General features: G+C 62.1%; 76 protein-coding genes, 2 tRNA genes, 1 rRNA gene, 1 other RNA gene and 1 pseudogene (1 of these 81 running past the window's edge). 52 read left to right on the top strand and 29 right to left on the bottom strand.

The window, feature by feature from the left end; translation table 11 throughout:
* From H0921_RS14625 to H0921_RS14600, 6 genes are all read left to right on the top strand, one after another.
* Positions 1–996, top strand: partial view of a PrkA family serine protein kinase gene (locus H0921_RS14625; RefSeq protein WP_194539250.1) — the 3' portion only. 1,053 nt of this gene lie to the left of the window's left edge; only the last 996 of its 2,049 coding nucleotides appear in the window; the start codon falls outside the window, past its left edge; its stop codon occupies positions 994–996.
* Between the two features lie 162 nt (positions 997–1,158).
* Positions 1,159–1,256: signal recognition particle sRNA small type (gene ffs, locus H0921_RS14620), an RNA gene on the top strand.
* Positions 1,257–1,497: 241 nt separating this feature from the next.
* Positions 1,498–2,313 (top strand): class I SAM-dependent methyltransferase, encoded by an 816-nt coding sequence (locus H0921_RS14615; RefSeq protein WP_194539249.1) that lies wholly within the window; start codon positions 1,498–1,500, stop codon positions 2,311–2,313.
* Between the two features lie 197 nt (positions 2,314–2,510).
* Positions 2,511–3,611: a DUF444 family protein gene (locus H0921_RS14610; protein WP_194539248.1), complete on the top strand. Its 1,101-nt coding sequence runs from the start codon at positions 2,511–2,513 to the stop codon at positions 3,609–3,611.
* A gap of 126 nt (positions 3,612–3,737) precedes the next feature.
* Positions 3,738–5,303 (top strand): SpoVR family protein, encoded by a 1,566-nt coding sequence (locus tag H0921_RS14605; RefSeq protein ID WP_194539247.1) that lies wholly within the window; start codon positions 3,738–3,740, stop codon positions 5,301–5,303.
* Positions 5,266–5,877, top strand: coding sequence for a hypothetical protein (locus H0921_RS14600; RefSeq protein ID WP_194539246.1), 612 nt, complete (start codon positions 5,266–5,268; stop codon positions 5,875–5,877). Before H0921_RS14605 ends, H0921_RS14600 begins: the two co-directional genes overlap by 38 nt.
* 39 nt (positions 5,878–5,916) lie before the next feature.
* Here H0921_RS14600 and H0921_RS14595 read toward each other — a convergent pair whose 3' ends face one another.
* Complete coding sequence (locus H0921_RS14595) at positions 5,917–6,723, bottom strand: group I truncated hemoglobin (protein ID WP_194539245.1); 807 nt, start codon at positions 6,721–6,723, stop codon at positions 5,917–5,919.
* A gap of 620 nt (positions 6,724–7,343) precedes the next feature.
* On the opposite strand from H0921_RS14595, the gene H0921_RS14590 reads away from it, so the two are divergent.
* Positions 7,344–8,435 carry a DHH family phosphoesterase gene (locus tag H0921_RS14590; protein ID WP_194539244.1) on the top strand — a complete coding sequence of 364 codons (1,092 nt, stop codon included), beginning with the start codon at positions 7,344–7,346 and terminating at the stop codon, positions 8,433–8,435.
* A 283-nt stretch (positions 8,436–8,718) separates the two neighbouring features.
* On the opposite strand, the gene H0921_RS14585 is transcribed toward H0921_RS14590, so the two are convergent.
* A complete protein-coding gene (locus H0921_RS14585) occupies positions 8,719–9,033 on the bottom strand; it encodes a hypothetical protein (protein ID WP_194539243.1) in 315 nt (104 codons plus the stop codon).
* Between the two features lie 273 nt (positions 9,034–9,306).
* On the opposite strand from H0921_RS14585, the gene purB reads away from it, so the two are divergent.
* The 5 genes from purB (at position 9,307) to H0921_RS14560 (ending at position 18,926) form a co-directional block, all read left to right on the top strand.
* Entirely contained in the window at positions 9,307–10,791 is a 1,485-nt protein-coding gene (gene purB, locus H0921_RS14580; protein WP_194539268.1) for an adenylosuccinate lyase, read from the top strand.
* Between the two features lie 132 nt (positions 10,792–10,923).
* The gene (locus tag H0921_RS14575) at positions 10,924–12,168 is read left to right on the top strand and encodes an inositol-3-phosphate synthase (protein ID WP_194539242.1); all 1,245 of its coding nucleotides are present in this window, start codon (positions 10,924–10,926) and stop codon (positions 12,166–12,168) included.
* 345 nt (positions 12,169–12,513) lie between these two features.
* Positions 12,514–14,145 carry a lipopolysaccharide biosynthesis protein gene (locus H0921_RS14570; RefSeq protein ID WP_194539241.1) on the top strand — a complete coding sequence of 544 codons (1,632 nt, stop codon included), beginning with the start codon at positions 12,514–12,516 and terminating at the stop codon, positions 14,143–14,145.
* An 84-nt stretch (positions 14,146–14,229) separates the two neighbouring features.
* Positions 14,230–15,018, top strand: a complete 789-nt coding sequence (locus H0921_RS14565) for a hypothetical protein (RefSeq protein ID WP_194539240.1) — start codon at positions 14,230–14,232, stop codon at positions 15,016–15,018.
* A gap of 320 nt (positions 15,019–15,338) precedes the next feature.
* A complete protein-coding gene (locus H0921_RS14560; protein WP_194539239.1) occupies positions 15,339–18,926 on the top strand; it encodes a PVC-type heme-binding CxxCH protein in 3,588 nt (1,195 codons plus the stop codon).
* 40 nt (positions 18,927–18,966) lie between these two features.
* Here H0921_RS14560 and H0921_RS14555 read toward each other — a convergent pair whose 3' ends face one another.
* From H0921_RS14555 to H0921_RS14530, 6 genes are all read right to left on the bottom strand, one after another.
* Positions 18,967–19,509: a DUF4240 domain-containing protein gene (locus tag H0921_RS14555; protein WP_194539238.1), complete on the bottom strand. Its 543-nt coding sequence runs from the start codon at positions 19,507–19,509 to the stop codon at positions 18,967–18,969.
* A gap of 190 nt (positions 19,510–19,699) precedes the next feature.
* Positions 19,700–20,599, bottom strand: a complete 900-nt coding sequence (locus H0921_RS14550; RefSeq protein WP_194539237.1) for a TatD family hydrolase — start codon at positions 20,597–20,599, stop codon at positions 19,700–19,702.
* 253 nt (positions 20,600–20,852) lie between these two features.
* Entirely contained in the window at positions 20,853–22,121 is a 1,269-nt protein-coding gene (locus tag H0921_RS14545; RefSeq protein WP_194539236.1) for a hypothetical protein, read from the bottom strand.
* A gap of 306 nt (positions 22,122–22,427) precedes the next feature.
* A complete protein-coding gene (locus H0921_RS14540) occupies positions 22,428–24,053 on the bottom strand; it encodes a TolC family protein (protein WP_228499787.1) in 1,626 nt (541 codons plus the stop codon).
* A gap of 228 nt (positions 24,054–24,281) precedes the next feature.
* A complete protein-coding gene (locus H0921_RS14535; protein ID WP_194539234.1) occupies positions 24,282–27,803 on the bottom strand; it encodes an efflux RND transporter permease subunit in 3,522 nt (1,173 codons plus the stop codon).
* 55 nt (positions 27,804–27,858) lie between these two features.
* On the bottom strand, positions 27,859–28,971 hold the full coding sequence (locus tag H0921_RS14530; protein WP_194539233.1) for an efflux RND transporter periplasmic adaptor subunit: 1,113 nt from the start codon (positions 28,969–28,971) through the stop codon (positions 27,859–27,861).
* Positions 28,972–29,564: 593 nt separating this feature from the next.
* Between H0921_RS14530 and H0921_RS14525 the strand changes: the two genes are divergently transcribed.
* The 8 genes from H0921_RS14525 to H0921_RS14490 all read left to right on the top strand — a co-directional run bounded on the left by H0921_RS14525 (position 29,565) and on the right by H0921_RS14490 (position 36,715).
* A tRNA-Arg gene (locus H0921_RS14525) sits at positions 29,565–29,638 on the top strand.
* Positions 29,639–29,956: 318 nt separating this feature from the next.
* Positions 29,957–31,390: a site-specific DNA-methyltransferase gene (locus H0921_RS14520; RefSeq protein ID WP_228499785.1), complete on the top strand. Its 1,434-nt coding sequence runs from the start codon at positions 29,957–29,959 to the stop codon at positions 31,388–31,390.
* On the top strand, positions 31,363–32,349 hold the full coding sequence (locus H0921_RS14515; protein ID WP_228499782.1) for a type II restriction endonuclease: 987 nt from the start codon (positions 31,363–31,365) through the stop codon (positions 32,347–32,349). The genes H0921_RS14520 and H0921_RS14515 overlap by 28 nt, the downstream gene beginning before the upstream one ends.
* Positions 32,350–32,447: 98 nt before the next feature.
* Entirely contained in the window at positions 32,448–32,753 is a 306-nt protein-coding gene (locus H0921_RS14510) for a hypothetical protein (protein ID WP_194539232.1), read from the top strand.
* Positions 32,754–33,161: 408 nt separating this feature from the next.
* Complete coding sequence (locus H0921_RS14505) at positions 33,162–33,329, top strand: hypothetical protein (RefSeq protein WP_194539231.1); 168 nt, start codon at positions 33,162–33,164, stop codon at positions 33,327–33,329.
* Positions 33,330–33,473: 144 nt separating this feature from the next.
* Entirely contained in the window at positions 33,474–34,133 is a 660-nt protein-coding gene (locus H0921_RS14500; RefSeq protein WP_194539230.1) for a site-2 protease family protein, read from the top strand.
* A 165-nt stretch (positions 34,134–34,298) separates the two neighbouring features.
* Positions 34,299–34,853: a 3'-5' exonuclease gene (locus H0921_RS14495; protein WP_194539229.1), complete on the top strand. Its 555-nt coding sequence runs from the start codon at positions 34,299–34,301 to the stop codon at positions 34,851–34,853.
* A 248-nt stretch (positions 34,854–35,101) separates the two neighbouring features.
* On the top strand, positions 35,102–36,715 hold the full coding sequence (locus H0921_RS14490; RefSeq protein WP_194539228.1) for a DUF4339 domain-containing protein: 1,614 nt from the start codon (positions 35,102–35,104) through the stop codon (positions 36,713–36,715).
* Between the two features lie 217 nt (positions 36,716–36,932).
* Here the strand turns inward: H0921_RS14490 and nuoH are convergent, their stop codons facing one another.
* Complete coding sequence (gene nuoH, locus H0921_RS14485; protein WP_315851911.1) at positions 36,933–38,153, bottom strand: NADH-quinone oxidoreductase subunit NuoH; 1,221 nt, start codon at positions 38,151–38,153, stop codon at positions 36,933–36,935.
* Positions 38,154–38,290: 137 nt separating this feature from the next.
* Between nuoH and scpB the strand changes: the two genes are divergently transcribed.
* The 4 genes from scpB to H0921_RS14465 all read left to right on the top strand — a co-directional run bounded on the left by scpB (position 38,291) and on the right by H0921_RS14465 (position 41,402).
* A complete protein-coding gene (scpB, locus tag H0921_RS14480) occupies positions 38,291–38,965 on the top strand; it encodes an SMC-Scp complex subunit ScpB (RefSeq protein ID WP_194539227.1) in 675 nt (224 codons plus the stop codon).
* Between the two features lie 248 nt (positions 38,966–39,213).
* Positions 39,214–40,242, top strand: a complete 1,029-nt coding sequence (locus H0921_RS14475) for a sulfate ABC transporter substrate-binding protein (RefSeq protein ID WP_194539226.1) — start codon at positions 39,214–39,216, stop codon at positions 40,240–40,242.
* A 224-nt stretch (positions 40,243–40,466) separates the two neighbouring features.
* Positions 40,467–40,775 (top strand): hypothetical protein, encoded by a 309-nt coding sequence (locus H0921_RS14470; protein WP_194539225.1) that lies wholly within the window; start codon positions 40,467–40,469, stop codon positions 40,773–40,775.
* A 542-nt stretch (positions 40,776–41,317) separates the two neighbouring features.
* A tRNA-Leu gene (locus H0921_RS14465) sits at positions 41,318–41,402 on the top strand.
* Between the two features lie 481 nt (positions 41,403–41,883).
* On the opposite strand, the gene H0921_RS14460 is transcribed toward H0921_RS14465, so the two are convergent.
* Positions 41,884–42,909, bottom strand: coding sequence for a DUF1559 domain-containing protein (locus tag H0921_RS14460; RefSeq protein WP_194539224.1), 1,026 nt, complete (start codon positions 42,907–42,909; stop codon positions 41,884–41,886).
* A 334-nt stretch (positions 42,910–43,243) separates the two neighbouring features.
* Between H0921_RS14460 and nikR the strand changes: the two genes are divergently transcribed.
* A complete protein-coding gene (gene nikR / locus H0921_RS14455) occupies positions 43,244–43,816 on the top strand; it encodes a nickel-responsive transcriptional regulator NikR (RefSeq protein WP_194539223.1) in 573 nt (190 codons plus the stop codon).
* Positions 43,817–43,848: 32 nt separating this feature from the next.
* On the opposite strand, the pseudogene H0921_RS18565 reads toward nikR, so the two are convergent.
* Positions 43,849–44,043 (bottom strand): annotated as a pseudogene (locus H0921_RS18565) (hypothetical protein); the annotation flags it as partial.
* Positions 44,044–44,055: 12 nt separating this feature from the next.
* Entirely contained in the window at positions 44,056–44,370 is a 315-nt protein-coding gene (locus H0921_RS14445) for a hypothetical protein (RefSeq protein WP_194539222.1), read from the bottom strand.
* Between the two features lie 560 nt (positions 44,371–44,930).
* Here H0921_RS14445 and H0921_RS14440 point away from each other — a divergent pair.
* The 4 genes from H0921_RS14440 to H0921_RS14425 all read left to right on the top strand — a co-directional run bounded on the left by H0921_RS14440 (position 44,931) and on the right by H0921_RS14425 (position 53,604).
* On the top strand, positions 44,931–48,575 hold the full coding sequence (locus H0921_RS14440) for a tetratricopeptide repeat protein (protein ID WP_194539221.1): 3,645 nt from the start codon (positions 44,931–44,933) through the stop codon (positions 48,573–48,575).
* 147 nt (positions 48,576–48,722) lie between these two features.
* Entirely contained in the window at positions 48,723–51,194 is a 2,472-nt protein-coding gene (locus H0921_RS14435; protein WP_194539220.1) for an FG-GAP repeat domain-containing protein, read from the top strand.
* Between the two features lie 86 nt (positions 51,195–51,280).
* On the top strand, positions 51,281–52,786 hold the full coding sequence (locus H0921_RS14430) for an outer membrane protein assembly factor BamB family protein (protein ID WP_194539219.1): 1,506 nt from the start codon (positions 51,281–51,283) through the stop codon (positions 52,784–52,786).
* Between the two features lie 143 nt (positions 52,787–52,929).
* Entirely contained in the window at positions 52,930–53,604 is a 675-nt protein-coding gene (locus H0921_RS14425) for a YdjY domain-containing protein (RefSeq protein ID WP_194539218.1), read from the top strand.
* A gap of 35 nt (positions 53,605–53,639) precedes the next feature.
* Here the strand turns inward: H0921_RS14425 and H0921_RS14420 are convergent, their stop codons facing one another.
* A complete protein-coding gene (locus H0921_RS14420; protein ID WP_194539217.1) occupies positions 53,640–53,804 on the bottom strand; it encodes a hypothetical protein in 165 nt (54 codons plus the stop codon).
* Positions 53,805–53,842: 38 nt separating this feature from the next.
* Here H0921_RS14420 and H0921_RS14415 point away from each other — a divergent pair, with 38 nt between their 5' ends.
* The 3 genes from H0921_RS14415 (at position 53,843) to H0921_RS14405 (ending at position 57,016) form a co-directional block, all read left to right on the top strand.
* Positions 53,843–54,655 carry a hypothetical protein gene (locus H0921_RS14415; protein WP_194539216.1) on the top strand — a complete coding sequence of 271 codons (813 nt, stop codon included), beginning with the start codon at positions 53,843–53,845 and terminating at the stop codon, positions 54,653–54,655.
* Between the two features lie 247 nt (positions 54,656–54,902).
* Entirely contained in the window at positions 54,903–56,120 is a 1,218-nt protein-coding gene (locus H0921_RS14410) for an NADP-dependent isocitrate dehydrogenase (protein ID WP_194539215.1), read from the top strand.
* A 569-nt stretch (positions 56,121–56,689) separates the two neighbouring features.
* Entirely contained in the window at positions 56,690–57,016 is a 327-nt protein-coding gene (locus H0921_RS14405; RefSeq protein ID WP_194539214.1) for a hypothetical protein, read from the top strand.
* A gap of 133 nt (positions 57,017–57,149) precedes the next feature.
* Here H0921_RS14405 and H0921_RS14400 read toward each other — a convergent pair whose 3' ends face one another.
* Positions 57,150–58,898 (bottom strand): hypothetical protein, encoded by a 1,749-nt coding sequence (locus H0921_RS14400; RefSeq protein WP_194539213.1) that lies wholly within the window; start codon positions 58,896–58,898, stop codon positions 57,150–57,152.
* A gap of 417 nt (positions 58,899–59,315) precedes the next feature.
* Between H0921_RS14400 and tatC the strand changes: the two genes are divergently transcribed.
* Positions 59,316–60,497, top strand: a complete 1,182-nt coding sequence (tatC, locus tag H0921_RS14395) for a twin-arginine translocase subunit TatC (RefSeq protein ID WP_194539212.1) — start codon at positions 59,316–59,318, stop codon at positions 60,495–60,497.
* 185 nt (positions 60,498–60,682) lie between these two features.
* The gene (gene cobA / locus H0921_RS14390) at positions 60,683–62,287 is read left to right on the top strand and encodes a uroporphyrinogen-III C-methyltransferase (RefSeq protein WP_194539211.1); all 1,605 of its coding nucleotides are present in this window, start codon (positions 60,683–60,685) and stop codon (positions 62,285–62,287) included.
* 120 nt (positions 62,288–62,407) lie between these two features.
* Here the strand turns inward: cobA and H0921_RS14385 are convergent, their stop codons facing one another.
* Positions 62,408–62,593: a hypothetical protein gene (locus H0921_RS14385; protein ID WP_194539210.1), complete on the bottom strand. Its 186-nt coding sequence runs from the start codon at positions 62,591–62,593 to the stop codon at positions 62,408–62,410.
* Positions 62,594–62,947: 354 nt separating this feature from the next.
* On the opposite strand from H0921_RS14385, the gene H0921_RS14380 reads away from it, so the two are divergent.
* Positions 62,948–64,549 (top strand): hypothetical protein, encoded by a 1,602-nt coding sequence (locus H0921_RS14380; RefSeq protein WP_194539209.1) that lies wholly within the window; start codon positions 62,948–62,950, stop codon positions 64,547–64,549.
* A 61-nt stretch (positions 64,550–64,610) separates the two neighbouring features.
* A complete protein-coding gene (locus H0921_RS14375) occupies positions 64,611–66,410 on the top strand; it encodes a sensor histidine kinase (protein ID WP_194539208.1) in 1,800 nt (599 codons plus the stop codon).
* Between the two features lie 48 nt (positions 66,411–66,458).
* On the opposite strand, the gene H0921_RS14370 is transcribed toward H0921_RS14375, so the two are convergent.
* From H0921_RS14370 to H0921_RS14355, 4 genes are all read right to left on the bottom strand, one after another.
* Positions 66,459–67,709, bottom strand: coding sequence for a cellulase family glycosylhydrolase (locus H0921_RS14370; protein WP_228499779.1), 1,251 nt, complete (start codon positions 67,707–67,709; stop codon positions 66,459–66,461).
* A 493-nt stretch (positions 67,710–68,202) separates the two neighbouring features.
* Positions 68,203–70,674 carry a DUF1549 domain-containing protein gene (locus H0921_RS14365; RefSeq protein WP_194539207.1) on the bottom strand — a complete coding sequence of 824 codons (2,472 nt, stop codon included), beginning with the start codon at positions 70,672–70,674 and terminating at the stop codon, positions 68,203–68,205.
* A gap of 150 nt (positions 70,675–70,824) precedes the next feature.
* Positions 70,825–72,114: a DUF1501 domain-containing protein gene (locus H0921_RS14360; protein WP_194539206.1), complete on the bottom strand. Its 1,290-nt coding sequence runs from the start codon at positions 72,112–72,114 to the stop codon at positions 70,825–70,827.
* Positions 72,115–72,506: 392 nt separating this feature from the next.
* Positions 72,507–73,640 carry a THUMP domain-containing class I SAM-dependent RNA methyltransferase gene (locus tag H0921_RS14355; RefSeq protein ID WP_194539205.1) on the bottom strand — a complete coding sequence of 378 codons (1,134 nt, stop codon included), beginning with the start codon at positions 73,638–73,640 and terminating at the stop codon, positions 72,507–72,509.
* A gap of 1,035 nt (positions 73,641–74,675) precedes the next feature.
* On the opposite strand from H0921_RS14355, the gene H0921_RS14350 reads away from it, so the two are divergent.
* Complete coding sequence (locus H0921_RS14350; RefSeq protein WP_194539204.1) at positions 74,676–77,039, top strand: COG1361 family protein; 2,364 nt, start codon at positions 74,676–74,678, stop codon at positions 77,037–77,039.
* A 38-nt stretch (positions 77,040–77,077) separates the two neighbouring features.
* Here H0921_RS14350 and H0921_RS14345 read toward each other — a convergent pair whose 3' ends face one another.
* On the bottom strand, positions 77,078–77,263 hold the full coding sequence (locus H0921_RS14345) for a hypothetical protein (protein WP_194539203.1): 186 nt from the start codon (positions 77,261–77,263) through the stop codon (positions 77,078–77,080).
* A gap of 273 nt (positions 77,264–77,536) precedes the next feature.
* Between H0921_RS14345 and H0921_RS14340 the strand changes: the two genes are divergently transcribed.
* On the top strand, positions 77,537–78,937 hold the full coding sequence (locus tag H0921_RS14340; RefSeq protein ID WP_194539202.1) for an undecaprenyl-phosphate glucose phosphotransferase: 1,401 nt from the start codon (positions 77,537–77,539) through the stop codon (positions 78,935–78,937).
* A 78-nt stretch (positions 78,938–79,015) separates the two neighbouring features.
* Here the strand turns inward: H0921_RS14340 and tmk are convergent, their stop codons facing one another.
* From tmk to H0921_RS14320, 4 genes are all read right to left on the bottom strand, one after another.
* Complete coding sequence (gene tmk, locus H0921_RS14335) at positions 79,016–79,666, bottom strand: dTMP kinase (RefSeq protein ID WP_194539201.1); 651 nt, start codon at positions 79,664–79,666, stop codon at positions 79,016–79,018.
* Positions 79,667–79,795: 129 nt separating this feature from the next.
* Complete coding sequence (locus tag H0921_RS14330) at positions 79,796–80,587, bottom strand: enoyl-CoA hydratase-related protein (RefSeq protein ID WP_194539200.1); 792 nt, start codon at positions 80,585–80,587, stop codon at positions 79,796–79,798.
* Between the two features lie 165 nt (positions 80,588–80,752).
* Positions 80,753–81,160: an AtuA-related protein gene (locus tag H0921_RS14325; protein ID WP_194539199.1), complete on the bottom strand. Its 408-nt coding sequence runs from the start codon at positions 81,158–81,160 to the stop codon at positions 80,753–80,755.
* Positions 81,157–82,518 (bottom strand): acyclic terpene utilization AtuA family protein, encoded by a 1,362-nt coding sequence (locus H0921_RS14320; protein WP_194539198.1) that lies wholly within the window; start codon positions 82,516–82,518, stop codon positions 81,157–81,159. The genes H0921_RS14325 and H0921_RS14320 overlap by 4 nt, the downstream gene beginning before the upstream one ends.
* A gap of 272 nt (positions 82,519–82,790) precedes the next feature.
* Between H0921_RS14320 and H0921_RS14315 the strand changes: the two genes are divergently transcribed.
* Positions 82,791–83,192, top strand: coding sequence for a hypothetical protein (locus H0921_RS14315; protein ID WP_194539197.1), 402 nt, complete (start codon positions 82,791–82,793; stop codon positions 83,190–83,192).
* A gap of 121 nt (positions 83,193–83,313) precedes the next feature.
* Here H0921_RS14315 and upp read toward each other — a convergent pair whose 3' ends face one another.
* The 3 genes from upp to H0921_RS14300 all read right to left on the bottom strand — a co-directional run bounded on the left by upp (position 83,314) and on the right by H0921_RS14300 (position 85,925).
* Complete coding sequence (upp, locus tag H0921_RS14310) at positions 83,314–83,940, bottom strand: uracil phosphoribosyltransferase (RefSeq protein ID WP_194539196.1); 627 nt, start codon at positions 83,938–83,940, stop codon at positions 83,314–83,316.
* 29 nt (positions 83,941–83,969) lie between these two features.
* Positions 83,970–84,425: a cytidine deaminase gene (gene cdd, locus H0921_RS14305; protein WP_261345476.1), complete on the bottom strand. Its 456-nt coding sequence runs from the start codon at positions 84,423–84,425 to the stop codon at positions 83,970–83,972.
* A gap of 159 nt (positions 84,426–84,584) precedes the next feature.
* Positions 84,585–85,925 (bottom strand): thymidine phosphorylase, encoded by a 1,341-nt coding sequence (locus H0921_RS14300; RefSeq protein ID WP_228499776.1) that lies wholly within the window; start codon positions 85,923–85,925, stop codon positions 84,585–84,587.
* A gap of 237 nt (positions 85,926–86,162) precedes the next feature.
* Between H0921_RS14300 and H0921_RS14295 the strand changes: the two genes are divergently transcribed.
* From H0921_RS14295 to H0921_RS14260, 8 genes are all read left to right on the top strand, one after another.
* Positions 86,163–87,632 carry a hypothetical protein gene (locus H0921_RS14295; RefSeq protein WP_194539195.1) on the top strand — a complete coding sequence of 490 codons (1,470 nt, stop codon included), beginning with the start codon at positions 86,163–86,165 and terminating at the stop codon, positions 87,630–87,632.
* A 240-nt stretch (positions 87,633–87,872) separates the two neighbouring features.
* A complete protein-coding gene (locus tag H0921_RS14290; protein ID WP_194539194.1) occupies positions 87,873–92,858 on the top strand; it encodes a VWA domain-containing protein in 4,986 nt (1,661 codons plus the stop codon).
* 272 nt (positions 92,859–93,130) lie between these two features.
* The gene (locus H0921_RS14285; RefSeq protein ID WP_194539193.1) at positions 93,131–98,335 is read left to right on the top strand and encodes a coiled-coil domain-containing protein; all 5,205 of its coding nucleotides are present in this window, start codon (positions 93,131–93,133) and stop codon (positions 98,333–98,335) included.
* A 118-nt stretch (positions 98,336–98,453) separates the two neighbouring features.
* A complete protein-coding gene (locus H0921_RS18350; RefSeq protein ID WP_194539192.1) occupies positions 98,454–99,605 on the top strand; it encodes a prenyltransferase/squalene oxidase repeat-containing protein in 1,152 nt (383 codons plus the stop codon).
* Positions 99,606–99,770: 165 nt separating this feature from the next.
* Positions 99,771–100,922: a glutamate 5-kinase gene (proB, locus tag H0921_RS14275; RefSeq protein WP_228499774.1), complete on the top strand. Its 1,152-nt coding sequence runs from the start codon at positions 99,771–99,773 to the stop codon at positions 100,920–100,922.
* Between the two features lie 75 nt (positions 100,923–100,997).
* Positions 100,998–101,600: an RNA polymerase sigma factor gene (locus H0921_RS14270; RefSeq protein WP_194539191.1), complete on the top strand. Its 603-nt coding sequence runs from the start codon at positions 100,998–101,000 to the stop codon at positions 101,598–101,600.
* A gap of 147 nt (positions 101,601–101,747) precedes the next feature.
* On the top strand, positions 101,748–102,215 hold the full coding sequence (locus tag H0921_RS14265; protein ID WP_194539190.1) for a hypothetical protein: 468 nt from the start codon (positions 101,748–101,750) through the stop codon (positions 102,213–102,215).
* A gap of 681 nt (positions 102,216–102,896) precedes the next feature.
* Positions 102,897–104,234, top strand: a complete 1,338-nt coding sequence (locus tag H0921_RS14260; RefSeq protein WP_315851910.1) for a DEAD/DEAH box helicase — start codon at positions 102,897–102,899, stop codon at positions 104,232–104,234.
* Between the two features lie 64 nt (positions 104,235–104,298).
* Here the strand turns inward: H0921_RS14260 and purQ are convergent, their stop codons facing one another.
* Positions 104,299–105,075 (bottom strand): phosphoribosylformylglycinamidine synthase I, encoded by a 777-nt coding sequence (purQ, locus tag H0921_RS14255; RefSeq protein ID WP_194539188.1) that lies wholly within the window; start codon positions 105,073–105,075, stop codon positions 104,299–104,301.
* 699 nt (positions 105,076–105,774) lie between these two features.
* Between purQ and H0921_RS14250 the strand changes: the two genes are divergently transcribed.
* From H0921_RS14250 to arsM, 4 genes are all read left to right on the top strand, one after another.
* Positions 105,775–107,282 (top strand): 16S ribosomal RNA (locus H0921_RS14250).
* Between the two features lie 206 nt (positions 107,283–107,488).
* On the top strand, positions 107,489–107,728 hold the full coding sequence (locus tag H0921_RS14245; protein ID WP_194539187.1) for a Trm112 family protein: 240 nt from the start codon (positions 107,489–107,491) through the stop codon (positions 107,726–107,728).
* A 245-nt stretch (positions 107,729–107,973) separates the two neighbouring features.
* Positions 107,974–111,105: a M1 family metallopeptidase gene (locus H0921_RS14240; protein ID WP_194539186.1), complete on the top strand. Its 3,132-nt coding sequence runs from the start codon at positions 107,974–107,976 to the stop codon at positions 111,103–111,105.
* 242 nt (positions 111,106–111,347) lie between these two features.
* Positions 111,348–112,334, top strand: a complete 987-nt coding sequence (arsM, locus tag H0921_RS14235; RefSeq protein ID WP_194539185.1) for an arsenite methyltransferase — start codon at positions 111,348–111,350, stop codon at positions 112,332–112,334.
* A gap of 105 nt (positions 112,335–112,439) precedes the next feature.
* Here the strand turns inward: arsM and H0921_RS14230 are convergent, their stop codons facing one another.
* A complete protein-coding gene (locus tag H0921_RS14230; RefSeq protein ID WP_228499771.1) occupies positions 112,440–113,948 on the bottom strand; it encodes a sulfatase in 1,509 nt (502 codons plus the stop codon).
* Positions 113,949–114,054: 106 nt separating this feature from the next.
* On the opposite strand from H0921_RS14230, the gene H0921_RS14225 reads away from it, so the two are divergent.
* A complete protein-coding gene (locus H0921_RS14225) occupies positions 114,055–115,161 on the top strand; it encodes a family 16 glycoside hydrolase (RefSeq protein WP_194539184.1) in 1,107 nt (368 codons plus the stop codon).
* Positions 115,162–115,343: the final 182 nt, after the last annotated feature.

The raw sequence follows: 115,343 nt of genomic DNA, 5'->3' as shown, positions 1-115,343 counted from the left end.
ATGGAAGCCCTGCGCGACCGCACCGTCAAAATCGACATCCCCTACGTCACCCGCCTCAGTGACGAAATCAAAATCTACGAAAAGGACTTCAACCCGGAGAAAGTCAAGGGCAAGCACATCGCCCCGCACACCATCGAAGTCGCCGCCATGTGGGCCGTCCTTACCCGCTTGACGCCCCCCAAGCATGCCAACCTCACCCTCCTCCAGAAAATGAAACTCTACAACGGTAAAACCCTCCCCGGCTTCACCGAAGACAACGTCATCGAGCTGAAGAAGGAATCCCCCAACGAGGGAATGTCCGGCATCAGCCCGCGCTACATCCAGGACAAAATCAGCAACGCCCTCGTCTCCCACCCGGATGAGGACAACATCAATCCCTTCATGGTGCTCAACGAACTGGAGGCCGGTCTGCGCCACCACTCGCTGATCAAAAGCGAAGAGCAATACCGCCATTACAAGGAGCTGTTGGCCGTCGTGCGGGAAGAATACGAAGACATCCTCAAAAACGAGGTCCAACGGGCCATCGCCGCCGACGAGGAAGCCCTGGCTCGCCTCTGCGCCAACTACATCGACAACGTCAAGGCTTACACCCTCCGCGAAAAGGTCCGCAACAAATACACCGGCGCCCTGGAAGAACCCGATGAACGCCTCATGCGCTCCATCGAGGAAAAAATCGACATCCCCGAAGGCCGCAAGGACGACTTCCGCCGCGAAATCATGAACTACATCGGCGCCTTGGCCATCGACGGCAAAAAGTTCGACTACCGCACCAACGAACGCCTGCAAAAGGCCCTGGAACTCAAACTCTTCGAGGACCAAAAGGACACGATCAAGCTCAGCACGCTCGTCTCCAGCGTGGTGGACAAGGCGACCCAGGAGAAGATCGACGTGGTCAAGAGTCGCCTCATCCGCAATTACGGCTATAATGAGTCGAGTGCTACGGATGTGCTCAACTACGTGGCTTCGATCTTCGCCCGCGGCCAGTCGAAGAAGTAACCGGCGGGCAGCACGCCGATGGGGCCGCCGACTCGAACCCCAGGCTAAAGCCCGCCCCTGAAGCCTGGGCGCGGAAATGCCGAAGCTGCGGGGCAAAAAACCGAACCCGCGGGGCGAAACGATCCACGACACCAGGCACAGCCTCGACGCGGGGCGCTGAGGGATGGGGGCCTGACCGACCTGAAGGTGTGAACCTGGTCAGGTCCGGAAGGAAGCAGCCATAAGCGCTGGAGGGTGCGGCTCAGGGCACCCCCATCCCTCAGCGTCCTGCACCGTACCTCACCCTCGCAGCCATGTCCCGCGCAATTCCGCCGGTTGCCCTTCTCCTGCTGAGTAACCACGGCACCGCGAGAATAATGGAACAAGCTTTTCCTACATGCCATTTTCCCCTGCACAGGCCGCACAGATTTAGCTTGACACATACCAAAGCATCGATTAGCACCTCATTTTACATAAGTATTTTCCGTAGCCTGTGGTAATTTACTTTCCAGGAGTGATTTCATGCTTTTGCGTTTTCTGACATCGAAAATCCTTTGCCGCCATGCTAATAAAAGTCAAAGAAAAGGAAGTACCCAAGACGATCTGACCCCTCTCAAACACTTTGGCAACGAAAATTACCAACGGATTAATCACAGACGGTTAGAGCATCTGGCTTCCCTCCATTTACCGCTAGAGAATCTGCGGGTTCTGGAAGTTGGAGCGGGTATCGGCGACCTCACGTCATTTTTCTTGGATCGAAACTGTGAGGTGGTGATTTCAGAGGGCCGTCAGGCCAACTTGACGTATCTGCGGCAGCGCTATCCCGAACTGCCCGTGATTTTTCTCGATTTGGACAATCCCCCTGAAGATTTGGGACAGCACTTCGATGTAGTTTTTTGTTATGGGGTGTTGTATCATCTTTGCCACCCTGCAAAGGCCTTAGCTTTTTTGGCTCGGCATTGTCAAAAGATGCTATTACTTGAAACTTGTGTTTCCTACGGTTCAGAATCACAGTTAAATCCATGCTCAGAAGACGCGGCGATACCGACACAATCCTTGAGTGGTTCAGGTTGTCGTCCCACACGTTCCTGGGTCTACCAAAATCTAGCTCAACACTTTGAGTATGTTTACATTCCTCGCACTCAACCCTATCACCGGGAGTTTCCCTGTGATTGGACTATACCGCCTCCATCCCCCGGCCTGACACGGGCGATCTTTATTGCCAGCCGCCAACCGTTGGAAAATCCCATTCTGACCCCGGAGCTTTTGGTTCGTCAAGTGCGCATTTTTGCCGGTTGCTCTTCTCCTGCTGCCCCTTCCCCGGATACGATGCTATAGCGAACTTACCGGAGTGAAAGACCAAGGCGGCACGATCCGCGGCGTCCAGCCTCCAACCAGGGAGACTGACCTCCCAGCGAGGCATCGACCTCCGCCGAGACATCGACCTCCCCATGAGGGGCAAGCTTCGCAGACGTGACGCGTCGGGCCGCCGACAGACTCGGTTCCGCTCTTCCTGATCCGCAGGGGTGTTGGCCGTGGGGCAAAAAATCGAACAGGATTTGCAACGCTTCCACAAGATCGTGCGCGGCAAGGTCAAAAGCAATCTGTCGAAATACCTCACCCGCGGGGAGCTGATCGGCAAAAAGGGGAAAGACCTCGTGTCGATTCCCCTGCCGCAGATCCAACTGCCGCAGTTCCGCTACGGGAAGAAGAACTCCGGGGGCGTGGGGGTCGGGCCGGGCCAGCCAGGCCAGCCGCTGACTCCGCCGCAAGGCGAAGGGGAAGCCCAGGCGGGCGAAGACCCCGGCGCCCACATTCTGGAAGTCGAGCTGACCCTGGAAGAGCTAGCGGACATTCTCGGCGAGGAATTGCAACTTCCCCGCATCCAGCCCAAGGGCGAACGGAACATCGTCAGCGAGAAAGATAAGTATTCCAGCATTCGCAGTGTCGGCCCTGAATCCCTGCGGCACTTCAAGCGGACCTTCCGCCGGGCGCTCAAGCGGCAATTGGCCAGCGGCACCTATGACCCGGCCAACCCCGTCGTCATCCCCATCCGGGAAGACAAGCAGTACCGCAGTTGGAAGGAGGTGCCCAAGCCGGAAGCCGTCGCTTGCGTCTTCTACATGATGGATGTCTCCGGCAGCATGACCGACGACCAGAAAGAGATCGTCCGCATCGAGGCCTTTTGGATCGACACCTGGATCAAGCGGCATTACAAAGGGGTTGAGACGGTGTACATCATCCACGATGCCCTCGCTGCTGAAGTCGATGAGCACCGCTTCTACCACACCCGCGAAAGCGGCGGGACCAAAATCTCCTCCGCCTACGAATTGTGCAATCAGATCATCGACAGCCGCTATCCTCCCAGCCAGTGGAACCTTTACGCCTTCCACTTTTCCGACGGAGACAACTGGGGGGACGACGTCCCGAAATGTATGGAGATTCTCACGGGACAGTTGCTGCCCAAGCTCAATCTCTTCGGCTACGGCCAGGTGGAATCCCCTTACGGGACCGGGGAGTTCTACGCCCATGTGGCGGAACTCGCCGAGGACCACGAGAACCTGGTCGTCAGCCGGATTGCCGACCGGGAGGAAATCGTCCGCAGTATCCGGGAGTTTCTCGGCACGGGGCGCTGAGAGGGTTCTAAATCCGGCAGCCCGGCCTGCGTGCGCCTGAGGCAGACTTTACGCCGCTGCAAGCCCACCTCGCCGGCAACCCACGGGGAAGGAATAGGGGAGCCACAGGAGTACGGGAGCGAAACGATGGTTTGGGGCTATTACAACACGAATCTGCCGCCGCACCTGCGCGTGCTCAAGGATGAAATCGAGGGGTACGCCCGCGAGTACGGCTTGGACTTCTTCGAGACGATCTTCGAGGTCGTCGATGCCGATGACCTCAACGAAATCGCCGCCTACGGGGGATTCCCCACCCGCTATCCCCACTGGTCCTTCGGCATGCAGTACGAGGAGCTGAAGAAGAGCTACGAATACGGCCTGTCCAAAATCTACGAGATGGTGATCAACAACGATCCCTGTTACGCCTACCTGATGCGCTGCAATCACGTGGTGGACCAGAAGCTGGTGATGGCTCATGTCTACGGGCATTGCGATTTCTTCAAGAACAACGCCTACTTCGCCCATACTAACCGCAAGATGATGGATGAGATCGCCAATCACGCCGCCCGCATCCGCCGCTATGCGGAACGCTTCGGCGAGGATGAGGTGGAGGCCTTTTTGGACAAATGCCTGTCCATCGACGATCTGATTGACATCCACTCGGTGGCGATCAAGCGGCGGGACGAGACCACCCGTTACGATTTCGCCGCGGCGGGGCCGGAAGCAGAAGCGGAGACGGCCCAGCCGCTCAAGTTCCGCGCCAAGCCCTACATGGATGAGTTCATCAACCCCCCGCAGGCCCGCCAGGCCGAGGAGGAAGAACGCCGACGGCTCAAGGAAGTCCGCGTCCCCCACTTCCCCGAACGCCCGGAAAAAGACGTCCTCCTCTTCCTCATTGAGCATGCCCCGCTCAAACACTGGCAGCGGGACATCCTCAGCATCGTCCGCGACGAGGCCTACTACTTCTACCCCCAGGCGCAAACCAAGATCATGAACGAAGGCTGGGCCTCCTACTGGCACTCCACCATCATGACGCAGAAAGCCCTGCATCCTTCCGAGCTGATCGATTACGCGGACCATCACTCCGGGACGATGGCGACGAGCGCCCGCCGACTCAATCCCTACAAGCTGGGATTGGAGCTATTCCGGGACATCGAGCGGCGGTGGAACACGGGGCAGTTCGGCCCGGAATGGGAAGCCTGTGACGACATGGAGAAGCGCCGGAACTGGGATAAACAGCTCGGCCTGGGCCGCCAGAAAATCTTCGAGGTCCGCCGCATCCACAACGACATCACCTTCATCGACACCTTCCTGACGCCGGAGTTCTGCCGCGAACACCGGATGTTCTCCTACGTGTACAACGAACAGGACAACAACTACGTCATCGAAAGCCGGGAATTCGAGAAGATCAAACAGCGCCTCCTCTTCAGCCTCACCAACTTCGGCAAGCCGTGGATCTATGTCATCGATGGCAACCACCGCAACCGCGGCGAACTGCTGTTGCGTCACCACTACGAGGGGGTAGAATTGAAATTAGATGAGGCCCGCGATACGTTGGCGAACATTCAGTACATTTGGGCCCGTCCGGTACACTTGGAAACGGTCATCAATGACCGTCCGACTTTGTTGAGTTTTGATGGTTCCGAACACACGCAGCAAGCGATAGGAGGCTCGCATGAATCCTCCCGTTCCTCATCGGCCCGGCGCACCTGATCCGTCCTACTCGTTGCTTTCCCCCAGGCCCGTGGAGGTGCTGGCCTTTGCGCAACGGGCGCTCACGCCCCTAACGCAGGAGGAGTGGGAACTGGTCTGTTGCGATCCCGGCCCGGTGAAGCCGCCGGATGGATATCACCAGGCTTATTGGCGGCACCGTACGGAACCGGCCCAGATCACGCTCCAATGGCAGGCGGCAGACCATCTGGCCCTGCTGCTGCGGCAAATCCAGTGGGAGCGGCCCGCCCGCGCGCTCCGGCCCGCCGCTGACTCCCTGCGCCTCTGGGCGGAACAGATGCGTGCCCTGCCGTGGGAACTCATCCCCGCTTGGACGGTTTGCGAGCTTGACGCCCAGCGCCGCGAGGGCTTCCTCCGCAGCCAATGCCTCATCCAAAGCGACGGCCGATGGTACTACGAGCTGCACTATCAGCTCGACTCCAGCGCCCGCTTGGAGCTGCGTTACTACCGGGTGCCGGCGGATCGGCGGCGCGTCCAGGACAGCTTCCCCCTCCCCCGCCTGACTCTCGTGCGCCTGCTCGACATGGTCCATAACGCCCTGCGCCGCTGCGCCTGAGCCGCATTCCCCCCGTTCCCCTAAGCTACGCCGTTCGTATCAATCCTTGGAGCGGCGGACCTCCACGATCACGGGCCGGGTGGCCTCGAAGAGTTTGAGCAGCTCCTCGGCTTCGCGTTTGTCCACCTTGTGTTTTTCCAGCGTTTGGCGAAGCAGGGCGGCCATCGCGTCGAACTCCGCGTCGGTGATCTGCATCCCGGCGTGGGCTTCCTTGAGGTTGCGCTTGCCGCTGTATTCCAGCGGTCCGCCGGTCAGGAGGCTGAAGAGTTCCAGCATGAGGCGCTTCTGGCGGGCGATCTCCGGCACATCGAGCTTATATTTGCCGCCGCGACTGAGGTTGACCTTCGGGTCTTTGACACAAGCGTCCACAAAGTCATCCACGATGGCCTTGACGGCGGCTTCCCCCCCTAGCCGGAACCAGAGCGCCGGCAGCTTGAGGTCCGGTCCCTTGGGCGACGGGGCGATGGTGTTCTGGATCTCATCGAGGGCTTCGCGCAGGACATGGGCCGCCTCTTCCGGTTTGAGCCGGCTGGCCAGGGTCAGTTTTTCCCGCACCATCTGCTGCAATTTGGGCCGGTGATCCAGCAGGCTTTCCAAGGCCAGCAGGCAGCCCTGGTAGAGCCGGTAACACCCCTCGTGGTTCCCCTTGTTGTAAATGTCAGTGCCGAGCAGGGCCGTTTCGTACACGGTGGTGACAATACGGCGATCCAACTCCAGGCGTTCCAGGGGCTGCCCCGTGCCCTGAGCGGTTGGTCCTGGCCCTGGCTGGGCTAATCCCCCATACCGTCCTGCCAGGAGCAGAATCATCCCCGCCACCAATGCGCTGTGTCCGCCAAGCCGAGACATAGCCAGTCCTCCTCGTTTCGCTCTGTGCCCGCTTCGGACGCGGGTTGTGCCAGCCGTTGGCCCTTCTGCACGAGCAGCCGAGGTCCTCGCGCCTTCCGTCCTTCCTCCAGTGTAGCGTCTGCGGGCCGCTGCACTAGTCCCGCTCGCCTCGATCGCCCACGGGCGCTTCCCTCGGTTCGCTCAGATCAGGTGTGGCAGCTACCGCCGTCACGGGCTGAAAGGTTGACCCAGACGGCCGATTCGACTGGACACTTTTACAATTGAGTGTGCACCGATTGATCACGGGGAAGCGGAATCGGGATTGTCGGTTTTTCGGACAAGCCGCCTCAAGGTCATCTCCTGCGGAAAGTTATGGGTCAGAGGGGAGGGGCCGCCGAAGGGGGCCGGGCGGGAAAACTCCTTGGCAAGCGACTCTGGTTCGGTTACATAATGGGGAGAGAGCCGGGAAGCTCTCAATCCGCCCTCCGCGAAGCGAGAGGTGGGAGGAACACGGGTTCCTCGCTCGCTGCGCTCCCTTTTCTCCGGAGTGCCTGACCGGGGAGAAAGATCAGGTGGGCGGGCAAGGCTTCCATAGCCTCGTCCACGGCGGGACAGAGGGGAGGCCGGAGGTGAAAACATCTATGGCGCGACGGAGCGCCGATCCGGACTGTAATGGCCGTTGTGGTAGCGGCCTGCGACGTTCGGATCGCTTCCTGCAAGGTCTGCACGCCGCCAAGCGTGTGATCTTCGTTTCCCACATCCATCCTGATCCCGACAGTCTCGGCAGCATGCTCGGACTGGCCCATCTCGTGCAGCACCGCTTGGGCAAGCCGACGGTGATGACGCGGGACGGCCCTATCGCCCGGCCAGAAAACCGGGCCATGGTCGAGGTGCTCAAGCTGGACCTCAAGCCGATCGAGTCCATCGACTGGCGCGAGGAGGACGCCGTGGTCATGGTGGATAGCCAGCCAAACACCGGGCGGCATTCCCAGCCGTACACCCAGCGTCTCTATGCGGTGATCGACCATCACGACACGCCCGGCGATCTGACCGGCGTGCCCTTCGTAGATATTCGCTCTAGCCACGGGGCCACCTGCACGGTAGTGACACGCTACCTCATCGAGCAGCAGGCACCGATCCCGGAGCGCGTGGCCACCGCCCTGCTCTACGGCATCGAGACGGAAATGACCGGCTATCCCCGCGAGGCCGGCCCCGCCGACGATGAAGCGCTGCTGTTCCTCTACCCCTTGGCCGACAAGGACCGCATCGCCCAGATTCGCAATGCCCGCCTGCCGCAAAGCCACTTCGGCTGCCTCCTCCAGGCCCTACAAAGCTCCTTCATCTACGACCGGCTGATCATCAGTTGGGTCGATGAAATGCCGCATCCGGAGCATGCCGCCGAGATCGTGGACTTTATGATCCGGTTCGATCAGGTGGATTGGGCGGTCTGCGGCGGGGTCTGCGGGCAGAAGTTTGTGCTGTCGCTGCGGGCGGCCATTGAGAACGCCCACGCCGGGGAGCTGCTTCAGCAGGTGGTCGGGGACATGGGCCGAGCAGGGGGGCACGACCGCCGCGCCGGCGGATGCATTCCGCTGACGAGCACAGCACCCTCCACCATCGACGAGTTGCAGGCCCGCCTGCGCCGCCGCTTCCTCAAAGCTTTGGGGATCGAAGAGTGCCGCGGCCAGCGCCTCGTCCCCCTCCGCAACATCCTGCAAAACCTCCAGTCCTGAAGAAGTTATGCCTCCACCGAGGGGCCGGGTGCATCGGCGGCAGTCGGAAAAAACGGTGGCAGTCGGAAATCGGAAAATCGGTGGCAGTCGGAAAACAGAAGAGCCAGCGCTGAGGCCCTGGCTGCAATCCGCGTCAAAACCTATCCCAAGACCACGTCCAGGAGGCCCAGCCGCCATCCCGGAACGCTCAGGCCGGTATTCCCCCTCGGGGCCAGGTTCTCCTCTCGGCCAGCTTGTTCTCCTCTCGGCCAGCTTGGGGGAAGCTCGACGGCCTCGTGTGCAATCAGAACTGGTCGAGCCAGAAGTGGTTGCCGCGGTAGTATTTTAGGGGGGTCCACAGTTCATAGCGCCAGCCGGGTTCGCGGAAGGGCGGATAAGCCATGTACGCCGGGGGACGGACATAGGGATGCCCCGGCGGCTCCGGATACGGCGGGCTTTGCTGCGGCCAGTAACTGTGCGGGAAGTAGTAATAGGGGTAGTAGTAGAAGCGGGGCAGCGGCGGTTGATCGCCTGCTTGAGCCGAGGAATCGCCGAGACCACTCAGCAGGGTCACGATCCCTGCCAGCAGTAGAGTGCGGAACCATCCCTGTGCACGCATGATCGGTTCTCCTCCAATCGGGGAGGTCCGACCCCCATGGCCGGACATCCTGTCCTCCCAATCCTAACCGCGCTTTGGGTTCCGTGCGGGTTCCTTCCAGCCAGAAAGCGGCCGCTGTTGTAAGATAGCCGCCGGGTTGCAGGAGATGTGCCGGGGGGAAGCCTGGCGCATGTTCTGCGGGTCCAAGGTGAGCGGCAAGCGGAAGGGCCGCCGCTTTGGCTCAAGTTGCACCGAGCAAGTTCCCGCCGGCGGGAGAGTCAGGTCAGCGTCGCTATGGGTACGGAATCGGGTCATCATGAGGCGGGCGTGCTTTACGACAATCCTCTGGTGGAGCGATATGCTTCGCGGGAGATGGCGGAACGCTGGGGGCCATTGCGGAAGTACCGCACGTGGCGGCGGCTGTGGCTGTGGCTGGCGGAAGCCCAGGCGGAACTGGGCCTACGTGCTGACGACGGGGTGACACCCCGCATCCGCCCGGAACAACTGGCCGCGTTACGGGAGCATCTGGACGACGTGGACCTGGAACGGGCCGCCGCTTACGAGCAGCGCTTCCGCCATGATGTCATGGCCCATATCCACACCTTCCAGGATGCGGCCCCCCAAGCGGGCGACATCCTCCATCTGGGAGCCACGTCCTGCTATGTGACCGACAACGCCGACCTGATTTTGATGCGCGAGAGCCTGGAGCAGGTGTGCCGGCAGTTGGCGGCTGTGATCGCTGCTTTGGCGGACTTTGCCCAGCGGTGGAAGGAGACGCCGACGCTCGGCTTCACCCACTTCCAGCCGGCCCAACTCACCACCGTGGGCAAGCGGGCCTGCCTGTGGCTGTACGACCTCCTGCTCGACCTCCAGGAGTTAGAACGGCGGCAGGAAGAGCTGCCCTTCCGCGGGGCCAAAGGCACCACGGGAACGCAAGCCAGCTTCCTCACCCTGTTCCAGGGCGACCACGAGAAGGTCCGGCAACTGGACCGCCTGGTGGCGGCGAAAGCAGGCTTCTCCCGCGTGGTACCCGTCTGCGGCCAAACGTACAGCCGCAAAATCGATACGCAAGTGCTGGAGGCTTTGGGCGGGCTAGGCCAGTCGTTGCACAAGTGGGGGACCGACCTGCGTTTGCTGGCGCACCGCCAGGAGATCGAGGAACCCTTCGAGGCGGAACAAGTCGGTTCCAGCGCTATGGCCTACAAGCGCAATCCGATGCGGGCGGAGCGGCTCTGTTCCCTGGCGCGCTTTCTGATGAACCTGCCGGCGATGGCTAGCCAAACCGCGGCGGTGCAATGGCTGGAACGCACTCTCGATGACAGTGCCATCCGGCGGTTGTATTTGCCCCAGGCGTTTCTGGCCGCGGATGCCTGCCTGCGCCTGGCGTTGCATTTGGCTCGGCGCCTCATCGTCCAACCCCAGGTGATCGCCCGGAACGTCCAGAAACAGTTGCCGTACATGATCACGGAAAGCCTCATGATGGCGGCGGTGCAGGGCGGGGCCAACCGGCAGCAGGTTCATGAGGTGGTCCGGCAGCACAGCCTGGCGGTGGCCGAGCGGATCAAGGCAGGACAAGGGAACAGCCGGGAATTGCTGGAGCGCCTGCGGCAGGAACCGGTCTTCCAGCGCCTGGACTGGGAGCGGTGGGGCAACCTGGGAGCGGAAGCGTTCATCGGTCGAGCACCGCAGCAGGTGGACGAGTTCCTGGCGGAACATGTCCACCCCCGCTTGCAGCGTTACCGCGATCGCCCCCCGCCGGAGGCCGAGCTGCGCGTGTGACTTGACTCGTCCCCGCTTGCCCACCCACAATGGAAGTAAGCCCCGATGTAAGGCCGCCGCTCCTCCTTTGTATGGAACATCATCCCCCCTGCCCCTGGACTTGAACCTTCTTCGCAATAGGCATCTGTGGCAATGGCACAACGACGCATCGGCTTGTGGTTGATCGGAGCCTGCGGCAGCGTGGCGGGGGCCACCTGCCTGGGACTGTCCGCCTGGGCGCGGGGGTTGATCCCAACGACCGGCCTGGTGACGGCGCTAGAAGCGTTCGCCCCTCTGGACCTGGATGGGCCGTCGTCCTTCGTGGTCGGGGGACACGAAGTGCGTCAGGCCGACTTGCTCACGCCGGTCTGGGAGCTGCATCAGCGTTCGCGGGTCTTCGACCGTGCGGTGATCGAAGCCTGCCGCAGTGATCTGGAGCAATGGTCGCGGCATCTGCGGCGGGGGATTCTCTACCGTCCCAACGCCGCTCTGCAAGCGTTGCGGGATCGCCCGGATGTGCTGCTGGCACGCCATCCGCAGGAGGCCATCACCGCGGTGCAAGACGACCTGCGCCGTTTCCAGGACCAGGAGCAATTGGATCAACTCCTCGTGGTCAACGCTGCCTCGACAGAACCGCCAGCGGCGTGGGAAGTCCGGCAGCTTTCGCTGACAGCTTTGCAAGAGGCATTGGAACGGAAAGCGGAACTGCCCCTGCCGGCGAGCACGCTTTATGCCTATGCGGCCCTGGAGGGGGGCTGGCCGTATGTCAACCTCACGCCCAGTCTGGGGGCGAGTTTGCCGGCCCTGGAAGAGCTAGCCCGCCAGCGCCGCGTACCCCATGCTGGTCAAGACCTCAAAACCGGCGAGACGCTCCTCAAATCCGTCCTGGCTCCGCTCTTCGCCCGCCGCCACTTGCGCGTCCTCTCTTGGGTCGGGCACAATATCCTGGGCAACCGCGACGGCTGGGTCCTCAACGACCCGGAAAACAAGGCCTCCAAGGTCAAAAGTAAAGACGCCCTGCTCAGCAGCCTGCTCGGTTACAAACCCCAGAGTTTGGTCAGCATCGAATACGTCGAATCGCTGGACGATTGGAAGACGGCTTGGGACCACATCCACTTCGAGGGATTCTTCGGCACCAAGATGACGCTACAATTCACCTGGCAAGGGTGCGATTCGCTGCTCGCCGCACCGTTGGTGTTGGACCTGGTCCGCTTGGTGGCGTTGGCCCAGAGACGGGGGGAATACGGAGCGCTGCCCTACCTGGCTTCGTTTTTCAAAAGCCCGCTGGCCACCTCGCTGCATGATTTCGCCCAGCAATTCGCCCTGTTGGAGCAGTGGGCCGCGCAGCAGCACCCGAATCCGCCGGCCGCCGCCGCTTCTTCCGCCGCCCAATCGTGAGGCCCGCCCTTTCCCGCACCCCTCCCTGCCTGGCCCGCTCTCTCTCATTTTGTCCGCATTTTGTCAGCATTTGCAGACACGGGGACTGATGAGCAAAAGCGAAGCGTTGGTCTGGAAACGTCAGGCATTCCCTGGTGAAGATATTGCAAGGGCCAAGCTCTCGCGCTGAAGCTCCGTAGGGATGCCCTGGTCGATGCTACGGACTCGGCGGTGGCAAGCGCGGCGGGACTGCCCTAGGACAACTCCCAGACAGCGGACAAACAGCGGCGGGCGCACCTGGGGAAGAAGCGGCGGAGAGACGAGGGGAGGCATGAGCCAAGGGAGTGTGCCAAAGCCGAGGCCCGCATGAGCCAGACAGGATCGGACGAGCCGGTTGAGCCGCGGCGATCGCGTTGGCGGGCTGCCGTGCACTTCATCGTGGCCCAGCAAGTGCAGACGGTGCTGACCGTGTTGGCCGGGCTGGTGGCGACGCCGCTGCTTTTGGGCTGGCTGGGGGCGGAGCGGTTCGGTCTGGTGCGGCTGCTGGAAGCCACCTTGGCTTTGCTCGGCGTCGGTTGGGCTTGCTTGGGGATGGCCTTGGGGGCGGGTCTGGTGCCGCGCTGGGCGCGCGGGGACCAGCAGGGGGTGCGGCAGTGGGTGGCCGCCGCTCAACTGCTTGCCGCCGGGATCAGTGTGTTGGTGCTGGCACTTGCGGCCCTGCTGGTGTGGCGGGGTCCGTTGGGGCCACCGGCTTCGCCGGCGTTGCAGGGGGAGTGGCAAGCGGCTTTCTGGCTGCTATTGGGGGGTGCGGCACTGTTGGCTCCCTGGCAACTGGCCCGGACGGTCTTCGAGGCAGATCAGCGCGGGGCGCGGGTCAGCGGCGTGCTGACCGTCTCCAGCTTGCTGACCACGGCTGTTGCTCTGCTTTTAGCGGCGCACGGCGGGGGGCTGCCCGGCCAAGCCTTCGCCATGCTCTGCGGTTCTGCCCTCAGCGCACTGTGGCTCCACGGCTGGGTCCGGCGCACCTATTCGCCCTGGAGCTGGGTTGTTCCGCCGCGGCAGGACCTCCTCACGTTGCTCCATCATGCCAGCCGGCTGTTCCTAGCGAGCTTGTGCGGGGCGCTGGCGGTGCGCTGCGAGGTGCTCGCCGTGCAGGCCCTCTATTCACCGGAAGAAGTCACCCGCTACCACCTGACGCAGCGGCTCTATGCCCTCTGGCAAGGGCAATTGCTCATGTTCGGTACGGCGGTGTGGGCGCCTTTGGCGGACCTGTACGTGCGGCAAGAGCGGGCCGTCCTCAAGCAGCGGCTGGGCCAGGCGGTGGCAGTGCTCTGCGCCCTGGGCTGCGCCGGGGGTGTGGCGGCCATTGGCTACACCGGCCATTTTTTGGACTTATGGGGAGTGGGACGGGAGCATTTCCTCGGCACTGTCGCGGCGGCGGCCTTCGCCCTCGCTATGCCGGTGGCAGCACTGCACTCGCTCTTCGGCTGGGTGCTGACAGCCACAGGTCACTCCCGGCAGTATATGGTATCCGCGGGGGGGTTCGCTTTGACCGCCGTCGCTGGATGTTTCGGACTGGGCTATCTCTGGGGACCGGCTGGTGTAGCGCTTGGCATGACCGCCGCTTACGCCGTCTCCCTGCTTGGCAACCTCGCCTTTCTGCACTATTGGGGCATCTTCTCTCTGTCCCGCGGCCTGGAGCCGGCCTTGCGCGCCCTGCTTTTGGCCTTGCCTCTCGCCTGGCTTTCCTGGAGAAGCGGCCAGGTCCACACACCGTGGGGCTGGATGGGACTGCTTGCAGAAATGACCGCCTGGTTCGCGGCTTACTTGCTTCTGTGGCTGCTGGCAGCGCCGCCGCAGGAACGCCAGATCGGCTGGGAGTTCCTCCACCGCTTTTGGCCCGCACGAAAGCGCCCCGCCGCACCGCCCTCCGTATCGAATGACTCGGCCGCCGGCTGCGACGCCCAGACTCGATCTCCTCGGCATCAGCCGCCATGAGAGGGAAAAAGGCAAGCCCGCTGCCCCGGCCTCGCCGCTTCTGCCGTCTCGTTCTGCAAAGATTGTCCCGCTCAATGGCGGAGATTGTCCCGTCAGCGGCGCTGGAAAGCTCCGCTCGCGCTCGATGCGCTGCCAGAGGCGGTCAATGGCCTGACGCAGGTCCGGATCAGCTTGCTGCCGCTGCTCCCGGAGGTAGCCTTCCGCGCTGCGACCGAGGTAGAGCAACTCCTGTTCAGCCATGCGGCGAACGATCGGGTCCGGATCGAGCAGCTTGCGAGCCTGGCAGATGGGGCGCGGACCGGGACGCAGTTGCACCTGCTCGCTGGCCTGGCTCAGTTTCCCGGAGGCATCGAAACTCAAGCTCACCTGCAATTGGCCGTTGCCGCCCCGCATGACCACCGAACGGCCCGATCCTTTCAGCCCCTCTTGCCGCTGGACGGCGATCTCCTTCTCCAGCACTTCAAACTGGTAAAAGCCGTCCTGATGGAGTTCCTGGAGCAACACCAGCCAGGCGGCGACGGCCTGCCGAGCGAGTTTCTCCTCCGTCACCGCTTGGGCCTGCTGCTGGAAGAACTTTTGCAACTGTTCGCTTTTGCCGATCCGCAGCGGCTCTTGGCCCGGCGGCACCACGAAGATGTTGCTGACATCCAAGCCCGGCGGCGGCACCCGCCCCACCGGAAACTGGGGGAAGCGCACCACGAAAAAGACATGCTTGGGGAAAATCGCCTCCAGCGACGGGTGGGACAAGACCACCGGCTGAATCCCCGGCGCCTGCTCGCGATAGCGGGCCAGGGACTTGAGCAGCACCTGGCGGGCTTGTTCCACAGCGGGGGAATCCTTCGGCGGCGCGGGCTGGGCATTGGGAACTGCTGAGACCATGCCTGTCAGGTTGACCCCCATCATCCACGCACCCACAAAGCAGAGGGAAAAGGCGGTCATCGTTCGGTCCTCCTGAAACGCGTTCCATACTGCTCCCCTTCCGGCATCCCATGCTCTGCCGGTAATAATCCGACGAAACAGACCGCAGGAGGGACGAAAAAAGTTTGCCGCCGTTCGCTTTCGATGGAAAATGAGCTAGGGATAATCGGTCCTGCGGAAGGGGCCGATCCGCCCGCCTCAGAAGCACGGATTCCGCACCAGCCGAGACTTACACGCCGTGCCGTCTATGAGCATCAGAGGGAGACGAAGCAGCTATGCGCCTGCCGATCGGTAGCCTTTATGTCGTTGGGATGGTCCTCGTGGGGAGTTTCAGCGGGGGGTCGACAGCCCAGCGGGGCGGGCCTTTGCCGCCGGAGCAAGCCCTGGCCACAATGCAAGCAGCACCAGGGTTTCAGGTCGAGCTATTCGCGGCGGAACCGCTGCTGCTGAACCCCACGAGTCTCGACGTGGACCATCGGGGCCGGGTTTGGGTGGCGGAGGCCGTCAACTATCGCCGCGTCGGTTTCCAGCGTCCTTTGCTGCGTCCGGAGGGGGACCGCATCGTGGTGCTCGTGGATCGCAACGGCGACGGCCGAGCCGATGAAGCCGTCACCTTCTACCAGGGGAAGGAGCTGATCGCGCCGCTGAGCGTGCTGGTGCTGCCGCAGCCGCCGGACGGCCAGACCCTCCGCGTGCTGGTCGCCCAGTCGCCGGACATTCTGGAGTTTTGGGACCGCGATGGGGACCTGAAGGCGGACGGCCCGCCCCGGAAATTCCTGACCGGCTTCCGCGGCTTCGACCATGATCACGGTGTCCACGGCTTGACAGTGGGTCCGGACGGCCGGCTCTACTTCACCGTGGGCGACTCCGGCGTCGCCGGCTTGCAAAGTGCCGATGGCCAGGGCCGACGCTGGACCAGCAATGCCACCGATTGCCGGGCTGGCACCGTCTGGCGCTGCCACCTCGACGGCACACACCTGGAACTCCTCGCCCACAACTTCCGCAACAACTACGAAGCCTGCGTCGATTCCTTCGGCGAAATCTGGCTCTCGGATAACGATGACGACGGCAATCAGCAGACGCGCATCTGCTTTGTGCTGCCCGGCGGGAACTACGGCTACCACCCCCGCGGACCAGGGCAAAGCCATTGGCATGAAGAGCAGCCCGGCATCGTCCACAAGGTGCTGCGGACCGGTTTCGGCAGCCCCACCGGCATCACCTTCTACGAAGGCAGCCTCTTCGGCCCGAAATACACCGGCGTCTTGCTCCATTGCGATGCCGGACCGCGGGAAGTCCGCGCCTTCTTCCGCAAGCCGAGGGGGGCTGGCTACGAGCTGGACAAGGAAATCTTGCTCACCAGCCGGGACAACTGGTTCCGCCCGTCGGATGTCTGCGTCGCCCCAGATGGCAGCATCTTCATCGCGGACTGGTATGACCGGGGCGTCGGGGGCCACGGCATGGGCGATCCCTTCGACGGCCGCATCTACCGCCTCACCCCCCAAGGCCACAAGGGATACCCAGTGCCGCCACTCCAATGCCGCAGTTTGGCCGAGCAGCTCCAAGCCCTCGCTTCCCCCAACGGTGCCACGCGGGTCTTGGCCATGACCGCCTTGCGGGAAGCACGCCGCCAAAAGGCCGCGGAGGAACCGCTGCGCCTGGAGTCCGCCCCGCTTTGGCTGCAAGCCCGTTTGGCTCTGCTGGAAGACGGCAGCGAAGCGGGCCGCCGCCAAACCCTGCGCCTGCTGCACCAGCAGTGGAAGGCCCCGCCCGCCACCTCGGCCCTGCGTGCTGCCTTGATCCGCCGCATCGCCGCTTGGGCGCCCCAAGGGCACCTTCCCCCGTGGGAGCAGTTAGGCCTCGACCTTGCCCTAATCGCGGAGCAGCCGCCGGAGGTGCGTCGGGAACTCCTCCTGCTCCTGGCCCACTATCCCGCGGAGAGCGCTCAGGCACCGTTCTACGCTCTGGCCCGGTGCTACAGCGGTGACGACCACTTCTACCGTGCAGCGTTGAACATCGCTTTGGGAACGGAGCCGAAACGGCGGATGGCAATCCTGGCCGACTTCGACCGGCATTTCCCGCAGTGGAACGACGCCGTAGCCGATTTGGTCTGGGAGCTGCGCCCGCCGTCGGTGCTGCCCCGGCTGGGCCGGTTGCTCCGGGAGGCGAACCTGACCGCGCCGCAGAAGGCCCGCCTCTTGGACATCATCGCGGTGCAAGAGGACCCGGCCGCCGGACGGACCCTCCTGCAACTCCTTCAGGAAAACGCCGCCACCGAGGTCAAGGCCCGCGCCCTGGAGCACCTGCGCCGCGGCCTGGCCGGCCCCTGGAAGCCTGTGCAAAACAGCGAGGACTTGCAGCGCACCATCCAGACGCTCTTGCAGCAACCGGACCGCCAGGCGACCGGGTTGCAACTCATCGCCGCGGCCCAGGCACTCCCCTTCGTGGAGAAAGTCGCCGCTTTGGCCCGTGATCATAACGTCCCCGAAGCCGTCCGCGTGGAGGCGATCCGTACTTTGGGCCAGTTGCCCAGTCCGGCCAGCGTGGCCGCGTTGACCGCGCTCTGTCAGTCCGCCGCTCCCTCCTCTCCGTTGGCTGCTGAAAGCGTCCAGGCTTTGGGGACGCTCCTGCCGCGGGGCACCGCTTCCTCTCCCGTGGCGCAGCAAGCGCTTTCCGCCTTGCAGCAACTTGTTCTGCAAGAGTCGGCCTCCGGAGCGTTGCGCTCAGCGGCCCTCTCTGCCCTCGCCGCCAGCCGTCCGGGGACCGTCTGGCTCCTGGACCTGCACCAACAGGGGAAACTTCCCAAGGACCTGGTCCCCGAAGCCGGTCGGCTCCTGCGCAACTCTCCTTTCCAGGCCGAGCGGAACCGCGCCCTGCTGCTGTTCCCCCCGCCGGGCAAGCTCAACCCGAAGAATCTCCCGCCCATCTCCACGCTGGTCAAACGTCAGGGGGATCCGGCCCGTGGCCGACTCGTCTGGAATGCCAGCCTCACCGGGGCGGCCCAGTGCGCCAAATGCCACAGCATCCGCGGCACCGGCGGACAAGTCGGACCCGATCTCTCCATGATCGGCAAAAAAGCCAGCCGGGAAAACCTCTACGAGTCCATCCTCTTTCCCTCCAAAGCGATCGCCGACCAGTACATTCAGTACCAGGTCACCACGACCTCCGAAGTCACCTTGAGCGGCCTGCTGGTGGCGGACACCCCGGAAGCCATCATTCTGCGCGACGCCAACGGTAAGGACGTGACCGTACCGAAGAAGGAAATCGATGGGCCGATCCGCAAGCTGCCGGTCTCGCTCATGCCTGAAGACATTGTCGCGGCATTGACCGAAGAGGAGTTGGTGGACCTGGTGGCGTACCTGGAGACGCTGAAGACGCCGGTGTTGACGCCGCCGGTAGCTTACATCGCTGGTCCCTTCCCCGCCCCCAGCATGACCGCCGCCCTGGACAAGCCCTTCGGCCCCGAAACGCAGCCGTTCGATCCTCAGCAGCGCTTCGGTGCCGTCGCCTGGCGGCTCCTCTCCAGCGATGCGCGGGGGTACTTCGACCTGGCCGCCCTGCACGGCAGCAAAGCCAATTCCTCCGCGTCCTACCTGTACTGGGAGATCGACTCGCCCCGCGAGCAGCCGGCGGAAATCCTCCTAGGCAGCGATGACGGCGCGCGCCTCTGGCTCAACGGCCAGGCTGTCTTTCGGACCCAAGCCACCCGCGCCGCCGCCCCGGAACAGGATCGGGTCAAGGTCGTCTTGCGGAAGGGAAAAAACACGCTGCTACTCAAAGTGGCCAATGGCGATGGACCCCACGGCGCTTACCTGAGCCTCATCGCGGAGGAGGAGCTACGCCTGCTCCGGCCCCCAAGCCGTTAGGAGACAGGGAACACGGTCTGCGCTGGGCACCACGTTCCCCTCACGATTCCGGCTCTTCTGGGATCAAGTAGAGATGGCAAAGGCGGGGATAGCGCCGCCGCAATTCATTCTCATCCTCGAAGTCAAAATCCTCGCCTTCGGGTGGCGGCGGGGGCAGTTCCTCCTCGAGCCGGTCGAGGCGTTCGTAGAAATCGCTGCGACCGGTCTTTTCTTCGTAGACGCGCACCGCAGCCATATCCAAGCCGAAGCCATCGACCGGTTCGCCGTCGAGGATGTCGGCTAGGGAATCGGGGTTCTTCAGGGCCGCCTCGTAGGCATGCCGCCCGCGGCCCACCAGCCAGACGCGGAAATCGCGGAAACAATCGTCGGAGCAGCCGCCGTTGATCAGATGGGCGGCCCCCCACAGAGCGATCAGATTGGCGGCACGGACCGCATCGTCGAAGCGGGCTTGGAAGGCAAGCAATTCGTCCGGCTCCAGTTGCCGCAAACGCTCCTTCAATGCCTCGAAGTGATCCACCGGGTCCTCCCGGTACGCCTCTTCGAGAATCTTCCAAAAGTGCTTCCAGTCCATCGGTTCCAGCATAGCGATCCCCTCAGGAAGAACAGCACCCAGAAGGGGCCGAACGCTCCGTTTTCCCGCCGCCAGAAGGGGCCGAACGCTGCGTGTTTTCACCGCCGTGTCCGCGGGGATGTCGCGCAAGGGGTGCACTTTCGCCGGGCGGCAGGGCGTTGGGGGCAAGCACGGCCGGGCGGCGAGTTTGGCCCCACGCCGCTTAGGTCCGCACCGCCGCGGGCCGGGACGCTGGCAGCGGGCTGCCATTGGCGGGGGCAGGCGCCGCTGCGACCTCGGCAGCCGGGGTTTGTGCCCAGGCCGGCTCTTGCCAATTGTTCGCCTGCCGCCAGAAGGACAGCGGATTGTCATACACGATCCGGCGGATCACCTCCTCACTGTGGCCCCGCCGCTTCATCTCTTGAATGAACTCCGGCACCGCCAGCGGGTCGGATTTGCCCCAGTCCCCCGCCGAGTTCACCATGATCCGCTCCGTGCCGTAACGCTCGATGATGTCCGCCGCACGGGCGGGGGTGCACTTGGTCGTGGGATAGAGCGTCATGGCGCACCAGTACCCCCCCTCCAGGGCCAGCCGCACCGTGTGCTCCTCAACATGGTCGATGCAGACACGCTCCGGGCGAATCCGCCGGTCATTCTGCAACATGTCGATGATCATTCGCGTGCCTTTGTATTTGTCCTCCAGATGCGGCGTGTGGATGAGAATCAGCTCGTTGGTCCGCGCCGCCAAATCGAGGTGCTCCTGGAAGACGATGGCTTCGTTGCGCGTGTTCTTGTTTAGGCCAATCTCGCCGATGCCCAGCACGTTGGGGCGTGAGAGGAACTGCGGGATGAGAGCGATGACTTCGCGGGCCAGCGAAACATTTTCCGCTTCCTTGGCGTTGATGCACAGCCAGCAGTAATGCTGAATGTGGAACTGGGCGGCCCGCTTCGGCTCCACCTCCGTTAGATGGCGGAAGTAATCATGGAAACCGGCGGCACTGCCTCGATCGAAACCCGCCCAGAAGGCCGGCTCGCTGATCGCCACGCATTGGGCGTAGGCCATCCGTTGATAATCATCCGTGGTGCGGGAGATCATGTGAATGTGCGGATCGATGTAGCGCATGGTCGGACCTCCGGGAGTACGCTCAGCGGGACTACTGTTCAATCTACGCCGGAACATCCCTTCCCGGAAGCGGCCCCGTGGGAATTTTCTGCGCCGCTCGCGGAATCGCCACCGAAGAAGCCGCCTGTCGCGCATCCAGCCGAGGACCTGACCCACAGACCGGGTTGGCCATGCACCCCACTCCGACTGCGCCGACCCCAAGAGGCTAGATCGCCAAGCTATCCACACCGCCGACTGCGCCAACCCAGCCGCTTTAGGCTTCGAGACTGGCCACCTGCTGCCGCACAGCGCGCCGTGCCGCCGACACGGCCCGCCAGTAAACCGCCACGGTCAGCACGTAAGCCAAGGCGAAGGCGCTCGCTTCCCACAAGGGCAAATCCGGCCGGGCAGCCAATTGGGGTCGCCAGGTTTGCGCGTAGTAACTCTGGCCGAAGAGCACCCAGGCGATCCACAAGCCCGCGATCAGGACCAGCAACCCCGCCGCTCGTGCCGCCCGCCCCTGCCCCAGATGGGCCGACACTGTACTCACAGCGATGAGGGACCAGACCTCCGCCAGTCCGCCGAGAAGCAGGGCCGCGGTGAGAAGCAGCCGCGCTTCCTGTTCCAGAAAGAGTACGTAAGCTCCGCCCGCTGCCAGCAACGCCGACCCACCGAGCAGAGCGAACAGCCCGCTCAGGGCGAACATCCCTCTGGCTCCCACCTCCCCCGGTACCGCCCCGCAGGTCAATCGGCCAAAGCCGAGGAACAGACACCCCAACAGCACCGGCAGACCGTAGAGCAAAATGTCGAGTTGCTTCTGTTTGCTCATTTCGATCGCGCCCGGCACAGGATCGTTGATATAGCCGGGGATGGTGATCCAACCGGTGCCTTCCGGCAAGGCGTTGCCCGCCCGCACATAGGCCTGCTTCCCCAGCTCCACTAGCCCCGGTATAGTCAGCCAGAACAGGCCCACCAGCACGGCGGTCAGCCCGGCTTGGGTCTTGCGCCAGCGACCGTAACCGGGACGGTGCTTTTGACTGCGGACGGGCGCAGCGGCAGGAGGCGGCGGGGGAGCAATCCCCGCGCGCGGCGGATCGGCAAAGTCCGATGCTGTCAAACCGCTGCCAGCGCGTAGCGGAGCGGTTCCGGATTCTCGGCTGATACTCGCCCGGCTTGGCACTCCAGGAGCAGAAGCAAATGCGCCGCCCCCCACCGGCCCGCCGCCTGCCACCGGCCCGGGCGGCGCAGGAGCAACGGCCCCCCCCCAATCCCCAGGTTTAACCGATGACGACGGCGTGGTCTCACTCACAGACTCGCGGCTGGAAGGCAATCCGGCCCAAGGGGACCCCGCCTCCGCACCGCTCGGCAGAGGAGTCCCACTGGCCAGTCCGCCCCCCGTCGGCACATTCCCCGCCCCACCGCCGCCCGACAAGGGCACCTCCATCGGTGTCGCACAATACGGGCATTTCACCCGCTTCCCCGCGGACTCGTCCCGCGCGCGAAACTGCTTCCCGCACGACTCGCAAGTCATTACGATTGGCATGGCCCCCTCTCCACCCGTGGACTGATACACCGGTCCGCTTCCTGCACTATCCTAAACTTTCACCCGCCCGTTGAAAATGCCAGACCGCCCACCCCAGCGTCCACAATCGCTCCGCGCCCTCCCCGTTTGCCACGACCGGTTCCAGGGCACGCCGGCCCTCCCTCAAGATAATCCCCCTGCATGATGGAGAAAGCGTGATACCCAGCGGCAGGGCACGGCTGTCCTGCACACTCGCAAAGCGAAGTCCAATTACTCGGCAAGTTCAACCAGACAAGTTCATCGGCGGGGTCCGGCGAGGAGCCAAGGTCACGGCACAGGCGGCGGATTCGGAGGGAGAGGCGGAGCGGGACGCGGAGGAGGAAGCTGCTCCGCCGGCGGAACCGGCGGAGGCGGAACCGGAGCCACGGCTGGAGGGCACACCACCGCCGTTCCGCCACCCAGAGCCTGATAGAGGCCGGCCAAGGCGTTCAATTGCTGCAAGCGCGCCTCGATCAAACGGTTCCGCGCTTCCAGTAGATCACGCTGAGACGTCAGGACATCCAGATAATCGACTTGGCGTTTTTCGCGGGGAAGTTGCCAGAGGCGCGTGGCGGAGGCCACTGCCGCTTCCAAGGCCTGCAATTGCTTCTGGAGCACCTCGATACTCTGCGTGTAGTTCTGGAGCATAGACATGCGATTGACCACCTCGAGGGTGGCATCGATGATCACGCGCTGATAATCGTAGAGAGCTTGCAACTGCCGGGCGTTCGCGGTCCGATATTCCGCTCGGATCGCCGCCCAGTTGATCAGGGGCGAGGCCACCTCGGTCGCGGCATGGAGAACCAAGGCCTCCGGCTGGAACAGATACTTCGGATTGAAGGCCTGCGTTGCCACCGTGCCAAGGAGGTCCACCCGCGGGAAGAAGCGGGCACGAGCGGCCAGCACCTCCAGCCCGGCTGCCGCCAGTTCGCGCTCCGCCCGGCGAATGTCCGGGCGGTTCAGCAGCAATTGCGCCGGCACCCCCAAACTCACTGCCGGCATCTCCAGATCAAAGAACCGAGCCGAGTTCCGTGCTACCGGCTGCGGCATCCGTCCCAGCAGGGCATTGATGCGGTTCTCAACCTCCACAATCTCCTGCCGCACCACGACCAGCTCATTCTGGTTCTTGCGTACCTCTGCCTCGAACCGCCGCACCGGCAGATCGGAGTCCCGCCCCGCGTCGAAATTGGCCTGGGCGACTTTCAAACTCTCCTGCTGGTACTGGATGATCTGGTTCAAAATGGCTACTCGCTGGTCCAGCGCCATGAGCCGGAAATATTCCTGAGCAATCTCCGCCACCAAACGCGTGACGAAGTCCTGCCGCCGTTCGATGGCCGCATTGTAGCGAGCAATGGCGGCATCCCGCCGGTTGCGCAATTCCCGCCAGATATCCAAGGGCATGCCAAAGGTCAGGCCGAGCAACCAATCCCCCGGCGTCGCCGGAAAACGCCGACCCGGCTGGAACTCCAGCTCCTTCTCACTTGCTCCCGTCGGCGTAAAGCGGCTGTTCCGATCCCAGCCGATGCCCGCCCGCACCCCCACAAACGGCAGATACGCCCCGCGACTCGCTAACACATCCGCTTGGGCCACTTGGATCTCTTCTTCCAGAATCTTCAGCTCCCGATTGTTGGCCAAGGCCTCGCAAATCATGTTTGCCAGAAGCGGATCCTGGTAAAACTCATCCACCCGAAGACGAGCCGAACTGTCCGCCGTTGCCGAACCGCGAAATGTGCCATTGGTGGTCCCGTCCGGCACGCCGTCATAACTGCTCGGCAAGGTCAGTTCCGTGGCCGCGGGACGCAGCTTGGGAATCAAACATCCCGGCAACACGGTCAGCATTCCGCCACTGGCTGCCCCGACAACCGCTCGCATCGCCACCCGCCGGACCATACCCCATCGGACAGGGAATTTCATACGCATCATCCCACAGATGACGGACACCCACCTGCGCGGCGTTCTCTTTCCTTATCGGCAATTTCACGCAAAGCAGGCGAATCGATTTTTCCGATAAATCCGCTTCTATCGGAAAAGTCCGCCCCCGAAAAATGCCTGCTGCCTCCCGCAAACCAGGACCGCGCAGACGGGAAGGGTTCAAGGATCCCACGCTGGAGAAGGAGCCGCCGCGAGGGAAAAACAGGGAGATCAGGGGAGAGGGGGCGAAGAGGGACGCGAAGGAGGGTGGGGGGGCGGCTCTCCTTCGACTTCGTCCGCCAGGGGTAGCTCCGTCGGAGCGGCTGGAGGCGAAGAAGAGGCCGAAGCCAACGGAACAGAAGCGGCTAAGCCGAGAGGCGGCGCTCCGGCTCGATGAGCCGCTGGCGTGGTAAAATCCCCCTCCTGATACGGCGGGAGCGGCTGGCGCTCGAAAATCTCGCTGACCGGATCGTCGGACTCATCCCGGAGCAACTTGCGCCCATCGGCGATCTTGGCGAAGATGTAGTACAGGCCGGGAATGACGAGCACGCCAATCACCGTGCCCATGAGCATGCCGCCGACGCCCGTGGTGCCGATGGTCCGATTGCCAATGGCCCCCGCCCCGGTCGAAAAGACCAGGGGAATCAAACCGGCGATGAAAGCGAAGGAAGTCATTTGAATGGGGCGGAAGCGGACGCGCCCGCCTTCGACGGCGGCATCAAGTAGAGACAGTCCCTCCCGCCGACGCTGGACCGCAAACTCCACAATCAGAATCGCATTCTTGCCTAACAGGCCGACTAGCATCACCAAGCCGATCTGAGAGTAGACATCGTTGGCCAAACCGCGGACATAGAGTAACCCAAATGCACCCAGCACGCCAATGGGCAGGGACAAAATCACCGCCAGCGGCAAAAAGAAGCTTTCATATTGACCCACAAGCACCAAGTAAACAAACGTCACCACGATCAGGATAATGTACACATCCTCATTCCCCTTGCGGGATTCGTCATAAGCGATCCCTTCCCAACCGATGCCGTAACCTCGCGGGAGAACCTCAGCGGCCACCTCCCGAATCGCCTGAATGGCCTGGCCGCTGCTGTACCCCGGCGCCGGCGCCCCCTGAATCGCCGCCGAAGGATACAAATTGTACCGCGTGATCTCGTTGAGACCTTGCTTCTTGCGAATCTGCATAAACGACGAAAACGGCACCATCTCCCCGCGGTCGTTCTTGACAAACAAATTGTTCAAATCTTCAGGAAATCGTCGGAACTCTGGAGATGCCTGAACATAGACTTTATAAAACTGACCAAAAAGGATAAATCCTTGTTCGTATGTACTGCCAATCAGAATGTTCAAAGTATCAAGGGCCTTGGCAATGGTGACACCCTTTTGCATGGCCACGTCGTTATTGATGAGAATTTCATACTGCGGGTAGTCGGCCGTGTAAAAAGTGAAGAGGCTCTTGATTTCCGGCCGTTTGGCCAAGGCTGCCATAAAAGTATCGGTGACCTGCCCCAGGCGGGCATAATCCATGGTGTTGGTCATATCCAGTAGGCGCATGGCAAATCCGCCTGCTGCGCCGAAACCGGGTACCGCCGGCGGCTCAAAAAACTCGATCTTCACATCTGTCAGGCTCCGGCATTTCTCTTCCAGCTCTTCCATGACCTGTCGGGCTGTCTTACGGCGTTCGGACCACGGCTTGAGACTGATGATGCAGGTGCCGGCGTTGGAGCCGCGGCCTTCGGTCAAAACCTCGTATCCCGCCAGAGACGTCACCGAATCCACCTCCTCGATTTCCCGAGCGATGGCCTGCAATTCGTGCGCCTTGGCGTTGGTATATTCTAGGGTGGAACCCGGCGGCGTCTGAAGGATCCCGTAAATGGTGCCTTGATCCTCACCGGGAATAAAGCCGCTGGGCAGCAGACGATTGAGATACACCACCCCGCCGCTAAAGGCGGCAATCAGCGTGATGGTCAAGGGGCGCCAGGTGGTGATCTGCCGCAGGAGGGTCGCGTAGCCTGCCGTGGACGTCTCCACGAAGCGATCGAATTGGCGGCGGACCAACGGCAGCAGAATCAGCACAAATCCGATCGGCCCCCACAGATAGTAGGCCAAGCCGGCCACCGGCACTGACACCACGAGAACTCCCAGCCCGTAGAGCACCCACCGGCCCAGCGTCCGCCGCGGCTTGGCTGCATGATGCGAAGGCTCCGCCGAATGAGGCGAATGCTCCGCCGGACTATGAGCATGCGGCCGGAGTATCATCGCGCAGAGCACCGGCGTGAGCGTCAAGGCCACCAGACCCGACAGAATAATCGAAGTCGCCATGGTGATGCCAAACTGCCGGTAAAAGGTTCCCACCGGACCGGGAATGAACGTCACCGGCACAAACACCGAGGTCATCACCAGCGTGATCGCAATGACCGCCCCGGAAATCTCATGCAACACTTCCATCGTCGCCCGGTAGGGGGACAGCCCCTTACCCGCCATCTTGGCATGGACCGCTTCCACCACCACGATTGCATCGTCCACCACCACACCGATGGCCAGCACCATAGCAAAGAGCGTGATCAGGTTGATCGACAGCCCCAGGAGTTTGATGAAGAAAAAAGTGCCCACCAGGGACACCGGCACGGCCAGCGTCGGAATCAAGGTCGACCGCAGATCCCCCAAAAACAGGTACACCACCAGCGACACCAGCACGAAAGCCTCCAGCAGCGTGTGGAGCACCTGCTCGATCGAGGCGTCGAGAAATTTCGAGACGTCGTAAACGAACTGGTACTCCATCCCCGGCGGGAAGGACTCCTTCTTGATCTGTTCGAGTTCCGCCTTGACCCGCTGGATCACTTCGGAGGCATTGGAACCCGGCGCTTGCTTGAGCACGATCGCCGCCGCTGGGTGCCCATCCACGTCGGAATAGATATCGAAGAACTCGGAGCCTAACTCGACCGTGGCCACATCCCGCAACCGGAGGATCTCCCCCTTAGGATTGGCCCGTAAGATGATGTTCTCGTACTGCTGTGGCTGGTTATAACGCCCCACATATGTCAGAACGTATTCGCGGGATTGCGAGGTTTTGCCCGTGGCCTGACCCAAGCGGCCGGGAGAGCCAATCACGCTCTGTTCCGCCACCGCCTTCATGATGTCTTCGGTGGAAATGTTGTACGCCCGCATCCGATCCGGATTGAGCCAAATGCGCATGGCATAGGCCCGGTTCCCCAGATTCCGCGGCAAACCCATCCCTTGAATCCGCTTCAGTCGCGGCATGACATAGACGTTGGCAAAGTTGTACAGAAACTTCTGGTCCACATTCGGGTCCGTGCTGTAGATGTTGATCTGCATCAACATGCTCGGCACGACCTGGCTAACCAGAATCCCTTCCCGCACGACCAACGGCGGCAGGCGATTGAGCACGATATTGACGCGATTCTGCACATTCACCACGTTGATATCCGGGTCCGTTCCTGGCTCAAAGTAGATGCGGATCGTCGCCTCACCCGCACTCGTGGCGTCGGACACGATGTACCGCATCCCCTGCACGCCGTTGATGGATTGTTCCAGCGGAATCAGTACCGAATCGACCAGCACATTGGCGCTCGCCCCCGGATAGGCAATCGCGACCTCCACAGTCGGCGGCGTGATCGAAGGGAACTGCTCCACCGGAAGCGTGCGGATTCCCAGGAACCCCAAAAACAGGATGATGATGGAGACGACGATCGCCAGAGCAGGCCGATGGAGAATGCGTGCAAACATAGGCTCAACAGAAACTCATTGCCAATCGGTCGGGCGCCGGGCACAGCGGAAACGATCATTCAGCATGAAACTTCAGATGCTGGAGCACCTCCTGCGGCGGACGATACTCGTATTCAATCCTCTGGCCATCCTGCACTTGGCGAACACCTTCCAGCACGATCTTGTCTTGAACATTCAGACCTTTTTTGATCACAAAAATATCGTCTAATTCATGATCAATTATGATTTCCCGCTGATGGACAATATGATTCTCGTCCACAACAAACACATAGCGCTTTTCCAGAATCTCGAAGGTGGCCCGCTGGGGGATGACGAGCGCATCATGCAATCTCTGATGGAGTAACACATTCCCTGTCTGCCCATGCCGCAAGAGACGGTGCGGATTGGGAAAATCGGCGCGGAACACCACGTTGCCGGTTTCGTTGTTGAATTGTCCTCCGATGGCGGCAATGGTCCCTTTCTCCGGGAACTTGCTGCCATTGGCCAGGACCAGCTCGACCTGCTGCGAGCCGTAATACTTGGCTTGACCGTTCATGTATTCCAAATAGCGGGCTTCGGGAACGTTGAAATAGACCCACATCACGCTGGTGTCCGACAGCGTGGTCAGCAGGTCCTCTTTGCTGACCAAGTTGCCCTTCTGGCGATACTGGCGGTCCACGATGCCATCGAAGGGCGCCCGGATGACCGTAAACGAGAGTTCCGCTTCCGCTTGGGCCGCCTTCGCCTTGGCCTTCGCCAGCTTCGCCTCATACAAGGCCACTTCCTGGGCAGAAACGACCGGCGGCTTGTGCTCGTAGAGCCGCTTGGTGTTCTCGTACTCGATCTGGGCCAGCCGCACCTCGGCCAACTCCGCATCCAGGCGCGCCTTATAAAGCAACGGCAGAATTCGGAACAGCACATCCCCCTGCTTGACGAATTGCCCTTCCTGGAAGGGAATCTCCTCCAGATACCCTTCCTCCAAGGCCCGGATTTCGATGTGCTGCCGGGCGCGGATTTGACAGACATACTGCTGCGTCACCACGACATCCTTGAGGATCGGACTCGTGACCACGAGAGTGTGATGGGGATGTTCCGTGACATGTTCCTGCGAATGGCCATGTTCACACGCCGGCAGCATCAGAACGACCATCCCGCCGGCGAAGGTGAGCAACCGTATTGAACGCATCATCTCCTGCCGCTTTCTTCCCCTCGTCGTCTCCCTTCTCTCCCTCGGTGGGGCGCGAGGAAACACCCAGGTCTTATAGGTTTGCGAGAAGGGTGTTGTTTCCAGGGAGCCGCCCGCCATTTGCCACAGGCGCCCATTGTTGTCCCTCAGGTTTTGCAATTCATGTGCCAATCCACAAATTGGCTGTTTCCCTGGCAGAAAAGCCCGATGAATCGCCCCACCGCCCTTTGGGAACCGCCAAGTCCTGCATGATGGACGATCACTTTGGTTGCTCACCAGCCACCGAGGCAGCTTCTTGTTTCCCCTGCTTTTTTCCCCTGGCGAGATCCTTTACCTCTTCCCCCCAACCCCTCGAAACGCCCTCCTGCGGAGCCATCGTTCGCCAGTGGGAAGAAGACGAGGCCGGCTAGAGACAGGACAGAGACGACTGCATCGTCCGTCATCGTTGCGAAGGCGAAAAGGCATTCCAAGGACTTGCCCCGTGGCTCTTAGCCCCTTGTCAGAACTCGGCGGAAGGGTATAGTGTAATGTGCACCTGCGTGGGAATTGTCCCCGTAGCTCAGTTGGGAATTGTCCCCGCAGCTCCCCTGGGAATTGTCCCCGTAGCTCAACTGGATAGAGCGTCGGCCTCCGGAGCCGAAGGTTAGAGGTTCGAGTCCTCTCGGGGATACTAGTTCGACCTTTCCCCTTGGTCCGATTAACCCAGATTTCCTGAGATTCCCTTATTCTCTCTTGAGTAGTCCTTCTTTTTTCGTGAGGTCTCTTGTCTATCCCCCGTTTCTGCAGCCTCTTTGTTGTGCACGCGTGAGTACGCTTCATTTTGGCCAATGTAGCCGTCGTTTCCCGTCGCAGCGCGCATGGAGAAATCGTTACCACCGGTTGATCGACAAATCCTCTTACGCTGCCGTGATTGTGCGGACGAATCAAAGCCGATACCATAGGGAGGGTTCATGGTAATAGCTGTAACGGTAACACCAGGGAGTGCGAAATGACACCCCATTCGATTCAAGACTCCCATATCGTCGATACGCACGGATCCCTATGTTTCAACTCGATCCAACAACTCGATGAACAGCTCCTGCAACGGTATCGGGAGAAGTTTGTTGTCGATCCCTCGCTTTCTCGCCTATTGGTCAGTTTTCAAGCCAACAAGACTCGGCCTGTATATCGGTGGTACAAATACAAAGAAGCATTTTCTGCCTCTCTTGTGGAGTATCTCTTCCACAAATACGGAATCGCTAGTGGGAGAATTCTCGATCCTTTTGCGGGAAGCGGAACTGCTCTGTTTGCGGCTAGTGCGATGGGGATACACGCCGATGGCATCGAGTTGCTGCCGATCGGTCACGAAATCGTTACGGCGAAACGCGTACTCGACTCAGAGTTTACATCCGAAGATTTTGACAGACTCCGCCAATGGGCAGAGCTGCGAGTTTGGGAGCCGTCGACAACACGCTACCCTTTACCTGAGCTGCGGATCACCCAGCGAGCTTATCCCGAGACGACGAAAGAGGCGATCGAGAAATACCTGGGAGCCTGCCAACACGAGAATAAGAGAGTTCAGACCGTCTTGCGTTTTGCCTTACTCTGCGTCTTGGAATCCATCAGTTATACACGCAAAGATGGACAGTATCTGCGCTGGGATCATCGCTCCGGCCGCACTCAAGGCAAAAAGCGATTTGACAAGGGCCCCATTCCTAGCTTCGCCGAGGCCATCAGCGAGAAAATCCGCGAAATCTTGGCCGATACCTCGCCGCCTGCGCAAACAGGTTTATTCCCTGCAGAAAAAGTCCCCGGAGAAATCCATTTACACAATGGGTCTTGTCTTCATATATTACCCACATTGTCTGATAACAGGTACGATGCCATCATAACTTCTCCTCCATACTGCAATCGTTATGATTACACGCGTACATATGCACTGGAACTCGCATTATTGGGAACAGATGAACAGAAACTCGCAAGATTCCGCCAAGAGATGCTCAGTTGTACGGTCGAAAACCGCGCGAAAGACCTGCTCAGCATCAACCCCCGTTGGACTTCTGCCCTAGCTGCCGCGGACGAGCAGAGTTTACTCCAGGCAGTCCTAAAATACTTGGATGAGCAAAAAGCCTTGGGCACCCTAAACAACAATGGCATTCCCCGTATGGTCCGGGGCTATTTTTATGAGATGGCGTGTGTCATTTTCGAATGCGCACGTGTCCTGAAACCTCATGCTGTCCTATTTATGGTCAACGATAATGTACGTTACGCCGGCGCGGGCATTTCCGTAGACATGATACTCTCCAATATTGCCGAAAAATTAGGGTTCCATGTGGAAAACATCTTGGTATTGCCAAACGGTAAGGGCAATAGCAGCCAGCAGATGGGCGAGCATGGGCGGCAGGTATTACGAAAATGCATTTACGTCTGGAGAAAGCGATGACGCCCGCCCCGCCGTACCGAAATCATCTCCACTCCAGCGATGACCTCGTTACAACTTACGCCGCTACACGCGCTGGCTTTGTAGCGCAGGCACTGGAAAAGAATCGCCGCGCTGTACCTTACATTGCCGAAGCGAGAGCCTTGCAAGAAGCGGCATCCCAGGCTCAAACACCGGTGGACTTACTGCACATCCCAGGCATTGAAGCAGGTCTCCTTGCCGCGGCAGGGTTGTCCGAGAAAGCCCTCGTCCATCTACAAGAGGAGGATAAAAGGCAGGCCATCGAGAACCTCATCCAAAATTTCTTAGAACCAGCAGGTGAAAAATTTGTCGAGGAACTAGTCTTTCGGTTCTTGCTAACACGCGGCGATAAATTGGGCGGTTCTATGCGCAACATTGGTGGCATCCTCGCCCAGAGAAAACTGACCCGCGCCGTTCTCTCTACTCTCAGGATTGCCGGTATCCCCTACCGTTGGCAACACACCAAGACTAGACAATGGGTTGATATGACCGATGATGACTCAGAAATCGAGTTTTCTCTGCGAGGACTGAGTTGGAAAAACGCAGACAGCTCTCGCACTCTGATTTACAATTTGACTGTGCCTCTGGTTTACAATAGTAATGTCGATATATGCTTATTCAACCTCAATCCCGATGAACTGGTATCAACTCAATATACTTCGGCTACATCATATATTGCTCTTGGTGAACTCAAGGGCGGGATAGACCCCGCCGGTGCCGATGAACACTGGAAAACTGCACGTACAGCCCTTGACCGTATCCGTCAGGCGTTCGCAGATCATGCACATTCCCCGTATCTGTTTTTCATAGGTGCTGCAATTGAGAAACGCATGGCCACCGAGATTTGGGATCAACTCGAACGCGGAGTGCTTACCAATGCTGCAAACTTAAATGATGACCATCAAATCACGTCAATTTCTCGCTGGTTATGTAATCTGTAAATGAAATAGGTTGTCCCATGTTTCCAGAGGATGGGTTTACGGGTGGTGGAAGAGATCGTGCGGGTCCTTCAATAATCGGCCGCAGGGTGGAACTCACGATGGGCTTCCTCGACAAATACAATCCGAAGGCGACGCCGGAAAGTGCCAGGGCGTGGGCCATCGGCGGCGGCATCGTTTTTGGATTGATCGGCTTCTTCATATGGCTCCAAGCTTGGGCGCACGACGACATGCCGTTCGGTTTTGTGTTCTTCATCGTGCCGGGGATGATCGCGGGGGGTGCTCTCGCCGGTTGGACCATCGAATGGCAACTCCCGGCGGACGTGGAGTACGAGGAGTGGGCCGAAGCCGCGAAGGAGCCGAAGCCACCGGACCCTGAGCAATCGCCGCGCACTTCCGATCCGTAAAAGGCGTGCGAAACGGTCTGGTTCCTAGAAACGTCCTGCTCGTGGCAGAGCACCGAAGAGGAGAAACCTCGTAGATCATACACCGCCTCGGGCGCTGACATGGGCCAGCCACTCTGGACCGGGGCGGGAAAAAGCGGTTGAGCCGCCGGGATGGTCCAGGTAATGTAGAGGGAGGGATCAGGCGGTTGCCCATCGTTCTCAGTGGGATCAATCCCAATCCTGCTGATCCTGCTGACTCGATGACGGTCCGCTGCCGGGACGATGGGACTTATGACACGTCTGGAAAGGGGGAAGATCATGCGCAAGCGGAACGTAGCGGGAATAGCCGGTCTGATGCTGTCGATCCTGCCGTGGAGCGTTTTCGCGCACGCGGCCTGGTATCCCCCGGACTGAGGATCGGGGATTTGCATGTGGTACACATGCGTGCTGCTTTTGGCGCCGCCGCTTGGGTTTATCAGCTCGGCGGTGGGGCTGGCCATCGATCGGCTCAAGGGATTCGCTTTCGGCGGATTCGTCCTATCCAGTGCGGCGCTCATGGTGGTGGGCTTGTTACTGATCGGCGTGCGTCTCTTCTGACTGCGAGGTTCGCTCTGAAGGGGACCAGGCCACACGCGTCCTAGCCAGCTCTGGAGCAGCAGCGGCATTCGGGGGCTGGCAGGCGTGTGCGATCCCTGAGTACCTGCCCTGCGGCTGCCAAGGGCCATTCAACTTGGAGAAGCCATGGATCGCTTCGGCGCGTCCGACCGCCCTCTCTCGCCGCAGGAGCGGTGGATGGCCGGTCTTTTCCTCGGCGTTGTGCTCGGCCTTTTCATCCTCGAAATCTGGCACGACTACCAACCGGTGAAACTCAGCGCCTTGCTGATCATTTTGTTCTGGATTCCGCTGCTGGCTTTGCACGAGTGCGGCCACGCACTTGCGGCGGCCCTGCTCCGCTGGCGTGTCCAAAAGATCGTCATCGGCTTGGGCCGGCTTGTTGCCGCCTTTCGCATCCGCAACACCTCTGTGGAGATTCGCCTCCTGCCGATCGAAGGGTTCGTCCGATGTGCTCCGCAAGACTTGCGCCATCCGCGGCTGAAAAATATCGCCATCTACTTCGCGGGGCCGGGAGTCGAACTGCTGATCGCCCTGGGTGTGGTGTTGCTCGTCGGCTGGAATCGCCTGCTGACCCTTACGGAGGATTACGGCCTGATTGCCTGGCAGAGTCTCGCTCTCGCGGCTACGGCGGGAGCGGTGTTGAATCTCATCCCGCAGGCGGTGCGCACTCCCCACGGCCTGATCCCGAACGACGGCCTGGGCATCCTCCTGAGCTTGTTCCTGCCAAAGCAGTACTTCGCCTCGATGCTCAGCGAAAGTAGGGATGAAGGAAGATACAAACCTTAGACGCCCCCCGATTCGGCCCCCAGGCGAAAGACCCTCCACGAAATGCTGATGACTGCCGGCCTTGTCTTGGGAATGGGTGCTCAAAGCTTGCTAAGGTGTGGAGCGATCGTCAGCGGAAGGAGGACCTGATCACCTCACGCGGGGCGGGACAGGCCGAGGTGCCCCATGCGAATAGCTTACGCCTACTACCTCATGGCGGACCTGGAGGCGACCTGCGCGGAGGACGGAACTATTCCGCCGCAGGAGATGGAAATCATCGAGATCGGAGCGGTCCTCCAGAGTGCCCGCACCTTCGAGATCGTCTCGGAATTCCAGACACTCGTCCGTCCCGTCCGGCACCCAGAACTCACTCCCTTCTGCACCCAATTGACGGGGATCACCCCCGCGGACATCGCCCAGGCTCCGCCGTTCCCCGAAGCTCTGGAGGCCATGAAAAGGTGGCTCTCCCCCTTTTCCGATTGGCTCTTCTGCTCTTGGGGCGACTACGACCGTAAACAGTTCCTCCAGGACTGCGCCTTCCACGGAGTCGCGTATCCCTTCTCTTCGGGGCACCTGAATCTCAAGGCGGAGCTATCCCGCGTCCTGGGGCTGCCCAAGCGGCTGAGCCTCGGCGAGGCACTCCGCTACTTGGGGATGGAGTTTGAGGGTTCCCCTCACCGCGGTTTGGATGACGCCCGCAACATCGCACGGATTGTGCGGCGGGTCTGTCAGGGGGTGTAACGGTCCACCATCGGGGCGTAGAGCCATTGATCGCCTTCACTTTCGAGACGGGTCTGTTCTGCCGCAGAGTAACACGCCTGCCGGGTGGAGTTTGTTGGGGCAACGGCTGCCAAGCGGCGAAAGTTCTACTGATTGCGAGGCTTGCTGGGGGGAGATATATTGCGAAGCGGCGGAAGGCGGACTAATCTGATAGCAACTTTGTCCCCAGGAACGGCCAGCGGAAGGGGTTTCCAGCTCCCAGCACGACCATGAATGAGATTTGGTATTTTGCCCGCGCGGGAACGCAGATCGGGCCGGTGACGTTGGAGCAGCTTCGCGCCGAGATCGCTTCCGGCCGGTTGAGTCGGTGGGATTTGGTCTGGCGGCAAGGGATGCCCCAGTGGGTGGAAGCGGGGCAGGTCGCGGAATTGCTGCCGTATTTCCCGCCGCAGGGAGTTATCACCTCCTGGCCTGGCACTCCGGCTGGTTATGCGCCCGCTCCTCCGCCGATGCCGGGGATGGCTCCCCCTCCTCCTAGCGGTTATGGACCGGCTTACGGTCCTCCCTACGGAGTACCGCAGGCTCCTTCCCCCTACCCGCCGCCGGACCCCTTCGCCTGGTTCAAGGCCTTTTGGGGCCGCATGCTGCTTCACTGGCAGCGGCTCTTCGCCGGCCATCCGGAATCGATGGTCCCCCAGGCCCAGGAGCAGGCGCAATTGGCCCAAGCGGGGTTGCAGGGCCGTCCGGCGGCTTACGCTCTCTGGCGGCAGGCGGCGCTTTGGATCGCCTCCAGTTTTGCCGGATTGGCCGCCGTGTTGCAATTGCTTCACTTGATTAATGACAAACAGGGGCGCGAAGACCTGACCAGCTTTGGCGTGGCCGTGCAATTTCTCATTCCCCTAGCCACGTTGATCCTGGCCGGCAGCGCCGCCAGTGCTGCCTACCTGTTCCATCAGTACCGCCAGTCGTTCCGCTATGTGGTTTGGGGCGGCGGCTTGGCCCTCGGCATCCCGCTGATTCTGGTTTTTAGTCCCGCGGAATGGCTCATTGCCATCCCCCAGACACCACAGACGACCGTAGCGGAAGTCCAAGCCCAGCGCATGGTCCTCAACCTGATCTTGGGCTTGCAGTTTTACATGACGATCATGCCCCTGGTGCTGTCCTTGTTACCGGCGCTCAGTCGCGGCTGCTGGCGGATCAAAATGTTCTATCCGGCGGCTACCGTACCGGGCTGGGGAATGGTTGCCAGCATTCCCCTTTTCGTGCTGTTGACCTGGGCCACCCTCGTGTTGATCTACCACGCCATCGGCAATGCTCTGCTGCTTATCAGCTTGATCTTGTGGATCGGCGCTCCGATCGTTTACCTGGCCCAATATCGCTTGTTGGTCCAACCCTTAGCGTACCGGGAGGATGTCGAGCAGCTCATCCGCTTGCAGCGCATTGTGCTGACGCTCACCCTGGTCGGCGTAGTCCTGCTGATCATCTATCTGTTCACCACGAAAATTGGGGAGCAGCATTTGCTCGGCTTCGACGAGCGCCATTCTCTGGTCCAGGTGTGGAACATGCAAATCCATGCGATGTGGATGGAGTATGTCGGCCGACTGCTCTTTTTTAGTGTGCTTTTTGCCGATGTGGTGCTCCAGGTGCAGCACAGCCATTGGTATCAAGAGCGGTTGTTCCGCCTGCGGCCGGATGCGCGGGACTTCGATCTGCAAATGCTGGCCTTGGCCCCGCTGCTGGGCGTCGCCATTCCCTCCAGCGTGGAGAAAACTCTCGCACCGCCTCCCCCTTCCCCGGCCCCAGCAGCTCCAGCGGAACCGCCTCGCGAGAAGTCCGAGGAACCGGCGGAGTTACCCGATCTGCCCGCGTCAGAGACCACCTGAGTAACACCCCAAAGCCCAACACCACTCCAAGGCTTGCCGTTCCCTGCCAAGAGTAACCGCTTCTCTCAGATGAACCATTTTTCTCCAGCAATCCCATTCCCCTCCAGGAATTCCGGAAAGAATCCTCTTCTTTTGGGACAGGAAGCCAGCTGGGACAGGAAGCCAGCCCGCCCGGCACATTTCCCCAGTGGAAATGCTCTCGCTCCTTGGGCCCGATTCAGGAGCGTCCCAGGGGCAAAGCGGATAATGGTTGCCCCTTCCAGGCGCCGGGAAGCTCGCCCCGGCGGGCATTCTGCGGCAAGGGACGTAGGACGCTGATCAGAAGCGTGAGTAAGCCTAGAGCCGTCAGACCGGCGAGAAGGTAGCGGACCCACCGGCCCCACTCCGCCGGCACCGCTAGTTGCCAGAGGCACACACCTGCCATAAGCACGCAACTGATCGGCAGCAGGTAGAACAGGCAGGTCTCCATGACCTGGTCGATGCGCAGCCGCGGCAAAGTCCAGCGCAGCCACATCATCACGAGGACCAAAAGCCAGCATTTGGCCACGAACACGCCGACGTTGAGCAGGTTCCCCCAGAGCGGCCCCCAAGTTTCCGCCGGTTCCCAAGGGAGCAACCCGCTGTGCCAACCGCCCAGGTACAGATGCGCCGCCAAGCCGCTGACCGCGAACATGCTCCCGTATTCCGCTAGGAAAAAGATCGACCAGCGAAAACCGCTATACTCGGTGTGGAAACCGGCCACGAGTTCGCTCTCGGCTTCCGCCAAATCGAAGGGTGCACGCTTGCAACTGGCCGTCGCCGTGATGAAAAACACGAAAAAGGCGAGATAGGTGAACGGATCGTGAAAGATGTTCCATTCCCAGAATCCCCCCGTTTGCTGGCGGGCGATCTGATGCAGGTCCAACGTTCCAGCCAGGCATATGGGAATGACCACGCACAAGGAGCGCGGTACCTCATAACTGACCACCTGGGCGGCTTCCCGCACTCCGCCAAAGAGGGACCACTTGCTGCCCGAAGCGTATCCCGCCAGGACCACTCCAAACACTTCGCTGGACAGCACCGCCAGCATGAAGAAGACCGCCACGGACAGCTCCCAGCCCACCAGGCCATACCCGAAGGGCAAGGCGAGAAACCCCGTAAAGCTGGCACAAAAAGCCAGATAGGGGGCCAGGCGGAAGAGGAAACGGTCCGCCCCCGCCGGAGCGTGGTCTTCCTTGGCCAGCAGCTTGATCGCATCCGCCAGCGATTGCAACAAGCCAAAGGGTCCCACCCGCGAGGGTCCCAGCCGATCCTGAATGCGCCCGGACACTTTGCGCTCGGCCCAGATCGCTAAAAAGGCCGACAAACCGACAAAGCCAAACAGCAGTGCCGCGGCGGTCCCAGCGGCGGCCAGCACATTCCACGGCTTGTCCAAATACCCGGACCAGAACTCCAGCACAGCTTGCCCCTTTCGTTCTGCCAGGCGTTCCCCTTCCCCTCGACAGAGCGCCTTTTATCAGATATGTAGAGAATCTCCCAGCGATGGCATCCAGGCGTTGAGGAACCGCCGAAGCTCCCAGCAGTGAGGAACGGAGCATGGTCCATCGGCTTGCTTTGGGGACGAGCCGCCGGTGGGGAGTAGCAACCCGCCGTCCGGCACATGTGCGCCCTGCCGATCTGCCCAATCGTGGGCCATGGCTGCGGACCCGCCTTCGAGCACCGGCTGCCGCGGATGATCCCCTGGCCCGCGATCCCCTCTTGGCCCGCCTGGAGGCGGTGCTTTTGCTCGCCGACGAACCTCTGAGTCTCAAGCGGCTCACCGAAGCCGCCTTGCTTCCGGACACCGCCGCCACGGCACAACTGCTCGCACGTCTGGAGCAGCTTTACGACGCCGACCAGACAGCGTTCCAAATCGCCGAAGTGGCCGGGGGATATCAGTTACTCACCCGCGCCGTTTATCATCCCTGGCTGGCCCGCCTCCGACACACGGGCCGTGACTTGCACCTCGGCCCCGCCGCCTGGGAGACCCTCGCCCTCATCGCTTACAAACAGCCGATCACGCGAGCCGAAATCGAAAAAATCCGTGGCACCCAAGCCGTCGAACCTTTGCGCGTCCTTCTGGAAAAGGGATTGGTCCAGGTCGTCGGGCGGCAAGATTCCCTCGGCCGGCCCCAACTCTACGGTACCACCCGCCGGTTCCTCCAACTTTTTGGCCTGAAATCTCTTGAAGACTTGCCCCACATCCACGCCCTGAAAAAACCGCCCTCCTGACCAGCCTCCACAATGCATCCTCCAGAACGGCACACCCCAACGGACCCCAAACCGATGCCCTTCCCCCCGCTCGGTTCCTTTCGCGCCAACGGCGCCACAAGACCCCGCGGCAGGCGGCCCCCCCGCGGCACTTGGCCAAAATGGAAGGGATGAGAGGCGAATGATGGTAAGTTTTTGCAATCGCTTTCTACATAAGATCAAGAATCGATCCATCGCCAACATGTGCGGGGATGACTAGAGTGAAATATATGAAGCTATGGACTTCTCGATGCGTGACGCGGCGGGGTTTCTTCCACACCCTGGCGGCGGGTGCCTTGACACTCGGAGGCGGCTGCTCCGGCCGGGGTCGAGGGGCGGAACTGCTCCATGCCTCCTTCGATGCGACGCGGGAGTTGTACCGCAAAATTAACCAGGCCTTCGCAGAACATCGGCAGCAACAGGGCCAAGAGCCGGTGCGCATCAAAATGTCCCATGGCGGCTCCGGCGCTCAAGCCCGGGCAGTCCTCGATGGCCTCCCTGCTCACGTCGTATCCCTGGCCTTGTGGCTGGATATCGACACCATTGTGCGCAAAGGTCTGATAGAACCTTCGTGGGAGTCTCAATTTCCGCATCGTTCATTGCCGTATATCTCCACGGTTGTCTTTGTCGTGCGGCAGGGGAACCCCTGGAACATTCGCGATTGGCCGGATTTGCTCCAGGATCAGCTCCGCATCGTGACGGCCAATCCGAAAACCAGCGGCGGCGCCCGCCTGAACATGCTGGCCGCCTGGCTGAGCGTGACCGCTCGTGGGGGGAGCTTCCCAGAGGCGAAAGACTTCCTCACCCGCTTGCTGCGCAAAGTGCCTGTGCTAGACAGCGGAGCACGCGGGGCCGCCCTGACCTTCGCACGCAAGGGCATCGGGGACGTTCTGCTCACTTGGGAAAACGAGGCCTATCTGCAACAACGCGAACTCCGCGGCCGGGTCGAAATCGTCCATCCCCCCTTGAGCGTCCAGGCCGAACCCCCTGTGGCCGTGGTCCACGCCAACGCCCGGCAAGCCGGCGCGGAGGAACTCGCCCACAACTACATCCGCTTCCTCTATTCACCGGTGGCACAAAACATCATCGCCGAGCAATATCTCCGCCCCGTTCATTGGACTGAAGACCCACGCTTTACCCCTATGCAACTTCTCCGTCCTGTGGATCCCCAACATCAACTGGGCGATTGGCATAACATCCAGAAGCAGTTCTTCGCCGAGGGAGGATTGATCGACCAGATTTTCCGAGAGATCTCCTAAATACCATTTTCCCCCGCCTCCGTGCCGTCTGACCTTACCGATCTGCATATCGGCTTTGGTATGAAAAAAATCGAAATTTCTCTTTCCACTTCTCTGGATGTGGTATATATGATACTGACGAGAGGAATAACAGAGGTAAAGGGAACTGGTATTGTGGAGTCCGTTCCCGTGGTCGGAAGCCCTATCTGTGTTTTTCTAACCCGTATTGTGTGAGGTACGCTCCAATGGCCAAGAAGTCAGAAAAGTCGGCGGAGAGCGGTGAGAAGCGCAGCATCAGCCAGATGCAAATGGTGCGGCTGGCGATGCAAGCCAAAGGACCGGATGCCAAACCCGGTGAATTGCAGGAATACATCCTCAACGAGTTTCACCACGAACTGCCCACCAATCTCATCAGCAACTACAAATCCCAGATCAAGCGCCAATCCGGAGGCGGGCGGCGCCAACCGCAAATCGAGGACCTGGAAACCGTCCGCAACCTGATCAAACGCCTGGGAGCAGATCAGGTCAAGCGGCTTGTGGATGTTCTCGCCTGATCCCTCTTGCCCTTCAACGTAATCCGTATACCCACCGCCGTGATAGCTTTTATCAGGGCGGTGGCTCTCTTTTCTATACTCTCCCCTTCTGCCAAGCCGAATAGATGACTACACCATTCCCACGTCCACCCTGCCACCGCTGCCGGTGTGGACCTCATATGCACGCTTCATATCTCACTCCCTCTCCCTGGACCTTTGTGGAATCAGATTCACCCTGTGTCCGCAAATCTATCCTTCCTCAGAGCCATCTCCTCAAGGGCCAACATTATGTCTCCCACCTCCTCGGATCGCTGGGATTCCCTTTCAGGTTCGTGCCCAATTTCACCACCGCCGCGATCACTTGCCGCCTGCTTTTTCACCTTGAGGCCCTATGATGGGTTGCTCTTTTGAAAGCCTTGGAGAAATAGGACTAGGGAAGCGCAAGAGGGCAGGCGGACACTCCTCTCCGCGGGACGGCCCCAAGAGGGATACCCCCTCAGCGGGACACGGGAGGTGGCACCGGAACGGAATCGGCGTAAAATGGTCCAGAGACGAACCAGCCAGGGTGAGTGGTGGAATCGGAAGACACAAGGGACTTAAAATCCCTTGCCCCACAAGGGCGTGCGGGTTCGAGTCCCGCCTCACCCAGTGGACATGCCTTTCTGGCAATTCCCACCGTCAGCGCGAGAGAAAAGCCGCTTCCAGGCCCTGTCCCGATCGGGGATGCCGCAATCTCTGCCGGCCTCCGAAAAGTCGCTCCAGCGTGGAATCCGCCAAGCGGTGGAGCTGAATCAGGGGTGGGACAGCCCTCCTCCCCGGCAAAGCGGCACGGCCACCAGCAGGTGGAAATGTCAGGACCTGGCGACAGCCAGGACGGAGATGAGGCTGGGGCGGGCGGGATAGGAGAAAAGGAGAGAGGGAGGGCAATCCGGCCCCCTCCTCCGCCCCGCTGCGGAGGGGCAGTTGGATGGCCAAGGCCGAGTGTGTTCAGATGTTCTAATCTCGTCGGATTGTCAAGAGGCCGCTCGATAAGGGACAGGCGGCTGCTGGTCCAAGCAGCGGGGGGACATGGCCCAGGCGGCGGAAGGGACCAGGCAGGAAAGGGTTGTGAGTCAGGAGGCGGCTCCCCCTACCAATCGTTGCTGATGACTTCCCCTCCGGCACGGGTTGCGACGGCCATCCAGGTGGGCAGGCTGATGGAGTTGGTCACGAAGCGAACGCTGCCGTCACCAAGGAGCAGATTGACGCCGTTGGCGTGAAAGCTCCGCGCCGCTTTACGGCCGGGATTGCTGTGACGGATGCAGTCCGGGATGGTGCTGTTGGGCGGCAAGATGTGGTTGTACAAGCCAGTGGGAAGCGCGCCGTCGGCCCAGGTGGAATTGCGCGTCGGGCGCCAGGGTCCGGCACTGGAACAGGCGGCATCGGAGTAGGTGTCCGCGGTCCCTAGCATGCGGTACCAGGTGCGATAATCCGGCGGGGTGGCGGAGGTCACATCCGCACCGCCCGGTCCGAGGGACGACTCGGAGAACGCCGCCGTGTTGCTTAGGCCATCCCGGACATCCGTCGGCTTCACCTTGGAGTTGGCGTAGAAGATGCCGTCCCCTACGGTGGCATCCGGCACGCTGCCCGCGCAAGCCACGTAATTCGACGGTCCCCGGCCCTGCACCACGGGCACATTGGCCGGATCGCTGGGGCAAAGAAACGTCGGCACAATCGCCGCCACCGCTGCCCGATTCTGGGGAAACACACTGTAAGGCGGATTGGACAAGGGACCGCCAAACAGCGGCACCGTCAAATCCAGGGCGTTATATACGTTCGTCTGCTCCAGGTACGGCGTCAGTTGGGCGAGGGCGGACCAGCGGAAGTGGCCCGGCGGCACGGTGCCCCCCTCTCCCGGCCATTGCTGGATCAAGTAGGCCGACGGGAAGGCTTGCCGGGCACACTCGTAGTTGTGCAAGGCCAAGCCGATCTGCTTGAGATTGTTCTGACACTTGATCCGAGCGGCGGCATCCCGCACTTTCTGCACTGCGGGGAGCAGCAGGCCGATGAGGATTGCAATGATGGCAATTACCACGAGCAGTTCGATCAGGGTGAATCCGCTTCTCGTCGGTGTAGCCCAGCGGCAGCACACACCGCGTCCCTGTCTCTTCGGCATAGCTTGGTCTCCTTTTTCTCCGCTTTCTGTGGAACAGTCCCCGCTGGCCGCGCGATTCGCGTTGTCTCTCCCCCACGGGCAAGAGGGAATATGGCGCGGTCTCCGCGAGTGTGAAAAACCTGAAAATTGTAATACTGCCGGACATCCGGGCTGTCTAGAAAAATCCCACCACTTCCCCAAACGAACCGCCCTGCAATAGGACAGAAGCTACAATGGCTGACACCACACGATTCTTTCGACAGTCTGGAAGGAAGGGGCAGGACGTTCCTACGGGCTTGGGGTCCAACGGGAAAGGAAATAAGGCATCGTCGAAGATGCGGGAGGGGAAGCATCCATGTCCGAACTGGCACGTTTTTCCGTGTCCCTGGAAGCGGAGTTGCTCCGCGCCTTCGATCAGTACGTTCGTGCCGGCGCTTTTGCGACACGGAGCGAAGCCATTCGCCAATTGCTCCTGGAATCCCTGACGCGCAAGAGTTTCGCCGCCGATCAAGCGCCGGTATTAGCCACGCTGACGTTGGTGTACGAACACCATCGGCCCCACCTGGTCGAGAAGCTGCTAACGTTGCAGCATGAACATGCCGAGCAGGTGATCGCCACGATGCACGTGCATATGGACCAGGATCGCTGCCTTGAAGTGCTGGTGCTGCGAGGCCGCGGGCGGGAGTTGGTACGCTTGGCGGAGTCTTTGCGGGGTCTCAAAGGCGTCCACCGGGGCGAACTGACTCTAGCGGAAACGGCTCAGCCGCCCACGGAGGTGGCGAGTACGGCATCACCGCCGGAGCAGGCTCACACTCATCCCCCTTCGCCGCATGCCCACGCCCATCCCCATCCCCATCCGCGTAGCTCTCGTGCCTCCACCCCAACGCCGAGGGTCAAGCAGAGTGAGAGACGAACATCTCGGCGCTGATTCGGCCAGCCGCGGGGGAGATTCCATCGACGTCATGACAGCCTGCGTCCCCTTGTCTGGCATCCCTTGACCAAAAGAAGCGATAGACCAGGGCGTGGTTTGGAGCCCTCTGACGGAGAGAAGCGACGGACCAGGGTGTGGCCTTCCTGTCTCAATCTCTTCTTCGAGGCGGCCTGAACAGTACAGTGGAAGCGTCGACTAGCGGTGGAAGTGTCAATTGTTGATTGGCGGTGGAAGTGTCAATTGTTACTGCTGAAGTTGAAGCGAGGGAGCGCATCGCGGCGGAGGGGGTCCTGGAGAAAGCGGCGGTAACAATCGGAACAGAGGTCGAAGCGCATTTGCTTGCGTTCCGGGGGTGGCGATGGTTCCTGCACCAATCCGGCCTCCAACGCCTGGAGATAGCGCGCCATGTCTTCGACATGGTCATCCTGCAAGTCCTCCTCTTGCAAGAGCGCAGGGGCGGGGGCAGCAAAGGCTTCCATTTTGAGCACAAACCGCCTCGTTCCTTCGGGTGTCAAATCCTTGCCACACAGATCGCAGGAGAAATGCACCATAGCCAGATATCCTTTCGGAATAAGTCATCCCCATCTTGCCGGCTGAGCGGTTGCGTGAGGTTATTGCATTTGCAGCGAGTCCGGCTCCGCAAGTTGTGGCAACCGCTGGGTGCCGTCCTTAACATCATCCCTCGCAGGTTTTTCGCTTCCTGTCAAGCGGAATTTTCTCCCCGGAGCCTTGCTCGATCGCAGAGCTCGCAAGGGGGAAAAAACGAGCCGGGAGGAAAAAAGTAGTTGACACCGAGGGCGGGGATTTCCGACAATGAAATTCGCTGCCCGTGATGTTGGAGCTTCAAGGCGGCCCACCCCCCGGAAAGCACCCCCTCCCCGGCGGGTCGTTGCTGGTCATGGAAGCCGTGAACCCGCCATCGCCGCCCTCCCACAGCGTACGTGTTCCTCGGCAGCTTAGTCCAGGAACGCGACCCAACCTGCTGCCTACGCTGCCACGGATAAGGGAATGCCATCCTGCCCGATACTAGCCCGTGAAGTCCGAATTTTCCTGAACGAGTGGTGTGTGGTAAGTTCCCTCCTCGACCGAGCAAATGCAGGTGAATCCTCCGATGCGTCGCACCGTTTATCACCGCGGGTGGTTTGTGGGTCTGCTGAGCGCGGGGATGCTGGTACTCGTCAATGACGGGCAGAGCCAGAACCCGGCGGACGCTCAAGCGGAGCAGTTACTCCAGGCAGCCCGGAAGGCGTACAACGAGGGGAACGCGTCCTTTGCGGCGGACCGTTTCCGGGAATATCTGCAAAAATTCGGCGGGCATAAGGAGGCGGTCGCAGCGCGCTACGGTCTGGGATTAGCCCTCCTAGACCTGCCGGAGCCGGATTACGCGAGAGCCTTGGAGGCGTTGCAGGGCGCGGCCCAGGATAGCAACTTCCCCCAGCGGGGACACGCCCTCTATTACGCGGGCATAGCCCGGCGGGGAATGGGACAAAAGGAATTGCATCCCGGCTTGCGCAATCCGGCGGAGTTGGCCCAGCGCCAGCAGGCCGCCCTGCCGCACTTCACGGAGGCCGCCCGCCTCTTCGCTCAGGCCGCGGAAGTGCTGGGCAAAAGCCAACCTCCCGCCCCGGACTGGGTGGCGCGCGCCCGCTGCGATCAGGCCGAAATGGAACTGCTTCTGGGCCGGCCCCAGGAAGCCCGCAAAGCGGTCGAACCGTTGGTGACAGGAGGCGACACCAAAGCCGCCTGGCGCCCCCTGGCGTTGTACTATCACGGAGCCGCCTGTTTTCTCCTTGGCGAGACAGCGCAGGCCGCCCGCTCGCTGGACGCCTTAGCACCCTTTGAGCAGCCCTTCGGCCTGCATGCCCGCTACCTGCGCGGCCGCATCCACCTGATCGACGGCGAACTGGCGGAAGCCCACGTCGCGTTCCAGGCCGTGCTCAGCGGCTACGACAAGCGCAAAGCCGAGGCCCTGGAGCTGCTCAAGCAACCGGATCGCTTCCGCACCCAGCCGTGGGAGAAGGCCCATTGGCAAGCGCTGGCGCAACTGCCGCCTCCGGATTACGTCCCCGGCGCCGCCTTCTACGATGCCTGCATTCTCTACGAGACCGGGAAATTCGCGGACGCCCTCCCCAAGCTCCAGGCGTTCGCCAAAGATTACGCCCAATCCCCCTTACGGGATGAAGCCTTGCTCCGCGCCGGTTTCTGCCAGGTCCAACTCAAGCAATGGGAGGAGGCCCAGCGGACGCTGCAACTGCTGGCCAACCATCCGCAACTCGGTCCGCAAGCCCAGTTCTGGATCGGCAAAGCCCGGCTCGGACTAGCCCTGGCGGCAAACCCGAACAACCCCAACGACCGCAACGCCAAGCTCCAGGCCGCGATTGCAGCCCTGCGCGACGCCGTGCAGCGCACCCCAGCGGCAGACGCACCGGCACGGTCCCTGCGCGCCCAAATGATGCTGGAGCTGGCCGACGCCCTGGTCTATGCCCAGCAGCACCGAGAAGCCGCCGCTTTGTACGACCAACTGGTGAACGAAAAAGTCCTGCCGCCGCACAAGCTCCAGGAAGCCCTCGAACGCTCAGCCACAGCCTGGCACCTGGCAGGAGACCTGGCGGCTTCCGACGCCCGCATCACGGCCTTCCTGCAACAGTACCCGCAAAGTCCGTTGCTGCCGTGGGTGCTGTTCCGCAGCGCCGAAAATGCCTATCGCAAGGCGGAGCAGTTGGCCCAGCAAAACAATCCGGCCGCAAGCCAAGCCTTTCAGGACGCCGGCCGCAAGTACGAGGAAGTGGTCAGTAAATATCCAGAGTTCGAGAAGGCAGCCCGCGCGCGTTTGGGCCTCGCTCTATGCCGGATCGCCTTGAAACAATACGAGGAGGCCCTTCCGGCACTGGAGGCCATCCCGGCCCCGGCCCGCACCCAGGAATTGATCGTGGTCTCCTACCTGCTGGCGGACTGCCACCTGCGGACCGCTCCGGAGAAAGCGGAGGACGCCCTGGCGGACAACATGCTGCGGGAAAAACTCACCGCCGCCGCGGCACAACTGGAAACCTTCGTAGCTGCCGCCCCGAAAGCGGAACAGACGCCAGACGCTCTGCTGAAACTCGGCTTGTGTTACAAGCGACTGGCCGCCGGCTTACCCGCCGGCAATGAACGCAATGACCTGCTCAACAAAGGCCGGGCAGCGCTCGAACGGCTTTTGCGGGAGTTTCCCCAGTCAGCGGTGAGCGGTGCGGCGTTGCTGGAACGGGCCAAAATCATGGCCCTGCAAGGCGATAAAGGAGGGGCCATCAACACCCTGCGGCAATTCAGCGGCGATCCCTGGCAGCGTTCGCCGGTCGCCCCGTTGGCCTTCATCAACCTGGCCACTTTGCTGCGGGAACAGAACCAGGCCGCCCAGGCGGCGGACGTGCTCCGCCAGGCCCGCGAGCGATTTGAAGGGCCTCTCAGCAGCGACCCGGCCCGGCGGGATTGGATCGCCCTGCTGCGCTACCATCAGGGGATCGCCTGGGAAGAGGCGGGGAAACTCGCCGAGGCTCGCGTGGCTTTCGAGCAAGCGGTGCAAGCGGCCGGGAACCATCCCCTGGCCGTTGATGCGAGCTACAAGGCGCTCGCCACAGCGGTCGCCGAGAAACGTCGCCGCCTGGAAGAACTCCGCAAAAACCGCGCCCAGCCCAACCTCCCGCCTGATCAGGCTGGGCCGCTGGACAGCCAGATCAAAACTGTCCTCGCCGAGCTAACCCAACTGGCCCGCGACCTGGAAAGCAAAGCGGAACAATATCGCGCCGGTTTCCCCCAGCATCCGGGCCGCGCCCGCATGCTCTACGAGGCGGCTTGGACCCGCCGCTGGGCGGAAGTCGACCCCGCCCCGGCTTACACCCGGCTCATCGCCGAGTTCCCCCAGCACTCGCTCGCCGTCGAAGCCCGGCTGGAATGGTCCGAGCTTTTGGCCGAGGCGGGCAAACTTGACGACGCCATCCAGCACCTCCGCGCCGCCCTGGATGTCGAAACCACGGATCGCCCGGTGTCCCCCGACACCACGGAGCGCCTGCGCTTACGCTTGGGGGCGGTCTTGTTTGACAAGCGGGACTACGCGGCGGCGCAAAACCAATGGGACGCTGTGGCGGCCCAGGAAAAGTCCCCCTACCGGCCGATCGCTCTCTATCGCAGCGGCGAAGCCTTGCTAGCCCAGGGCAAGGCGGAGGAAGCCATCAAGCGCCTGCTCCCCTTCCGCGACCAGCCCCCCTTGCAGAACATCGCCGGCGTGAGCGATCGCGCCGTCCTGCGCCTGGGTCATGCCTACGGCCAGCTCCAGCAGTGGGACCCAGCGCGCCAGACCTTCGAGCAGTGGCTCCAGCGCTTCGGCAACAATAACCGCTGGTCGGTCGATGCCCGCTATGGCCTGGCCTGGGCCTTGCAAAACCTCAATCGCCTGGATGAAGCCGTCGGGCATTACCAGCAGGTCATCCAGCAGACAACGGACGATCGCGCAGCCAAAGCCCGCTTGCAAATCGGCGCGATTCGCGCCCGCCAGGGACGCTGGGCGGAAGCCGGTAAAGAGTTCCAGATGGTCTATTACGCTTACGATCTACCCGATCTGAAGTTTCCCGCCTTGCTGGAACATGCCCGCGTTCTCGTGGAAGAGAAAAAACCGGCCGATGCCGCCAAACTTCTGGAACGCGTCCTCCAGGAGGCCCCCAAAGACAGCCCCTGGTCCAACTTGGCCCGCGAGCGGCTCGGCAAACTGCCCAAGCAGTAGAACCAGCCCGTGTCCCGAAAGCGATCGCCTCAAAGGAGATCAGCCTGCATGCCCCACCCGGCGAATAGCGGTTCGCGCTCACCGATTCCTACTCGCGGACTGTGACGTATATTTGTTGGTACGAACCCCCCAGGAGTACGATCGGCTATGACCCCCCTGCGACATCTCCCCTTGCCCCTGCTGCTGGCCATCCTCGCTGTGGCGTCGATTCTCCCCTGGGCGGAAGCCTACGTGGAAGCCCCGATTACCCTGGGAGACATCGTCCGGCAGTCCACGAACATCGTCCACATGCAGGTGCAAAAGGTGGACCGCGAGAAAAACCTGATCATTTACAAAAAGCTGCGGGACCTCAAGGGGGTCCATCCCCAGGACCCGATCAAGCACAACATTGGCCGGGGCGGACTGCGTCCGGGGGAATGGCAAGAGATCATGAACTGGGCGGAAGTAGGTAAGGAGGCCGTTTTCTTCCACAACGGCGGGGCCAGCGAGACCTACTTCGGCGTGTCCTGGTACCAGGCGTATCCCCAAGGGGAATGGTGGGGGATGTCCCACGGGGAACCCTTCTTGCTGCGGTCCTACGCCGGCAAAGTCGAGCGGCTCCCCGGCATCATCGAGGAGATGCTCGCGGGCAAGGAAGTCATCGTGCCTTGCATGGTCGATGGCGATAAGGAAGCCCTGCATAAGAAGACGGCCCGCATCCAGCGCCTGCGCGCGAGCCTGAAACTGCTCGACTACAACCCAAAGCGAGACTTTGTGGGCTGGGGCGTCGAGGAAATCCGCGCGCTGGAAGGCTACGCCGGCTTCAACAAGTTCGGCACCTTACCCCGGACCGACGGTGAGGCCCAAGCGGTATCCGCCCTCGACTTCAACAACGACGGCAAAGCGGACGTCTGCCTCTGCGCCGCGAGCAAAGTGCTCCTGCTGCAAAACGACGGCGATAGCTTTACGGAAGTGGCGTTGCCGGGTCTGACGGGCGGAGCGCGGGCGGCGGTTTGGGCGGACTACAACGGCGATGGCCTGCCGGATCTGCTCCTGGCCACCGGGAGCGGCCCCCGTCTCTACACCAACTTGGGGGCTGGCAAGTTCCGGGACGACACGCGCCTGCTGCCCCCTTCAGCGCTCGGACTGCCCGCCACAGCCGCAGCTTGGGGCGACTTCGACGCGGACGGCAAGCCGGACCTCGCCATCGCCCACGGCTATCATGGCCTGCGTTTGTACCGCAACAACCGCCCCGCCGATGCTCAACTCCGCTCCGCTCCCCCGAAGCTCGGCGATTGGTATGCCATCGGGCCGTTCCGCCATCCCGGCGGCATGAGCAACTTCGACGCTCGATTCACCCCGGAAACCGAACCCTTTGATCCCAACAAGGTCCACAAAGGCAAGCGGGACATGCCGGTCAAGTGGACGAAAAAGACCTACGCCGACGGCAGCGTCAACAGTCTGGCCGAGTTTGGAAACAATTGCGCCACCTATCTGTACCGCGAGATCGAGGCCGCTGTTCCCACCCGGCTGCCGGTTTCCTTGGGTAGCGATGATACCTTGACCGTCTGGCTCAACGGGGAAAAAATCCTCAGCGAAAACGTGGGCCGGGCCTGCGCTCCCGATCAAAATCGCGCCGTCCTGAACTTGAAAGCAGGCAAGAACACGTTGCTCCTCAAAATCTGCAATGGGAGTGGGGATTACGCTTTTTACTTTGCTGCCGGCGAGCCAGAGCTTGGGGGCGAGCCGTGGTTTCAGGATGTGACTTCGGCGTGGGGTTTGACACCCGACACGCCGGCAGCCCAGTTGCGAGGCGATGCCCTAGCCGTGGCCGACTTCAACGCCGATGGCAAGCCTGACATCCTCTACGCCGCCGGCCAGGGCCTGTTGTTACTCAACGCTGGCGGCCGCTTCACCCTCAAAGCGGACAGCGGCTTGGCCTTCCAAACCGGCAAAGTGGGACCCGTGGTGCTGGACTACGATGGCGACGGCCATCTGGACCTGTTCATCCCCCAGCGCAACGGGCAATGCCTTCTCTTCCGCAACGACGGCACCGGGCGATTCGCCAACATCACGGCTTCCGCGGGCGACCTGGCCAAACCCGTGCCGGGAATGGTAGCGGCGGCGGCGGCGGACTTCAACAACGACGGCAAGCCGGACCTTCTCCTCTGCTGCCTGCGCGGCCCAAATCGGTACCTGGAAAACAACAGCCACGGCGTCTTCACGGACAAAACGGCGGCCATTGGCCTGCATCAGCGCGTCTTCAACTCGCAAGCCGCCACCTTAGCCGACCTCAACGGCGATGGCCGGCTCGACCTGGTGCTGCACAATGAGGGCCAGGAATCCTGCATTCTCTTCGGAGCCATGCCGCTGCCCAACGGCCAAACACCCGTGCAACTCTCCCTCAACGGCACCGCCGTGCTCAATGGCGGACGCGTCATCATCCGCAATGGCAACGGGCAGCCTGTGGCCACAGCCGCCATCGTCGGCGGCCATGGCCGAGGAGGACAGTGCGGCCTCCTGCCGCGCTTCCTCCTGTCGCCGGGGTCCTACAAGATCGAACTGGTCAGCCCAAACGGCGCCGTTACTTCGCGAGACCTGAATGTGGCCGCGACACCGCTTCAGGTCAGATGCCAATGATTCCGAGCAACCGCTCGACAGACTTAACACGCTCAACAGGGAACTTAAGCTCAACAGAAAACCAAGCTCCGAGGGAACCAACTTCTATGAGACGTAATCACATTGCGTGGGGCTGGAATCGGCTGCTATTCGCTCCGAGTTTGGTGCTCGCGCTACCGCTGGTCTGGCCAGGCCGCCAACCGGTAGCAGGGTATCAGGAGTCAGTTTCGGGGTCCCCCCAGCCAGCCTCGGCCTCCGTCCCGCCTCCCTGGGGCACCTACCGGGGCAACCCCCAGCGGACGGGCAACACCGACCAGCGACCCGGCCCGCGCCAGCCGACGGTTCTGTGGATACACAAGTCCCAGGAGCACTTTGTGGCTGCCCCGGTGCCCGTGGGTGATGCCGTCTATGTGTCCGGGATCGGTGCTTTCAATCGGCCTTCCCTCCATCTGTTCGCCCTGGCCGGAGGGAATCCTCCTCCCCTGCGCTGGAGCAAATCCGCCCCGTATCTGAAGCTCCCCAGCGTCAGCTCCCCTGCTGTGGCGGAGGACTGCCTCCTCTTTGGAGATGGAATGCATCAGGACTCCGGCGGCACCTGGCACTGCGTGGATGCCCGCAGCGGCCTGCCGCTTTGGCAATTGCCTCTGCCGGGGGACTTGATCCATCTCGAAGGCGCACCGCTCGTGGTGGGACAACGGGCTTACATGGGAGCCGGTGCTGCGGGTGTGCTGGCCATCCAATGGAACACTGCCGTGCTCGAAGGAAAGGAATACGATCTTGCCGCCGTCCGCCAGCGGCAACAGCAGCGCTGGAAAGAACTGCTCGCCCGTTATGAGGAAGACAAGAAAAAAGACCCGGACTTCGCCATTCCCCCTGACGACAGCCAACTGCTGAAGTTCACCCCCAAAAAACTTTGGCAGAAAGGCCAGAACCAGTGGCACGTGGACGCACCCCTCAACGTGAGCGGCGAACTTCTTTTGGTACCATCGGCGTTTCTGGACAAGGAAAAAGTGGGCGAGCGCGGCCTCCTGGCCCTCCGTGCGGATAACGGAGAGATTGTCTGGAAAGCCCGGCTCGAATACAACCCGTGGGGCGGAGCCACAGTGGCGGGCGAAACGATCCTCGTGCCTGGCAGCTCCATCGGCTACTACTACAAGGAACTGCGGGCGGCCAAAGGCGATCTGACAGCTCTGGATCGCAAAACGGGCCAGGTCCGCTGGCGTAAGGAAATCCCCACCGGCGGCATCGTCAGTTGCGTGGCCGTTCACAATGGCCTGGCGATCGCCGCCGCCACCGATGGCAAAGTCCGCGCCTTCTCCGTCACAGACGGCGAACGCGCCTGGCTCTACGACTGCAAGGCCCCGCTCTTTGCTCCGCCCGCCATCGCAGGAGAAGCAGTGTACGTCGCCGACCTCACAGCCACGGTGCATGCGCTCGATCTCAAAACTGGTCGGCCGCTCTGGACCTACCCCTTGGCGAAAGATATCGGCAATCCCGGCATGGTTTACGGCGGTGTCACGGTTCACGGGGGTAAGCTCATTGTCGCCACCTGCAACCTGGAAGGCCCTTATCTGGGCAAACCCACCGCTGTCGTCTGTTTGGGGAGCCGCTGAGCTTTGACCCCGGCAGCGGGGAGCGGACTCCAGCGAGGATCGTTCCCCGGAAAAAGTCGATAACCATGCCGCTAGCGGAGTCTGGATCACAGGCACAATTTTCGCGGTCGGAAAACGGAATGACGAGGAAAGGACGGATTGCCATGAAACGCTTTCTGCTCATCTTCGCTTTGCTCTTCGGAATGCACACCGTGATCGCCCAGGAGTCGAAATCCGGAGGGATCACCGTCGATCCGAAAAAGCGGCAGGTGATCATCGAGGCCAAGGTGGCCCCTCGGCAGCTTCCTCACCTGGATAAGGTCTATCCCATCGAACTGATTGCCGGCTGGCCCCACCCCAAGGGGAAAAAGGCCCACGAAATCGTGGTCAGCGTGGATGTGATGCCTTCCCAGGTGCACAAAGCCCTGGAGCAATTGGGCCTCAAGCCGGGAAAACCGGCCAAAGGGGAAGGCGCTAAAGCCGAAGGGCCAATCGTGCAGGTGTACCTAGAAGTTCCTGATGCCGCCGGAGAATACAAACGCGTGCCCCTGGAAAAAGTCCTCTGGGACCCGAAAACCCGCAAAGCTCCCCCGAAAATGACCTTCCTCTTTACCGGCTCCGTCCTCAGTCCCCGCGACCCGAACAAACCGGAGGACAAGGTTTACGGCGCGGACTTGACCGGCTCCCTCATTTGCCTTTTCCCCGTCACCGATGAAGTCGTCCTGCAAACCACCTGGACCATGAAAGAGGAAAAATTCCTCAAACTCGACGTGAACCCCGATGCCCTCCCGAAAGTGGGCACTGCGGTCCGCCTGATCCTGGAAGTTCCTTCCCCTTGATGGATTCTTCACCGGCGAACCTCTCACCGGGAGACTCATGCTGATGCTGCATCCCGTAGCTCATTCCCGGCAATTTCCCGGCAATCCGTGGCCCGGCAGGGTGCTGGCCGCAGTGGCTGCTCCTGGGACGCCGGCAGCGGCTGCTCCTGCGGCGAGCGAGTCTCTTCGCCCTCCGCATCCTCGGTCTTTCTTGCCGTCACCTTCTCCGTCCTCCCGTTCATCCTCCAGGAGTCCCTCGATGTTGTTGACTCAGCGGTCGGCTAAGACGATGCCCCTCAGGTTGGCGCAGCGGCTGGTTTCCGGCCTCTGGCCTGTTGTCTGTTGGTTCAGTCTAACGGCCTGCTCGTCTTCTCCGGGGTCCAACAGCCGGGATGCCGCCGGTCGCCCCGATGACGGTCTGGCGTCAGCGATGCAGACGGCCCCTCTCGCTCCTGGGGATTTATCCGCGACAGCGGAGGCGGAAACATCCGCGCCGCCATCCCCCGGCTTTGACTATCCCGCGGACATGGCACCGTACCTGATACGCATCCTCGCCCCCGAAACTCCCGCCCTGCCCCCTGCGGTACGGCAAGCGCATCAACCCCAGCCGAAGGCCGGACCACTCCCGGCGGCGCGGTGGGACCCGGCTCCTTCCCTCCGGCCTGCCTCCCCCGCCTTGCGCGGGGCCAAGTCTGACATTCGCCCGCCGTATCCCGCCGAGCGCTTCTCTCCCGCGGCTCTGCTCACCGCTGCTCAACCGCCGAAGACGACGCTTCCTGCTGGTCCCGGCATCACCACGCGGGCGCCGGACCCGGCCATTCCTCCTCCGCTTCCTTCGCTGAGCCGCTTTTCTTCAGAACGTGTCGGCTTCGAGGACCCCACGGCAGACAATCACCACAGTTTCCTGCTCTCACCGCGACTCGGGGTGCCACTCCCTCCCGTGCCCTTCGAGAAAACCGAAATCCCTGATCCCCAGGTACTCGGGGAGCAAATCCGGCCTCAGCTTTCCCCTCCGTTGGAACCGGGCCGCCGCCCGGACAGTGTTCCGCCCCCCCGGCCTCCTGCTCCCTAGTCGGCGGACATCTTGCGCTTCCCCATCGTTTCCTGAGCACCTTTGAGGTCCAGGCGGTGGGTGTCGCACGGAGCCAGCCTTCCGCTTGGCGTGTAAGTCCGGCATGCCTGAAAAGCGATCCACATGCCCGCCTCCGTCATGAATCCCCTGTCGAGGATCAGAGGGGAAGGGTGTCCGTTCGGGCTTCCGGCTGCTATTTTGGCCGATATTGCAGGAGTTGTTCTGCCTCAGCAGCGAGGAGTTTCCAATGGCCAAAATCCGCGTCAAGAATCCGATTGTGGAAATGGACGGCGACGAAATGACCCGCATCATTTGGCACAAAATCCGGGAGCAGTTGATCCTCCCTTTTCTGGATATTGAGCTGAAGTATTTCGATCTCGGCATCCAGAACCGCGATGCCACGGACGATCGGGTCACGGTGGAAGCAGCGGAAGCGACGAAAAAATACGGGGTGGCGGTCAAGTGTGCCACCATCACTCCTGACGAAGCGCGGGTCAAGGAATTTGGCTTGAAGCGGATGTATCCCTCGCCCAATGGCACGATCCGCAACATCCTCAATGGGACGATCTTCCGCGAGCCGATCATCTGCCGCAACGTTCCGCGTCTGGTCAAGCATTGGGACAAACCCGTGGTGGTCGCGCGTCATGGTTTCGGTGATCAATACAAGGCCACGGAACTGGCGTTCAGCGGAGCCGGCACTCTCAAGCTGACGTTTACTCCCGCCGATGGAGGGGCGGCCATCGAAAAGGAAGTGTTCCAGGCTCCCGGAGCCGGTGTCGCCCTGGCCATGTACAACTTGGACGAATCGATCCGCGGTTTTGCCCGCGCCTGCTTTCACTATGCCCTGGGACGGCGTCTGCCTGTGTACCTGTCGACAAAAAATACCATCCTCAAAGTTTATGACGGCCGATTCAAAAATATCTTCCAGGAAATTTATGACCAGGAGTTCCGCTCTCAATTCGAGGCCGCGGGTTTGACCTACGAACACCGGCTCATTGACGACATGGTCGCGGCCAGCTTGAAATGGACCGGCGGCTACCTCTGGGCCTGCAAAAACTACGACGGCGACGTTCAGTCCGATGCCATCGCTCAGGGCTTCGGCTCCCTTGGCCTGATGACGTCGGTCCTGATGAGTCCCGACGGGAAAACAGTGGAAGCCGAGGCCGCCCACGGCACCGTCACCCGCCACTACCGCCTCTACCAGCAAGGCAAACCCACGAGTACCAATCCCATCGCTTCCATTTACGCCTGGACGCGGGGCCTCTACTATCGGGGCAAAATGGACAACACCCCGGAGGTCATCCACTTCGCCGAGACACTGGAAAAGGTCTGCGTGGACCTGGTCGAGCGGGGTCAAATGACCAAAGACCTCGCCGTTCTCATCAGCGACTCCACCCCCTATTTGACAACGGACGAATACCTCCACGCCGTGACCCAGGAACTGCACCAGCGGCTGAAAGTATAGCCACTCTGGGCCCAGTGAACTCCGCCGTTGTCAAGTCCGCTTTCATGCGAACCGGCCCGCTCGGCATCGCCTCCCAGGGGTTCGGATTTGCGGCCTCCATGCAGGAACGGATTTCTTCCTCTCGCACCAGAGGCATCAACCGGAGCTGCCGCAGCCGTTGTGCCAAACACAGCGGCCCTGAGCATTCCGCCCACTTCACCGCCGGCATCAGTTCTGTGGCCGCGATGTGAACCGCGTGCCCGAAAAAAATCCCCACGTTTTTTGACTTCCCGCCAATCGTGGCCTAGATTCGAGTAACAAGTGAGTGTGCGCGAGAATCAACCAGTCAGGGGCTATCGCCCGACCCTGAAATTGCGGTTCCCCCCTCAACTCGCCACGCTGTCAGGTTCCTAACCACAGTCCAGACCTGTGCCGCAAAGCACGCCCGGCGTGCCACGGGGAGTTTTTGTGCCGGAGAGGATGGGAAAGCTCAACATCGTAATTTTCGCGGAATGATTTGGCCTTACAGGAATTGACAAAAAAATGTTGTCAAACGCTTGAAACCTATATCTCACCAGGGAGGAATGCACATGATCAAGCGGCTGTTACTGCAACTCTGGCATGATGAATGTGGAGCGATCGTAGCCACCGAATACCTGATGCTCGGCTCCATCGTGGCTGCCGGTGGCGTGGGCGGAATGGTCGCCATGCGCGATGCGATGATCGAAGAGTTCAAAGAATTCGGACAGACGACACGGGAAGTCCGGCAAGCCTATACGCAAGAGGCGTTGAAGTACATGTCGGGGAAGAAGCGGGCGGCTGCCCGGACGGCTTCACCCTACTATCCTCTGCCGCAAGTCGATGGAAATGATCCCGCCCCGACAGTCCACTTTGCCGTACCCCACCTCACCCCTTGATCTGCGGCGCCATACACCGCGCTTTACGGCGCGGCGGAGCACTCCACGACGGACGCACCCGGGTTCAGTCTCCCTCGTTTCCCCGTCGTGGAGTGTTGTTTTTGTTCCGAAGTGCAACTTGGCCGCCGTCACTTCACCTGGACTGCCGCACAGCGACGAACAAGCGGGCATCGGGCGGCAGCTCGCGGACGCCTTCTTCGTCCAGCACGACCTTCCACTGGGGGTGCTGGCGTATCAGCGAACACAACTGCGGGTGATAGTGGGTTTCCACCACAATCCACACCGCCCCGTATTGCTGGAGAATGGCCTCCCCGCCTGGCTCACCCTCTTTGACGGCGAGGCAGCGGGACCAGTGCTCGGTCGTGAACAATTGGGCGTGATTGAACATCATCACGGGCCTATCGGCAGGCAAAGCCCAAAGGAGGTACTCCCCCTGGCGTTCGCTGCAGAAGACAGGTCCGGGGGGAGAGGCGATGCCGGCCGTTTTCAATGCTTGAGCCAGCATCCGAGCGCGGCCGGAATCTCCAGGGTCTTCTCCTCGGATTGCACGAGCCACACCGTAGGGTGTCGCCGGATACAGGGCGGAGGCAAAGGGCCGCGGCCGCCCGGCCTTCAGCCAAAAACTCGCCGGCGCGGCGATAAAGGCCACGATCACAATCAAGCCCGCCAGGGCTGTCTTGCGAAAACTGGGGATGCCCGCCTTCCAGGACCATGACCGCTCCTGGGCCCAGGCGGTCCACACGGGGGCCATGATCCAGAACGCCAGCGGCGCCCACCAGGCCATCATCCGCTGTTGGAACAGAGGCCAAAGGCCGAAGGTCAAAAGCAGCAACACGGGGAAGATTCCCCCTAGCCGCCGCGTGATCCCCAGCGTGACGAGCAGCATGGCTGCCAGGAGCACATAACTCCAATGCCCGCCCGGCCCCCACGTCCACTCCAGCGGCTGCCATTCGGCCATCGTCCGGAGGTTCGGATGCGCTCCAAATTCCAGGACGTGGAGATACAACCGCGGACCATAGGGATTCAACAAGGCAATGGCTCCAACCGAAATCATGAGGCTCAGAGTCCAGGAGCGAAGGGGCCGATGGGACCACCATCGGGATAGCGATCCGCGTTTGTGTCCAATTTCCCGCAGCCATCCGCTCACCACTGCCATCGCGGCCAGGAGCAGGCCGATAACAAAAGAGCCGTGGAGATTGGCCCACACCACCATCAGGAGAGGGAAGAGCCATAAGACTCGTGCCGATGCGGTTTTTTCCTCTCCGATCCAGGGCCGCAGGAGGACTAAGCTGCTCATGAAGGGTAGAAACGCCAAGGTCTGCGGGCGCTGGACCACAAGCAGGGGCAGCAGCATGACCAGGCCATAGATCACGGCTCCGGTTCCCCACGCCGCCGAGCCGCTTCCTTGCCGCACCGACCAGGCGAACAGACCCAGGACGATCACGCCCACGACAGCATGCAGCAAGCGAATCGCTTCCACTCCGCCTTCCAAACGCCGTAAGTCCGACTGACCTGCGAGCGAGGCGCCTGCTCGAAAAACGCTGTAATAAACGACCTGGGACAGCCACATCGCATCGAAAAAGGGGCGCTCCTTGTCCGTGAAAGGACAGAGCGGTTCGACCGCGGGCAGTGTCCGATGGCTCACGATCCATTCGCCATACTTCAGATGGGACCAGAAGTCGGTGTGCATCAGCGGCATGGCGCTCAAGAGGTAAAGGGCGATCCCCAGCAGCCCAGCGGCGGCCACGCCGGCGGAGGAGAAATACCACCGGGCTAAGGGAGAGTTGGGGTCCGCCCAATCAATTCCGGCACCCAACGGCCCGCCATAATACGGACCTGGCTCTTGCTCCGCTGCGGCCTCGCCACCTTTGTCGTTTGGCATATGCGCGACCCCTTCGTCACACAGATTGGCCATCCTTTTGATTTTTGTCCCACGCTCGCCGACTGCCCTCCGGCTTCCCGCCGCCCTGTGCCTTCACGGCCCCGGCGCCTCCGGATGCTATCGGGCCTCCTCTTGCCAACGGCAGCGGTGCCATCAGGTCGGCAGAGCCATCCGCCCTCGGTTTCCCAGCCGAGCAGGGATACCCTTAGCATAGCTTGTTCCGGCCTTGTGCAGGGTGCTAATCCGAAGATCCCCCTCTGGATGGGGATCAAAAGCGTAGGGACTGCGGCCTTGTGACTGGCCGAGCGAATCCATAAGGTAAAATAGACCTTCCTCGCCAGTGAGCCGATCCGCCAACCGTTCGGGCATCTCCGCCTCGGGGTTGGGCTGTTCTCCCCATCCGCGGGGTTGTGGATTATGGTGGCACCGAAGAAGAAGCGACGGAAAAACCCCTACGAGGAATATCCCGACGACATTTTCGCTGACACCCGCATGTCCTTCGGGGATCACCTCGAAGAATTGCGGCAACGGATGATCATCGCCCTCAAATGGCTCATCTTTTTCATGGTCGTCGGTTTTGTGCTGGACGGGGTCGGTTCGCTCGTGGGCAACCCACGGATCGGCATTGGCAAGCCGGTCATGGTCGCCATCACCGAACCGGTCAAGGAACAGGTCAACGACTTTTACAACCGCCGGATCGAACGGGCGCGAACGGACAAGCTGGAACCGCTGGAGCGGACGGATAATGCGGAAATCGAGCGGATCAAGAAGAAGCTCCAGGCCAACGGCAATGCGCTCAGTGCCTTGACGGAACAGGAACGGCAGCTTCTGTTGGGTTCGCCGGAAACCATGCCGGTCGAGATCGACGCCCAGGAGCTGGCGCCCATCTTCGGGCCGCCTAAGCCTGACACTCCGCCGACGGTGGTTCTCCACCTGCGTGTCTATCCGGGCTTTATTAACTATCTCAACGAGAAAGGGCAAAGCCTGCTGGAAACGCGGCAGTATCTGACGACCCTCAGCGTACAGGAAGGGTTTGTCGTTTACTTCAAGGTGCAGATCCTCTGTGGTTTCGTGCTGGGTAGCCCCTTTATCCTGTATCAGTTCTGGGCCTTTGTGGCAGCAGGTCTATATCCGCACGAGAAGCGGTATGTCTACTGGATGCTGGGGCCGAGCTTGTCGCTATTTTTGGCGGGCATCATCATGTGCCAGTTCCTGGTGTTGCCCGGAGCGGTGAAGGCCCTGTTGATGTTCAACGAATGGCTGGGGTTGGACCCGGACATCCGCCTGAGTGACTGGTTCAGCTTGGCCATCATCCTGCCGCTGGTGTTCGGCGTCTCGTTCCAAACGCCGCTGGTCATGGTCTTCCTTTACCGTCTGGGGGTATTCTCGGTGGAGGACTATTGGTCGAAGTGGCGGCATGCCTGCATGCTCCTGGCGGTGTTCTCGGCGATGATCACCCCGACGCCCGACGCCGTCACCATGCTCTATCTTTTCGTGCCGATGTTCGCTTTGTACCTGTTGGGGATTCTGATCTGCCGCCTGTTCCCGGTCGGTAGCGATGAGGAAGAGTGGGAAGAGGCCGAGGAAGTGGCCGTGTGAACGGACAGTCCAGGCCAATGTGAAAGGCCGGTATAATGGGAGGCGTTGCGAGGGGCGGGAGAACAGTTTGGCTGAGGATAGCTCTCCAGGGCCAGAGGCGGCGCCTGCGCAGGCAGTCAGCGACGCCCCCGGCGTGAAGCCGACACCCGACGTGAGACCGAATCACCGGTAGGAGTGCAGCAGGCTTGGAAGGGCGTGTTTATCTCGTCGGTGCGGGACCGGGCAGTCCGGACTTGCTGACGTTGCGGGCGGCGGAGCTGCTGCAACAGGCGGATGTGATCCTGTACGATCAACTCGTGCCGGTGCGGATTCTCGATTGGGCCAATCCGCAGGCGGAAAGAATCTGCGTGGGGGACCTTCCCGGCAAGCATGCGGAGAAGGCCAGCCAGATTCAGCAGCGGATGGTGGCAGCCGCCCGTCAGGGGAAGCGCGTGCTGCGTCTCAAAGGGGGCGATCCCCTGGTTTTTGGCCGCGGCGGTGAGGAAATTGCGGCTTTGCGTGCGGCAGGAGTGCCTTACGAAGTGGTGCCCGGCGTCACCGCTGCGCTCGCCGCGGGAGCCTACCTGGAAATCCCGCTGACGCACCGCCATTTTGCCAGCGCCTTGGCTTTCGTCACGGGACACGAAGCCCCTGACAAGGCGGAGCCGCCGATCAACTGGCGTGCCCTGGCCCAGTTCCCCGGCACCTTGGCGATCTACATGGGCTTGTGCCGCCTGCCCCAGATCGTAGCCGCCCTGCTGGAGCATGGCCTATCGCCGGACACACCCGCCGCGGTCGTCAGCCGCGCCAGTTGGGGGGACCAGCGCTGCGTCTTCGCGCGTCTGGCGGACCTGGATCAGGCCCGGCGGCAGGCCGGTCTCGAATCCCCCGCCGTCATCCTCATCGGGCCAGCGGTCGGACAACGGACGCCCCAACCCTGGTCGGAGCAGCGCCCCCTCTTCGGCCAATCGGTGCTGGTGACGCGCCCGCGCCATCAAGCCGCCGGCCTCATCCGCCGCCTGGAACAGCTCGGAGCGATCGTCCATCACTGGCCGGCCGTGGCCATCCGAGAACCGGAGGACTTCAGCGAACTTGACGCCGCCCTGGACGCTCTGGCCCAGGGACGCTGGGACTGGCTGGTCTTCACCAGTGTCAATGGCGTGCACGGCCTCCTGCGCCGGCTCTGGCACAAAGGCGGGGACCTCCGCACTCTCAGCAAAGTCCAACTCGCCGCCATCGGACCGAAAACGGCAGACGCCCTGCACGAGTATCATCTCCGAGCGGACCTGGTGCCGGAGCAGACGTTCTCCTCGGAGGGGCTAGCCGCGGCTTTAGGCCCGCGAGTTGCAGGGCAACGCGTGCTTCTCGCCCGTGCTGATCGAGGCCGGGAACTCCTGCGTGAGGAACTTCTTCGCTCCGCCGCTGAGGTCCGGCAAGTCACCGTCTACCGGCAAACGGACGATGAACCGCCCTCCCCCCAGTTGCTCCAGGCCTTGCGTCAAGGGAACATCCGCTGGATCACCCTGACCAGCAGCAACATCGCCCGCCGTGTGCTGGCGTTTTGTGATTCCCCCATCCGGCAGCGCATCCGGCAGGGGGAGATTGGCTTGGTGGCGATCAGTCCAGAGACGGGAAGCGTCGTGCGCGCCGCCGGCCTGCCCGTAGCTGCGGAAGCCGAGGTTTACACCGAAGAGGGATTGATCGCCGCCCTAATCGACTGCGTCCGAAAGCACCGCGGTATTCCCGCCGATTCCCCCAAGGCCGTGCCCACTGAACCGAAGGTGGAAAATGCACCGAAGGAAGAGGAATGACAGGACGCTGGCACGAAGCGGAGAACGCTGACAGGAGGGGTAGAAACGCTGACCCGCAGCGTCCAACGCTGATAGAAAGCGTAACACCGCTTCATCCGCCGTCAAAGCCCTTCCGCAGGCTTACTTGAGGTCTTTCATGACGTTGACGGCCAAATACACGACGATGCCGGCGGCCAAGATGCCGAGGATGTCCACCGTCACGAAGGGGCCGCCTCCGAAGGGGATGCCCAAAACCAAATCCAGCAGAAACATCAACAGCACAAGGATGGCCACTGCCAGCGAGCTATAGCAGAGGATCTTTTCCATTGCAGGGCCTTTCCTAGACGCCGCGGTGATAACTGCCATGACTGCACACCCTCCCTCCCGCCGATCGTTTCCTGCCGATCAGCCTCGGCGGATTCGCCTCCGAGGGATTAGGTTCGTATGTGGCCCATTGTAATCCATCCCTGCGGCCTCGCAACCGCTGGAACGGCTTCCAGGCGGGGCAGTCCCCCCGGTCATCCTGGTTCAACCGCAACAATCCGCACCTTCGGTCCTGCTTTGGCTGGGCAGACTGTTGGGGCAGAACGGGGGAAACGATCGTAGCCGGTTAGCCTCCCCCTTCGGCGACATCATCAGGATATTGCTATAGTGAAATGAGGAAAGCTCTGGGGAGAGGACATGCAAGCCGGTTATACTCGGCACGTCGTCGTGGCAGGGCTGCTGCTTGTAGCGGCAGCGGTCTGCGTGGGTGTGGCCCTGGCGTGGTGGAACCGCGGCTATACTCCGCCGGCCCACCCCCGTCCCGTACCGGATGGCGACCAGGAGATTGCCTGGCTCCACACCCCCACCGCCTACGAAGCCTGGGATCACTTTGTCCGGGCGCTCAAGCGGATTGAACGCCGGGGAACCATCCCCCATTTCTTCGCCGACGACGCCCACGCCTACCCCCACCGGACGACGACCGTGCCCGAGGTGGTCATCGGCCGCTCGGATCGCCTCGGACGGCTGCATGTCCGCTGGTACAAGGTGACCGAAGCCGTACCGCAAAGCCGTTGGGTGGAATTATTGCTGCAACGTTCCCCCGCACCGTTGGCCATCATCGCCGGCTGGTCCAGCGATCGAGCCGCGGAACTGGCTGAAGCCTTACGCGATGCGCCCCACCCGGACAAGCCCGTGCTGCTCCTGACCGCAGCGACCGCGGAGCAAGTGGCCGCCGATGCCGCCATGACCGGCCCCGCAGGACCTACCCTGCTGTCCCTGTATGACCGCACCTTCCGCTTCTGCTTTTCCAACCGGCAGATGGCCGAAGCCCTGAGTGACTTCCTCCTGTCAGAACCGTCGTTGCGGCCGCATGCGGGAGCCGACCCCTGGCTGCTGGCCGCCGGCACGGCCTGGTGCAATCCCTGGGCTGCCGCGGCCACGCTGCTCGCCTCGGAAATCCCGGCGTTCGCCATCGACTGGCAGGACGACCCGTTCTCTCTGGACCTGAGCCTGCATCTCCGCCGGGAGCTGACCCGCCGCTGCTCGGCACTCGCGGACGGGCCGCGATTGGTCCTGATCCGCTCGCAGATCCCCTTCAGCACGGGTCCGGTCCATCAGCCCAACGCCGCGGAGCTGGATGCCATTCGCCACCTGTTGCAGCACCTGCCCCCTCCGCCGCAACGGACCTTGCTGCTGGTGCCCACGGTCACCGTACCGGCACGTCGGGTGCTCCAGGCCCTGGTTCAGGAAGAGTCCGAGGTCGGCCAGCGCCTGGTGGCAGTCACCGGCGACGGCATCTCCGTCAATACCCTCTTCCGCGATCGCGAGGTGGCCTGGCCGATCCGCACCCTGCCCATCCCGCTCGTCCTGTTCGCCCACGCCGACCCCTTCGCCTGGGATGAGCCGGAGGAACGGGAACGCCTCCCGGACGGCTACGCCCTCGCTGCTCCGCCGCCTGGACGAGTCTGTTCCACCACCGAGGATGTCGAGCATTTTCGCCGCCTCGTCGAAGTGCTTCTCGCCGCCGCGTACCGGACGGAACCCCCCGTTTTGCTCGACAGTCCGCGAGAGTTGGGCCAGGCGCTTCAGAAGCTGGAACCGCCGTTTTTTGACACCTCCGGGAACCGCCGCGGCGGCAGCGGCGAACACATCGTCGTGTTACGGCCCTCCCCGCCCGGTGCCGAGGACCCGCTTGCCGAAGCCGTGCTCGAAGTTTACACCCGCCGGCCCCCTCCCGGCGCCTGGTTCTGCCTCCACCGCCGACTGCTTTACCGCTTCTACCATGAGCGCACACCCTGACACGAGCCGTGCCTCTCCTCCTCCTGTCGTCCCGCCGCCGGGAATCGAACCGGAGGGGCCCGTGGTGCCCCTGGGCCGCTTCCTGCTGCGCCTTTCCCCCTTGATCCTGCTCTGGCTGGGCACTGCCGCCCTCCTGGGCTGGCTCCTCTACAGCCGCGCCCACTGGAGCGAAGTCTCGGACCAGGCCAACATCCGGGAATGGGTGGAAAACACCCGCATCTTCCGCAAAACACTCACCGAGCTGGCATACGAATACATCGACCTGCACCGGCAGGAAGGGAACTCGGAAGACGAGACAGCCTGGGAGGTCCGCCGCCGCAATAAGCGGGATGAAATCGCGGAACATCTCCGGGCGATGGTGGAACCGCTGCGGTTGCACTCGGCCCAACTCCCGCTATTCCCCGAAGTGGCCCGCATCGAGGTCCGTTTCGAGGGTCCCGCAGCCTGGCGGCTGGGTCTTACCCCGATCCTCTGGGAATCTCCCAAAGCCTTCCCGCCCGCTGCCGCCGGCTCCCTCTGGCGAACTTTGTGGATTCCCGCCGCCGTCGGAGAAGGAGCGGAGGTTTACCCCGTGGTGCGCGTCGATTACCGCCTGCACACTTATAACCGGCTGCAACTGCAACAGGAAGAATACCGCCTCTGGCAATCCGTCGCCGCTGCCGTGCTCATCCTCAGCACCTTGCTTGCTTTCTATCAGACGGTCCGCTTCTGGCGGCGGGAGCAGCGAGTCGAGCAGGAAAAGTGGCGGCAAGCCATCGCTGCGGAACATCGGGAGCGTGAACTTCTGCAAGCCCAAGTGGCCGCTGCTCAGATGGAACAGCAGGTCCTGCAAGCCCGGATCAAGCAACAGGAGGCGGAACGGGCCGGGGAGGAGCTGCGCCGCCGCATGCTGGAACAACAACTGGAAGCCGCCCAATTGGAACAGCGGGCCGCCCAGGCCGAACGCCAAGCCCTGGAGCTGCGCTCCCAACTCTACGCCAGCATCGGCATCCTCGCCGGCAGTTATGCCCACAACATCAAAAACCTCCTCGTCCGCCCCAACGATCTACTCGCCCGCTGCCTCGACGCCCCCGCCTTGCCCGGAGAACAAAAACAAATGCTCCAGGAAGTCCGAGCGACCCTCGGAACCGTCACCGAGCGCTTGCAGCAAATCCTCCGCACCGTCCGCCGGGATCCGAAGCAGTTGGCCCCGACCCTCGTCAATTTGGCCCACCTTCTGGAAGACACTTGTCATACCTGGTTAGAAACGGCACGGGATAAATGGAAGGTGGAGCTGCACCTGCATCTGCCGGAGGAACCTCTCTACGTGCGCGGGGACCTCTCCCATCTCCAGCAGGCGGTGGAGAACCTCTTGTTCAACGCCCGGGATGCCACCTTCGAGATGCGGAATTACCTGCGGAACGAAGCCCGGCGCGACGCCGACCCTCTCCGCCGCCGCCAACGTCTCCTCGCCGCTGCCTCCTGGAAAGGGCAGGTCCATCTGCGCCTCCGCCGCCAAGCCTCGGAAGCCATCCTGGAAGTCGCCGACAATGGCATCGGCATGACCGAAGACATCCGCGCCCAATGCCTGCAAACCTACTTCTCCACCAAACGGGATAACGCCCTCTACGAAGGCTATTCCGCCGGCATGGGGCTGGGATTATCTTTCGTCGCCATGGTCATGGACCATCACGGCGGCAGTATCGATATTGAGTCGGCCCCTTTGCAAGGCAGCCTCTTCCGCCTCCGCCTCCCCTTGGCCCCAGCCCCCGCCAGCGAATCAAACGCCGCCCCTCCCGCCGCCGCCCCCCTCTCCCCACCGCAGCCTCTGCCGTCCGACCCGGCAAGGGGCGGGGACCACCCCCCCTCTGACCCCACTTGACCCGCAACGCGAAGCCCCCAGGGGATGGAACGAGCAGCGAGCGCAGCGCTAGGAGTTCGGCGTCAGGGCGTAGAGCCGGGCACGTTTGCGGAAGCGTTCCAGCCAGGCCCGAAGCAGAGCGGAGCCGAGGTCCTTGTCCTGGGCCAATTCCTCCAGCGTCCGCCCCCAGTAGAAGAAGAACCAGCCGGCCGCCAGCGGCTCAGATTTCTCCACGAATTGTTCCAGCTCCTCCGCGGAACACCAGAGCGGGAAGGATTCCTCCACCACCACCGGCTTGCCCACAGCAAAGCCCCGCAGGGTTTCTGCCGCCTGATCGAGCTTTCCTTGGTGGGGGTACAGATGCACGGCGAGAAAATCCAGCTCCGAGACCACTTTCTGCGGGACGAAGCCGGATGTCAGGCCGGGGCGATCCAGACTCCAATCGACCAATCCCACGGTGATGAGATGGCGGCGATCAACCCGCCGGATGGCTTGCACCAATTGGCGGACCCAGGCGCGGGCGATGTCCGGCCGGGGACGCTGGCGCTGATCGAGCGTGATGAACTGAACGAAGTGCTTGTCTCCGAAGGGAGGCGCGAGCCAACCGCCGCGTTCCCGTTGGCCGCCCGGTACGACCGGTTCGTTCATCAGGTCATAGCAGAATACCGCGGGACTGCGGGCTGCCCGTTCGGCCACCGCGGTCCAAAAGCGGCATTGGGCTTGCCACCGCTCTGCTTCATCCAGGGCGTCGTACCAGGCCGGGACATCTTTTTTGTGGTAACAGCCCAGGCCGGTCAGATCGAGGTATAGCTGCTGCCGCTCGGCTAAGCGCAGCAGCCGTTCCAGTTGGCGCAAAGCTGCCGGGTTGGGCTTGTCGACACTCTCCATGAACTTGCCGAATTGCAGGTGAATTCGCACGCAGTTGGCGCCCAAGCCCCGCATCTCCGCGAAATCTTGCTCGACTTTGTCCCATTCCTTCTCCCAATAATCTTCGAGCAACCGCCCGCGTTCGTCGTGATCGTAGTTGAAGCCCCAGGGACGAAAGGCTCGCTGGCTCTCCGACAAAACGAAACCCCGCGCACCTTCCGCAAGCTGGATATGCTCCATCAAGCCCTGAGGCGCCTCGGCGGCGGAGCTATTCCCGCTCTGCTCGTTCTCCCCACGGCACCCCGTCAGGGAATCTCCGGCCTCGGTGTAACCGGTCTCGGCCTGCTCCCCGCGCAGGGGCCATTCTGCCACCCCTCCTGGGATGGCCGCTAGCATAACCAGTCCGGCTACGAGCGCCCGGCATCCCCCGGCGTTTTTGCTCCAGCACAGCATGATCCTCTCCTTCTCCCTTTTCCTCTGGTTATGGCTGTCGCTCCTCTGCGAGGCCCTAAGCCGTGGGGACAAAGGCACTGTCACAGCGGCCATCGCCCACGCGTGAGTTCTCGACCGTCACGAAGCGTTCCCCAGGGTAAAGTAGGCTTGGCTGGCGCGCCGCGGCTATGTCTGCGCGGTGCGTTTGTCAGATTCCTCCTCTACGGCCGGCTTCACGCCTCCCCTACCCTATCGGCTTCCTTCCGCCGGCTTCACACCTCCCCTCCCCTATCGGCTTCCTTCCGCCGACTTCACGCCCCCCTACCCTATCGGCTTCCTTCCGCCGACTTCACGCCCCCCCTACCCTATCGGCTTCCTTCCGCCGACTTCACGCCTCCCCTCCCCTATCGGCTTCCTTCCGCCGGGGGCAGAGGACGGAAAAAAGAAAAGACCGCTGGGGATAGAGCCAGCGGTCCACACGTCGGCCAGCCTGGTTCCCAGCGACAGTCAGGCGTCACTGATTGAACAGGAAGGCTTTGCTGTTGATCAAGGCCCAGATGATGTTTTCGTAGGCCAGCTTTTTGTTTTTCTCATGGCGGGCGATGTGCTCCAGGGCTTTCTGGAGCTGTTCGGGGGTGGGCCGGGTTGCCGTGGCCAGGAGGAACAGCTCGGTGACCTTCTCGGCGTCGGGGCGAGGGTCGCGGGCCAACAGGTCGGCGCGTCCGCCGGGCCGAGCGATCTTGTCCTGGACTTCCTGGCTGTTGAGCAGGTGCAGGGTCATGGCCAGGCTCGCCTCGTTGACCCGTTCGCATTCGCAGGCGCTGATGCGCTGGGGCCGCCCCGCCACATCGAGGAAGTACGAAGTGAACGATTCATCCGGCAGCATGATCGCCCGATTGGGGGCGAAGCGGTCGTTGGGCAGACCGGGGAAGCTCGCTGGCGTTCCCGTCAGTTTGCTGACCGCGTCGTAGAGCACCTCCGCCTGCAACCGCCGCGGATAGTAGCGAGCGAATGACTGCTTGTCCGAGGCGTTGAACTCGTTCGGAATGGCCGAGAGCTGATAGGTCCGGCTCGTGCAAATCAGGCGGATGAGCGCCTTGAGGCTGTACTTGTTTTGCACGAAGGATTGAGCCAGGGCTTCGAGCAATTCCGGATTGCTCGGCGGATTGGTCACGCGCATGTCATCCGGCGGATCGACGATGCCGCGGCCAAAGAAGTGCGCCCAATATCGGTTCACCAGGGCCTTAGCGAAGAAGGGGTTGCTGGGACTCGTGAGCCACTGGGCGAACTGTTCCCGCGGGTCTTGCCCCACGGTGATGGAGACCGGTTCCGCCTCCAGCGGCTTGTAGACCGCCGCTTGGCCGGTCCGTTTGTTGGTCACACTGCCGTTGGGCCGCACGAAGACGATCTGCCGTTGCGCCTGTTGATTCTGCACGCCGGGGATGGGCAGGTTCTTGGTGCCGACGCGTCCGAAGAAGGCCGCCAGGCCCCAGTAATCGTCCTGCGACCACTTCTCGTAGGGGTGATGGTGGCAGTTGGCACAGGCGAGGCGCTGGCCGAGGAAAACCTGGGAGACATCATCGACGAAGTTCTCCGGCGTGCGGACTTCCTTGTACCAGACGGTCGGCGGACTGGTGTTCTCATCCCCCACGGCAGTGAGCAATTCGCGGACGAACTGGTCATACGGTTTATCCGCAGCCAGGGAGTCCCGAATCCAGGCGTGGAAGGCAAAGGTACCGAAGGCCCGCTCCGTCTGGCCCCGCCGCTTCACCCGCAGGATGTCCGCCCACTTGTTGGCGAAGTAGTAGGCGTACTCCGGGGTTTCCAGCAGGCGATCGACCAGCTTAGCCCGCTTGTTGGGGTCCTTATCCGCCACGAACTGGAGGATGGCTTCCACATCCGGCAGCGTTCCGGTGATGTCCAGATAGACGCGGCGGATGAACACTTCGTCGGAGCACAGCTCACTGGGGGCGATGTTCAGCTCGCGCCATTTCCGGGCCGTGGCTTTGTCAATCGGGTTGTTTTCCGGGAAGCTGAAGGACACCGGCGGACCGGGCCGCGGAATGACCGCCTGGAAGACCGTGACATAGCCGCTGAAGCGCACCATGATGGCGGCTTGCCCCGTCAGAGATTGCGCTGTGACCAGGCCGGATTCGCTGACCGTGGCCAGCTCCGTGTCGTTGCTCTCGTACTGGGCACGACGGGTGACATCCTGCGTCGTGCCGTTGGAGTAATGGGCCAGGACCACAAGCTGCTGCTGCCCTTTGCGGTCCACGATTCGCTGGGTGGGATAGACGCTGATGCCAGTGACCACGGGGTCATTGGGCTGGCCGTAGGGCAAGCCGGAAGCGATCCAGCGGCGGACGATCTTGTATTCCTCGCTGTCCGGTTCCATCTTCCGGCCGCCACCGTGGGGGACACGCCCGGTCGCCTTGGTCAACAGGAGGCTGGCATCAGGAGCGGCGGGCATCACCCGGCGGCCGCGGGATTCCTTGAGCAGATTGTCATAGTCGAACCGCGGATCGTGGCCTAACAGGGACAGGCGGAAACCGTTCTGCCCCTGGATTTTGCCGTGGCAGCCGCCGGAGGCACAGCCCAGCTTGGTGAAGATCGGCACCACATCGTTGGCGAAGTTGATCGGCAGCGGCGCTTCCATCTTCTCCGCCACCACCGGCACCTTAACGCTGAGATTGTTGAAGGTGGCTGTGATCTCTGCGCTGCCATTGGCCAGAGGAATCACCCGGCCGTCATTCTGGACGCGGAGGACCGACGGATTAGACACGGTGTAAGTCACAGCGCGGGTCAGGTCGATCTCACGCCCGTCGGCGCGCCGGCCGGTGATGAGCAATTGCGGGGCATCGTCGACCCCCACCAGTTTCAACTGGGCAGGATAGGCGTTTAGGGCCGTCACCGCTGGCGGAGACTGCGCCGCGGCCGCCGAGGCGCCAACACAGACAAACCCAACAATCCACAGGTATCGGGTCATGGCTTTCACCTTCATCATGCTGGATGTGCCTGGTTCGGGTGGGAACGGGTTGCCCGACCTCCACGTCGGACAACCCGTAGGCCAGGTAGGCTATTCCACACTGTCAAGGCGGGCGAGGACTCACGCACGGCTCATTATAGCTCTGCCGGATTAGCCGAGCAACTCGCGGATCGGTTCCCGATCATCGAGCAGGTGCACGGGGCGGCCGGAGCCATTCGGGAAGGTCATGGCCGGGTCGATTCCCAGGGCCAGGTAGATAGTGGCGAGCACCTGTTGCACCGTGCAGGGGCGATCCTTGGGCCGTTCCCCTTTCTCGGTGCTGCTGCCGACCATTTGGCCCATCTTCAGGCCGCCGCCAGCAATCAAGGCGCTCATGACCGGCGCCCAGTGATCGCGGCCCGCATCCCGGTTGATCCGCGGCGTACGGCCAAACTCGCCCCACATGATCGTTACCACGTCCTGGTCCAAACCGCGATCATGCAGGTCCTGGATCAGGTTGGCGATGCCCTGGTCCACTTTGGGCAACTGCCGCTTGAGAGTCTCAAAGTTCTTGCCGTGGGTGTCCCAGCCGCCGATCGACAGCGTCACGCAGCCGACCCCCGCTTCGATGAGCCGGCGGGCGGTGAGGAATTGCTCGACTCCCTTGTACCGTTCCCGCACCTTGGGGTCTTCCTTGCTCAGGTCCAAAGCATCGCGGACTACGCCGGAGGTGACCATCTCGATGGCCTTCTCCGTGTAGCTGTCCATGCCGCTCATGGTGCCGGACGCATCAATATCACGGCGGAGGGTGTCGAAGCTGGCCAGCAACGTCCGGCGGTCGTGCAGCCGATCCAGGGTCACCCCGTTAGCCAAGCGCAAATTGGCGTTGCCCGGCCCGCCTGGTGTAAACGGACGGTGGGCGATGCCCAAATACCCCGGCTCCGTTCCGCGGCTCATCCCCCGCAAGCTCACAAACGGCGGCACATTGGCGCTCGTCGCACTCCGCAGCTTGGAAATCACCGACCCGAAGCTGGGATGGTTCGCCACCATGTTGACCCGCTCCGGATAGCCCGTCATCACCAGGGAGTCGCTGTGCTCATCGACCGACACGATCGAACGAATGGCAGCCAACTTGTCCCACATCTTGGCCTGCAAGGGGAAGTGCTCGCAAATCTGCACTCCCGGCACATTCGTGGGAATCGGCTTGAACTCGCCGCGATACTCCGCCGGCGCATTCGGCTTCAAGTCGTACATGTCCATGTGGGACGGACCGCCCGGCAGGTAAATCATAATGGCCGCTTTGTGCGACCGTGGGGACTGCCGCGTGCTCGCTGCCGACGCCTGGCGCAACCGCAAGAGGTCCGCCAGCGTCAGACCTGCACCAAAGGCCCCGATCTGGAGAAAATCACGCCGAGTCACACCATCACAGAACCGGTGGGACGAGCCATAGATCCGTAGCATGGTCAGCCCTCGCGAAAAAGTGACTGTTTGGGGTGGGACGGAAACTCAAGGCAGGCAGATGCCGGGCGGCTCAGGCGGAAAGACCATTCCACAGAGACTCAAGGGCTTACCGTCTTACTTCCCGACATCCTCTATGATCTTCGCATTCCTCCGCCCGCTTGTCAACAGAAAAAATGAAAAAAATCGGAGGCGGGGTTCTCCCCCCTCTGTCCAGCCCAGATGGGCCGGGTTTCCCGCAGCGGAGCCAAATCAGATTAATCCTGATGACTCCCGACCACCGTAAAAAATTCGCCTGGTCAAACCCGGGCTGAAGGTGGGCCTCCTCATGCCTCCCGCTGTTCCCGGTGGATGAAAACTCGGTTTCTCGAAGGTTGAGAACTCAACTCCTAGTCCTATGCGGGCGAGAACTCGGCCAGGGTGCAGCGGAGGGGACCGTTGAAAAACACCGCCGTCCTGCGGAGCGGCAATCCCACCGCCTCCAGCCAATCCTTCCCCTCGGCAAAGACGGCGAGGCGCCAGCGCGGCCAGTACCGCCGGACTGTGTCTCCCAGCGCGGCATACAGGGCCAGGACCGACGCGCGCGACCCTTCCAGCCGGCTGCCATACGGGGGATTGCAGAGGATGAGTCCCGGTGGGCAGCCGGGCGCCGGGCGAGCCTCCCGCATATCCTCCTGGTAGAAGCGCAGCCACTGTCCCACCCCGGCGGAGCGGGCATTCCGCTGGGCCAAAGCCACCGCCCCGCTGTGACGATCGCTCCCCCAAATCGGAAAGGGCAATTGCTTCCGCATCCGCTGCCGGGCTTCCTCCCGCACCAAGGCCCAGGTTCCCGCCTCGTAATCCCGCCAGCCCTGGAAACCGAACCATTTCCGCGTCAAACCTGGCGCTCGTTCCAGGGCCAGCCACGCCCCCTCGATGCACAACGTCCCAGAGCCACACATCAAATCCACCAAAGGTTCGTCCCCGCGCCAGCCCAGATGCAGCAACAGCCCCGCCGCCAGGGCCTCGTTGAGGGGCGCCTTCGTCTGAATCGGCCGGTAACCCCGCTTATGGAGCGACTGCCAAGAGCTATCCCGGCTCAGCACCATCTGCCGCCCGTGGACATGGAGATTCAGACCCAGCATGGGATACTCGGCATCCACGCTCGGACGCCGACCCGTCCTGTCCCGGAATTGGTCACAGATGGCATCCTTGACCCGCCGAGCAGCATACTGCGAATGCGTCAGCGGCGAGTCCCGGACGTGGGCATCCACCGCCAGCGTCTGCTCCACATCCAGATACGGCCGCCAATCGACTTGACGGACCGCCGCATACAGGGCGTCGTAGCTGTCTACCGTGGCCGTCACGATCGGCTCCAGGACGCGGATGGCCGTCCGCAGCCACAAGTTGGCCCGATACAGGAGCAAACGATCTCCCTGGAAGTGCACGCCGCCCCGGCCTGCCGCCACCCCCTTGGCCCCCAACTGACGCAGCTCCTCCGCCAATAGCGGCTCCAAACCCCGCGCGCAGGTGGCAAAATACTGTACCATCGGCTCGCCTCAACTCTCCCGTGCCAGCACTCAGCCACACCCGCGGCAGGACCGTTTCCCCTCGCCTCCTTCCCTTTATACGTCCCCCACCAGCCGAAACTATCGAGCCGATCCCCTGCTTCCCTCCGCCCTGTTCCCCTCTCTGTCGGCACTACGCCCTTCCGAGGAGGAAGAGGATTCATCGCCCGGCCACCCAGCGCCTATATTTCCGCCCCAATCCCCCTGCCTTGACCTGGAAAACCGCTGCCCGCCGCCTTTCTCCCACCGCTTCTCTCCCCATGTATCCTCTACGAGGCTGCGGGTTCATCCTTCGGCAGCCCCTGCTGAAGATTGGGAATTCGCCCGGCTGCCGGGCCTTTCCCCGGTTCAGGAAACTTTTTTTTGGAAAATTTTGCAAAATCGATTTGACACGGCGGATTTTATGGTACATATTTACATTGAACGCGTGATCTGGACAAATGAACCGTTACCCTCAGTGAGGAGGCCAAGCCATGAAAACGCTTCAACACGAGGAATGCTCGAAAGGTTCCCCCGCTGCTACGCCGTATCGCTCTCCGGCCTGCGCAGCGCCCGCCGGGGACAAACCATCCCTGGCCCGACCTTGGATGACCCGGCATTGGGAACAACCGCTGAGCGGTCGGCAGCGCTGGCTGCGCATCCTCCGGCGTTTCCTGAGCCGGAAGTTTCCCGCGGCGGATCCCGAAAAGGCCGTCCGCCTTGTCTCGATGGTGCGGCGCCGCCCGCGATCGGATGCGCGCATCTGGAAGGATGATTCTCTGGCTCCGGCCAGTCTTCCGCCGCGTGCACCGCCAACCGTCCCGTTCCAGCCGCCGCTACCGATGACACCGCAAGTGCCAGTCCGGGAAACCCGCGTGGGGACCGCTCGCCCTTGGGCGGAAAGCCTGAGTCTGGCACAGCGCTGGGCCTCGGCGGCGGAAGTCGGCTTGTCATTTTTACCAACCGGGGGTATGGGGGCCAACCAGGATGTATGGGACGAGGGGAGCCGCGGAGAATGGCGAACAGGTGGAGGCCGAGATGATCGCGAGAGCCATCCGGCGACACATCGGCGGCCTGGTATTGCTGCTGGCAGCAGTGCTCGGCTGCTCATACAATCCCGGCTACTTTCCCCACATCCTGCCGGGCGGTCCGATCATCCACAATCATGCCAAACCCGCTGGCTGGGGCTATTACCACAATTTCGATCCGAAGGCGTACAAGGTGGAGGTGACGCCGAGCGACCAGATTCAGGCGCCTTTGGGTGCCGCCATCGTGCTGGTCGGCACGGTGTTCGACAAGGAGGGTCAACCCCGCCGGTCCCGGAGGATCGAGTGGCTGCTGGAAGGGGTCGGCACGATCGTGGAAGCGGACGAGTCGGGGATTTATCCGGGCCGCGGTTACAAGGTCGATAGCCGTTACGCCGTCACGTACACGAACTATCGGACCCACACGATCACTCGCGGCAACGATGATCCTTCCGACGATGTCGTGATCGCGCCGGGCCAAACCTGGTGTGTGGTCAGCTCGTCGATCCCTGGCGAGACGGTGGTGACGGCCTACGCTCCTGAAGTGTTCGCCTGGTCGAACAGCCGGGCGGTGGTGCGCATCCAGTGGGGGGATGGCCGCTTTCAGTTCCCCTCCGCGGCGGTGGTGCGCTCCGGCGGGGAATGGACCTTGACCACGCGGGTCCTGCCCGAGGCAGAGGCGGCTGCTGGCGGAGGTTATCGCGTCCGCTATCGCTTGCTCGATGGCCCGCCCGCCGAGTTGGTGGCACGCAGCGGCAGCGGCACCACGGCGAGTCGGACCGGTTCTGGCAGCCGGGAAGCCGAGGTCTTCACCGACGCCGAGGGTCGAGCCGCAGTTCGACTTGTGCAGATGCAACCGCAGCCAGGCAAGAGCCGCATCGCTATCGAGATCGTGCAACTGCCCAGCGATGGCCAGGGCAGCGGCAAAGTGGTCGCCCGCCGGGAAACGATTGTGGAGTGGGCGGCTCCAGACTTGGGCTTGACGGTGCGGACCCCAGCCACAGCCGGCGTGCAAGTACCGTTTGCCGCCACGGTGGTCCTGGACAACGCCGCGGCCGTGGACAGCCAGAACATCACGGTTCAGGTGCGTCTGTCGCCGGGGCTTTCCCTCCTCCGCAGCGAGCCGCCGCCTCTGCGAGTCGAACCGGATGGTACGTTGGCCTTCGCCTGGGACAAGATACCGGCCCGCGGCCAGCAGCAGTTGCAACTTCAGCTCCAGGGCAAACAGAGCGGCTCAGCCAGCCTGGAGGTCTATGCCCGCAGCGGCGAGGGACTGGAAGCCCGCCAGAGGAAGAACATCGTGCTGGAAACCGGGCGGCTGCATGCCGTCATCGAAGCGCCCGCTCTGGCCATTCTGGGGGAGCGGTTGCCCGTGCGCCTCGCCGTGACCAACGCCGGCCCCACCCCCATCGAAAATGCCACCGCCTGGCTGCATTACGAGGCTGGCTTGGCTCATCCCACACCGGACCGACCCCTGGAAATCCCGGTCGGCCATCTGGACCCCGGCCAGACCCGCACCCTCGATGTGTCCCTCATCGCCCAGCAAACGGGACAGTGGCAGGTCCGAGCCGCCGTGACAGCGGATGGCCAGTTGAGTTGCTCAGCCCCCCCCGCGACGATCGAAGTCCGCCAGGCCAACCTCACCGTGAGCATCCACAGCCCGGCCATGGTCTACCTTCACCAAGAATGCGTGGCGACCATCACGCTGAGTAATCGCGGAGAAGTGGCTATCGACCGGGCGACGCTGCGCCTGCTCGTCCCGCCGGAGTTGCAGGTCGCCGCGGTGGATCACGCTGGGCGTGCCGGAGCTGCCGGAGTGGAATGGAACCTGGCCGCGCTGGCCCCCAACGAGCAGAGAACCCTGGCGGTGCGCCTCCGTGGGGCACGGCTGAGCGAACGCGCTGTCCTTACCGCTGTGGTGCTCGCCGAATTCGGCCTAGGCCAGCGAACCCATGCCGAACCGTTGCAGGTCCGGTCAGAAGCGGCGATCGCCGTGATTGGTGTTCCGGTCCTCAGCCTGGAACTGATAGCTCCGACGGGGGTGTTCTCCGCAGGGGATCGGCTCAGCTACCACGTGAGGGTCCGCAACAGCGGTTCCCTGACGGCCCGCGATCTCTCCGTGCGCTTGCATTTGTCGGAGCATCTCCGCTTCCTCATGGGGCGTGGTCCCCAACCGCAAATGGCCGCCTCTCTCGAAGGGGAAGGCCAGGTGCTCTTCCCACCGTTGGCCGAACTGAAAACCGGAGAGGCCGCCATCTACCGCCTCGAGGTCCAGGCCGTGCGAGCCGGTGATGCCCGCATCCAAGCCCAGGTCCGCGCCCAGCATCTGCAACGGCCCCTGATCGAAGAGCAGACAACCACCATCACTCCCCGCTGATTCAGGAGTCTGGCGATAGCGGGCCAAGAGAATGCGGCTCATTCCTCCTTCTGTTCCTGTTCCTGCGCCGCCTGCTGTTGCACATATTCCTTGAACTGGGACATGTGGTACGAAATGAACATAAACGCGTGATGCAAGGCTTGATATGTCGGGTCCTCTGGATCATCCTCGTACTCTTTACGCAAGGCATACAACCGCGCCAATAGTTGATCGGCATTGAGCATACGTGTTACCCCTCATGGTAGTCATGACGGCGGCCAGCGGATGATTGGACGGCCCAATCCGGGAATGTCCACGGTCCGTGAGGCTCCTGGAAAAATTATAAGCCGGGCGGGGAGCCAAGTCGCATTCGGTCCCGTCGTTGACCTAAACCAAGCCATCATTCTGTTAGGAAAAAGCCTGAATCGCAGCTCGCAGTCCCAAGGCTGCTCTTGACTATTTGGACGCCTTCATGTTACTGTCCGCCGCCGGAAGGGACCGCAAGCAGGTCTGCAATCATGGTACGACGGACACGACAAGAGCTGGCTTTCTGGTTCGGGTTTTGGGATCTGCTTGCCACCGCAGCGGCCTGGTTGGCTTCCTACTGGCTCCGTTTTGAGAGCGGTTGGCTTGCCCCCTCGGATCAACCCACGCCCGACGCCGCTCTCTATTGGCAATCCCTGCCGCTGATCGTTCTTTTGGCAGCAGTCGCTTACAAGTTCGCCGGGATGTACGATGTGCACCGGCTCTGGCGGTTCCGTGAGGAAATTTTGGCCGTGGGCCGCGGTGTCGCTCTGATGGCCTTAGCGGTCATGGCGGCCAGCTTCGCCCAGCGGCACCATTACGAATCCCGTCTGGCCATGGCCGTTTTCGTGGCACAATCAGGCCTGTCCCTCCTGATCCTGCGGCGGCTGTCCTGGATGGCGGTGCGAACGCTGCGCGCGCGGGGCGTCAACCAAAGCCACGCCCTCATCGTCGGTTCAGGACGGCTAGCCCGGCGCACCGTAGCCACCCTGCGTGCCGTGCCCTGGTCCGGGATTCAGCCGGTCGGCTATGTCGAAGATGAACCCTGGCGCAAAACGACTGACTTGCCGATTCTCGGAGCCATCGCCCAGTTGCCGGAACTTGTCCACCAGCACCACATTGAACATGTCTTTGTCGCTTTGCCTCTCAACCGCTACGGCGATGCCCGCCGCGTCTTTGCCCTACTCGGACAAACCACCGTCGATGTCCAACTGGTGGCCGATATTCCGGAATTCGCGAGTTTGTCTTTTCATACAACCCATCTCCATGGCATGACCATCATCAGCTTGCGCGAGAATCCACATTATGGACTTAACATTGTCATCAAGCGTTCGATGGATATCGTTTTATCCCTAATTGCCATCATTTTGTTAGCTCCGCTCATGGCGGTGATAGCCTTGCTCATTAAGATCACGAGTCCGGGTCCGGTGCTCTATCGCCAGGAGCGCTGCGGCCTCAACGGGCGGCCCTTCCAGATGCTCAAGTTCCGCACGATGCATGTCGATGCAGAAAAAGACGGCCCCCAGATGACCCGGCCCAACGACCCGCGCCGCACCCGCTTGGGGGCCTTCCTCCGCGCCACCAACCTGGACGAATTGCCGCAACTGTTCAACGTCCTTCGGGGCGACATGAGCCTCGTCGGCCCGCGTCCGGAACGGCCCGTCTTCGTGCAGCAGTTCCAGAAAACCATCCCGAACTACATGGCCCGGCACGCGGTCAAAGCCGGCATGACTGGTTGGGCCCAAATCAACGGCTGGCGCGGCAACTCCTCCCTGCGCCGGCGGGTGCAATTCGACCTGTACTACATCACCCACTGGAACCCGCTCTTTGATCTGCGCATCCTCTTCCTCACCATCTGGCGGATGCTCTTCGGACGGCAAAAGCACGCATACTGATCCCCACCTGACCTGTCCTCCTGATCGCCCTCCTCTCAAACAGGCGCGGGTATGGAGTCCGAATAAGCGGCGGCAGAATTAAGCGGTGAGATTCCAACCGTGTGTGTGGAACAAGGGAAGAAGGAGTTTCCGCAAATGTCGCTGCACCTCTTCGACATCCCCGTCGGCCGGCACCAAGGCAATGCGTTGCGGCAGGCGTTGGGCTTCCCGGCGGAAACCGTCGCGAAGCTGCCGCTGATAGTCTTCATCCCGTTGCTCAAAGCGATCACCGGGGGGAAAGCGGCCTTTCCGCCGCCGGGCTAGGGATACATCTTCCAGGTCCAGCACGAGGGTCAAGTCTGGCTCGACACCCGAAGCGGACCAACGGCCGATCCGCCAGAGTTCCTCCGGGTCTAGCCCTCCCGCATATCCCTGATAGACCACATTGGCCAAGAGGAAGCGGTCACACAGGACGCACTGGCCGGCGCTCAAGGCGGGACGGATGACTTCTACGACCAACTGCGCGCGGGCCGCCATGAAGAGCAGAGCTTCCGCCACGGGCGTCAAGCTTAAATCCGAGCGGTGCAATAATAGCCTTCGCAGTTCCTCTCCCAGGAGGGTGCCGCCGGGGTCTGCGCTGGTCACCACCGGGACATGCTGCTCCCGCAGCCATTGCGCCAGCCGCTGGAGCTGGGTCGTTTTGCCGGTTCCATCGATCCCGTCCAGAGAAATGAACAATGGTTTGCTCATGTGTCTTCCATCGTTGGCCGCCGTTTGCTCTCGCCGCTGGGGGTTCCCCGTGGAAAAGTTGTACCCGGCTACCGGCTACCGCCCCCCTGGACCCCAGAAATAGCATGCCGAGAAGCTACCCGCAAGGAATCACCCGGCGTCCGACGGCACGGCCCAGGGGGGTAACCGTTTCTCGAAGAAGGCGGCCAAACCCTGCCGGCATTCTTCTCCGAGCCGCGGTTCGGCACTGCCGCGGGCCAGCTCCTCCACCGGCAGAGCCTGGGGAGTACACCGGGCCAGCAGTTCTTTGGTTCGCGCCAGGGCTTCCGGTCCCCCCTGGATGAGATAGCCGATCCACTCTTCGACGGTCTGGAAGAGCTGGGGGAGGTCCTCGGCGACGGCGTTGATCAGGCCGATGCGAAAAGCCTCCCTGGCGTCGAGGAGTTCGCCGGTCAAGAGGAGCCAGCGGGCCGCCCGTTCCCCCACATGACGGAGAAGATGCGGCATGACCATCGCCGCTACCAGGCCCCGGCGGACTTCGGGATAACCGAACCGGGCGGAGGCCACCGCCACGGCCAAATCGCAGACACTGACCAGGCCCGCCCCACCGGCCACGGCAGGGCCGTTGACCGCGGCAATGGTCGGCTTTGGCAGGCGGTAGAGGAAGTCATATAGAGCGGCTAAGCGTTGCGCATCCTGCCAAATCAAGGCCGCTTCCGCACTGAGGGACTGGCGCAATTCCTCCAGGTCCATCCCGGCACAAAATGCCGATCCCGCTCCCGTAAGTACCACGCAGCGGACCCTGCTCTCCTGGGCGGCCTGGCGCACGGCCCGATCCAAGCCCTCGATCAACTCGCGGGACAGGGCGTTGCGCCGGTCCGGGCGATTGAGGGTGATCCACGCCGCGGCTCCCCGGAGTTCGTAAAGCACTACCCCCGTCATGCGTCACTCTCCTGGCCGATAGCTCCCGACAGATTTGCCAAACCTGCATCCCCACACCTGAGACGGCAAAGGCAGTCCTTGATCAGTTCGGGCCATCGTTCTCTCGGCACGTTTCCAGCATCCAGCAGCGACTGCGGGAAGCTGAGAGAGCAATTGCGGAAACCCTCAAGAGTTCGCCCGGTTTTGCCGGCGGCAGCGTTCCAAGTCCACATGGGAGGGCAGCGTCAAAGGCATCTGCAAGAGCGCCACGGCGAGCGCTTTTCCCTGGCTATCGGAGCGCAGGGATCGGCTTGCTCCGCCATCGAGGACATCGTAGAGCACAAAGTTGAGGCCGCGCACGTTGGGGGCCTCGTAGCGTTCGACTTTGCTCGGCTGGAGGGATGCGAAGAACTGAGCCACCCGCTCGGCGGTGAGAAACTCGCGCAGGAAGGCATACCCTTCCTCGGTATAGGCCAAAACGGCGATGTTCGCATGATTGCCTTTGTCCCCGCTGCGGGCGTGCGCTAAGTCGGCCAAGTGGATCGAATGGCGGGGAACCTGGGGGCGGTCGGCGGGCGTGACTGGTGCTGTCATGGCAGAAGCTCCACTTGGGGGGTCACGGCCGATTTAGCGATGAGGGCGGGCCAGAAGCTCAGGACTTCTCGCACGGGAGGCCGGCCCGTGGTGTAACCCGTCGTCCCGGCGAAGCCGGAAGTCACCAGCGGGGCAAACTCGCGGGTGAACCGCTCCACCGCTTCCCGGCGTGAGTCATGAACAGCGACCCGCAGAACCACCTCTGGCGGCTCTCCGCTTCTGACCCCGACGCCGGGCACCGCGTCCCCTGCTCCCAAAACTTCCACGTAACTCCGCTCGTAGGTCCAGCCGGCGTGGCGTAAACGCTCCAGAAGAATCTGACCCGACATTCGGGCCTTAGAGATGGCATCAGGGCCAACGATTACCAGCGTCCCGGCGGCCATGTAACCATCCCGGTAAGCCACCGACACTTTGTAGGTGTCCGTCACGGTCACGCCACAGGCTCCACGAAGGGCCACGACATCCGGTTCCCGCTCTTCCAGAGTTACCGCGGTGAAATCGGCCACGACATCCGGCGTGTAGTAGGCTCGCGGGTCGCCCACTTCGTAAAGCAGTTGTTCGGAGACGGTTTCCCAATTGACGGCCCCGCCGCTGCCCGCCGGTTTCGTGATGACAAAGGTGCCATCTTCCGCTATCTCGGCGATGGGGTAGCCCACCTCGGCCAACCGGGTCTGTTCCGTCGCGTTGATCCACAGCCCGCCGGTGACTTGCGCCCCGCATTCGATGAGATGGCCTGCGACTGTGGCCGCTGCCAAACGATCCAGGTCCGCCGCTCCGAATCCCCAGCCGAACTCATAAACTGCCGGTCCCACGGTCAGCGACACATCCGCCACCCGCCCCGTGATCACCAATCGCGCCCCTTGTTTGAGCGCCTCCACAATCGGTTTCGCCCCCAGATAGACGTTGGCGCTCACCACCCGCTCCCGGAGCGTAGTCAACGGCTCGCCCGTATCGAGATGGTGCAAGAGGTGCCCCTCTGCCAACAATTCATCCAGCCGCGGCATCAGGTCATCCCCACGGACGACCGCTATGCGCCAATCGTCCAAGTCGTGCTGCCGGAGAATGTCCCGTGCGGCGTGTGCGCAGCCGTGTGGATTCATTCCCCCCGCGTTGGTCACAATCCTCAACTGAGGTTGCTGCCGCAAAAGAGGCGCCAGGGAACGGAGCACATCCAGAAAATCTGTGGCATAACCCAGGGCCGGATTTTTTTGCTTCTGGATCGCCAGAATCGACATCGTCAGTTCGGCCAGATACTCCAGCGTCAGATAATCCAATCGGCCCTCCCGCACAAGGCGGGCGGGAGCATCCAGATTGTCCCCCCAGAAACCACAGCCGTTGCCGATGCGAATCCGCTTCATGGACGCTCCTGATTCTGGCTTCCGCTGGAAAGGATCGGCCCGCCCGCTGCTTCCCCCGCTCAATCAGCTACCCCCGCTCGTGCCGCTTTCCTCCCCCCTTCTCCTATCTCCCCTTCGGAGACATGGGTATCATACAATTTCGCAGGCAGGATAAGAGGATGGAGGTATTCCCGGCACTGGGCGATCCGCCCCCAACGCGGCTCCTGCCGCTTACTTCGCGTGGATGCCAGGGGAGCAGAATCCGGCGACGGCTCCGGGAGAGGTTCCCATCAATGACAGCTTCGAGACTGTCGCACGTGCAGCGTTCGATCCGCCAGCCGATTCGTGAGGGACTCAGTTGGGAGGAGCTGTGGCTGGGTCCGGATGGCGGCTTGATTTGGTGCTGGGAACGGGGACGGCAGAAGCGGAGCGATGAACCGGAATTGGCCAGCCAAGCGGAGCGAGGCGAATTGCCCCTGCTGGCGTGGAAAGGGGGCGTCGAAAAGAAACGCCAGGATGACAAGCCGCTGAACGGCACGCTGGAGTATCTCGCCACCTGGCAAGGCTTGCGGGGCGAGGATTTGAACATCGACCGCAACGGCACCGTGACCCTCATCTGCACGCGCACCGGGCAGGCGGTAACTTTCGGCGAGGCGCCCGTCACGTCTTCTCGCGGGCGCTCCAGGCGATCATGATCCGTCCGCCACCTTCAAAGTTCATCCCCTTCTCCAACCTCGCCTCTCGACCGCCCCGCTAGCGATCCGAAGACAGCCCAAGGCTGATTCTTTCGAGTTCCCTGCTCACCAGGGCCAACCTTCACGTGGCAAACTGGCGGTCGCCGGCATCCCCTAAGCCCGGCACAATGTAGCCGTGCTCATTGAGGTGATCGTCGATAGCCATCAGATACAAGGGAACATCCGGGTGGGCCTTTTGCAAGGCACGGATCCCTTCCGGGGCGGCGATCAGACCCAGGTATTTGATCCGGCGGACGTGATGGCGTTTGAGGATGTCAATGGCCGCCATGGCACTGCCGCCGGTGGCAAGCATCGGATCCAGGACCAGGGCCAGGTCCGCATCGACACGGGGCGGCAGTTTGTTGTAATAGGTGATGGGCTGTAATGTGTCATGATCCCGGTATAATCCCAGATGCCAAACGCTTGCCTTCGGCCAGAAGTCCAGCAGGGCTTCCGCCATCCCTAAACCAGCTCGCAGGACCGGAACAAAGGCCAATCGTTCCTGGACTTGGCAACTCGGCGCGGTTCCCAGCGGTGTTGTGACTTCTGCGGGGACGGCGCGCACATCACGGGTGGCTTCCACGAAGAGTGCTTGGGACAAAATGGCGACCAAAGCACGGAACGCCGGCGGCTCGGTTTGCACAGCGCGCAATTGACCCAGATGATGCTGGAGCAGCGGATGGTCCAGAACAAGGACGGGAGCAGCCATAGGCATGCATTCCTCATATGGGGTCGAAATCAGGATTCCGGCGAAGTTGGGCCGCCTGCATTTTCCCCTGGCGGAGAAGGCGAGGGCGTCCGCAGTTGCCGGGCATCGAAGGCGTGGGGCAACAACTCAGCCACGGGAAGTATTCGGTAAACTCCTTGGCGATTCACCAAGATGACCTCCGCAGCCGGGGCCAGCTCCCAAAGCCACTGCCGGCAGGCACCGCAGGGCGGGGTAAGCACGGAAGTATCGGTGACAACGGCCAGGCGGCGGAAGCGCCGCTCTCCCGTGGCTAGAGCTTGAGCCAAGGCGTTCCGCTCTGCGCAGAGAGTTAAACCGTAACTGGCGTTTTCCACATTGCAACCGGCAAAGATGCGTCCTGACTCGCACTCCACCGCCGCGCCAACCGCAAAGTGGGAATAGGGCGCATAGGCGTTGGCCCAGGCCCTCCAGGCGGCTTGGACTAAGGGGTCCGCCTCCATTTTCATCGGCAATCTCTCCTCTGGCTCTGTTCCGGCCCGGCTCAACTACCGGCGTGAAACTGTCCGTTCCGGCCCGGCTCAACTGCGGTGCGAAGCTGTCCGTTCCCGCGGTTCATGTGCCGCTTCATCCGCTGCTAGGACCCCTGAGCGTTTCATGCCTCCGATTCATGCCGTCCCTGCTCCCCAAGTGTGCAGCACCAAGGGTTCATTGGGCAAGGCCGCCGGCGGACCGTCTTCCAGTATAACGGCTTGTTCCAAGAGCGGTAATGCCGCCTTCAGAGATTGGTCCTGGCGATAATGGACCTCCAGGAGGCACTCTCCTGGGGAGACCTTCTGGCCGGGGCGAACGCGGCAGACGATTCCGACGGCCGGGTCCACCGTGTCCTCCAAACGGGCACGCCCCGCTCCGAGGAGCATAGAGGCTTGACCCAGGCGATCGGCGTGCAGCGCCGCCACGTAACCGGCTCGCGGAGCACGCCAGGCTTCCACATGCGGAGCCTGGGGGAGAAGCTCCGGCCTGTCTAGAACGCGCGGATCGCCTCCTTGCTGCATCACACAGCGGCGGAACCGCTCCAACCCTTGGCCGCTTTGGAGGGCCTGGCGAACCCTGGCCTCCGCTTGAGCCAGCGAGTCGGCTAATCCACCCAAAAGGACCATATGGGCTGCCAATCGGACGGACAAGGCGGTGATATCCTCCGGTCCCCGGCCCTGGAGGGTTTCGATGGCTTCCTTCACCTCCAGGGCGTTGCCGATGCAACAGCCTAGGGGAGCATCCATCGCTGTCAAAAGCGTCACGAGACGCAAGCCCGCTGCTGTGCCGACCTGTTGCAAGGACAGAGCCAGGGCCTCGGCATCCGGACGATGTTTCATGAAGGCTCCCCGGCCGCATTTGACGTCGAGAACCAAAGCGGCAATCCCTTCCGCGATTTTTTTGCTCAGGATCGAGGCGGTGATGAGCGGGATGCTTTCGACCGTGGCAGTCACGTCGCGCAGGGCGTAGAGGATGCGATCCGCGGGTGCCATAGCCGCCGTCGGTCCCATCATGATTAGCCCCACATCACGCAGGATCGAGCGGATTTGCTCCGGCTCCCACTCGACCCGGAAACCGGGGATTGCTTCCAGTTTGTCGAGGGTTCCGCCCGTATGGCCCAAGCCGCGCCCCGACATCATGGGCACATACACACCACAGGCCGCCGCCAGGGGAGCCAGGATCAGGGAAGTTTTGTCACCCACGCCGCCGGTACTGTGCTTGTCCACCACCGGACCCGGCAGGTCCGACCAGTCCCAGCGCTGCCCAGAGGCGGCCATGGCCTGGGTCAAGCAGGCGGTTTCCTCCAGGTCCATCCCCCGGAAGTAGATGGCCATCAACAGGGCGGACACCTGATAAGGCATCCACCCCGTTCCCGAAACCGCCCCCTGGACAAAAAAGGCGATTTCCTCAGGGGTCAATTTTCCCCCATCCCGCTTTTTGCGAATGACATCAACAGCACGCAACGGACCGACCATGGGTTGGCTACCTAATGCTTGCCCAAGCTGATGGACGGCTCCAGCCTCTTACTCTACAGCAAGCCGGTACGCCACGCCGGGCCAAGCTCCGTTGTTCCCTCTCAGAGCGGCACGTCGTGGGTTGCCCCGCAGCCTCCGAAGAACTGCCCAGGCTGACTCAAGGTACAATACCATGCGAGCCGGGAGCAGCCCACGGGGATGGGGCGCTGGTGACTCGCAAACGTGGGAGAGGGAATTGTGGTGTCCAAGCGTGCAGCCTTAGCGGTAGCGGTGGAAACGTTTTACGAGGCCGGGCCAGCGCTGCCTTGGGCTACTTCCGATGCCCAAGCCTTCCTGCGCACCCTATCGAAGTGCGGCTATCCTTCGAGTCACACCCGCCTCTGGACCGCTCATCACACCACCTGTGCTGCGCTGGCTTCCCATCTGCGCCGTTTGGGCACTTCTTGGGAAAATGTCGAGGAGATTGTGATTCTCTGGATCACCCGCACGTGGACATCTTCCGGGAAAACATTTCTGGCCTGCGCGGACACTCTGCGAGACGATCCTGCCGCGACCGCACTGCCCTTCGCCGAGGTCTTCCGCCTGGTGGAACAAGCCGCCCCCAACGCACGCCGCCTCACCTGGCTTTGCGACTTCAGTCCGCTGCCGATCCCGAAAGCTCACGGCCAGGGCGGCTGGAGCGAACGCGAGTTGGCCCGCATCGCTACCGGCAAGCACGTCATCTTGACGGCGGCGGCAGAAGAGGAGGAGTCCTGGACTTCGGTGTCCCTGCAACAAGGCATCTGGCGGCACCATCTGCGGGAGGCCTTCGAGGGCCGGGCCGCGGAAGCGCTCGATTCCGCCGGCCGGTTGACGGCTGCGGGTTTGCACCGCTACTTGGCCTATGCCGTCCCGCGGACCTTGCGCAAAACCCACGAGGCCGACCGACAACAAACCCCGTTGTGCTTCCCCCCTCTGACGCCAGAAGGGGAAGCGGTGCTGTCCCAACACGTCCTAGCCGCTTTCACTCCAGGCCAGGCCAATCCCGCGGAATGGCTCAGTCCTAGCCGCCTCCAACGCGTCATTTTTCGATCCGAAATCGCCGGGCGGCTCAAGGACCTCTCCGGTTTCCGCAAGAGCTACACAGTTCCCGAACGGGCTAACGAGTCAGCCCGGAAGTTTGTCCAGCGCATCGGCCACTCGGACCTCAAGGCCGACCTGGACCAAATGTACGAACGCATCCGCGAACAGTTCGGCTACAAACGCAAAGAGATGGAGGCCGTTTGTGAGACCACCGGCTCCGGCACGATCCGCACCCCGGATTTTGAATACACGGTACTCCTGGAATTGGATGAGTCCAATCCATCTCAGGTCATTTGGCGGCGGGAAGTCGGGCAATTGAGCAGCGTGGAGTTGGTTCGCCAAGCGGCGTTTCGCCAGGTTTTTGGGGCGGTGCTGGATCGCTTAGTCTTCGAGTTTCGCGAGCCTTTGGATGTCGCCGCTTATGTGGACCGCTGGGAGTCAGAAGCGCCGCCGGGGACCAAGGTGCGCGTCAACAGCGAAGCGACGCAGGCGGAGATTACGCTCAGCGGCGTTGCCGGACGTATCTGCGTCACTGCCACCAGCGTCACCATCTTCGGGCGGCCAGGAGACCCGACGACGCTTCTGGAGCAATTCCTCGCCTTCCTCGGTAAATATCTAGCGTCCAACAAGTCCCAGAGGGAATAATCGGTCGGGGGAGAAGAGCGGGGAGAAAGGAAGCGCGGGTATTGGGGAAGGCGTCGCGCACCAGGGCGTCTGCCGCCGTCGCAGGTGGAAGTTTGGGTTCATATATGAGTAGTAATGGTTCCGGGAGGAGTATGTTGTTGAAGCGGGGATGAAGAAAGCGTGGTTGCCAGGGTGAGCGGCGGCTGCGATACTGGACAGCGGGGAAGTTAGCGGCCCCCTTTGGCGGAGTGAGAGAGCGGAATGACCATGTTCACGCCCGGGCTGGCTGTTGCAGGTGTTTTGGCCGCCGTGGGCGTTCCCCTACTCATTCACCTTTTATTCCGGCGCCGGTATCGGATCGTACCGTGGGCTGCCATCCGCTTTTTGCTGGTAGCGGAACGGCGGCACCACCGCCGCTTGGAACAATGGCTGTTACTGCTCCTGCGCATCCTGGTTCTGGCTTTGCCCCTGGGCGCGATGGTGGCGGCGACGGACTGGGCCGAGCCTCTGTGGCAACACCTTTGGCCCAACGCCGGGCAGACTCTCATCCGCGCACCGCGAACCCACCACGTGATCATCCTGGATCGCTCTCTGAGCCTCACGGCACAGCCGGAAGGGGCGGCGTCGAGCCGGTGGGAAGCGGTGAAACGCCAGGCGGCCAAACTCCTCGAGCAAGCGGGAGCCGGTGACAGTTTTACCGTCGTGGCCGTGGGAGAGGGAGCCGAGACGATTGTACCAGGACCGGCTCAAGAGATCGAACGGGTGATCCGGGAAATCGATGCTCTGCCGCCGAGCCACGGCAACACACCCCTCACCGCTGCTTTACCGCTGATACACGAGGCCTTGGACCGCTCCCCGGCATCCTACCCCCGCAAGCAGGTAACATTCATCACGGACTTGCAGCAAAGCGCCTGGCAGGGCATCCTGCGGTCCGGGACAGATCAGCATCCCGTGGCGGAGTCCTGGCAGCGTCTGGCGGACCGAGCCGAGATCGTCCTGCTGGATGTCGCCCAACACGACACAGACAATCTCTGCGTGGCGGACCTGAGTATCTCCGAGCCGGCGCCGCTGGTCCAAGGTGCGGTTTCGGCGACCGCGGTGGTGGCGAACTATGGCCAGCGGGAATACCGCAATCTGGTCGTGCAACTGCTGGTCGGCCGTCCGGGATCGGATTACGAACGTCCCGCGGCGCGGGAGCAAGTATTGATTGCGCATCTTCCCCCCGGCGGGCGTGTGACCGTCACCTTCGGCCAACAGAACCCTCTGCGCTTCACAGAAACCGGCCAGCATCTCGTGTTGGTTCAGGTATCCAGCGGGGATGCTCTGGCAGCGGACGACCGGCGGGGCGTCGTGGTTTCGGTCCGTGCCGCGATCCCGGTGCTGTTGGTGGAGGGGCGACCGGAAGCCAGCCTGCAACGCCGCACAGCGGGCGATCTGCAACGGGCGTTGCTACCCGATAGCGCCGCCGCGGAATGGACCCCTGCCCGTCCGCGGATGGTGACTGTGACCGAATTCCTCGATCCGGCTCTGGGAGCGCTCGATGAATATGAAGCGGTCTATCTCTGCGACCTGCCACTGCCCAGTCCGGAATGGGTGCCCCGCTTGGAAGCCTTCGCCCGCAAAGGGGGCAGCATTCTGTTGGGTCTAGGTCCGCAAGCGGGCCAACATCTCCAGGACTACAATCGGGTGCTGCACAAGGCGGGGCGCGGCCTGCTCCCCTTCCCTTTGGAAGAAGTGGTCGGTCTAAATTCGACCGAAGGTGCAAGCTATCGTCTCGCCGCGGAGGAAGACGCCTTCCGCCAGCCGTTGCTGGCCCTGTTCCGGGATGAACGGGTCCGCGGAGGGCTGATCAATGTGCCATTCCGCCGCTACGTCCGGGTCCGGCCCACTCCAGAAAGCGGAGTCAAACGTTGGCTGGACTTCGTACCGGCGCGAGGGACATCTACCGTTGGAGCCACCGATCCCGCCCTCCTGGAGTGGCGCTGGCACAAGGGCCGGGTTTTCCTCTTCACCAGTTCCTTCAACGAAGACTGGAACGATTGGCCCCCCTTGCCCACCTACCTGCCCTTCCATCAGGAGTTGCTGCGCTATGCCGCAGTGCCAGCCGATCGGCATACGCTGGAGGTCGGGGATACGTTGGAGGAGTTTTACCCCTTGCCGCATGCCGGTCTGGCGGTCCAGTATCAGCCGCCAGAAGGGGAGTCGGGGCGATCGGTTCTTCTGGTAGCAGAAGAGCAGGCTGCGGTGGTACGCATACCCGGCGTCTCGCGGAGCGGTTTGCACCAAGTGGTGCGTGAGTCGGGCGAGCGGCGCATCTTCTGGGTCAACACGCCACCGGCCGTCCCTGGCCAACCGACGGAGTCCAATTTGAAGCGGCTCAATCCCGCCGAACTGGCTATGCTTCAGCCGGTCCAAGTGGTCGGGGATGCTTCCGAAATCGTGCCCTCTTCGGACAGCGGTGCGGAAATCACCATTTTGCCCCACCCCCAAGGTCCGCGTGTGGCCCGTGGGCTGATCCTTGCTGGCTTGCTGGTATTGCTGGCCGAAATGGTCTTAGCCTGGCGCTGGGGACCGGCGGCGGGCGCTTCCCCACGCGGCGCCCTGACTTCCGCTCCGCGACTCCATCGGGGAGTGACGGCCATTTTGGGCGGCGCCATCGTTCCGCTGACCTTGGCCATCGTCGGCCTGGTTGCTGTCCTGTGGATCTCCGACATGCGCGGGACCCTTGCCGAGGGGATGCCGCCGGCGTGGCGGGAGTTCGCCCACCGGATTTTGGCGGTACCCGATGCCCCCCAAGGGGAGACCTCCACGCTTCGGCTGGAACGCGCCCCCGTTTTCACCCCTCATCCGTCCCAGGAAGGGTGGGGGCTGTTGGCCTTAGTTTTCTTTTTGATCCTGGGAACGGTGTGGATTTACCGCCGGGAACGCCTGGCCGCCTCGTGGGGTGCGCTCTGGCTTCCCGCCCTGCTGCGGGCCGTCTGCTGGGCTTGGCTGGTTCTGCTCATTCTGCCGCAGTGGCGTACCGTTTATGATCGGGAAGGCTGGCCGGACCTGGTCATCCTCCTCGATGTCAGCCGGAGCATGAATCATAGCGACAATTACCGGGATGCAGCGGTGCGGGCACGAGTCGATGCGCTGTTGCGGGAGTTGGGTTCCTCCTCGGCCGCACGCTGGCAGTTGGTGCAGCACCTGCTCGCCGATTCGCGTCAAGATGGCCTCGCCCGGCTGTTGCGACGCTACAAAGTCAAGCTGCACATCTACTGTGTGGACGAGACTCTCCGGCCCGTCGCCACGGTGGAAGAAGAAGGGGGATTGGACCCTGCCCGGCAAGCTGTTGAGCAGTTGCGTGCTGAGGGGAACGCCTCCCGTTTGGGGGACGGGGTGCATGCCGTCTTGAAGGCCTTCCGGGGATCGCCGCTGGCCGGGATCATCGTTTTTACCGACGGGGTCGTAACAGAGGGTGAGGAATGGTCCGCCGTGGCGGCGGAGGCAGCCCGCGCTGGGGTTCCCCTCTACCTCGTTGGGATCGGCGATGTCTGGGAAGCCCCCGATCTGATCCTGTCCGATTTGCAGGTGGAAGAGACGGTCATGGTCGGCGACCGGCTGGTCTTCGATGTTCGCCTTAGTTACCGGGGAACAGAATCGGCGGGCACAGTACCCGTGGTCCTCTACGAGAAAGACAAGGCAAGCGGCCAGTTGATCGAACGCAGCCGGGTGGCAGCCGCCCCGCCGCTAGGCGGCGCTCCCGTTCCCGTCACGATCAGCTACACCCCGACGGAGCCGGGCGAGAAGGTCTTCATCGTGCAAGTTCCTCCTGTGCCCGGTGAAACGCTGACGAGCAATAACCGCCTGGAACGGACGGTTTGGGTCACTGAAGCCCGACGTGTGCGCGTGCTCATGATCGAAGGCCGCCCGCGCTACGACTTCCGTTTTATCAAGGTGCTGCTGGAGCGGGAATCGGAGCATTCCCTTGGCGGCCGACACATCTCCGTGGATACCATTCTGCTCAACGCTTCGCCGGGCTGGGCGGAGACGGACCGCTCGGCCTTCCGCAGCGACTTTCCGACCCGCGAGCAGCTCTTCGGCTACGATGTGATCCTGTTGGGAGACATCGACCCCCGCCGCTTGCCGCATGTTTCCCGCACCCTCCAGGACCTGAGCGAGTTTGTCACCGTCAAGGGAGGCGGGCTGTTGTTCCTTTGCGGGGCCCATTTCACACCCGCGGCGTGGGCGGACACCCCCTTAGCGGCCATCCTGCCCGTGACGGTGCGTGCCCCTTCCTCAGGAGAGTCCAATCCGACTCCCGAGGCGATCCAGGGATACCGGCCCCGGCTGACCGAGTTGGGTCAGCAGCATCCCATCTTTCGCTTCCATCCGGACCTGGGCGAGTCGCTACGCGTGTGGGAACAACTGCCCCCCTTGTACTGGTACGCACGGGGTTACCAGCGCAAGCCGCAGACTAGCGTGCTGGCCACACTGCCGCCATCCCATCCCAACGAAAGCGAACCTCACCCGCTGGTGTTGCAGATGTTTGCGGGTTCCGGCATGGTGCTGTTTTTCGGTTTCGATGACACCTGGCGGTGGCGCTGGCGGCAACAGGAGGAATACTTCGATCGCTTCTGGTTGCAGGCGATCCGCTTTTTGGCCCGCTTCCGCGTACGCCGCCCAGAGTTGAAGGTCACCCCCAAAGCCGAGTTCCGCCGGGATGAAACGATGAAAGTCGTGGTGCGATTTCCAGTGGATGCCCCGCCGCCGGCAGCCCAGCAAGCCGTCCGCGTCACCGTGCAGCGCCGCCCTTTGAACTCCCCACATGGGTCGAGCACACCGGAAACCGGCGAGACCGCCACGCTTACGCTGGCCCGCGTCCCCGGCCCCATCCCACAGTACGAAACCGTACTCACCCGTGTTTCCGAGGGCGACTACCAGTTCACACTGATCCATCCGGAAGCGCCGCCCGGCCAGCAGCCACCCACTGCTTCGGCACGAGTGCTTCCTCCGTGGGCCGAACTCGACCGGATCGACTTGAACCGCAAGGAAATGGTGGAAGCTGCGGCCCGCAGCGGCGGCCAGTTCTTCAGCCTCGCCGAGGTGGACCGTTTGTGGACGGACCTTCCCCCCCCGCCCCGCGTGCCGCTCAGCCAGGCGGAGCCGCTGTGGCCCTTGTGGAACTTGCCTTGGGTGTACCTGATCTTGATCGGAATCGTCGGCAGCGAGTGGCTTTTGCGAAAGCGGGCCCGCCTGTTATGATGAGGGTGGCAGGGGGCGAAGCCAGCACAAGCTACCGTGGCCCAGAACACCCGCAAACCCCAAGCCGGTCCGCTTAGGGCAAGAGTGCTGACAAATGAGCGCGCGGAATGTCGCTCACGGGCGCAGTCCCGTTGGTTCCGCCGGTACGAGGCTCTGGGAAACCGCACGAGGCAAGCCACCAGCCACGTGAGAACAAGCCACTGGCCCAAAGGAGGCAGGCCGTTGCCCCAAGTTGAGCAGTCCAAATACTCGCCGCAGAGGAGACGGCAGCGATGAGCATCATTCTGCATCCTCCCCGGAGCCGGGAATCCCTCACGGACAGCCTGGAAATCCTGGGGCGTGCGCGCCGCATGGCTCATCTGGCGCGCGCCACAGCCCGCTTGGCCCTGGTTCTGCTGCTGCCGATGCTGCTGTTCACCCTGGCCGATGTGTTGTGGCACCTGCCTAACGTGGTGCGGGCCGTAGGGCTTGTGCTGACACTCCTGGCCGCCGCTGCGGTCTTCCGGTGGGAGTGGCTGGCCGCCTGGCGATTGCGCACCGATCCCCTGGCCGTCGCACTCGCTCTGGAAGAGCAAAATCCGCAGTTACAGGACACCCTGGCTTCCGCTGTGACTTTCTTGCAAAGCCAGGATCCCGAAAAGCCGGAAGTCCCCCAGCGCTTTGCCACCGCGGTCATTCGCGCCGCCCGGCGATGGTACGAACGTTATGACTCGCAGTCCTGGATCCCCAGCGGAGCTGCCTGGCGCGAGATTTGGCTCGTCATGTTGGTGCTCGCCACCACCGCGCTTGGGGCACTCCTGGACAGCCAGCGAGCAGCGGTAGCCCTTCTGCGTTTCGTCGATCCTTACGGGGTGCATCCCTGGCCCGCGCAGACCCGCATCGAGATTGTGGAACCCCAAGTCCTCCCCACCCGCCTGGCCCGTGGCGAATCCTGGACGCTGGTGTTCGTCGTACACGGCGTCCTCCCGGAACAAGCCGAGGTGGAAATCCGCCTGCCGTCGGGAGAGCAATGGCTGGAAAGCTATCCCCTGACACGCGACCCGGTGCGTGGAACAGCCGCCCCCGTTTCCGTTGCTTGGCAGGCCCAGCGTTTCAGCCAGACCTACCAATTCCGCATTCGGGCCAATGATAGCACCACGCCCTGGCATACTGTCACCATCGTCCCGCCTCCCCAATTTGTGGCCATGGGAGGCCGACCTTCCCCGCAATTCCGCCTCGTACCTCCCGCCTATACGGGCCTGCCGGAAGGGTATCTGCCGGATGCCGCTGCCGTGCTCGAAATCCCTGCTGGTTCCATTCTGCACCTGCGGGCACGGGTGGACACTCCGCTAGCCGAGGCCCGGTTGGTGTACCTGGGCGATCTGACTCACCAATCCCTTTTGACCCCGTTGCGGGGTTTACAGGTCGGAACTCCTGCGCTTCTGCCTCCAGTGTTCTCCCTCCATGCTTCCCTCGCCGACGACATCCCCTTGCAACTGGACGAGGAAGGGACGGTCATTCAAGGGCGCTTTCAGCCCGCCTTCTCAGGCACCTACGCCTGGAAGCTGACCGACACGACCGGGCTAACCAGCACGCGCCTGCTGGAAATCCGCCTCCTCCCGGACCCCCCTCCCCACGTCGTCCTCCTCCGACCCCATGCCGAATCGGATTCCCAATGGTACGTCCCCACGGCCCATCTGCCCCTCCATGTGACAGCGGCGGACCCGCGTTACGGCCTGCGACGCATCGCTTTGGAATACTCCTGGGAAGGGGAAAACGTCCTTCACACGTGGGATGTGCTCGACTTAGGCCGTTTGCAGCAGGTTAGCCCGGCGCTATGCAGCCCGCTCCCCTTCGCCCGCCCCTGGCGGACCTACCACTGCGAACAACTGCTGCCTTTGCAGCAATTCCGGCATGCCGATGGCCGCCCTCCGCAACCGGGAGACATTCTGCATCTGCGGGTCGTCGCTTGGGATGGGGACGACATCTCGCCCTGCAAACCACCTGGCCGCCATAAGCCATCCGCCGCCACGGGGGAGACCCCCTCGCCGACTTCGGAAATGCCGTCCGGCATTCCCCCTCCCGCGTGGGACTTTACGCTGATGATCGTCACAGAAGATACCCTCCTGGCCATCGTACAGCGGGAACTCACCGCCCTGCTTCCGGAAAGCCTCCGCCTGCGCGAACAGCATAAGGAAGCCCAGGAACAGATGCAGGGGTACGTAGCACAGCCCAGGGATGAAGCGCAGGAAGCGAGCAACCGCGAGCGGCTCCTGCGCGTAGAACAAGGGCAGCACCTCCTACGCGGGCGGCTGGAGGACCCGCAGGAAGGTCTGCGCAGCCGGGTTCTCCGCTTGCAAACTTTGGTTCAAACCAACGCTCTGCCGCCCTCCCCGACTACCCAGCGCTTGCAAGCCGCCGCGGACCTGTTGCAACGGCTCGCCGAGCAGGAGTTGCCATCCCTGGAGAATCGGCTGCGGGAATTGCGGGAAGCCGCGGGCGGGAAACTTCAGCCATCCCCTCTCGTGGAAGAGCGCCTCCTGGCCCTGCGGCAACAGCAGCGGGTGGTGCAAGAGCAGTTGCAGGCTTTGGCCGAATTGCTCACGGAGTGGAGCGGGGCCGCCGATGTGCGCAGTGCTGCCCGGCTGCTCCAGCAGCAACTTCTGCAACAAGCCTCGGAGTTGCAACGTCTGGGAGAACAGATTCCCGCCGGCCAGACGCCTGGCCAGTTACCCGCTGAGCAGCAAGCCGAGTTGCAACGCCGAGCTACCCGGCTCGATGCGGCAGCGGAGCAAGCGGAAGCGCTTCTGAGCCGCGCCGCCAGTTTGGCCCAGACTAAGGAAACGGAGGCCGAGCAAGCCCGCTCGGCGGCGGCTGCCGCCCGCCAGCGTGCTGCCGACATCCTGCAACAAGCCCAACAACTTCCCCCGGACTCCCCCCAGCGATCCTTCCTCCAAGCTCAAGCCGCCGTGGAACAAACCCTCGCCCAGGAGCGGCTCCGCCAGGCCGAGCTAGCCGCTCAGGAAGCTGCCGCTTTACGCCAGGCCATCCAGGCCGCCCAAGGCCAAACCACCGCCGAAGACCTCCGGCAGGCCGCTAGCGCTCTGCGGAACAATCTCCAGGCCCAGGCCGCTCGCCAAACTCGCCAGGCAGCCGAACGGCTGGAACGCCTCATCACCGCTCTGAAGGAACAAACCCCCGACCCCATTCCAGAACTGACCCGTCTGCGGGCGGCTGCGGATAGTCTCGACGCCCTGGGGACCGCCCAGGATGAGTTGCGGCGGCGCACCCAAAAAGCCGCTCAACAGAGCGATCCCGCCCAGCGCACCGCGGAATTGCAACGCCTGGCCCGCCAACAGGGTCAGCTCCAGGAACACGCCCAACAATTGCTCCAACGCCTCCAACGTCAGGGGCAGCCCGAAGTCCTCCAAGCCCTCCAGGAGGCGATTGATCAGATGGCAGCCGCCCAGCAAGCGCTCCAGCAGGGCCAAGCTGCCTGGGCCGAACAAGTCCAGGCCATCGAGCGCTTGGACGAAGCCCGCGACCGCCTCGATGCCACTGTGGCTGCTCATTCCCCCGCCGAGCGGCTCGCGGATGAAAAACGCCGTCAACTCCGCGATCGCCTCCAGGCCCTCCTGGAACGCCAGCGTTCCCGCATCGCCGAAGCCCAGCGCCTGCATCACCAGCTTCTCGCCCAAAAACGCTGGACCCGCACCCTTCAGCAAGGCTACGCCGCTTTGGCCGAGGACCAGAAACAACTCGCCGAAGATGTCCGGCCCTTCGCGGAGGAACTGAGCCACTGGCCGGTTCTCCAACATCTCATTCGCGACACCGCCGAACTGCTGGAGCGGGCCGCCGGGCGTATCCACCAACGCCTCGACGATCTCGATCCCGATCTTCCCTGGAGCGACCAAGCGGAGACAGCCGCCCAGCAACGTCTGGTGCAACCGATGGAACAAGCCGCTCGCCGGCTGGAGCAACTGTTGCTCGCCCTGCAAGACGATAGCGGCAGCCTGACACCGCCGGCCCCGGATCGTTCCGCTTCTCCCCGCCCCCCCTCGGCATCCTCCGATCCTGCCGCCTTCCGGGGAGAAATGATTCCCCCCCTAGCTCAGCTCAAGGCCCTGCGCGCTTGGCAAGCCGAGATTCACCAGCGCACGGCCGCCTTCGCCCAGCACCATCCGGACCTGTCCCGCCTTTCCGATGCCGATCGTGAAGAACTTCAGGAGCTAGAGGCTGCCCAACGGACAATCGCGGCCCTTTTCCAAAAGCTCGCCGCACTCTTGGACGAATCCACAGCTCAACCGGAGGAGGCTCCTCCTGCCCTTCCCGTGGCTCCGCCACCCCGACCGGCACCGCCTCCTATGCCCCGGCTCCAGCCGCCCGATCCCACCAATATCCCCCAAGGCACTGCGGATGATCCGCCTTCCTCCCTCCTGCGCCCGGAGCGACGCGTGACGGCACGCGGCCATCATCTGATAACCATGATAACCCGATGGTATCACAGCCGGATCGAAACCTTGGGCGCATACCATCTACGCGAAGCCGCTGCGCTCGAAGCCGCCGCCTTGGAGGAAGGCACTTCCCTGGAATCGGACAGCGATGCCTTAGATCAGGTGGACGTCGCCCCGCCCCCACGCCCTGCCGGACCTGATGGTTCCCCGGAATCACAACCCGCCGCTGAGACTCCGACCCCCGCTGAGGCTCCGGAAGATCCGCGGGAGATCCTCCAGCGCATCATTCGCAATGCCCAAAAAGCTTCCCAGGAGCTGGCTCAGGCCAACCCCGGCCCTCAAACCCAGCAAACCCAACGCGATATCCTCAAGGATATCGATGCCCTCCTGCATCCCCCGCCGCCTCCGCCACCCAAGGACCAAAGCCAAAAGAATCAGAAGCAGTCCCCCATGGAACCGCCCCCGAAGCCGCCCCAGGATTCCCCTCAAGACTCTCCCAAGGGGGGCAATAAGGAACCGCAACATCCGCCCATGGGGAAGGACAATCCTTCGGGAAATAATTCCTCCTCAACTCCAATGCCCAAAGGAGGCAACGCTCCGCCCTTGGGGAGCAAGTCCAATTCTCCCTCGCCTTCAGGCTCCGGAGGAAAGGGTTCTTCCGCCTCCGGTCAGGAGCAGCCGGGAACGCCCCCCTCCTTCACACGTCGCCCCCGCCAGGGAGCATCTTCCCCACGGCCTGACACGCAGACCTCCCGCACCCCCTCCTCACCGACCGGAGGCAAAAACCCCATGCCAGCGGCTCAGAAAATCGACGCCGAACCGAAAGCCCCGGGCGGAATCGCCCGCCCTGACCCCCAGAAAAAACCCCTTGCTCCCTCCCGCACCGCACCTCCGAATTGGGAGCAGGATTGGGTTCGCAATGTCTGGGGCCATTTACCGGACACCTTACGCCGGCAGGCAAGCGAATACTACCGCCAGGAATTGATCCCGAAATACACCAAACTGCTGGAACAATATTATTCCTCCCGGCTTCAGAAAAAGTGATTCCTCACGGTTCAGGAAAAGGTGAATCCAAGGTGAACGACGCGAGGCAAGATTGGAAGATGCACCGTGCTTGAATAGGGCTTAAGTATATCATGCGTGGAGAAGTGGAGACGACGCCGTGTCTGAACCCGAAAGGACAACCGCGATAGGCATCAGTCGGCGGCAGTGGCTGAAGGTGACAGCAGGCGCGCTGGCAGGCAGTACAGGCGCTTGGCTCAGCCATGCTCAGCCGCCGCGGTCTGGCGTCGCTGGGGGGGGAGAGGATCGCCGGGACGCAGCCCAGGAGATCACCTCCGAGGTGCAAGAGGCGATCGATCGCGGTTTGGAGTTCCTGGCCCGCAATCAGAATGCCGAGGGTTCCTTTGTGGATCATCGGAGCGGCTCTGCCGTGGGTATTACCTCACTGGCGGCCCTGGCGTTGATGGCGGGGGGGCATCAACCTGGGCGGGGTCGATTCGGCAATGAAGTGTTGCGGGCGGCCGAATATGTCGCCTCGATGGCGGATGGCCCCTATCCCGGTTTCCTGACCACTCCTGAGAGCCAAGGCAGCGGGCGGCTGGCGACGCAACCCAGCCCCATGTATAGCCACGGCTTCGGCACCCTGTTCCTAGCGGAGGTCTGCGGCATGATGCCCACCCCCCGCCAGGACCAAACCGTGCGTGCGGCCTTGGAAAAAGCGGTCGCTTTCACCATCGCCGCTCAGAACAAGGAGGGGGGCTGGCGCTACGAACCGCGGGCTGCTTTTGCCGACGTATCCGTGACTGTGGCCCACATGATGGCCCTTCGAGCCGCCAAAAATGCCGGCCTGTTTATCCGCAAAAGCGTGATTGATGCCGGTGTCGCTTATATCAAGGCGTGCCAGGTCGCCGATGGCGGCTTCAGCTATTGGAAAGGACAAGGGCATTCGGCCTTTGCGCGCTCAGCGGCTGCCATCGTCGGCTTGTATAGCGCCGGGCTGTACCAGGGAGGCGAAATCGAGCGCGGGTTGAAATACCTGCTCCAATTCCTGCCGGGCCGGCCCCTATCGCTGCGGGACATTCCACCCCAGCATTACTGGTACGGCCACTATTACGCCGCTCTGGCCATGTGGACGGCACGGGAACGATATTGGAACACCTGGTTTCCCGCCATCCGTCAGGAGTTGCTCCACAAGGCCCGCACCAGCGGCGGCCTGTGGCTCGACCCCTACCATGGCGCGGTGTATGCCACGGCCATGGCCTTGATCATCCTGCAACTGCCCAACAACTACCTGCCGATTCTGCAGCGTTGACTTCCAGGCTAGGCATTTCCCTCGATCAGCCCAGTGTTCCTAGGACGCCCAACCCTGGCGGTTTCTGCCTGACCTAGGGGTGGACAAGTGGGAAGTGGCATTTGCGTTCTCGGCGTCTGGCCGTATAAACCCTTCTCCAGCAGCTTCCGCCCAAATGAGATGGCTATGACGGATCGACCTATGCCGGATCCATTACGCGAGCAGTGGGTAATTCCAGCCCGCCTCGTTGTCATCAAGGTGGGTACAAACGTCCTGGCCGATAGCCGTGGGCAGATCGACCGGGAACGGATGCAATCCCTGGCTGATCAGATCGAGCGTTTACACCGCTCCGGTCGGCGGGTGGTCTTGGTCAGTTCGGGAGCGATTGGCGCTGGGGTGGGGCTGTTGGGGTTGCCGCAGCGGCCGGGGGAATTGCCCCAGCTTCAAGCCTGTGCGGCCGTGGGACAATCGCGGCTGATGCAATTGTATCAGGAATGCTTTGCGCCCCACGGGCGGGCTGTGGCTCAAATCCTCCTCACGGCGGGAGATTTCGAGCACCGCGTCCGTTACCTCAACGTCCGCAATACCATCCACGCCCTGTTCGAGTACGGCGCCCTGCCCATCATCAACGAGAACGATACTGTCTCGGTCGCGGAGATCAAATTCGGGGATAACGACCACTTGGCCGCCTTGGTGACCAACCTGCTCCGGGCACCCCTTTTGGTGCTCCTGACCAACGTGGATGGCCTGTATTCCGATGATCCCCGCCTCAACCCCGATGCTTCCCTCTTACCCACGGTGGAGAAGATCGACTCCCGGATTCTCGCTCTGGCAGCTTCGACGCGCAGCAGCCTCGGCACGGGCGGCATGCGGAGCAAGCTCAAGGCGGCTCAATTGGTCACGGCGGCGGGGGAAGCGGTGGTGATTGCCAATGGCCGGTGGGATCACGTGCTGGACCGGCTCTTTGCGGCGGAACCGCTGGGCACGCTGTTTCTACCCCACGGCGAAGACCTACCGGCCTGGAAACGGTGGCTCGGATTCACCGTTCGACCCAAAGGCACCTTGCACATCGACGCCGGGGCCCAACGCGCCTTGCTGGAGCAGCGGAAAAGCCTTTTACCTGTCGGCGTCGTCCGGATCGACGGAAACTTTACCAAGGGAGACCTCGTGGCCATCTGCGGGCCAGAGGGGCAGGAAATCGCACGGGGACTGAGCAACTATTCCGCGGCGGAAGCCCAACGCATCCGCGGCCTGACCAGTACCCAAATCCGGGAACGCTTCGGGCAGCTCCCTTATGCCGAAATCGTCCACCGCGACAACTTGGTCATCATCGGTTAGGATGACAGCAGGTTCATCGTCATATAGGCGCCAGGCAACAAGGCCCTCGCTCGATGAGGCGGGCGCAACGCTGGGATGGGTGGTCACCATTCGCTGCCGGATTCCCCTAGGGACTCCGCCCGACGGCGGGAGTTTGAGCGCCTCTATGCGGCCTATAGCCGGGAGATTTGGGCGATTGCCTATGCCCGTTGGATGGATAGCCACCTGGCCTTAGACATTATGCAGGAAACATTCCTGCGCTTGTGGCGGCAGTGGGAAGCAGGAGAAACCATCGAAAACCCGCGGGCGTGGCTCCTCCGCGTGGCCCGCAACTTGGCCGAAGATATGGCCAAAAGCGCTTTCCGCCGCCACGGTACCCAAAGCATGGAGGTCCTCAACGGAGTGGTCGCCCCCCAGCCTTCACCGGTCGAGCGGTTCGAACACACCGAGCAATTTGCCCGGCTTCGGAGCTTGCTCCAGGAACTCGCCCCCGCAGACCGCGAAATCCTGACCCTCCGTTATGCTTGGGATTACGACACCCACCGCATTGCCGAGTATTTGAACATCGCGGTTGCGGCTGTCCATATGCGCCTGACTCGTGCCCGCCAGCGATTGGCTGCTCTGGTCAAACAGAAAGAGCAATGCCGCCGCCCCCAAACTGGCACACCGCTGGCTGCCCCGCAGGAGTCGGAACTATGACCCCAACCCCTGGGCGGTTCCTGGCACAGCGATTGCCTGCCGAGCACCGTGCAGAAGGTTCTCTGGCATCACAGGACGGACTACGTTCCAAAACTCAAGCTTGGACCGGAAACAGCTAACCTGTAAGAAAACTTTGGACGCAAAGCCATGACAGAGCCACATACTCCTCTCCCGGCCCTTCCCCCAGATGACGAATTGGATCATCTGCTGCGAGCCTATTTCCGTTCTCAAATTCCCGCTGTTTGGCCCCCGGCTCCTGCGCCGGAGGCGACGGCAACCCCCTCGGCGCTTCAGGCTCAGATTGCCCCCCCTGCATCATCCCGTCCACCTTCCGATACCCTGCGCCGGCCCCGTTATGTTCTCGCGGCTTCGGCGATCGCCCTTCTCGCTCTCGGCTGGTTCCTCATCGAACGACACACCGCCATCGTTTCCCACCTCCCAAACCCTGCGTCTGGCCGCGGGGGTAATTCCATGCTGCCCCTGACGGAGGCGTCCAATCCGCCGGTGCTCCAGCATCTGCGGAAATCTCCTCCGGCGGCGCCCCCTCACTCCCCGGCAAAAAATCAGCCCGCGGATGAACCGGATACTAAACGTCCCCCCATCAAACTCCCCTGAGCCAACCTTTCCCGCCGTCCTCTTGGAATTGATGGGATCGATCCCCGGCATGGAGAAGACTTTGCTGTCGGGCCGCGGTGTCCCGGAACTCCTTTTCCTTTCCCGGCTACCGGCTCCTCGTCGGGCCTATTCCTCCATCGACTGAGCTAGAGCTTGATGGAGCGACACTTCCTGTGCAACGCGTACCCGGTTTTCGGGAGGCAGCCTGCCTCTGGACGACCCTGCGGTGACATTCTTACAATTATTACGTCCAGATCAATCTTGCCTCGACTATGCTCCGGAAACGGATGTTTGCCCCCCCTAGGAGCGCACCTGAATAGCGAGGTCCCACACAGCAACATGAGGAATGGCGATTCTGGCCTCTCCATGACGCAGACTGAAGCATCACCGATGAGTCAACCCCTCTGTCCGGGTGAGAGTTCAGACCATTGTCCGCCAGAGAGTTCAGGTGGGGTGGCTAATCAGGCCGCCGGTGAGGATTCCCAACCGTCAGAGCAATCATATTTGGAAGGCACTGTAGAGGGATCGAGCGACGACGGAGGGGGGGAAAGCTGTTCTGGCTTCGATGATCGCGTTGCGGGTGACGGTGAGGGGAACGGTGATAGCCAAGAGGGTTGTTCTTCCCCCTCCTCGACCCCGGATAGCGGGGCGGCTGGGGAAGAGAGGGAATGCAGGCCACCTGTGCCCCTGGTCACTACTCGTAGTTTCGCAGAATTGCGTATCAGCCGGGCGGTTCTGGACGCCCTGGAGCATGCCGGCTACCGTCATCCCACGCCGATACAAGAGGCGATCATTCCCCTGGCATTGCGCGGCCGGGATGTCATTGGCCAATCCCAAACCGGAACGGGCAAGACCGCCGCTTACCTTCTTCCTTTTCTCACTCGCTGGCGTCCCCACCGCTTCCGCGGGCCAATTGGCCTGGTGATGGTCCCCACGCGGGAACTGGCCCTGCAAGTCAGCGCGGAAGCCCACAAGCTGGCTCCGTGTCGTCGCTTCCGCGTCGTCACCCTCTACGGCGGCGTTCCTCTCGAACGGCAGACCCGCCTTCTGAAACACTCGACGGACCTCGTGGTCGGAACGCCCGGACGCCTTCTCGATCATCTGCGGCGCGGCACATTGCAACTCCGGGATGTCCGTTATGTCGTGCTCGATGAGGCCGACCGCATGCTCGACATCGGCTTCCGCCCGGATATTGAGCGTATCTTGCGCCACTGTCCGAGCCAGCGGCAAACGCTCTTGATGTCCGCCACGGTGCCTGAAGCCGTACTCCGCCTGGTCCACCGCTACATGACCGATCCCCAGCATGTCAACCTGATGCCGGAGCAATCCACCGTCGCCACGATCCGCCAGAGCTACATCACGGTCGATGCCGAGAAAAAGTTCGAGTTGCTCTGCTATCTGCTGGAGCGGGAATCGCCCCGGCAATGCCTGATTTTTGTGGCACGCAAGCAGGGCGCGGACGAGTTATACCGCCAGCTCAAGCCCCGCTTTGCGGAGACTGCCGTCATTCACGGCGATTTGACTCAACGCCAGCGGGAAAGGATCATGGCCGCCTTCCGCAGCGGCGACATTCGCTTCCTCATCGCCACCGACGTCATGAGCCGCGGCATCGACGTGGAAGGCATTTCCCATGTCATCAACTACGACTTGCCGGAAGATGCCGATAACTACATCCACCGCATCGGACGCACGGGCCGGTTGGGCCGAGATGGGGTCGCCATCTCCTTCGTCACCCCGGAACAAGGCGAGCTGCTGACACGAATCGAAATGACGATCAATCGGCTGCTGGATAAGGAGGAAGTGGAAGGGGAGTGGTTCACCCCGCGGCTTGTGATCTCCGCGGAACCTTTCCTCCCGAATCCTCTCGACCAGTTACCACGGGACGAGGAGGGCTGGTGGAAGGAGGAGGAAGAGCCGCCATTTCCGATGCCGTCCTCGGAGTGGTCCAGTCCCCCTGGGGATCGTTCAGCCGTTTCGTCGGCCCGTCGGCTGCCGCGCCGCTACCGCAACCGCCTCTGAGCCGCCCCGATTTCCGTAGAAACCCTTCAGAGAGGAATCAGGCTGTTCGGAGTGCTCATCGTTTTCAATTCCGCTCGAAGAACCGGACGGCGTTGCGAAAGATGCTCAATCCTTCCCCCTCTTCTGCCAACCCGCGCCGCGTCCATTGCGGATGCTGAGTCGGGAAGAGATGCCGATCTGGATGGGGCATCATTCCCAGCACTCGGCCCGTGGCATCGCACAGTCCGGCAATGTCGTTCTGGGAACCGTTGGGATTGATCGGGTAACCGCCCCGCTGTCCCGCGGCATCCACATACCGCAGCACCACTTGCCCCGCCTGCTCCAGACCGCGAGCGATCCACTCCTGCCGGCAGAGGAACTTCCCCTCCGCATGACCAACAGGGACATAAAGCCGCTCGATCCCCTCCAAAAACGGACACTTGCGGGAGGTCACCTGTAAATGGACCCAGCGATCCTCGTAATGCCCCGAATCGTTGAGGGTCAGCGTCGCCAAGGGGCCTTCCTCATCCGGCGGCACCAAAAGTCCCGCCTTGAGCAACACCTGAAAGCCGTTGCAAATCCCTAAGATCAGCTTTTCCTCATCCCGGAATTGCCGTAAGGCGTCGCTCAAGTAATGCTGGAAATACAGAGCCTGGACTTTCCCCGCACCGATGTCATCCCCATACGAAAAGCCGCCGGGAAGCACCAAAATGTGGTAGCGCCGCAACAGGCGGGGCTGCTCGCACAGGGCATTGAGGTGGACCCGATCCGCGCGCACGCCCAGAAGCTCAAATGCCGTCTGAACCTCGCAATCGCAATTGGTTCCAGGAGCGCGCAAAATGAGTGCTGCTGGTTTCGCCATGACCGCCATCCTCTCCACCGGCGATTAGGCTTATTGTATCACTCCACACCGAAATGGACCCACGAGCTTTTTCCTTACTCCGCCAAAGTGACTTTCCTCCTCCACGAGGGGTCGCTCACCGCCTGCCTACGTGTCTTCATCGAAGCGCGTAAGCCAAGCCCAACCTGTCCTGGGGCCTTTCCTACGATGGCTGGGCACTGCTCATTGATCCGGGGAAAAAGTTGGATAATGGCAAATCGAATCCGGCAGGTGTACCCGGCTAAAATCCGGCGAAAAAGACCTCCAAGTCAGCCTACCCCGCGGGAAAAAGAGCTGTCCGTTCCTCCGGCCTCCAAATTTTTTTCACACTGCAAACGTTTATTTTTCAAGAGATTACGCAGTGCTGCCGAAAAAAATGGGGCAGGAGAGTTGACACGCACCGCGGTCATGATTAGTATTTCTTCACCCAAAGCGGCGAGCAGGCCGCGAACGATGACGGGACCAATGAGGTCATCGTGTGATCTTTGACAAGTTGGTGAGATGCCCTGAATGAGGAGGTTGGGTTCATCGCCGATTGTTCAGGCGTGACCCAAACCTCGGCCCTCGGAAGCCGCCTGCAATCCGTAAGGGTTGCCGGGGCAGACTAGGCCAAGCGGATGAGTCAAGCCGAACAACGGCCAAACTCTCAAAAGTGATCCGCTGCAAGGCGGAGCGAAAAAACTTTTGAAGGGTTTGATCCTGGCTCAGAACGAACGTTGGCGGCGTGGATTAGGCATGCAAGTCGAGGGAATCTCCCGCAAGGGAGGGAACCGGCGTAAGGGGCAGTAAGGCATGGGTAACCTACCCCGAGGTCCGGGATAGCCATCAGAAATGGTGGGTAATACCGGATGAACTCGTGAGAGCAAAGGTCCGCCGCCTCGGGAGGGGCCCATGTGGTATTAGCTAGTTGGTAGGGTAATGGCCTACCAAGGCGAAGATGCCTAGCGGGTGTGAGAGCACGACCCGCGCCACTGGCACTGAGACACTGGCCAGACACCTACGGGTGGCTGCAGTCGAGAATCTTCGGCAATGGGCGCAAGCCTGACCGAGCGACGCCGCGTGCGCGATGAAGGCCTTCGGGTTGTAAAGCGCTGTCGAGGGGAGGAAAAGCCCCACAAGGGCTTGATCGGCCCCTGGAGGAAGCACGGGCTAAGTTCGTGCCAGCAGCCGCGGTAAGACGAACCGTGCGAACGTTGTTCGGAATCACTGGGCTTAAAGGGTGCGTAGGCGGGTTGTCCAGTCTGGGGTGAAATCCCACGGCTCAACCGTGGAACTGCCTCAGATACTGACGACCTCGAGGGAGGTAGGGGCGAGCGGAACTGTGGGTGGAGCGGTGAAATGCGTTGATATCCACAGGAACTCCGGTGGCGAAGGCGGCTCGCTGGACCTCTGCTGACGCTGAGGCACGAAAGCTAGGGGAGCAAACGGGATTAGATACCCCGGTAGTCCTAGCCCTAAACGATGGGTACTAGGTAGTAGGCTAGACATGGGCTTACTGCCGTAGCAAAAGTGCTAAGTACCCCGCCTGGGGAGTATGGCCGCAAGGCTGAAACTCAAAGGAATTGACGGGGGCTCACACAAGCGGTGGAGCATGTGGCTTAATTCGAGGCTACGCGAAGAACCTTATCCTGGGCTTGACATGTGCGAAAGCGCCGGGAAGTAGGACCCGGAAACGGGAACGAACGGTACCCAGCCCGGAACCCGGCACAGGTGCTGCATGGCTGTCGTCAGCTCGTGTCGTGAGATGTCGGGTTAAGTCCCATAACGAGCGAAACCCTTACCTTCAGTTGCTACCCGCAAGGGGCACTCTGGAGGGACTGCCGGTGTCAAACCGGAGGAAGGTGGGGATGACGTCAAGTCATCATGGCCTTTATGCCCAGGGCTGCACACGTGCTACAATGGCGTGTACAAAGCGAAGCAACCACGCGAGTGGAAGCCAATCGCAAAAAACACGCCCCAGTTCAGATCGGAGGCTGCAACTCGCCTCCGTGAAGACGGAATCGCTAGTAATCGCGGGTCAGCAACACCGCGGTGAATGTGTTCCTGAGCCTTGTACACACCGCCCGTCAAGCCACGAAAGGGAGGGGCGCCCGAAGTCACCTTCACCGGTGCCGAAGGCGAAACTCCTGATTGGGACTAAGTCGTAACAAGGTAACCGTAGGGGAACCTGCGGTTGGATCACCTCCTTTCTAAGGATGTTGACCACTCCAAATCATGTCACCCAACCCCCACAGGGCCTCACCACCTTGCAAAGATATTCCCGCCCCTGATGCTCACCCATCAGGGGCTTTTTTCTTTCCACGCGTCCCTTGTTACATCCCACCTCCCCCCCTAAATCTCCCTCTACCTCCGCCACCGAGAGCAAACATTCTCCCTACTTCACGGGAAATGCCCCATGATCGACCAGATTCTCCCCTACCTTCGCTGTCCTTTCGACCCCCACCGCCAAACCCCTCTTCAGCGCGCGGAGGACGCCCTCCTCTGCCCCGCCTGTGCCGCACGCTTCCCCATCCGTAATGGGATTCCTGTCCTGGTGCCCCGCGACGCCATCCTGCCCGAAGGCGTCCGCCATCCCGATCAACTCCCCCCTCGCCACCTGCCCCCGTCGTCCCCGCCGTCACCGATGCCTTCCTGAATGTAACGTGCCTCTTTCCCCGTCATCCTCCCCATCCGCCGGCCCGTCGGATAACCGTCTACCCCCCTTTCCTCGCGTGACCTATCGGGTCCCTCCCCTGTTCTTAGCAGCGCTTCCCGCAATTGCTCTGGCATTGGCGATGCACCCTTGCTATGCCCTCCGCCGGGGGAAAACTCTCGGAACCACACGGTGCCTCGGACCTGAACCCCCGAGACCCTGGTACTATGCCTCCTGCGGGAACAGATATGCGTTGGCTGACGCCGGACACCGGGTCATCCCGCAATGTTTGCGGTAAACGGTGGGGCTGGCTGGCTATCTTCCTTGGCTCCTTCGCGGCTTGGCTATCGCCCGCCTTCTACCCCTGCCTGTTGGCCCCAAAACAGGCCTTGTCAGCCGAAGAAAAGGCCCCCGCGTCCGCCTCGCCGCCTCTGCCCGCTCATCTCCCCCGTTATCGCTTCGATCTCGTTCTGGATACCCACAAGCACACGGCCCAACTGACCCTGCACGTGACGTGGAGCAACACCACCCCCTTCCCCCTCGATCATCTGGCATTCAATTTCTATCCGCACTATCGCGTCCCCCAGGGAGACTATATCCATTTGGCCAAGACGCTGGAGATGCTCCGCTTGCAACCATCACTGGGAATCGACCGCTGCGGGCGCTTTGGCGTCGTCCAATCCGTGCGGCTCCTGCAACAGGGCAAGGACGTCTATGATCAACCTCTCTCTTTCCGCTTCGATGCCGATAATGTGACAGCTCTGCGGGTGTTCCTCCCCCGCCCCCTCGCACCGGGCGAGTCAGTCACGGTCGTTCTCCACTGCTCGTATTATCTGCCGAACAAACAGGGGCGCTTGGGTCACTGGAAAGGGGTGGCCTATTTGACCAACGCCCTGCCGCTCCTAGCTTACTGCGACAGCGATGGCTGGAAGCCGATGCCGTTTGTCCCCTGGCATCAACCGTGGTTCAACGAAGCGGGCATCTTTCACGCCACGATCACATTGCCGGAGGAAGAAGTCCTGGCCGTCCCAGCGTCTGTGCTGCGGGACGAGCGGCTCGGCGATGGCCGCCGCCGTGTCCACCTCCATCCGTTCGTCGGCCGGGATTTTGCCATCCTCTGCTCACGCCGCTTTCGGGAATTCACCGCCACAACGGCCCTCCCATCGGGGCGCACCGTGCAACTGCGCTGCTATGCCTTCCCGGAGCACGAATTTTACGCCTTAGAAATCCTCCGTATCGCCGCCGAAGCCCTGCCCATCTTTTCCCGCTGGTTTGGGGATTACCCATATGACCAGTTCACGATTGTGGAGTCCTACTTCGGCTGGAATGGCAACGAATGTGCAGGGCTGATCATGATCGATGAGCGGGTTTTCGCCATGCCGCATCTGGCCCGCGGATACGTCGAATACCTGGTTTCTCACGAGACCTGCCACCAGTGGTGGTATAACCTGATCGGCACCAACGGTTACGCAGAACCATTTATGGATGAGGGGGCGGCGGTGCACTTCACCCACCGCTTGCTCGATCACAAGCATGGCCGGAATAATCCGATGCTGGAATGGCCGCGGGGGTTCCGCTGGCTGCCGAATATCCACCGGGAAAACTACCGCTACAGCGGACTGTACTATGCCATCCGTAATGGCGAGATGCACCCGGCGGCCCAAAACTTGCCTGCTTACGAGAATCTGTTCGGCCTATTCACCGGCGCCTACGACCGCGGCTCGAAAGTCTTCAGCATGATCGAAGCCCGCCTGGGCGAGCCGGCCTTCCACGACTTCATCCGACACTTGGCCCTCAAATATCGCTGGCGCATTCTTCAAGTGCGGGACCTGCGGCGGGAGCTGGAACAATACACGGGCCGGGACTGGGGCGAGTTCTTCCAGCGCTGGGTCTACGGCACGGAACTGACCGACTGGCAGATTGAGGGCGTTGAGCACCCGGCGGCTATACCGCGGATTTTTCGGCCTCGAACGAGTGCCCATCCGCCCGTGCGCATCATCGTCCGGCAAAATCGGGAGATCACCGAACCCACGCTCCTCGCGGTGCTCTTCGCCGACGGCTCTCAACACCGCATCCCCGTCGGTTTTACCACCGAGCCGATCCAGCTCCCGGAATGTCAAGCGACTGTCCATTACCTGGGAGATAAGCGCTGGCAGGTGGAGATTTTGGCCCCTTCCGCTCCGGTACAAGCCGTCCTGGACCCGGATCGCGTGCTGCTCGATGCCGAGCCAGCAAATAATGTGTGGAAATCCCAACCGCACATTCGCCTCACACCACTTTACACGATATTGGACGAGACCAACTTCACAATGAATTACGATCGTCTCAACATTATTATTGGCCCATGGGTGTGGGGACCATCCTACAATGATCCGTGGTACACGCGTACGACGATGGTCGGGCTGCGGGCTGGCCTGAACCGCCCAGAGCACTACCAAGCCGGTACCTATTTGGCCTACCGCTCGGATTTTCAGGATGTCGTTCTCGGTGCCGATGCCGCAGTTCTTGGAAATCACTGGCAAATCGGCGGGAATTGGGAGTGGCGGATTGCCGGACCGTGGGGACGGCTCCGCGACCAAGTCGTCGCACCTTGGGATCGGCTCGCCGGAGCAGGCGGCCCCCATCGCGGCGTGCTTTATGTTCGCCACGTCCTTCTGCCCACTTCCAGTCTCTATTTACCTCCCATGATGTATCAGGAAGTATTTACAACTTATCAGGATAACTTCCTCCCTTATTCACGTTCTTCGGATGGCATCCGTTGGAATCATATGATCCTGGGTGGCTATCATTACCGGTGGAACATGTACACTCCCTATTGGGACCCAGAGGGCGGTATCTGGGTGGACCTGCTCGCAGGGGGCGGTTCGGCCGATGTTCAAGGCTGGCGCGGCACGACTCAAGGACGCCTGGAATTGGCCGCCGTGCGCTCTTTGGGGCGTGACGATTGGGGACCCCTGGGACACACCCGGTTCGCCACACGCCTGGTCTTGCTCGGTGCCTTCCCCGATGAAGGGCGTTTCTTCGCACTGGGCGGGGGAACGTTGTTCCGCGGCTTCGATCTAGCTGAACGGCAAGGCAGCGCGGCTTGGGTAGCCAATGTCGAGCTACGCCTGCCCTTGGTCCGAGAGGTGGAGTGGGATATTCTGGATCATATCTTCGGGGGCCGCAACTTGTGGCTTGCCACCTTTTATGATGTGGGAGCCATTTACGTCGATGGGCGGCGAATCGGGAATGTGGCTCACGCTCTTGGGGTGGGCTTGCGCCTCGATCTGGCCGTCTTCAGTTTCATCGAACGGGCCTTATTGCGCCTGGATGTGGCCAAGACCCTCAATGCCGCAACGCCGTGGCAAATCTGGTTCGGCATTCAGCACGCCTTCTGACATGCTGCCTGCGGCAGATCGCACGCCGGCCTATCGCCTCAGGTTACCCCAGGGGAGGCAGTCCAACGGGATGGGCACACGTTCGCATCCGGGAAGCAGTGCTGCAAAGCCATCCCATCGTACCAGGTCGACCACCTGGATGGCGCCGGATTCATGCCGCAACGCTCGTATCCCTGAACCTCGGAACATAGAATGAAGGTTGTGTTGCTAGTCAAAGGGCTATCGTGGCGAGGTGCATTGTCGTGTCCGAAACCTCTCTCACCGACATCGTGCGGCAAAAGTATGCGGCTGTGGCGAGCAGCGGCATCACTCAAGAGACAGCGGGGGTGAAGGAAGCCGCCCAAGCGTTCGGCTATTCCGCAGAGGAATTGGCGCAACTGCCGGCGGAGGCGAACATGGCGCTGGGCTGCGGCAACCCAACCGCCTTGGCCAATCTGAAGGCAGGAGAGGTGGTGGTCGATTTGGGCTGCGGCGGCGGCATTGATGTGCTCCTGGCGGCTCGCAAAGTCGGACCGACGGGGAAGGCCATCGGGATTGACATGACCCCGGAGATGATCGAGCGTGCCCGGCGCAATGCCGCTCGGGTGGGACTAGAAAACGTGGCCTTCTATCAGGCCACCCTGGATGCCCTGCCCTTGCCCGACGCCTCCGCGGATTGCCTCATCTCCAATTGCGTCATCAACCTGGTGCCGGACAAAGCGGCGGCTTTCCGGGAGATGTATCGCGTGCTCAAGCCGGGCGGCCGGATTGCCGTCTCCGACATCGCCCTGAAGCGGCCGCTGCCCCCGGAACTCGCTCGAAGTGTTGCCGCCCTGGTCGGCTGCATCGCCGGAGCCTTGACCTTCGAGGAATACATCCGGCTTTTGCAAGATGCGGGATTTGTCCAGGTTCAAGTGCTCGACAGCGGCGCTGACCTCAACGCTTACGCCCTCGTGGAGGGTCAAAGCGGCTGCTGCTCGCCGGCTATGTCTGCGGAGAAGCCCCCGGCACCAACTGGCTCCTCCACGGGGGAGAGTACTTCCACAACACGCTCGTTGTCCATCACGGAGGAGGACTGGATAGCCGCCAGTCAGAGTTGCTGCGGGGGAACGTGGCCGGAACAGAGGCAGGAGAGCCTATCGGCTGACAACACCGAGTCACTTCATAAGGAACTGGCATCCTTGATCCGCCGCTATGACGTCAACGAATACGCCGCCAGTGTCAAGGTTTCCGCGGTGAAACCGGGATGACGGTCTCCACCCAGTTTCTTACGGACAAAGGACAGGCATCGGACCAAGGATGAGTCATGCGGAGCACCTGCCGCCAGGGCAGTGGGCGGGGGGCATTCCTGGGCATCACTGGTCCGGGAAGGGGTCGTCCGGGCGGATGGGCCGTCCTTCCCAAATGGGCACGCCGTTTTCCACGATGAGCAACCGGCCGGCACTTCCCCGCATGGGCGGGGCATCGTTGCGAGGGAGCCAGCGGGCCAATTCCTTCTTGATCGGCTCGTAGCGTTCCTGGGCGGCGAGGTTGTGCCATTCGTGGGGGTCCGCCTGCACGTCGTACAATTCCTCGCTGCCATCGGCATAACGGATGTAGCGCCAGCGTTCTGTGCGCACAGCATGATTGCCGGGGTTGTGGGTGGTGATCGCCGGGCGCTGCCGCGGAGCGCGGGGGTCCTTCAACAACGGCACGAGGCTGACACCTTCCAAGGCGGAGGGAACGGGAAGGCCGCAGGACTCGGCCAGTGTCGGATACAAATCCAGCAGCTCGACGGGACGCTGGCATCGACCTCCCGCCGCCACTCCCGGTCCTGCCAGAATCAGGGGCACCCGCGTGGAACGCTCCCAGAGGGTGTTTTTGCCGGTGATGCCTTTTTCTCCCAAGTGCCAGCCGTGGTCGCTCCAAAGCACGACGAGGGTTCGTTCCGCTTGACCGCTCTGCTGCAAGGCTTGAAGCACCCGTCCCACTTGATGATCGACGAAACTGACACTCGCCAGATACGCCCGCACCAGCGGCTTCCACTGGCCGGCCTGCTGGAGCCACTTCCAGCGCGGCTCCGGCAGTTTCCAGTGCAAGTAGGAGGCGAACCGGGGCAAGTCGGCACGGTCGTCCTCCCGCACAGGCGGCAGGACCAGGCGATCCTCGGGATACAGATCAAACCACTTCTTGGGGGCGTAGCAGGGAACGTGGGGATGCTGGAAGCCGACGGCGAGAAACCAGGGCTTATCCTGGGGCGCCTTACGCAGCCAGTCCGCCGCCCAGGTCGCAATGTCATGATCAAAGCAATCTTCGTCCTTTTCCGGGAAAATACCCCAATCGACGAGGGGGTGAGGGTCTGGCGTCTGGACGAATTTCTTCGGGGGCCGTGAAGCCAAGCGTCCATCCGGCCCCCATTCATCGGCCTCCTGGGGGCGCTCCGCGCGCGGGGGATAACCTCCATGGAAGACCTTGCCGGTGCTAGCCGTCCAGTAGCCATGCCGCCGGAACCACTGGAAAAGGGTGGGATGATCTCGGAAGCGGCCGTCGCTGCGGAACCAAGGTGCCAGGGCGTAAACCCCGGTCGTGCTCGGACGCAAACCTGTCAACACACTGGTACGGCTTGGATTGCACAAAGGACTTTGACAATGGGCGTTGGTGAAAGTCACTCCTCGCCGGGCCAAGGCGTCCAGATGGGGAGTCTGAACCTGGGGGTGGCCTGCCAACGGCCCGACCCAATCATTCAAATCATCGATGGCGATAAACAGCACGTTCGGGCGCTGGGCGGCTGCCTGTGGTTCCCTCTCCGCGGCAGACAGCTCGGCACCAGTGCAGACCCACAGCCCGAAAACCGCAGCCCACTGGATCATCTTCTGTCTGGCCATTTTTTCCCTCGCTTCCTCCTTTACCTCCTGCTACAATCCTATCATCCTTCCCCGACGATACCAGAAAAAATCGAAACCTCCCTTTCACCTTTGCTGAGGCGTGATTATGAGCACAGTCCACTCGATCCGTTGGATGGCATTTACAGCACTGCTAGCAGCACTTCTCGCGTCGGGCCTTTCGGCTTCGGGAAATAACTCAGCGGACCCGACAGGGAATTCCCAAGAGGAAGAGGGGTTCGTCCCGCTCTTCAACGGCCAAAATCTCCAGGGGTGGGTCAACGTCAACTGCCATCCGGACACGTTTTATGTCAAGAACGGCGAAATCATCACCACAGGCCAGCCGACCGGCTTTCTGCGGACCGAACGCATGTATGAGAACTTCATCCTGGAGGTGGAGTGGATGCATGTCAACAAGAAGGAGATTGCCAATTCCGGCATTTTCGTCTGGGGCGATCCTCTGCCAGCCGTCGGGACACCTTACACGCGGGGCATCGAAGTCCAGGTGCTGATCAATTACCCGAAGGTGGATTGGGCGACGAATCACGGGGACGTTTTCGCCATTCATGGAGCCAAGTGCGTGCCGGATCGCCCTCACCCGCGGGGCTACATGCGTTGCCTACCGAGCGAGGAACGGGTCAAAGGAGGAGGCGAGTGGAATCACTACCGGATCATCGCCAAGGACGGCGCTATCAAGCTGCATGTCAACGGCAAGGAAGTCTCTGGGGTCAGCCAATGCGTCCCGCGCAAGGGGTATCTCGCGCTAGAAAGCGAAGGGGCCGAGTGCCACTTCAAGAATATCCGCATCAAGGAACTGCCCAGCTCTCAGCCGAAGGCAGAGGAGGTGGCCCAATCCTGGCAAGGCCATGTCAGCATTTTCAACGGCCTGACCTTGGAGGGCTGGAAAGCGGAGGCCGGCACCTGGAAGACGAGCGGCGGACGACTCGTCGCTCAAGGGAACGCCCCCCTGGCCAGCGGGAAGGAATACGGCCCGTGCGAGCTACTCTTCGATTGGCGCCTCCCCGCAGCCGCCAAGCAACGCCAGTGGCAGATCGACGTGGCAGGCAACAAGACCACGCTCAGCGTACCCGCTACTGGCAAACCGGACGCCTGGCGGAGGGAAACCCTTCGCTCGTCTGCCGCCGGCCTCATCATTTTCCATCCGATTCCCGGCTTGGAAATCATGAACGTCTTCCTGCGGCCTCTTGACAAATAAACAGGGTGAGGCACACCACGGGGAATGCAGGAAAAATCTATCGTGCTCCCGGCGAGTCGCAATTTCTTCGGCTTCCCTCTTGCGGAGAGATAAGAGGTTAGGTACCCTGGAATCGACCGTGAAGCACCACGGTCTGTGGTCCACTTCCCATCTCTTTCTCGTGAGGTGCTGTATGACTCGCT

This window comes from Thermogemmata fonticola (assembly GCF_013694095.1).
GTDB classification, from domain to species: Bacteria; Planctomycetota; Planctomycetia; order Gemmatales; family Gemmataceae; genus Thermogemmata; species Thermogemmata fonticola.
This window is presented reverse-complemented; position numbering and strand designations above follow the sequence as displayed.

What these genes read in the sequence shown, in the direction of transcription:
- H0921_RS14350 (WP_194539204.1), top strand. Translation starts at nt 74,676, where the DNA reads ATGATCGCGAGAGCCATCCGGCGACACATCGGCGGCCTGGTATTGCTG.
- proB (WP_228499774.1), top strand. Translation starts at nt 99,771, where the DNA reads ATGACGGATCGACCTATGCCGGATCCATTACGCGAGCAGTGGGTAATT.
- H0921_RS14535 (WP_194539234.1), bottom strand. Translation starts at nt 27,803, where the DNA reads ATGTTTGCACGCATTCTCCATCGGCCTGCTCTGGCGATCGTCGTCTCC.
- H0921_RS14315 (WP_194539197.1), top strand. Translation starts at nt 82,791, where the DNA reads ATGACAGCTTCGAGACTGTCGCACGTGCAGCGTTCGATCCGCCAGCCG.
- H0921_RS14400 (WP_194539213.1), bottom strand. Translation starts at nt 58,898, where the DNA reads ATGCCAAACGACAAAGGTGGCGAGGCCGCAGCGGAGCAAGAGCCAGGT.
- H0921_RS14475 (WP_194539226.1), top strand. Translation starts at nt 39,214, where the DNA reads ATGAAGCTATGGACTTCTCGATGCGTGACGCGGCGGGGTTTCTTCCAC.
- H0921_RS14240 (WP_194539186.1), top strand. Translation starts at nt 107,974, where the DNA reads ATGCGTTGGCTGACGCCGGACACCGGGTCATCCCGCAATGTTTGCGGT.
- H0921_RS14585 (WP_194539243.1), bottom strand. Translation starts at nt 9,033, where the DNA reads ATGCGTGCACAGGGATGGTTCCGCACTCTACTGCTGGCAGGGATCGTG.
- H0921_RS14445 (WP_194539222.1), bottom strand. Translation starts at nt 44,370, where the DNA reads ATGGTGCATTTCTCCTGCGATCTGTGTGGCAAGGATTTGACACCCGAA.
- H0921_RS14225 (WP_194539184.1), top strand. Translation starts at nt 114,055, where the DNA reads ATGAGCACAGTCCACTCGATCCGTTGGATGGCATTTACAGCACTGCTA.
- H0921_RS14320 (WP_194539198.1), bottom strand. Translation starts at nt 82,518, where the DNA reads ATGAAGCGGATTCGCATCGGCAACGGCTGTGGTTTCTGGGGGGACAAT.
- H0921_RS14410 (WP_194539215.1), top strand. Translation starts at nt 54,903, where the DNA reads ATGGCCAAAATCCGCGTCAAGAATCCGATTGTGGAAATGGACGGCGAC.
- tmk (WP_194539201.1), bottom strand. Translation starts at nt 79,666, where the DNA reads ATGAGCAAACCATTGTTCATTTCTCTGGACGGGATCGATGGAACCGGC.
- H0921_RS14290 (WP_194539194.1), top strand. Translation starts at nt 87,873, where the DNA reads ATGACCATGTTCACGCCCGGGCTGGCTGTTGCAGGTGTTTTGGCCGCC.
- H0921_RS14285 (WP_194539193.1), top strand. Translation starts at nt 93,131, where the DNA reads ATGAGCATCATTCTGCATCCTCCCCGGAGCCGGGAATCCCTCACGGAC.
- cdd (WP_261345476.1), bottom strand. Translation starts at nt 84,425, where the DNA reads ATGAAAATGGAGGCGGACCCCTTAGTCCAAGCCGCCTGGAGGGCCTGG.
- purQ (WP_194539188.1), bottom strand. Translation starts at nt 105,075, where the DNA reads ATGGCGAAACCAGCAGCACTCATTTTGCGCGCTCCTGGAACCAATTGC.
- H0921_RS14430 (WP_194539219.1), top strand. Translation starts at nt 51,281, where the DNA reads ATGAGACGTAATCACATTGCGTGGGGCTGGAATCGGCTGCTATTCGCT.
- H0921_RS14405 (WP_194539214.1), top strand. Translation starts at nt 56,690, where the DNA reads ATGATCAAGCGGCTGTTACTGCAACTCTGGCATGATGAATGTGGAGCG.
- H0921_RS14470 (WP_194539225.1), top strand. Translation starts at nt 40,467, where the DNA reads ATGGCCAAGAAGTCAGAAAAGTCGGCGGAGAGCGGTGAGAAGCGCAGC.
- H0921_RS14505 (WP_194539231.1), top strand. Translation starts at nt 33,162, where the DNA reads ATGTGGTACACATGCGTGCTGCTTTTGGCGCCGCCGCTTGGGTTTATC.
- purB (WP_194539268.1), top strand. Translation starts at nt 9,307, where the DNA reads ATGGGTACGGAATCGGGTCATCATGAGGCGGGCGTGCTTTACGACAAT.
- H0921_RS14270 (WP_194539191.1), top strand. Translation starts at nt 100,998, where the DNA reads ATGGGTGGTCACCATTCGCTGCCGGATTCCCCTAGGGACTCCGCCCGA.
- H0921_RS14500 (WP_194539230.1), top strand. Translation starts at nt 33,474, where the DNA reads ATGGATCGCTTCGGCGCGTCCGACCGCCCTCTCTCGCCGCAGGAGCGG.
- H0921_RS14575 (WP_194539242.1), top strand. Translation starts at nt 10,924, where the DNA reads ATGGCACAACGACGCATCGGCTTGTGGTTGATCGGAGCCTGCGGCAGC.
- H0921_RS14460 (WP_194539224.1), bottom strand. Translation starts at nt 42,909, where the DNA reads ATGCCGAAGAGACAGGGACGCGGTGTGTGCTGCCGCTGGGCTACACCG.
- H0921_RS14415 (WP_194539216.1), top strand. Translation starts at nt 53,843, where the DNA reads ATGTTGTTGACTCAGCGGTCGGCTAAGACGATGCCCCTCAGGTTGGCG.
- H0921_RS14330 (WP_194539200.1), bottom strand. Translation starts at nt 80,587, where the DNA reads ATGACGGGGGTAGTGCTTTACGAACTCCGGGGAGCCGCGGCGTGGATC.
- H0921_RS14435 (WP_194539220.1), top strand. Translation starts at nt 48,723, where the DNA reads ATGACCCCCCTGCGACATCTCCCCTTGCCCCTGCTGCTGGCCATCCTC.
- H0921_RS14370 (WP_228499779.1), bottom strand. Translation starts at nt 67,709, where the DNA reads ATGCTGTGCTGGAGCAAAAACGCCGGGGGATGCCGGGCGCTCGTAGCC.
- H0921_RS14520 (WP_228499785.1), top strand. Translation starts at nt 29,957, where the DNA reads ATGACACCCCATTCGATTCAAGACTCCCATATCGTCGATACGCACGGA.
- H0921_RS14300 (WP_228499776.1), bottom strand. Translation starts at nt 85,925, where the DNA reads ATGGTCGGTCCGTTGCGTGCTGTTGATGTCATTCGCAAAAAGCGGGAT.
- upp (WP_194539196.1), bottom strand. Translation starts at nt 83,940, where the DNA reads ATGGCTGCTCCCGTCCTTGTTCTGGACCATCCGCTGCTCCAGCATCAT.
- H0921_RS14265 (WP_194539190.1), top strand. Translation starts at nt 101,748, where the DNA reads ATGACAGAGCCACATACTCCTCTCCCGGCCCTTCCCCCAGATGACGAA.
- H0921_RS14245 (WP_194539187.1), top strand. Translation starts at nt 107,489, where the DNA reads ATGATCGACCAGATTCTCCCCTACCTTCGCTGTCCTTTCGACCCCCAC.
- H0921_RS14365 (WP_194539207.1), bottom strand. Translation starts at nt 70,674, where the DNA reads ATGACCCGATACCTGTGGATTGTTGGGTTTGTCTGTGTTGGCGCCTCG.
- H0921_RS14560 (WP_194539239.1), top strand. Translation starts at nt 15,339, where the DNA reads ATGCGCCTGCCGATCGGTAGCCTTTATGTCGTTGGGATGGTCCTCGTG.
- H0921_RS14425 (WP_194539218.1), top strand. Translation starts at nt 52,930, where the DNA reads ATGAAACGCTTTCTGCTCATCTTCGCTTTGCTCTTCGGAATGCACACC.
- H0921_RS14510 (WP_194539232.1), top strand. Translation starts at nt 32,448, where the DNA reads ATGGGCTTCCTCGACAAATACAATCCGAAGGCGACGCCGGAAAGTGCC.
- nikR (WP_194539223.1), top strand. Translation starts at nt 43,244, where the DNA reads ATGTCCGAACTGGCACGTTTTTCCGTGTCCCTGGAAGCGGAGTTGCTC.
- H0921_RS14530 (WP_194539233.1), bottom strand. Translation starts at nt 28,971, where the DNA reads ATGATGCGTTCAATACGGTTGCTCACCTTCGCCGGCGGGATGGTCGTT.
- H0921_RS14495 (WP_194539229.1), top strand. Translation starts at nt 34,299, where the DNA reads ATGCGAATAGCTTACGCCTACTACCTCATGGCGGACCTGGAGGCGACC.
- H0921_RS14540 (WP_228499787.1), bottom strand. Translation starts at nt 24,053, where the DNA reads ATGAAATTCCCTGTCCGATGGGGTATGGTCCGGCGGGTGGCGATGCGA.
- H0921_RS14385 (WP_194539210.1), bottom strand. Translation starts at nt 62,593, where the DNA reads ATGGAAAAGATCCTCTGCTATAGCTCGCTGGCAGTGGCCATCCTTGTG.
- H0921_RS14230 (WP_228499771.1), bottom strand. Translation starts at nt 113,948, where the DNA reads ATGGCCAGACAGAAGATGATCCAGTGGGCTGCGGTTTTCGGGCTGTGG.
- H0921_RS14550 (WP_194539237.1), bottom strand. Translation starts at nt 20,599, where the DNA reads ATGCGCTACATCGATCCGCACATTCACATGATCTCCCGCACCACGGAT.
- tatC (WP_194539212.1), top strand. Translation starts at nt 59,316, where the DNA reads ATGGTGGCACCGAAGAAGAAGCGACGGAAAAACCCCTACGAGGAATAT.
- H0921_RS14440 (WP_194539221.1), top strand. Translation starts at nt 44,931, where the DNA reads ATGCGTCGCACCGTTTATCACCGCGGGTGGTTTGTGGGTCTGCTGAGC.
- H0921_RS14545 (WP_194539236.1), bottom strand. Translation starts at nt 22,121, where the DNA reads ATGCCAATCGTAATGACTTGCGAGTCGTGCGGGAAGCAGTTTCGCGCG.
- scpB (WP_194539227.1), top strand. Translation starts at nt 38,291, where the DNA reads ATGGTCCATCGGCTTGCTTTGGGGACGAGCCGCCGGTGGGGAGTAGCA.
- H0921_RS14595 (WP_194539245.1), bottom strand. Translation starts at nt 6,723, where the DNA reads ATGTCTCGGCTTGGCGGACACAGCGCATTGGTGGCGGGGATGATTCTG.
- H0921_RS14515 (WP_228499782.1), top strand. Translation starts at nt 31,363, where the DNA reads ATGCATTTACGTCTGGAGAAAGCGATGACGCCCGCCCCGCCGTACCGA.
- H0921_RS14600 (WP_194539246.1), top strand. Translation starts at nt 5,266, where the DNA reads ATGAATCCTCCCGTTCCTCATCGGCCCGGCGCACCTGATCCGTCCTAC.
- H0921_RS14615 (WP_194539249.1), top strand. Translation starts at nt 1,498, where the DNA reads ATGCTTTTGCGTTTTCTGACATCGAAAATCCTTTGCCGCCATGCTAAT.
- H0921_RS14355 (WP_194539205.1), bottom strand. Translation starts at nt 73,640, where the DNA reads ATGGTACAGTATTTTGCCACCTGCGCGCGGGGTTTGGAGCCGCTATTG.
- H0921_RS14380 (WP_194539209.1), top strand. Translation starts at nt 62,948, where the DNA reads ATGCAAGCCGGTTATACTCGGCACGTCGTCGTGGCAGGGCTGCTGCTT.
- H0921_RS14590 (WP_194539244.1), top strand. Translation starts at nt 7,344, where the DNA reads ATGGCGCGACGGAGCGCCGATCCGGACTGTAATGGCCGTTGTGGTAGC.
- H0921_RS14325 (WP_194539199.1), bottom strand. Translation starts at nt 81,160, where the DNA reads ATGACAGCACCAGTCACGCCCGCCGACCGCCCCCAGGTTCCCCGCCAT.
- H0921_RS14605 (WP_194539247.1), top strand. Translation starts at nt 3,738, where the DNA reads ATGGTTTGGGGCTATTACAACACGAATCTGCCGCCGCACCTGCGCGTG.
- H0921_RS14340 (WP_194539202.1), top strand. Translation starts at nt 77,537, where the DNA reads ATGGTACGACGGACACGACAAGAGCTGGCTTTCTGGTTCGGGTTTTGG.
- H0921_RS14570 (WP_194539241.1), top strand. Translation starts at nt 12,514, where the DNA reads ATGAGCCAGACAGGATCGGACGAGCCGGTTGAGCCGCGGCGATCGCGT.
- H0921_RS14490 (WP_194539228.1), top strand. Translation starts at nt 35,102, where the DNA reads ATGAATGAGATTTGGTATTTTGCCCGCGCGGGAACGCAGATCGGGCCG.
- H0921_RS14555 (WP_194539238.1), bottom strand. Translation starts at nt 19,509, where the DNA reads ATGCTGGAACCGATGGACTGGAAGCACTTTTGGAAGATTCTCGAAGAG.
- H0921_RS14360 (WP_194539206.1), bottom strand. Translation starts at nt 72,114, where the DNA reads ATGCTACGGATCTATGGCTCGTCCCACCGGTTCTGTGATGGTGTGACT.
- H0921_RS14345 (WP_194539203.1), bottom strand. Translation starts at nt 77,263, where the DNA reads ATGCTCAATGCCGATCAACTATTGGCGCGGTTGTATGCCTTGCGTAAA.